This window comes from Leptolyngbya sp. BC1307, assembly GCF_002286735.1.
GTDB lineage: Bacteria > Cyanobacteriota > Cyanobacteriia > Phormidesmidales > Phormidesmidaceae > Phormidesmis.
Genome location: NZ_NRTA01000003.1, coordinates 114,809 through 207,803, shown reverse-complemented (window position 1 = coordinate 207,803; position 92,995 = coordinate 114,809). Strand labels below are relative to the sequence as shown.

Below are 92,995 nucleotides of genomic sequence, written 5' to 3'. Positions count from 1 at the left end.
CTTTTCATTCTTCTGTTACAACAGATTTCTCGCCCTTTGACCACTCATCGTTACTTTCCTCAATAATGCTACTTACCAGCGGTTATTGAGCTATTGCCACGAATCTAGCTTTCTTAATCACTAAGTATCTGCTAGATTAACTTTTTTAGCCTATTTCACCTTATGGGCGTACTTAATACTGCAAGCCTACAACCTATTTTACTGACTACCATTAGCAAAGTTTAGCGATCTCGCGGGAAGTCAATGATAGGAAGAGCGAGGGGAATGCACTACTCAGGCTAGGAGCAGCTCAGTGAAAGCTGGCACGATATCCAGAGTCTTTGACCAATAATAGAGTAGCGCTTCAGATGTTTTAAAAGATCGGCGCACGGCAAGAACTCGATAGGTCGTAGCATAGAGATGGCAAAATCACAGACCTTACGTCCCGGCTCATGACTCCTGCTTCTCAAACGATTCCTGTCGACAAAATTCGCTATAACGACCAGGGGCTGGTGCCAGCGATCGCCCAAGACTACCTAGACGGCACCGTCCTCATGCTGGCCTGGATGAACGCCGACGCTCTGCAAAAAACGCGGGAGACCGGCGAGGTCTGGTACTGGAGCCGATCGCGTCAGGAACTCTGGCACAAAGGCGCGACCTCCGGCCATATTCAAAAAGTGCGTGGTCTGCGCTACGACTGCGATAGCGATGCCCTGCTAGTGACCGTTGAGCAAGTCGGCGATATAGCCTGCCATACCGGAGAGCGCAGCTGCTTTCATCAGGTGAATGGAGATCAAATTGCACCGCCGCCCGCCGATACGCTTTCTCAGGTATATGGGGTGATCTGCGATCGCAAAGCCAACCCCCAACCCGACTCCTACACCAACAAACTCTTCGCAGGCGGCGACAATAAAATTCTCCAAAAAATCGGCGAAGAAGCGGTAGAAGTCGTCATGGCCTGCAAAGACGACGAGCCCGATGAAATCGCCGGAGAAGTCGCCGACCTGCTCTATCACACGCTAGTCGCCCTGGCCCATCACGACGTTGACCTGAAAGCGGTCTATCGCAAACTGCAATCAAGACGTTAGAGGTGGCTCATAAACAGGTAAAAGATTACACGTTCGATTAGTACATGTAAACTACTATGAGTCAGCAGGCCAAAGAACAAGCCAGAGAACGGGCCAGAGAACGGGCCAAAGAACTGCGATCGCAGCTGCAAAAAGCCAGCTACGCCTACTACGTGCTCGACGCGCCCGACCTGCCCGACTCCGTATACGACCGGCTCTACCGCGAGCTGCAAGATCTAGAGACGCAGCATCCCGAGCTGCTCACGCCCGACAGCCCCACCCAGCGGATAGGAGCCCCCGTCGAGCAGTTCAATTCGGTGCGCCACAATATTCCGCTCTACAGCCTGGAAAATGCTTTTGATAGTGATGAATATTTAGGATGGCAAGCCCGCTGGCAGCGCTTAGAGCCAGACGTAGGAGAAGCGCCAGCAGTCGCCGAGCTGAAAATTGACGGCAATGCGCTAGCCCTCACTTACGAAGATGGCTTGCTGGTTCGTGGCGTCACCCGAGGCGACGGCATCGCAGGCGAAGATATTACACCCAATGTCCGTACCATTCGCACCATTCCGCTGCGGCTGCACATGGCCCCCGGCGAATCGCCGCCCCCAGTCGTCGAGATACGCGGCGAGGCGTTTTTGCCGCTCGATGTCTTTGCTGAAATTAATCAAGCCCGCGCGGCTGAAGGGACGGCGCTCTTTGCTAATCCGCGCAATGCGGCGGCGGGTACGCTGCGTCAGCTCGATGCCAGGGTAGTGGCTGAGCGTCGGCTCGATTTTTTTGCTTACACGCTGCTCATGCCTGAGGGCACGGGTGATGTGACGCCGCCTGTCGATCAGTGGGGCGCGTTGGAATGCTTGCAGTCTTTGGGCTTTCGGGTGAATCCGCATCGGCAGCTCTGCGCCTCAGCCGCCGCCGTGTCGGACTACTATCAGCAGTGGGATGAAAAGCGCCACGATTTGGCCTATCTCACCGATGGAGTGGTCGTTAAGCTCAACAGCTTTGAACTGCAAGATCGGTTGGGCTTTACTAATAAGTTTCCGCGCTGGGCGATCGCTCTCAAATACCCCGCCGAAGAACTGCCCACTATTTTAGAAAACGTCACGGTACAGGTCGGTCGTACCGGTGCCATTACCCCCGTCGCTGAACTGCGTCCGGTACAGCTTGCAGGCACCACGGTCACTCGGGCCACCCTCCACAACGCCGACCGACTGGCCGAACTGGACCTGCATTTGGGCGATACGGTGATTGTGCGTAAGGCTGGCGAAATCATTCCCGAAGTGGTGCGAGTGCTGAGCGAACTCAGGCCAGACAACGCCCAGCTCTATCGTCTCCCCTCTACCTGTCCGGTCTGCGGTCAGCCGGTGGTCAAACCCGAGGGAGAGGCCGTCACTCGCTGCGTTAACGGGTCTTGTCCGGCCATTTTGCAGGGGTCGCTGCGTCACTGGGCCAGTCGCGATGCGATGGATATTAGCGGGCTGGGCGATCGCTGGGTGCAGCAGTGGATTGAGCAGGGCATGGTGAAATCGGTTGCCGATCTGTATGCGCTAACGGTTGACGATTTGCTGCCTTTAGAGCGCATGGGTCAGCAGCTAGCGACTAAGTTGATTGGGGCGATCGCCGATTCCAAGCAGCGACCCTGGCCCAAGGTGCTCTACGGCTTGGGCATTCGACTGGTAGGCAGTACCAACGCCCAGCTTTTGGCCGATAACTTTCCCTCAGCAGCGGCGCTTTCTCAGGCAGAAGAAGAGGCGATCGCTCAAATCTACGGCATCGGCCCTGAAATTGCCCAGTCGGTGCGTCAGTGGTTTCAAGTACCCGCCAACCAAAGTCTAATAGAGCGACTCGAATCAGCCGGTCTTCAGCTCAAATCGACCCAACAGGCTGTCAGCAGTCAGTCTCAACCTTTGTCAGGTAAAAGTTTTGTCTTAACAGGCACCTTGCCAACCCTGAAGCGTTCTGAAGCCAAAAGCCGGATTGAGGCAGCAGGCGGTAGAGTAAGCGGTTCTGTCAGCAGTAAAACAAATTACGTCGTCATTGGAGAAAATGCCGGTTCTAAGCAAGCTAAAGCAGAAGAACTAGGCATCGCCCAGCTCACGGAGGCAGATCTTTTGGCCCTGTTGGCGTCGGCTTGAGGGCTGGCGTCTCAGGTGAACGGGGATCGGTTCCATTAATCCTTTGGGGTGCCTGTTAAGGCACGAACGTTGCCCTATGATGATGGCTGTGAAAACTCAGTGGCACAGATGACGGGTCAGTCTGAACGGATAAAACGCTGGCAGTGGGGAATTGGACTGGGGCTAGTGCAGTTGATAATCGCCCTTTCTCCGCCATTGACTCGGCTCAGTCATGCCGCTGAGCGCATTACCTTTTCAATCGGTGCGACCATTGAGCGCTCCATTTCAGTTGACTCATTAGAAATCTATATTAAAGAGGGTCGCGTTACTGAGGAGCTAGCCCCCTATCTTTCTTTTATAGAAGGAATGGAGGGCATGGATCCTGATGTGCTAGAGCAGGTGCGCAGCCTGCTTTCTCAGAGGGCTGACCTGGATGTGACCACAGTGGCTCAGTTTGCCTATACGCCTCAGGGTGAATATTTGCTGGAGCAGGCCGGAGAGGTTTTCCGCACAGGGGCCAGACTGCCAGGTGGTAAAGGGCTCCGGGGCGCGGCGATCGTAGCGGCGGCGGATCAGGCGGAAGGGCTGACGTTTATTAACGTCATTCGGCACTTCCCGACGCCAGTACTGCGCATCGATCTGCGTCGGGGATTGGCGATCGCCGCTCAGGCCAGCGCTGCGGTCAACCAGTCAAACCAAGCCCTGAACTTAGTCGAGCAGATCTCTTTGCAAGGCGCAACAGTGCCCTTTCCCCCCGGGACATCTGCCGCTGAACTCAACCAGCTAGTATCTCGGCCTGGCCCCTTTCAGGTCAGGCGGCTGTCAAGACGGGTAAAAGCCAGTGTCGAACCGGTCGATATTTACCTGCCTGAGTCGCCAGCTTTCTCTGCCAAATCGCAACCGTTGCCGGATGGTACCAAACAAGGGGGGGCGCGCCGCCCAGCCGTCGTGATTTCTCATGGATTGGGGAGCGATCGCTCTACCTACGCTTACCTGGCTCAGTTTTTAGCCGCTCACGGATTTGCGGTGATCAATGTAGAGCATCCGGGCAGCAGCGCCAACCAGCTAAACGCGCTGATCTCAGGGCGTACCAATCAGGTTGTGCCAGATGAGGAATTTATCAATCGGCCTCTGCTGATTTCTCAAGTGCTAGATAGCCTAGCTAATCAGGCACCTTTTGATAAAAATTTGGACACTATAGACTTCAATAATGTGGGCGTGATTGGCCAGTCGTTTGGCGGCTACACCGCCTTTGCCGTCGCGGGCGCTCCCCTTAACCTGGCGTTGTTAAGAAGTACCTGCCCGCCAGAATTTAGCATTGATATTTCGCTGCTGCTGCAGTGCCAGGCCACCGAGATCGCCTCGCCCAACCAGGCAAACCTAAACTTTAAAGATCCGCGCATTAAGGCGGTAGTCGCCATCAACCCAATTACCAGCGCAGTTTTTGGCCCAGAGAGTCTGGGGCAGGTCGATGTTCCGGTGTTGATGATTGCGGGTAGTGCGGACACGGTTGCCCCGGCGCTGCCTGAGCAAATTCTTCCTTTTACCTGGCTGACTAAGCGCGATCGCTATTTGCTCGTTATGGAGGGTGCGACTCACTTCTCTACTATCGGCATTACGGGCAATGAAACCTTTGATCTGCCTTCTGCAATTGTTGGCCCAGCTCCGGCGATCGCGCAGCGCTACACCCAGGCCATGAGCCTGGCCTTCTTAGGCGTATATCTCAAGGGCGAAAGCCGCTACCAGCCGATTCTCAGTAGCGCCTTCACGACCCGCTTTAGCCGCCCAGAAATGCCGCTCAGCCTGATTTCTAACCTCACACTTAATCAGCTAGAAACCGCGCTCCAGGCGACAGCCGGCACCGACCAGCAGCTCAACTCGTCAATCCAGCAAGCTCTCGATGCTGCGATAGAAGCAGAAACCGCAGAGACAGAAGCCGCTCGCCGCTCGCCACCTACCCACGATTCTGTGGCAGATGATCGCCCGACAACGAACCCATGACCAGTGGATTTATCAATCTAAACAAGCCCCTTAGTTGGACTTCTCACGACTGCGTGGCGCGCCTACGCGGCCTATTGAACACCAGAAAAGTCGGTCATGGCGGCACTCTCGATCCGCTAGCAACGGGTGTGCTACCGGTAGCAGTCGGTAAAGCTACCCGGCTGCTGCAATATCTCCCCACTGGCAAGACCTATCAGGCGGTGGTTCGCTTTGGAGTGACGACAACCACTGACGACTTAGAAGGCGATGTCCTCACTCAGCAGTCTGCTGCTCACCTCCAGCTATCGGCAGTCGCCGCCGTCTTACCACAGTTTGTCGGCACTCAGAGGCAGACACCGCCGATGTATAGCGCCATCCAGGTTCAAGGCAAGCGGCTGTACGACCTAGCCCGTCAGGGTAAATCGGCAGACGTGCCTGTCCGGCAGATCACGATTTATCAGTTGACCAGTCAGGCATGGCGCACCGGTGAGCAGCCAGAGCTGACAGTGAGGGTCAACTGCGGGCCAGGCACTTACATTCGCTCGCTGGCCCGCGACCTGGGAGAAGCGATGGGCACGGGTGCTACCTTAGCCGGGCTGGTGCGCACTCACAGCAATGGCTTTGACCTGGCAGAGAGTATGACCCTGCCTGAATTAGAGACGGCGATCGCTCAAGCAACCTTTATGCCCCTACCTGCAGAGAAAGCGGTCAGGCATCTAGCAGCGATCGCCCTACCGCCAGAGCTGGCTCGTCGCTGGCGCATGGGCCAAAAGCTAGCCCTCAGTCAGATCAGTGATAGCGGTGTCAAGCTAGATCAGCTACCCAAGTCGCCCGGCTCACCGTTTCAGGTGATTGATGCTGCCACGACAGACTTTCTAGGAATGGGTGAAATTCGCTTAGTGCCGCCTTTAGATTCCTACTCAGAGGCTGCGCCAACGTCTGCACAGTCAGCCTCTGAGTCAGTGAGCCTCAGCCCGATTTTAGTGGCGAAGATGGTGTTTTTACCGATTAGTTGACTGGCAGATCGGGCGTGCTGGGACAACGAACCTCTCAACTTCAGCGGGGCAGCGGTAAAGAGTGCGATATGATAAAAAAATCTCTTAATCGCGTTTGGGCATAAAAATGGTAACGCTTAAAATTGTCGTCTATCTTACGGTTGCTTTCTTTGTCGGTCTCTTTATCTTTGGTTTCTTGAGTGGAGACCCGGCTCGCAACCCCAGCGGCAGAGATTTCGACTAAGCATCACTTCAGGTAAGCATCACTCGGCTCTGTGGTTGCGCTACTTGCTGGGAGTACTTTAGCTCCAGTGCTTTAAAGGTATGCCAGATTTATCAGGCCAGCCCGCTCTGTCGGGCTGTCTTTTTGTGTGTTGATGGATTCGATTCGTACATTGATTGGTCTAGTGGGGGGTCAGTAGCAGCGCGTGGTCTACTTTGACTTGCCCCCTCAGCCGCCTGCTGTCGAAGTGGTTGAGCCGGTGCCGGTGGCCTCAATTCATCCGTTGCTAGCGCCGCTGTTGAGAAACTCAGCCGCTGACCAGCGGCTGAGTCAGGCTGAAACAGAGCTGCCGACGTTACCCCCAGCAGCTCCCCCCGGCGATCGCCCTACCGAACCAGCCAGCGAGCCTGGCTCAGCGCCGCCCATTGCAGAACCGGAGCCAATCGAGGGGCCGGTACGCATAGAAATAGAAGCAGAAGACGAGCTAACGCCCGAAGAGTTAGCCAATCAGCTACAGCTGACGGCAGACTACCAGGAGTACGACCCGATCGCGCAAACGATCACTGCCCGAGGCAACGTCGTCTTAAGGCTAAACGACGCCATTATCGAATCCGATCAGCTCTGGGTAAATTTGGTCAATCGCTATGCGCTCGCTGAAGGCGATGTGCTGCTGACGAGAGGATCTCAGATCATCAGAGGCAGCCGGGCAGAATATAGCTTTATTCAGCAGTCTGGCGCGGTCAGTGATGCAGCCGGAACGCTCTATTTACCAGATGTCGGTACGGATCTGGCCTCTCCTTTAGAAGGGCGATCGCCTGCTACCCGCCGTGCCTATGACCCGATCAACCGCAATCCTGGCCTGCAGGTTGGCAGCGATGGCAGCGTTCAAATCAGTACCACGCCCGGTGCGAGACCGACCGGTGCAAACGAAGGCGCAATTCAGCAACTGCGCTTTGAAACCGATCAGCTAGCTTTTGATGTAGAAGGCTACCGGGCAGAAGGCGTCAGGATTACGAACGATCCGTTTTCGCCCCCCGAGCTAGAGCTACGCGCCGACAGCCTGCTATTGCGCAACATCTCGGCTACGCAAGATGAGCTATTGCTCAAGCGCCCGCGCCTGGTTTTTGACCAGGGGTTTTCTTTGCCTTTGCTACGGTCACGTCTGCTGCTCAGTCGAGGTACGGTCAACCCTGAAGACCTTAGCCCGGTGCCAGCGCAGGCAGGGATAGACGGAAGCGATCGCGGCGGTTTCTTCTTAGGGCGCAAAATTCCGCTGGTTAGAAACGAGCGAGTACGGCTGTCGGTAACGCCGCAGTTCTTCATTGCTCAAGCCCTTAGCAGTGAGAGCAGTTCGCCTATAGACCCTGATAACTTTGGGGTGTCGGCAGATCTCAGCGCTCAGCTCTCACCTCGGACAACCCTTCGAGGCAGCGCCGACCTTACCAGCCTTGACTTCTTAAATATCACCGAAAAGCTCCGAACCAATATTCGCGCTGAGCAGCTCATTGGCGATCATCGTCTGGCCCTGCAGTACAGCTACCGAGAGCGGCTGTTTAATGGGTCTCTAGGGTTTCAAGATGTGCAGTATAGCTTAGGCACAGTCCTACTTTCTCCCGAGGTAATCTTGGGTGACAATGGCCCCCGGCTGACCTATCAGGCCAGCGCTCAATTGATTAATGCTGAGAGCGATCGCACCGACCTGCTACTCGCTAGCGGGTCTGACACAGGCCGCGTTACCCTGGGTCGCTATCAGGCCAGCGCCGCTCTCAGCCAAGGCTTTAACCTGTGGCGCGGTGAACCTAAGCCCGCTACCCAGACCGAAGGTTTACGCTTTACCCCCCAGCCCTTGGTTCCCTACCTCAACTTAAACACGGGGCTCAGGACTACGGGCACCTACTACAGCAGCGGTGATTTTCAAGACAGTCTGATTGCTGAAGTGGGCATAGAGGGTCAGCTAGGTCACTTTGCCCGTAACTTTGGCGACTACACTCGCTTTAATGTGAGCTATGCGCAATCATTTATCGGTGGGGCCGATTCTCCCTTTTTATTCGACCGCGAGATTGATCGCAGAATTCTTTCTCTGGGTCTGACCCAGCAAATTTATGGGCCTTTCTTAGCGGGTTTTCAAACCGCCCTGAGCCTGAACAGAGGCCGCACCATTGACACTATCTACACGCTGGAATACAGCCGCCGCACTTATGGCATACTGCTGCGCTACGATACCACTCAAAACACGGGCGCTATTGGCTTTCGCCTGAGTAACTTTAGCTGGGTGGGCGATACTGACCCGTTTGATAGCCCGCGCATTCGACAGGTAGAGAGCGGCGTCATTGAATCTCCTTGAGATCTGAATAACTGCTGTGGCGATCGCTCCCAGCCTAGCCCAAAATCACCGTAACAAATAGTTGCAGATCGTACGGTTCGGTATTATCACCGACGGAAAAATTAAGGGTGAGGTGCTATGGATAAGTATTGACGTACTTTAACCCATTCCCTAGCGATCGCCTTGAGGGTAGGCGTCCAGCCAGCCATATCGGCCAGGTATATCGATAAATGGGTTGCAAATCATGACTCCAGCGACATTCTCTACGTCAGTAGAGGCGCAGCAAGCCGCCGCCTTACTCGAAGGCTACTGTTTTGAATTAGGTCACCACGATGCGCGGCAGTGGGTCTCACTGTGGCTAGAGTTCTATCGTCCTCATTGGATTCGCGACGCCGTCGTTGAGGCGCTTTACCAGGGACGCTATAAGTCCATATCAGTACGGCAAATTTTAGAGCTGTGGTATCGCCGGGGCCAGCCCATTCGCCACGTCACTCACGACTTTGAAGCCGCCATCTGCCGGGAATTTGGTGGGGTAAAGCTAGTCCCAATGGATCTGGATACCCTCACTCCCTTGCAGCGCCATCAGCCGAGCCTCACCAAAAATAAGTCATCGACGGCGGTTTCTTTTGATCTCTCGGCGGCATCATCTGACAGCAGTCTATCAGCCTTACCCACTCCCCCAGATCCCGCTGCAAAAGTAGAGTCCGTATCAGAGTCTCTACCCGATCCCAACGAACAGCAGTTTAGCAGCGTGCTCTATGGGTCTACCCCAGGCATTCAGCCCTTTAAGCCTGCCCTGCCGTTTTCGGCGCAGACCCTCCGGCTGGCCAAGCGAAAAGCGCTGGTATAGTTTTGCTGGCAGCCACTCTGAAGACGTTAATCCTTGCTGTAGCTGAGCTCTGAGCCGCTATGACGGTTGGGGCGGCTTTACCCCCAGGCGAATCTCTGAGCAAAATGAGGCAATGCGCATACCGTTTGCCAGTTCGGTCATACCGGTACGCATTCGCAGATTGTCGTTGATGAACCACAGCCGCTCTTCGGAGCGAGCCTCGCTGCTGTCGCTGATGATGGTCAGAACTTCATCTTCCAGCTTGTAGGTACTCTGACTTTCTGCGCCACTGCGTAAGACAGTGCCGCCTTGAGAGTCATCTGATGCGCTGTCTTTAAGGCCAGGCTGAGGCTTTAGCAGGACGAGTAGGGTGGTCGAGGTTTTGGGCTGGCTGTCCCCTTCAATCGTGCTGCTCTGGTGAACGCGCAGTCCGCACAGGGGGGCGGCTAGAGGCGTAGCTGAGTCTGTGACAGCCTCGGCGTGCGTCTGGTAAAGCTGTTGCACTTCGGCTGCGTCTGCTGCTAAAAAATCGACTTCTAGATCTGACTTACCGGCTTTGGACTGCTGGGTTGAGAGGGCGTGGGTGGTGCGCTGAGAAAACCATCGCCCGGCTAGTTTTTCAAAAAAGTTCACAATTTCCATATCGCTTCTGTTGGGCCGCTGCAAATCAGTCTGCAGTTCTTTACTTGCTTTAATTTTACGCCTAAGCCGGTACCCGATGGGGGCAGCAAAGCTGACCCAAATATCTGTCTATCCCTGCCTAAGCGCTTGTCTCCGGGTGCTGCGCAACTCAGCAAATGGTAAGCTAACCAAGGAAAATAATACAGAAATTAAGAGCTTTCTCTCATGACCGGATCTAACCAAGCCCCGCTTTTACTACGGGCAGCCCAGGGCCAATCTGTTGAGCGGCCACCGGTTTGGATGATGAGACAGGCCGGTCGCTACATGAAGGCCTACCGGGATCTCAGAGAGAAGTATCCTTCGTTTCGCGATCGCTCCGAAATCCCCGAAGTCGCCATCGAAGTTTCTTTGCAGCCCTGGAAAGCCTTTCAACCCGACGGTGTAATCCTATTCTCTGACATTGTCACGCCGCTGCCCGGCATGGGCGTCGCGATGGATGTCGCCGAAGGCAAAGGCCCCATCATCGACTCGCCTATTCGCTCTCAGGAGCAAATCGATGCGCTGACAACGCTAAACCCCGATGAGTCGATGCCTTACATCCGCAAAATTTTAGGGGCGCTGCGCGAAGAAGTGGGTAATCAATCTACCGTACTGGGCTTCGTCGGTGCGCCCTGGACATTAGCCGCCTACATAGTCGAAGGCAAAGGCTCTAAGACTTATTCTGTGATTAAGAACATGGCCTTCACGCAGCCCAAAATGCTGCACAGCCTGCTGAGTAAAATCGCTGACAATATCGCTATTTATGTGCGCCACCAAATTGACTGCGGCGCGCAGGTGGTGCAGCTATTCGACTCTTGGGCCGGTCAGCTCAGCCCCCAAGACTACAAGACGTTTGCTCTGCCCTACCAGCAGCAAATTGTCCGCCAGGTAAGGCAGACTCATCCCGATACGCCGTTGATTTTGCTGGTGAGCGGCAGCGCGGGCGTGCTAGAGCTGATGGGCGAGTCGGGCGTGGATATTATCAGCGTAGACTGGTCGGTCGATATGGCCGATGCGCGTCGCCGACTAGGGCCGAACATGATGGTGCAGGGCAATGTCGATCCGGGTGTGCTGTTTGGCTCTAAGGAAGTGATTCGCGATCGCATCATCGACACCGTTCGCAAAGCGGGCAGCAAAGGCCACATCCTCAATCTGGGCCACGGCATTTTGCCCGGTACGCCAGAAGAAAATGGCGCTTACTTCTTTGAAGCTGGCAAGCAGGTGAACGAATTTTTAGCTGCCACAGTGTAGGACAGTGTCACTAAGAAGGGCAGAGATTTAGAGCGGTCATGTCAGTCATACAGTTGGCCCAGGGTGTGCCCATGCTCTGGGCTTTTCCATGTCAAAATGACCTAGCTTTCGTTAGGAGATCAACATGCGTATCTTCATTACCGGTGCCAGCGGCTGCATTGGCCATTATCTGGTCGAAACGCTAATCGAAAATACCGACCACGAGCTGTTTTTGATGATGCGCAACCCGGCCAAGCTACAGGTGCCCACTGACCAAAGGGCGGGGGTGCATGTGCTCACAGCCGATCTGCGCGAAGTTGGCCAGTTTGCCGATCTGCTCAAAACCATGGACACGGCTATCTTAGTGGCGACTTCCTGGGGCGATCCGCAAGAGAGCTATGAAATCAATGTGGAGAAAACGCTGGAGACAATGTCACTGCTCGACCCTGAGCGCTGTCAGCAGGTGATTTATTTCTCGACGGCCAGCATTTTAGACAGAGACAATACGCCGCTTAAAGAAGCTGGAGAGATTGGTACTGACTATGTGCGCACCAAATACATTTGCCACGAAAAGATGAAGGGATTGGCGATCGCTCCCAAAGTTACCACCGTATTCCCCACCCTGGTCTTTGGCGGCAGCGACACCAAACCCTACTCCCATATCTCTGGCGGCCTGAGCGAAGTTGCCAAATACATCGGCATTATTCGCTTTCTTTCCGCTGACGGCAGCCTGCACTTCATCCACGCCAAAGACATTGCCGAAGTGGTGCGTCATTTGGTAGATCATCCGCCTGGCCCCAAAGACGCCAGAGAAATCGTGATTGGCAACCCTGCCAAAACTGCCGACGAAGTGGTCGAAGAAATCACCGCCTATCTAGGCAAACGCCTATATTTTCGCGTTCCCCTCTCCGCCGGTTTAGCCAACGTAGTGATCAAAATCTTCAACATTCGCATGGCCGAGTGGGATCGGTTTTGTATGGACTACCGCCACTTTACTTACGAAAACCCGGTAACCCCTTCCAAGTTTGGGCTATCTGATAGCTACCCGACTGTGCAAGACGTGTTTCGTTCAGCTGGGGTAGTACCGCCTGAAGTTTAATGGCTCGCATGGCTCGCATGGCTCGGATGGTTCGCATGTGAGGGGCTGCTATAGTACATTTGTCTAATAGCTTCGCGGCGCGGCCCTATGGCAATCATCTCCTCCAAACCCTCTGCTGCTGACGACGGCACTCCCAAAGCGGCTCAGTCACGGCGCAGCGCCTCTTCAGAATCTCGACCGTCTCAACCGGATGCCGAACGTGCCCCGGCCAAAACAGATCTGCTGAAAGGTGAGGCCAAACCCCCCGAGCTATCGCGCAACGAAGAAGGGCTCAGACCCGTCGCCATTAATGATTACATTGGTCAAAAAGCTTTAAAGGAAGTTCTCAGCATCGCCATTCAGGCAGCTAAGTCGCGTCAGGAGCCGCTAGATCACCTGCTGCTCTACGGCCCGCCAGGGCTGGGAAAAACCACCATGGCGCTGATTTTGGCTCAGGAGATGGAAGTAGACTGCAAAATCACGACGGCCCCTGCTCTAGAGCGGCCTCGCGACATTGCCGGACTCTTGGTGAATCTTAAAGCGGGTGACGTATTATTTATCGATGAGATTCACCGGCTCTCGCGAGTGACTGAAGAAATTTTGTACCCGGCAATGGAAGATGCGCGGCTAGATATCACGATTGGCAAAGGGCAGAGCGCTCGCACTCGTAGCATTCCCCTGCAGCCGTTTACGCTGGTAGGGGCAACGACTCGGGTGGGGGCACTATCTTCGCCTTTGCGCGATCGCTTCGGCCTGGTACAGCGTCTGCGCTTCTATGAAATTGACGAGCTGACCCAGATAGTCCTGCGCACTGCTGACGTGCTCAAAACAGACGTAGTCTTTACCGGCGCTGAAGAAATTGCACGGCGGGCCAGAGGTACGCCTCGAATTGCCAACCGGCTGCTAAAACGGGTACGCGACTACGTTCAGGTGAAGAAACTGGGGGCAATTGATCAGGCGATCGCTGCCGAAGCCTTAGAACTATTTAATGTAGACCCTTGCGGACTCGACTGGACAGACCGCAGGTTGCTGACGCTGATGATCGAAAATTTCAACGGTGGGCCGGTCGGTCTAGATACCATGGCCGCCTCTACCGGCGAAGATTCGCAGACCATTGAAGAAGTCTATGAGCCCTATCTGCTGCAAATTGGCTACTTACAGCGCACGCCTAGAGGTCGCGTTGTCACCCCTGCTGCCTGCCGTCATCTGGGCTATGCGGTGCCTCACAATCGTTTTTTTATGCCCGATGCGCCGCTGTTTAATCTGATGAGTCCGTCAGATTCGTCAGAGAGCCCGGCTGCTGCCGAGTAAGGATCTTGCCTGACAGGTTTGCCTTTGACCGACGAAAGCGTCATGCTGACTCTAGAGAGCGTCATAGAGGCAAAAAAATGCGTGGCATAGTGAGGTGGGCGATCGCAGCCTTTTTAGGGATTCTTCTTGGCCTGGGATATCCTTTGACTGGACCACTAAGCCCCAGTTTCGCCGGACCTAGTCTAGCTGGGGAGCTTACTCACGACTATTCGGAGCTGAGCAGCCAAGCCATAGAGACGATCAGGAATCTGCGCAAGGCGGCTTTTGAAGCGACTCGAAGCGGCCAATTTGCTCAAGCCGAAAGCCAGTGGTCAGCGCTAGTTGAGCAGCTCCCTGAAGAAGCAGCCGTCTGGAGCAATCGGGGCAACGTGCGCGTGCGCCAAAACGACTTAGATGGGGCGATGGCTGACTACACGCAGGCAATTGCCCTCGCGCCCGACCAACCTGATCCCTATCTCAACCGAGGGGCATTGTGGGAAGCGATGGGCCAGTGGGACAAAGCGATCGCTGACTACAACCGGCTGCTGCGCCTTGATCCCGATGACCCGGCAGCTTATAACAACCGGGGCAATGCTGAAGCGGGGGCGGGTGAATGGGAGCTGGCGATCGCTGACTATCAAGCAGCGATTACCCTTCAGCCCAGCTTTTCATTAGCCTATGGCAACTACGCGCTAGCGCTCTACCAAACTGGCGAAACTCAGTCCGCCCTGCAGCTGATGAAGAGCCTGGTCCGCAAGTATCCAAATTTCGCGGATATGCGTGCCGCCCTGACCGCCGCTCTCTGGGAGCAGGGTCAGCGCGGCGAAGCCGAAAGCAACTGGGTCGCCGTTGTCGGTCTAGACGGTCGATATAAAGATCTCAACTGGGTTAAAAATATCAGGCGCTGGCCTCCCAAAATGGTGACCGCACTCGACCACTTTTTGACGCTGTAGAGATGCTATAGAAACGCTATAGTCAGCACTCCCAAATTTTCCATGCTGCTGAACTTCTATGTCCTGTATTTTACGTCCTGCAACAGAGTTCATCCTGAAGAGAAAAGTCTAAACTTATACCTCTATATTTTCTCTGCTTTTGATATAGTGCTCTTTTAAAAAGTATTAGGAGATGCACGGATCTATCCGAATACGGAGCGAGCTAGGATAGCTAGACTTCTGAGTATCTACGCTATGCGACAGTACTTTAGTCGATTCAATCCCAGCAAATCAATTAATCCGGCCTCTACTGAGACCATCTGGTTTAAAGGTTGAGGAGCGAGCCTCAGCTATAGACACTGCGTAATTCGCCCGACTCTCACCTCTCACTCGCCGCCTAGAAATGATCTTGCGACTTATGCTTTGGCTGGCAGCCATAGGGCCAATAATCCTACGGCTGACACTCATTTGAACTACACTAATCAGCCTGAAGACGGCTTAACCGATCCGTCCGTACAGATTCAGCAGCTACAGCAGCAGCTCCGCCAGCAGCGACGCCTGCGTCGGGTAGAGCAAAAGCTACGTAGCTCGCTCAATCTGGCGACTGTTTTTGGGATCACAGTCATAGAAACGGCAGCCTTGCTCAAAGCTGAGCAGGTAAGTTTATTACGCTTTCACGCGCAGACTCAAAGCTGGCAGTCAGTCGCTCAGTATTGTCAAAACCAGGCGCTGGCCTGGCAGCGGACATTTGCTATTGCTCAGGCCGAGTTCCCTCAAATAGGCGAGCAGCTACAGCAGGGAAAATCACTGTGTCTCTTCACTCATGAAAAGGCGTGTCCAGACCTCGCTGCCGAAATAAAACGGTGGGTCAAGCGCTGTCCAGAACACCGTCTACTGATACCGATTCAATGTAAACGGCAAATCGACCACTCAATTAATGCGGAGCGAGGGACTATATGGGCCAAATCTGATGCTCATAGACTGTCGCAGTCAGTCGCGAGATCAGCCGATCATGATAAAACCTTTTCGGCTGGCCCGATCGCTGTCAAAGAGCCCAAAGATGAACATTGGGGTGTGATGGCGATCGCCTTTCCCACCTTAGCAACGCAGCAGCCCCTGACAATACCTATAGACCAGGCGATCGCCACTGCCCAAAGTATTGCCTCAGAGCTGGCAATGGCGATGGGGCAATGTCAGCAATATCAAGAGTTGCTGATCGCCAATCGAGAATTGCAGCAGCTAGCGCTCGAAGACGGTCTCACCCGCCTCGCCAATCGCCGCTGCTTTGATGAGCAGCTTGCCGATGAATGGCAGCGCCTGGCGCGAGAACAGCAGCCGCTATCGCTAATCCTGTGCGACCTTGACCATTTCAAGCGCTACAACGATACCTTCGGTCATCCCGCTGGCGATCGCTGTCTAATTCGAGTGGCAAGAGCCCTATTAAACGGGCCTCAGCGACCGGCTGATCTGGTGGCTCGCTACGGCGGTGAAGAGTTCGCCATTGTCTTGCCTAATACCGACAGCTATGGGGCCTGGCGCATTGCCCAGAAGATTCATCGCAATATTCGTGCGCTGAAGATAGCTCATGCTCCTGACCATGAAGCAGCCTATCTCACTGTGACGATGGGCCTTTCTACGATGGTGCCTGATCACGAAAGCGGCGTCCAGGTATTAATCAAGGCAGCTGATATAGCGCTCTACCACGCTAAACAGCAGGGGCGCAATCGCACGTACGTCAGTGGGCGGTACAATACAGTCAATTCTGCGACGGCGGCTCAGAACACCTCCGATAGCGGGTTGCCGCTGGCGATCGTCCCACCCGCAGATACGGCTCCCTCGCCCTAGCAGCCTCCGAGTCCCTTGCGCAGATCACTTCGTAGACTCAGTTTCGCAGGCGAGCACTCTGACATTATCAAAGCTGCTTTTGAGCTGGTCGAAGCGCTCGGGATTAGCCTCTCCAGATGTTTTCATTCGGTCAAATTCGGCAGGAGACGGCAACCGCTCACGCACCTCCGCGCCCAGATCGCTGACAATCACCACTTGCGCTAGCTGAATGTTTTTGCGCTGATGGGCCTGGTAGAGCGCACTGTAGCGATCGCTCACCTGCTGCCACCCTTCAGCATTGCAGGCACTGCGATCAATCAGCACGGTGACTTGAGCGATCGTAAACAACCGCCCTACAGCGATTCCAACAACCAAAAAGCCCAACCAGCCTAAGCCCACAGTCCACAGTAAAGAACGATTTAAATCCACTGGCAAATGCTTTCTCTTGGCTAGCTGTCTTTATCTGACTTCTGCCTACTGACTCCTGCCCACTGGCTCCTGCCTACCAATATCTGTCCAACACGCAGTGCCAACATCCACCTAATCTCTGAGCCAACTCAACGCTGCTGATAGCCTGCTAACTGCGCAAAACTATCAGCCTCCAGACTCGCACCGCCCACCAGCGCCCCATCAATCTCACTTTGAGCCATAATTTCATCCACGTTAGCGGGCTTAACCGACCCGCCATACTGAATAGAAACTTCCGAATTACTGAGCTGAGCGCGAATCAGCCCAATCACCCGATTAGCTTCTTCAGCCGCACAGGTCTCGCCCGTCCCAATGGCCCAGATCGGCTCATAGGCAATCACCAAATTATATTGATTGATGTCAGCGATCGCGCCCTCTATCTGAGCAGTGATGACCGCTTCTGTTTCATTCGCATCGCGCTGCTGTTTGGTCTCACCCACACACAAAATCGGCGTCAGGCCAGCAGCTTGAGCGGCTTTTAGCCGGGCATTGACGGTGGCATCGGTTTCGCCAAAGTACTGTCGCCGCTCGCTGTGGCCAACCACCACGTAGCGAATCCCGATTTCCTGAAGCATCGGCCCGGAGATTTCGCCCGTATATGCGCCTGACTTTTCCCAGTGAATATTTTGAGCGCCAACTTTGACCCGGCTACCCTTGAGCTTGTTTGCCATCAGATCAAGGGTGGTAAAAGGAGCGCAGAGCACCAGCTCTCTGTCATCAGGTACCCCGTCGAGTTGAGGCATCAACTGTTGCACAAACGCCGAGGCTTCGGCCTGGGTTTTGTGCATTTTCCAATTACCGGCAATTACAACTTTTCGCACGAGTTCTCTTAGTTAGGCGCAGCATCCTGCATCGTACAGGTAAACCCTGACCTCAGGCAATGAAAGTGCAAAGCCTATCCCTCTCAGCAGCAACATTTGACAGGCAATTTTGATCGAAGAAAGGCGCACCGCTGGGGCACGCCTTTCTTTCTACAGATTGAATCTGGGTCTAGTCAGATTTGCCTTACTCAGCAACACCCGCCGCAGACTTTGCTTTTTCAGCTTCGTCAGGGTGAATGCCCAAACGAGTCAGGTTGACGCGCCCGCGATTGTCAATCTCGCGCACTTTGACCAGCACTTCGTCATCCACATTGACCTCGTCTTCTACCTTATTGACGCGGTAGTCAGCGAGCTGAGAGATGTGAACCATGCCTTCTTTGCCGGGCATAAATTCGACAAACGCGCCAATCGGAATCACACGAGTGACTTTACCCATATACACGTTGCCTGCTTCAGCGACGTGGGTAATCCCTTCGATCATCTTCTGCGCCTGCTTAGCCTTGTCAGAGTCGATGGCCGAAATCGTCACGATGCCGTCATCTTGAATATCGACTTTGGCTCCTGTCTTTTCGGTAATGGCTTTAATCTGCTTACCGCCTGGGCCGATCACCATCCCGATCTGGTCGGGGTTGATCTGCATGGTGAGCAAGCGCGGCGCGTAGGGTGAGACCTCAACGCGAGGCTTGTCGATGGCCTCCAGCATCTTTTCTAAAATATGCAGACGCGCCGGACGTGCTTGATTGATCGCATCGCTAATGACAGCCATTGGCAGGCCAGTGATCTTCATATCCATTTGCAGGGCAGTGATACCGCTGTCGGTACCCGCGACCTTGAAGTCCATGTCGCCCAAGAAGTCTTCAATGCCCTGAATGTCAGTGAGAATGCGCACCTCATCGCCCTCACGAATCAAGCCCATGGCCGCGCCGCTAACCGGCTGAGTAATCGGTACGCCTGCATCCATCAGAGACAGCGTAGAGCCGCAAACTGAACCCATCGAAGTTGATCCATTCGATGAGAGCACCTCGGAAACCACCCGGATGATATAGGGAAAGTCTTCTTGAGAGGGCAGTACAGGGATAAGCGCGCGTTCTGCAAGTGCGCCGTGGCCAATTTCTCGGCGACCGGGCGATCGCATAGGCCGAGTTTCACCCACCGAATACGGCGGAAAATTGTAATGGTGCAGATACTTCTTATCGTCACTAGGATGCAGATCGTCCATCATCTGCGCGTCACCCGGCGTCCCTAAAGTCGTAATCGACAGCACCTGAGTCAGGCCCCGCTGAAAGAGGCCAGTGCCGTGAACCCGCTTGGGCAAAATGCCCGTTTGACAGGTGATTTTGCGCACCTGGTCGAGCTTACGACCATCGACGCGCATGCCTTCTTCTAAGATTTGGGCGCGCATTAGCTTTTTGGTCAGGTTCTTGAATGACTTGCCCAGCGCCTTTTTGTTCTCACTGACGGCTACTCGAACGGCATTGTCTTCTTCTAGCGCTTTAATTTCTTCGGCAATTTCGGCTTTGATGGAGTCGAGTTTGTCGTCTCGCTCAGCCTTAGTCTGCTCAAACTGCTTGAGTACCGCCTGAATGGGTGCGGTCGCGCGATCGCTCAAAAAGCTCTCCAGCGTCTCATCGACCACAGGCGCAGGCTCGGTTGGCCGCTTTAGACCCAGCTCTTCCACCAGGTCTAGCTGCGCCTGAATCAGGTCGCGAACCACTTCATACCCAAAATCAATCGCTTCAATAATGTCTTGCTCCGGCAGCTGATTGGCCCCGGCTTCGACCATGATCACGCCATCGGGAGAGCCCGCCACGATCAGATCCAGGTCACCCGCTTCAATTTCTGCGTAGGTGGGGTTGATGATAAAATCGTCACCGACTAGGCCCACGCGCACAGCCGCCATCGGGCCATAGAAAGGAAGTTCGGCTAGCAGCACGGCAATCGATGCGCCGGTTGCTGCAAGTACGTCAGGCGGGACATCTTCATCCATTGAGATCGTGGTCGCTACAATCTGGATGTCATCGCGAATCCATTGGGGAAACAGGGGGCGCATGGGCCGGTCAATCAGACGGCTGGTGAGCGTTGCCCGCTCAGGCGGACGGCCTTCTCGCCGTAAAAAGCCACCGGGAATGCGACCTGCCGCGTAGAGACGCTCTTCGTAGTCAACCAGCAAAGGCAAAAAGTCGATGCCTTCTCTGCCAGAAGATCGCGTAGCTGTCACCAACACAGCCGTATCGCCAGAACTTACAAGTACCGAGCCACCAGCTTGGGGCGCTAACAGGCCCACCTTAAGCTGAATGTCCCGGCCGTCGATGGAAATCGACTTATCAATTTCTTGCATTGAGGAGTCCTTACTCTTTTTAGTTTTCTCATTTTGTGCTTTGGCAATCGTATCACTGATGACGAAGCCTTGTGTAATCGGTTAGAAAAGTCGGTTTTACAGGGTTTTAGCCGCTGAGTGAGGCAGTGAGGGGCAGGCGTCAGTGAGGGGTAGGCTGAAGGATAAGTGGTCTTAATGATCAGCCTCTAATGGCCGAATGACAGACATTGGGCGTCTTTAAGCAGGGCCGACGCTGACTCAACGCAAATGTTTTGCCCATGCCTCATCTGACTTTGTAAAATCAACATCATTGCCGCATTTCAGGGCGCTATGCTCCCCCCTATGATGTTATCGCTGGGTGCTCGCTGAGTATCAAAGCTAGGCCCGATAGCTACCCTTTTGACTCGCCACCTCTGCATTGCAGAACTGGCTGCCCTATCACTCTACCTAATCACCATGTCAATACTCGTAACCGGTGCTGCTGGGTTCGTTGGCTATTTTTTATCTCTGCGGTTACTAGAATCTGGGGAGCAGGTTTACGGCATTGATAATCTGAATGATTACTACGAGGTGGGGCTGAAGAAAGATCGGCTCGCTCAGCTACAGGCTTTTGACAATTTCACCTTTGAGCAGATGGATGTGGGCGATCGCACCGCCACTGCTCGCCTATTTGCAGACCAGCCGTTTAGCTGCGTCGTCCATTTAGCCGCTCAGGCGGGCGTGCGCTACTCCTTGCAAAACCCGCTGGCCTACGCCGATAGCAACCTGCTGGGCTTTGTGAACATTTTAGAGGGCTGTCGTCATGCCCACCATGTCGCGCATCTGGTGTTTGCCTCCTCTAGCTCGGTCTATGGCCAAAACCGCAAGGTCCCCTTCGCCACCGAAGACCGGGTAGACCATCCGGTCTCGCTATATGCCGCCACCAAAAAGTCTAATGAGCTGATGGCCCATGCCTATAGCCACCTGTACGATCTGCCGGTAACGGGCCTCAGATTTTTTACGGTCTATGGCCCCTGGGGCCGGCCCGATATGGCTTACTTTAAGTTTGTCGATGCGATCGCTCATGGCCGCGCTATCGAAGTCTACAATCACGGCCAGATGAAGCGCGACTTCACTTACATAGACGACATTGTCGAAGGCATTATGCGGGTGATGAAACGGCTACCTGCCAGGCTCAGCAAAGACGAAGCTCTAGCGCAGAACGCCCCCACTGCCGCCCCCTACAAAATCTACAACATTGGCAATCATAGCCCCGTCACCCTGATGGACTTCATCACCACCATCGAGCAGGCGATGGGCAAAACCGCCGAAAAGGTGATGATGCCAATGCAGCCAGGAGATGTGCCTGCTACCTACGCTGACGTGGAAGATCTGATGAACGATGTCGGATTTAAGCCCGAAACGTCTCTCTCGGTGGGCATCCAAAAATTTGTCGATTGGTACCAGAGCTATTACGGCGACGCTTAACGCCCTAGCGCTGTTAAGTCTTGTGGGCTCAGCTCTGCCCGCCGAAATCTATGGAAATCTGAAGGTGAGATGGGAGTTTTGGCATTTATCAACCAATACTAATTTCGTCCTTCTAGAAACCACCTTGTAAGATGCCGAGAACTCCCAGCGAATATATCGTCCATATCGCTTTTGACGGTGGGCATAAAGAAGAAGTGCGGTTCACCACCATTCAAGACTTTCAAAAGTGGTATAGCGATAAGCTTATGCCTAAGGCCACTGCTGAAGAATTTATCAACGTTCCTATTCCGAAGGTCAACCCAGGCGAATATATGGTGATTCGCCCCTCTCGCGTTGCGGCTATTCGCGTAGAGCCCATCTTCAATTCCAGCGTCGAACGGTATTAACGCCGCCATGAGGTTCGCAATCGAAAGGGACTAGAATTCGTAGGGTAGCTTTAGATACTTCCCTTGCGAACCTCTCCTCAAGTTTTGCTCAGTGCCTTTGTGCTCGGTGTTGCGATCGCGCTTACTTCAGCTAGCGTTGGCCGCGCGGCTGATCTGCCTCTCACCCGGCTGACCTGCCCCGATGAGCAGCAAGCCGCCCGCCTGATTGCGCAAGATACTCGCCTGTTTGACCAGCCGGCGATCGCTGGCGCTGAGGGTACGGCTTTAGCGGGCGATCGCTCGGCCCTGCTCACCGCCATTGACAACAGCCTGGCCTATCTCCGGACGCCCGGCTCAGTCACCGCCTACAGCAATTACGCCGTTCCAGGCATCACCTATAGCCGCGTACAGCGTAGCCTGCTCAGATTTCGCACCCTACTGCTACAGAGCGAGTCTGCTGCCGATTTGCAGCAGGCCATTACCGCCGAGTTTGATTTCTATCAGGCGACCGGGCAAGACGAAGCGGGCAGCGTTGCTTTTACTGGCTACTTTGAGCCGACCTACGCTGCGAGCCTGACGCCGACCGCTGAGTACCGCTACCCGATCTATCAGCGTCCGTCTGCGCTCGATCAGTGGCCTGAACCGCACCCTACCCGTCTCGAACTAGAGGGGGCCGACGGCCTACAGAGCGATCAAGGGCCGCTCAGAGGTCTAGCGCTGGCATGGTTGCCCAATCGTCTAGAAGCTTTTTTAACCCAGGTGCAGGGCTCCGCCCGATTAGCGCTTACCGATGGCCGCACCCTATCGGTGGGCTACGATGGCCGCACTAACTATCCCTACAGCAGCATTGGCCGCGCCCTGATTGACGACGGCATCATCGCCGAAGAAGCGCTATCGCTACCGGTCTTGATCGAATACTTTGAGCAAAACCCTGAGGCGCTAGACCAATACCTGCCGCGCAACAATCGCTTTGTCTTCTTCCGAGAGACCCAAGGTGCACCTGCGACTGGCAGCTTAGGGTTTCCGGTAACAGCAGGCCGCTCTATTGCCACCGATAAGTCACTGATGCCACCAGGCGCACTGGCACTCATTCACTTACCGCTACCTCAGCGCATCGATGACGGTACCCTGACGACAACCGCCACCAGCCGATTTGTCTTAGACCAAGACACCGGCGGGGCAATTAAGGGAGCCGGGCGGGTAGATCTCTTTGTCGGAACAGGCGCTGAAGCTGGAGAAGTCGCCGGGCTAATCAATGACACCGGAGCGCTTTATTATCTTCTGCTGAAGGAATAAACTGCCGGCCTATCGGTACCTTTTGCCGACAAGTCCGTATCTTCACACAAGCAATAGAGAAACTTCATGTAATAATTGTATCAAGTCGTATATGGGCGCTCTCAAGTCTGTTGAGCTGCGTTGAGTCAGGGCTCATCGGGGGCCGGTCTACCCCCCCTTTTTGACTGAACTTTGATCGATTGTGCTTTTAACAGTTAAGCGTTCGGCCCGGTGCTAAGCCCCACTCTGCTTCTTGGCAGAGTTCAGGTATGAGAGAATTCATGACCCTTCTGAGGAATAGCTGTGCCCAAGCCTTGCCGCCAACCGCTCACGCCTAACCCCTTTGAAACGTACCGAGACCCGCTGACAGGCCGATGGCAGGTAGCGTACCCAGCCAAATCTCAGCCGGCTGATGTGTCTGCTTCGGTGACTCAGATTGCGGAGACCCAAGTTGGAGGGGAGCGCAAGCGCTTTTCTCTAGGAGAAGCCATGCCCGCACCGCAGCGGCTGCATTGGGACAGCGCATCCCGAACGAAAGTAGCCTGAGCTTGAGCGATAAATCGATCAAAGCACCTAAGATTCTGCCTGCATTCTGTCTCCTGTCTCCTGCATTCTGACCCCTGTCTCCCACTTCATAACTCAACTGATAAAAAACAGCAGCCACACCCCACTGAGGGCGATCGCTGCCCCTACAGTTGCTCGCCAGCTAATGTGATCGCCCAGCAGTGCCGCCATCGGCAGCACAAACAGCGGACTGGTTGCTAGCAGTGACTGGGCAATGCCCGCAGCCGTATATTTTAAGGCGATTTGCTGTAGCCAAATGCCCAGATAAGTGGCAAAAAAAGCAGCGATTCCGACCGCCGCTATCAGGCGAGGGGTCTTTAGCGCTGCCAGACTGCTGCGCCAGCGAATCTGCCAGGTGCCTTGCGCCTCAGCGACTGCGCTGCGCTGATATTCGCCCAGACGCTGGGGCTGCACGGCGACCAAAATGCCCATAAACACCAGCCCTGCCAGCAGCCTGAGCAGCGAACTCCACAGCGGATCGACCGTCGTATTAGCCAGGGCTGCTCGCGAGAGTACCGCGCCCGATGCCTGACAAAAGGTCGCTAGCAGCGCCACCTGAATGCCTGCGCCCCATTTTTTCTGATCGGTGCCGGGCACCCGCTCACTGATCACCCAGGCAACCCCTAGCAAGGTCAGCCCAATACCCACGACAGCCATTGGCGACAGTTGCTCGGCTAAAAATATCCAGGCGAGTACGGCTGCCATTGGCGGTGCCAGGGTCTCTAACAGCAGTGCCCGCCGCGCTCCCAAAGTATTGATTGCAGAAAAGTAAGCCGTATCGCCTAGCCCGATGCCGATGCCGCCACTGAGCAGCAGATAGAGCGTGGCAGTGACTGGAAAGGCGGATGTGTCTGAAGCTGAGGCGGCTGCCGCTGGTAGTGCGGGTCGAATGGCCAGCGTGATTAAGATGAAGGCGATCGCGAATAGTCCTTTCGCCAGATTCAGGACAACGGGCGCAAGCTGCCGCCCCATTCTGCCAAACATCAGCGTTGCTGCTGCCCATAAGATCGCCGCTGTTAGCGCTGCTGCTTCACCGATGAGCGGCTGGCCAGTACTACTGATGGCGATCAGTCCATATAACGGCATTGTTTATCTCCTTGCACATCCCTCATCCCTCATCACCATAGAATAGTGTTTTAAGCTAAGCGCTATTGCGCACAGGATATGTCCGTGACGACTCTGACCTCTACAGCCGTATCCAAGACACCTGAACGATCAGGGCTGTCTGATGAATGGGACATGGATCAGTTAGAACTGATGCGATCGCGCCTCCAATCTCCCCTGCAAATTGGCAGTGTCACCATCAATAGCCGAGTGCTGCAATCTCCGCTATCTGGCGTCACCGACAAGGTCTTTCGGCGGCTGGTTCGTCGCTATGCCCCAGTTTCAATGATGTATACCGAGATGGTCAGCGCTGCTGAGATGCATCATTTGCGCCGCCTGCCCGAGGTGATGGATATCGACCCCGACGAGCGACCGATCAGCATTCAGCTATTCGACTGCCGCCCCGACTTTTTGGCAGAAGCCGCTCGTAAAGCCGTTGATCAGGGCGCAGACACTATCGACATCAACATGGGCTGCCCTGTCAACAAAATCACAAAAAATGGCGGCGGATCTTCTCTCCTGCGCGACCCGGCTACCGCCATCCAAATCGTCGAAGCGGTCTGCCAAGCCGTCAGCGTGCCGGTTACCGTCAAAACCCGGATTGGCTGGTCAGATGAAGCGATTAACGCTGTTGAATTTGCTCAGCAGATGGCGGCAGCAGGGGCGCAGATGCTGACGCTGCATGGCCGTACCCGCGCCCAGGGCTATACCGGTAGCGCTCGCTGGGAATGGATTGCTAAGGTCAAAGCGGCGCTAGATATTCCAGTGATTGCCAATGGCGATATTGTCTCTGTAGACTCTGCCCTGCGGTGCTTATTGCAGACTCAGGCAGATGGCATCATGTGCTCAAGAGGAACGCTAGGTTATCCCTTTTTAGTGGGCGAAATCGATCATTTCCTGAAGACCGGTCAGCGACTGCCTGCGCCTGGCCCGGTCGAACGATTGCAGTGCGCCCGAGAGCATCTGATTATGCTATGGGAATACAAGGGTGTGCGAGGTATTCGTCAGGCCCGCAAACATATGGCCTGGTACGCCAAAGACTTTTTGGGTGCCGCCGAACTGCGCGATCAGCTTTGCCGGGTAGACTCGGTAGCGCAGGGATGTTATTTGCTAGATGAGGCGATCGCTCAGCTTCAAGATTCTTTGTAATAATGAACGCGGCTCATCCTCAAAAATTCGCAAAGCATAAAAATCTGCGAAGATATGAGGAGGACGGTAATACACCAACGCCGCCCATGCTGCAAGCGTGCTATAACCAATACCTAAGCGTGCAGTAGCGCAGATCACTTGTGGGTACGGCGGGTTACCTGATCTAAACCCTGATTCCGCCTGATTTGACCGCTTTTGAGCAGCCATTGCACCTCTATCTTCTACCTGCCGTTAGATCGCTTTTAGACCTATGACCTCCTACGCTAGCTACACTTCACCCCGCGCCGACATTGGTGAACTGCGTCGTCTGAGGAGCCTGCTGCCGCCCGAGCTACAGAGCTGGGTTACCGTAGAGCCTGCTACCGATGTAGCGCCGCCGCTGATTACCTGCGAAGAGCTAGGCCGCGACCAGGTCGAAGTACAAATTGACTTGATCAAGTGGGAGCAGCTCGCTATTGACCAGCGCAATCTGCTGTTCTGGCATGAGGTGGCCCGCGTTCAAAGCGATACTATCCCTCGTGATGGCTGGGAGATGGCGGCGCTGGCGATTGGTCTGGGCGGCGCAGTCGGTGAGCTGTGGGTGCAAGATGGGTTATTGCTGCTATTAGCAATGGGCCTATGTGGGGTTTCTGGCTGGCGGCTTTACAAGCGCAACAACGGTCAGAAGACGCTGCAAGAATCGATTACAGCCGATGAAAAGGCAATTTCTATCGCCACTCGCTTTGGCTATACGCTGCCTAACGCCTACAAGAGCCTCGGCAGCGCTCTCAAGACTCTGATTGAGCAAACGCCTAAGAAAAAGCAGCGCGATCGCTACATTCGCCGCCTGGAAGCACTGAAGAAAAGTGCCAATCGCGCCAAGCAGGAAGTAAAAGGTGATCGCACCCCTCGTCCTTCTTACTAGCTTTCAACTATCTATTAGATTAGCCATCAGCTGACAAACCCTAAGCCAGCGCTTGCGTAATTGCACCCAGCAGATCTTCGCGGCCCGGTTCGATGAGCCGGTAGTCTACCGGCGCGTTCGCGAGCGCTGCCTGTAAACGTTCGTACTCGGCTTTGTCTTGAGCGATCGCCACTAGCGGTACCCCCCAGCGCGGACGGTACGCGCCAATATCGCTCACCACCAGCTGAAAAGGCCCAGCTGTAAACTGAGGGTTGAGCCGCTGGTCATATTCAAATTTGCTCAGCATCAGCTGCAAAGAGACGATTCGCGCTGGGTCAAACGGGGCAGCATCTGGCAGCGATCGCGCTCGAAAAGTAGGCACCAGCTCGTCAAATGGGATGTCAACTACCGTCCAAGCGTCCGCTGTCGTCTCAAAAGAGTGGATGTATCCAGGGCTGTCCCAGCCATCGTTATTGCGCAAGATTAGCTTGTAGCGCTGCCCGTCTCCTTTGACCTTGAGCCGCAGCCCTCTCCATCCTGAAAAGCTAAACGGCGGGTCGAAGTTTTTGGTTCTCACCGATGAAAAGCCACCCGAATTCTCAGTGGATACACTGCCAGCAAACACTGCGCTCTGATCTCTGAGAAAAAAGCTTCCCTGGCTGACGCCCCCCATCACCACATCATCCAGCTCGCCCCAAGCTGACAAGTCACCCTTCGAAAAGTCAAAGATCGTTTGCTCAACGCTTGCGGTTTCACCTAGGTAGACAGCTAAGTCAGCAGCCAGTGTTGAAGCGGCAGGCGCAGCTAAAACAATTACCGTATCGGCTGCTCTAATCAGCTGGCTGAGTTCGCCGGTTGCGACGGTAGCAGGCACTGAGGCCAAAGGATAGAAGATAAGATCTGCTGACGACAGGTTCTGCGACTGCAGCGAATTGAACAGATCAGAAGTGCGATCGCCGATCACAACGGCCTTTTTAACTGCGCTCATAGTCACACCAGGGACAGTTGGGTTTTTTCCTAACAGCTGCTGCACCCAACGAAAGCTGCCGACAAACGGAATCTCGCCAAAGTAATCCAGCGTCGTCAAAAATTTTGCCAGATCCCACTGAGCTTTTTCCTGAGAAGACATCTAGCTCTCCTTGTCTACAAGTGTTGAGTGAAACAACCGCTGCGGGCTATCAACGAAATGCGTAAATGAACTGAGCTTTCTCCCTGGCTGATTGGGAATAAGTAGAGTCAGTCCTGAAGTAACTATTATCACCTATTTATAGCCGTCAGTTCGCCCGCAGCATTTTCGCGCCTGATCATGGCTGTCCTTGATACAGAAGATCTTCCATCTCTGAGCAGGCTGCTTGAGCTGCCTTTTCCTGTCCGTATGAATTGCTTCCAATCTTCGTGCAGCCGGTTCTCCGCCTACGTGGCTTTTTATAAACTTCACAGAAACCGCCCCCCCTCTCTAAAGATTAGCTGAAGCTAGAGAGAGATCAGTCGGCCTCTTTGTCTAGTGTCGTTAGTCTTGGGGTACCGCAAGTGACACAGCACACCAGGTGCTTCTCTATGTCGTCTAGCTTGCATAGTTTCAGTCCGCCGGTCTCATTTAGCCATTGCCTCTACGCTTCACTGCATCCCGAAACGCCCAGTCCCTGAACGATTAGTCCAAGAGCTACCACCCATGCGTGTCCTTCTCTATTCTTACAACTACTATCCAGAACCCATCGGCATCGCTCCCCTCATGACAGAACTTGCAGAGGGATTGGTGGAGAGAGGTCACAAAGTCAGGGTAGTCACGGCCATGCCGAACTATCCGCAGCGTAAGATCTACCCCGGCTACCGGGGCCAGCTCTACAAGCGTGAAGTCCGCAACGGCGTAGAAATTGAGCGCTGCTTTGTAGCCATTCGCCCCAAGCCCGGGCTGATTGGCCGAGCGCTATTAGACGGTAGCTTTGCGCTATTGAGCCTTTTCAAAGCTATCAGCGGCTGGCGACCCGATGTCATTTTGTCTACTAGCCCGTCTTTACCCGCTTGCCTTCCTGTCGCAGCAGCTCAAGCCTTTCACCGCTGCCCTACCGTTCTTAGCCTGCAAGACATTCTGCCGGAGGCCGCCGTTCAGACCGGGCTAATTACCAACAAGCTGGCTATCAAAGTTTTTGAGCAGCTTGAAAAATTTGCCTACGCCCACGCCAACAAGATTGCGGTGATTACGCCCTGTTTTGCCGAAAACCTGATCGGCAAAGACGTACCCAAGCGCAAGATAGAGTGCATTTCTAACTGGGTGGATGTCAGCTTTATTCAGCCCTTGTCAAAGGAAAATAACGCCTTCCGCCGCGCCCACGGCTTAACCGGAAAGTTTGTTGTCCTCTACTCTGGCAACATCGCTCGGACGCAGGGTGTGCGCACCATTATTCGGGCGGCGGCGCAAATGCAGGATAACCCCGACATTCGCTTTGTCATCGTCGGCGAAGAAAGCCAGCTCGCAGAATTAGAGAGACTGCGCTTAGAGCTGAACGTCCAAAACCTTCACCTGCTGCCGTTTGTGGGCCGCGAAGAGCTGCCAGAAATGCTCGCAGCAGCCGATGTCTCGCTGATTATGCAAAAGCAGAATGTAGTGGGCTTTAATATGCCTTCTAAAACTCAAGTAATCATGGCCAGCGGCCGACCGGTGATTGCTTCGGTGCCTTCTCATGGCGCTGCGGCTGAAGCGGTGCAGCACAGTCAGGCGGGTCTAGTGGTAGAGCCAGAAAGCCCAACTGAATTGACCAAAGCCGTTCAGTACCTGTATGACAATCCCAGCAAGGTCGAAGAGTTTGGCAAGCGAGGGCGGCAGTATGCCATTGACCACTACTCGTTTAACCAAGCGCTAGCGGCTTACGAGTCTCTATTGAGAAACGCTGTCGAGCCGCAAAGTGTCTTCGAGCCCGTTCAGAAAAAGTCAGCGGTACCTTTATCTCAAGAGCTACATAGCTCATAGCTAAGCTCATAGCTATAAGAGGTTCGCCAAACACTTATTCGCCATTGAGCTGCAGCAGCAGCTCGCCCAATCGCTGCTGAGACTGACCATAAGCAGACCAATCGCCAGCTTGTAGAGCCGCTTGGCCGTCCTCATAGGCTTCAATGGCAGCCTGTACCAGAGCGCTGGGCGCGCCAGTCGGGTTTCCAGAGGGATTTCCAGGGGCGGCTGATGCTGCTGAGCTATCTTCGGCTGGTGCGCTGCCAAAGATGGCCTCTAGTGCTTCGGGCAGCGTCTGGCGCATGACGATGGTGTTTTTGAAGGCGACAATGACTCGCTTGAGCTCGGGCAGCGCGCTCTGGTCTGCCTGCAAATAAACCGGCTCAAAATAGAGCAGAGACTGATCAACGGGGATCACCAGCAGATTGCCGCGAATGACGCTAGATCCCTGCTGGTTCCAAAGGGTGAGCTGCTCAGAAATGTCAGGATTCTGGTCGATGCGAGCTTCTACCTGCTGGGGGCCGTATACCAGCACCTGCTTGGGAAACTCGTACAGTACTAGCTGGCCATATTGATCCCCGTCGCAGCGAGCGGCCATCCAGGCAACCATGTTGTCTTTGCGGGAGGGGGTGAAGGGGAGAATTTGCAAAAACTCTTCACCGGATTCGTTGGGTAGCCGCATAATCACGTAGTAGGGCGGCATGGGTTCGGTTGTGCTGCTGTCTGTGAGCTGCTGCGGTACCTGCCAGAGATCTTCCTGGTTGTAGAACACCTCTGTATCTTCCATGTGGTAAGCCCGGTAAATCTGCGACTGAATTTGGAACAGATTTAGCGGGTAGCGAAAGTGGGCGCGCAGCTGCTCCGAAGCGGCTTCAAGGGGCGTGAACAGGTCGGGAAAGATTTTTTGATAGGTGGCTAAGATGGGGTCAGTGCTGTCAATGGCATAGACCGTGAGTGAGCCGTCGTAGGCATCAATGACGACTTTAGCGGCATCGCGAATGTAGTTCGTCCCGCTGGCGGCGATGTCTTCTAGCTGGCTCTGAGTAGACAGCAGGACGTCGGCGTCGGGGGAGATTGCTAAGGGTTCGGAATAGGGATAGCGATCGCTCGTTGTATAGCCATCTAATATCCACTGAAACCGCCCGTCAATCAGCGCTAGATAGGGGTCACTATCGAGCTGCAGAAAAGGCACAATCTGCTGCGATCGCTCGACGATATTGCGATGATAGTGAATCTTTGAGCTGCCGGTAAAGTAGTTAGAAATGAGCGGCTTAAAAGTGCCAAAGTCAAAAGCATAGGCCAGCTGCCGGAAGAATGAGCCCATCGGCACGCCGCCCGCGCCATCGTAGATGTTGCCAGCGTTGTCATTCCCTGAGGGATAGTCAAATTCTTCGGTGCTGGTGCCGGTATAGACGTAATGGTTGGTCTCTTCGCCGTAGTAAATGCGCGGCTGATCGATCTCAATGTCAGTGGAGGTCACAGGTGGAATATTTTTGATAAAAAAGTCGGGCAGACCCTCTACCGTGACCTGATTGACCGGGCTCATCGCCAGGCCATAGCCGTGCGTATATTTGAGGCGTTGATTGACCCAGTTTCTGGCCTTTTCGGGCACTGCGTCATAGTCGAGTTCGCGGGCGGCCAGCATGACTTGCCGGTAGTCGCCATCTAAGGTGTAGCGGTCAATATCGACATCGTGAAAGCGATAGTACAGCCGCAGGCTCTGCAGCTCTTGATAGGTGCTCAGCAGCGTTTGGTAACCCCAGAGCCGGATGTTATCGAGGGTAGCTGCGTTTTGCTCAAGCGCGGCATTATCCAGGCTGTCTTGGACAGTGAAATCCTCACGCTGCACGTTGGTTAGTCCGTATGCCTGGCGGGTAAAGTCGAGGTTGTGGGCAATGAAGGGGGCTTCTTTATCAAGTTCGTTAGGTTCTACCACAAGGCTCTGCTGAACCCAAGGATAGAGGCCACCCACTACCAAAAAGACGGCAAAGTATAGGGCGATGCTGGCAATGGGTAAAGAGAACCCCTGTCGCCACAGGGATACTATGAACAGAGCGGCAATGACGAGGGTAATGATGCCGAGAATACTGTAGGCATGTAGCCGGGCATTGGCATCGGTATAGCCAGCGCCAAATACGACGCCGCTAGCTGAGTAGAGCAGGTCGTAACGGGCTAGCCAGTAGCCGAGAGCTGCGACTAGAGCGATCGCACTCAACAGCACGCACAGATGCGTCTTTACTGGGCCCGTCAAAAAATACTTCCAGCCTCGCTCCAGGCGAATTTCTCCCTTCACGGCGTAGATCACAACCGAGATCAGCAAGGCCCACACCAGCAGCTCTAGCCCCTGACGCTGCAAGCCCTGGTAAACCGGCATCCGGAAAACGTAGAATCCAACGTCTTGCTGATAGATTGGGTCGGTAATATTAAAGGCAGTCGCGTTGAAAAATTTGAGTAAAGGTTCCCACGCCTGACTGCCGCGCTGCGCTGCACCGACTGCTAGCAGCACAATCAAACTCGCGCCGCCATAGGTGACTAACCCTGGAATAATCGATGCCCATTCGCTATTTTTTGGGGGGACATAGAAGGGGCGATCGCGCGTCAGCCACAGCGCCAGCCAATAGTTGGCAAACAAGACAGCGCCGTAAACGACAAAGGCCAAAACCGTGCAGAGAACGCTCCATCCTAAGCGCAACCGGAATACGCTATCAAAGCCGACTGTGCTAAACCACCAGTATTCAGTGAGCCAGTGCACTATCGTACCTGCGGAAGCCAGTAACAGCAGGACGATGCCCAGCAGCCACCACCATTTGCTGATGTAGGCAAGTAAAGTAGCGCGGCCATTGCCAGCGGAGCGATTGATGTGGGGTGAAGTCACAGAGATGAAGTGAAGAGGGCGGTCGATGTCACGATCATGAAGCCTTCAACTGCTAAAAGACCAAAACCGCTCCCAATACTCAATCTGACTTAACTCGATTGATGCCCGGCAAAAGGAGTGGCTTGCCCGTAAATTCTCTATTTTCCTGAATGAGATTCTGCAGGGCGGATAATTTTCCACTGAGGATGAGAGGGGCCTTGATTGCGAATTTTGTTGAGATGGGTGAGCAGGCGCGATCTTTCGCCGTCCGAGAGACCCCATAAGATGTGGCGGCTTTCGCTAACTAATAGGGCTAGCGTCATGCCGTAACACAGCCCTAACCCGATCGCTGCCCGGCGCTCGTAATAAAGCATGTAGCGCACCGCTGCCCAGGTGAAATACTCCCCGAGTTCTTGCAACCCTGAACGCAGCCACCACAAGCTGAGAATGCCTACGCTCAGCCAAAGCGCCAGACAAACCCACCACCAGCTACGCATCATGGCCCGTCGCAGCGCCTCGATTTCTTGAACTTCTTCAGCGTGATCGCGATCTATCATCTACTGTAAATATGAAATATAGATTTCTTGATGTCACAGTAATCCCGGCAAAGCCCTTTTTAGAGCGCACTTGGCGCAGAATCTGCTGGTTCATCAAAACCGGGCTCGTCAAAATCATCGTCTTCTGAGCGGCTGCGCCACCAGGCTAGCAGCGTACTGGCAATAAAAATGCTGGAATAGGCTCCGGCAATGAAGCCGGTAATCAGGCTCAGCGCAAAAAACTTCAGCGTTTCGCCTCCAAACAGCACAATGCTCAGTAGGGGCAGCACCGTCGTTAACGTGGTGTTAATGGAGCGGCCTAGCGTATCGTTTACCGATTCTTCGACGATGTTGTTGATTGAGCGGTTGGGCGTGCGCTTCAGGGTTTCACGAATGCGGTCGTAGATGACCACCGTATCGTTCACCGAAAAGCCCACGATAGTCAGCAGCGCCACAATAAACAGACTATCGGCTTCGTACCCAGTGACCAGGCTCAAGATGGAGAATATTCCTAGCGTCACCAGTACATCGTGCAGTAGCGCAACGATGGCAAGTACGGCATAGTCCAGGCGGAATCGCAAGCTGAGGTAGGCGGCAATCAGTGCAAACGACACCAGCAGAGACAGCAGGCCCGAGGTCAGCAACTGCTTGCCGAGGGTTGGGCCAACCGTGTCGTTTTTGGTAGCCTGCGGATCAATGGTGCCAATCGCCTCTGCTAAGCGCGATTGCAGCTGATCGCGCTGATCGACATCTAAGTTGCGGGTGCGAACCACCACCGACTGCTGCTGCTCACCTAGCAGCTGAATGCTACTGCCGGTCAAGCCTTGTTCATCTAGCACCTGCCGAACATCGGCAATGTCAATCAGCTCGGCGCAGTTGTCAGCAACGCTGCAATCGCGGGCAAGCTGCAACCGCGTACCGCCGACAAAGTCGAGGCTGGGCTTAATCGGCGCGCCATACTGCTGCCATGAAAACGCCATCGACGCCATCCCGACCAGGATAATCGCTCCAGAAATGCACCACCAGAGGGTGCGTTGCTTGATGACGTTGAGTTTCATTTTGAAGCGCTAGGAGAAGGGGATGAATCGGGTCTAGAAGCTGCGCCTGTGGGCAGAGCATCAACGCCCGGACAGAACAGATTGGGCTTGCGAAACTGCGGAAAGCCAATGGTGAAAAACAGCAGCGTGCGGCTACAGGTAACCGCCGTAAACATACTGATGATTACCCCAATTGCCAGAGTCAGGGCAAAGCCTCGTACCAGTCCCGTTCCCAAAAAGAACAGGGCGCCGCAGGCAATCAGTGTGGTCACATTACTATCGAGAATGCTGGAAAAAGCTCGGTAAAATCCAGATTCCACCGAACGGTAAAGACTCTTGCCTGCTCGCAGTTCCTCACGGGTGCGCTCAAAAATCAGCACGTTGGCATCTACCGCCATGCCGACGCTGAGAATGAATCCGGCAATGCCAGGCAGCGTCAGCGTGACCCCTAGCAGGTTATAAGCGGCCCAAGTGAGTATGGCATAGACCACTAAGGCAATATCTGCTAGCAGCCCCGGCAACCGGTAGTAGACTGCCATGAAAATTAGTACCAGCACCAAACCAGATATGGCCGCATATAAGCTGCGCTCGACGCTGTCTCTGCCTAAAGTTGCACCTACTGTGCGGTTCTCAACGATTTCTACCGGTAGGGGAAGCGAGCCGCCGCGCAGCTGAATTTCTAAATTGCGAGCGGCTTCTGCATCGAAGCTGCCGGTAATCTGGGCGCGGCCACCGATAATGCCGGTTTTAGCGTTCGACACATCAACCCCCGGGGCGCTGATCAGCTGATTGTCTAGAAAAATGCCGAGGCCGCGTCCGGTGCCCGCGATGTCGCGAGTGAGCTGAGCAAACAGGTCTGCGCCTTCGCTGTCAAATTCGATATTGACCTGCCACGCACCGCCAGGGCCACCCACGGGGCTGGCGATCGCATCTTTCAACTTGTCACCGCCCAGATCGGATTCGGCAAACAGGGCCAGAATGTCTTCTTGGTTGGCTTCAATCGCCGCCTGATTCGCTGCGATTGCTGCTTCATCCCCGTTGTCTACTAATGCCTGCTGCTGATTTTGCTGCTGCTGAGCAATCGTTTGCAGCGCCCGAAGTTGTCCTTCAGTACCCGGCTTTTGGTTGCGAAATTCTAGCTGCGCTGTGCCGCCTAATACCCGTTCAGCCTTTTCCGGGTCGCTCACGCCCGGTAGCTGAATCGAGAGCTGATTTTGCCCGACGCTTTGCACCACCGCTTCGGAGACGCCCAAGCCATTCACCCGGTTTTCAATCACTCGCTGAACGGCGGCTAGCTCGCGCTCACCCACATTGGGGATTTGCTCACTGGGCTGTATCTGCATCGTTAGCTGGGTGCCGCCCCGCAGGTCTAACCCTAACTGGGTGGGGATCTGCACAATAATGACTATCGCCGCAATCGTCAGCGCTAGCAAAGCGGCCAGTATCGAGCGTTGCTTACCCAAGTTGCTTACCTACCCAAATCAATACAAGGTGCGATCGCAGCCGTCTAATCCGACCGACGCAGCCCGACGCAGTTAAATATCCTAATACCTAACTGCCTCAATCTTAGCGACCGAGGCAGAAAGATTGACGAATTGTGACGCCAGCCTATGGCGCTAGCCTATGCCCCTAGCCTACAGTCGGCCCTGCATAATTTTTTCGACGGCTTCTTCAATCTGCGCGGGCTGCACAATGGTCAGATCTTCTAGCCCTTTGTTATAGGGTGTAGGGATATCTTGAGACGATAGGCGAATCACCGGCCCGTCTAGCTCATCAAAAAAGCGATCGTTAATAGACGCAATAATCTCTGCGGCAATTCCGCCCGTTCGCATGCACTCTTCGACAATGATCACCCGGTGGGTTTTACGAATTGATGCCCCAATGGTGTCATAGTCAATCGGCTTCAGCGAGATCAGATCGATTACCTCAGGGTCATAGCCCTTTTGCTCTAGCGACTCTACTGCCTTCATGACGTGGTAGCGCATCCGCGAGTAGGTCAAAATCGTTACGTCTTTACCGGAGCGTACCGTTTCGGCCTTGTCTAGGGGCAAAATGTACTCATCATCGGGCAGATCTTCCTTATTGAAATAGAGCAGCACATGCTCAAAAAACAGCACCGGATTGTCGTCGCGAATCGCGGCCTTGAGCAACCCCTTGGCATTGCGCGGCGTTGAGCAGGCGACAATTTTGAGGCCGGGCACCGCCTGGAAATAAGCTTCTAGCCGCTGAGAGTGCTCTGCCCCGAGCTGCGATCCCACCCCGCCTGGGCCACGAATCACCACTGGAATTTTGAAGTTGCCGCCGGAGGTGTAGCGCAGCATGCCGGCGTTATTAGAAATTTGGTTAAAAGCCAGTAGCAAGAACCCCATGTTCATGCCTTCGATGATTGGCCGCAGCCCGGTCATAGCCGCGCCGATGCCCATGCCGGTAAAGCTGTTTTCTGCAATCGGGGTATCGAGCACGCGCAGCTCGCCGTACTTGTTATACAGGTCTTTGGTGACTTTGTAAGAGCCGCCGTACTGACCGACATCTTCACCCATGACCATCACAGTTTGGTCGCGGGCCATTTCTTCGTCGATCGCTTCGCGAAGGGCGTCAAATAAAAAGGTTTGTGCCATGAGGAGAGGATGGGGAAATTGAGAGTAGAGGGTTGAAAATTTACGAAATTAAAGACGCGGGCAGCTTAGTCTTCGGCGAAGATATATTTGTAGAGATCGGCAGGATTCGGATCTGGGCTCTCTTCGGCAAAGGTGAGGGCGTCTTCTACAACCTCGGTGATCTTGCTGCGGATGGATTTGAGGTCGGCTTCGCTGGCGAGGTCTTGCTCTAGCAGGTAGGCTTCAAATCGTTTGATCGGATCGCGATCGCGCCACAGCTTTTTCTCATCGGGCGATCGCAGCTCATCCGGGTCAGCCACCGAGTGTCCCCGGTAGCGATAGGTCAGGCACTCTAGCAGCGTTGGCCCTTCGCCAGCGCGGGCCCGCTCGACAGCCGTTTTAGCCGCTGCCCGCACGGCCAGCACATCCATCCCATCGACCTCATAGCCAGGCATGCCAAAAACGCTGGCCTTCTTATAGATTTCGGGCTGCGAGGCCGCCCGCTCGTGGGCCATGCCAATCGCCCACTTGTTATTTTCTACGACAAAGATAATCGGCAGCTTCCACAGTGCCGCCATGTTCAAGCATTCAAAAAATTGACCGTTATTAGTCGTCCCGTCACCAAAGAAAGACGCCGTCACCTGGTCAGCACTAGCATCGCCCATCGCCTCGCGGCGATAGCGAGTTTGAAAAGCCGCGCCCAAGCTGACCGGAATGCCTTCCCCAATAAAAGCGTAGCCGCCCAGCATATTGTGCTCTTTGGAGAATATGTGCATAGAGCCACCCCGCCCCTTACTGCAGCCAGTCTCCTTGCCAAACAGCTCGGCCATCACTGCCCGCGCACTCACCCCAGCGCTGAGCGCATGAACGTGGTCACGGTAGGTGCTGCAGACGTAGTCATCGGCGCGCATCGCCTTGACTACACCCGAGCAAACTGCCTCTTGCCCGTTGTACAGGTGCACAAACCCTTTGACCTTGCCTCGCTGATACAGTTCAGCGCACTTGTCTTCGAAGTAGCGCCCCAGCACCATGTCTTCATAGATCGTCAGGCCCTCGCCAGTCGTCACCTGGGGAGAGGCCGACTGAAAGGTCGGCAGTGGTCTTTCCTGAACCATAGGTTTGTGTCCCTTTTGTCCTTAAATCTGCTGTGCCAAATATTGATTATTCGCTCAAACTGCCAAACAAGCAAACTATCATGCCATTTCTCACGACCCATTTTCATGACCCATTTGCTGATGACATCAAAGCTGACTTGAGCTGATCGGCTGCCGTTGGTCTCTACGCCGTTAGTCTCTACAAGAGTGACTCGTCGAGCGTGACAGTTGCCTCATTTGAAACGGAGTTCGCAAGTAATTTACGATGCCGAGTTCAGCGCTTAATATTTGCTTAACCAAGCTAGCTCAATCATAGTAGTTTCTTCGCCCTAATACTGATCAGTCCGAACACTTACTGGCAGCTAGATCAAGACTGTTGCTGTAAACTTTGGTAGGCCGTCAGTAGCCCGTCTGGGGTTTGCGTCCGTCGGTCTACAGGGGCCTATGGATAAGGAGTCTATGGGAAACCTTGTCGGCGGCGGCTTGACAAATCAGACGGTACGTTTGAAGCTATGCCAACGCCCAGATTTCACTGCTTATTTGACGATATACCCGCCTCCATCTAACTATTAGTAGATGATCACAGATAATAATAAGTAGATGCGCTGTTTTATAGAGCGTTTATTTATTGAGCTTCAGCCTTGAAATACGCTACGTTTGATAGCGATTATGGATACAGCTGAGCGTGAGCCGATAAGCAAAAGCGATTTGGCTCAGCGCAAACAGCAGCAGCACAGCAGACGCAAAATCAGCCGTAGCGCAGCATTGCCGCGAAAGCGGTCACCATTGGGGATGGCGGTCTCCATGAGTTAAGTAAAAGATTGGTTCAATGGCTGGGGATACAAAGAGTGCGAATTCCGCTGGACTATTATCGAATTCTAGGACTGCCGATTCAGGCGACCGCTGAGCAGCTCAAGCAGTCGCACCGCGATCGCACCCTCCAGGTTCCCCGACGGGAGTACTCAGAGCTGGCCATTGAGTCGCGCCGTCAGCTCATTGATCTGGCTTACAGCGTCTTGGGCGACAGCATGCGCCGAGCCGAGTATGACCAGGAGTTTTTAGCCGCCTCTAAAAGCCTGAGTCAAAGCTTGGCTCAAGGCGCTGGCCAGACCGAAGACCTGGATGCTCATGTCCCAAGTATTGAGATTGAAGATCATCAGCTCGTCGGCGGACTGCTGATTTTGCTAGAGCTGGGCGAATACGAACTCGTTCTGCGGTTGGGCCGGGCCCATCTAAAGCGCGACGACAGCACTCCCGAGGGGCAGCAGCTCAAAGCGCAGCCAGCGCTGCCTGACATTATTTTGAGCCTGGCCGTTGCCTGCCTGGAGCTAGGCCGTGAAGAATGGCAGCAAAATCACTACGAGCACGCCGCCGAATCTTTAGAAACGGGCCGAGAGCTGCTGCTGCGAGAAGACCTTTTTCCTGTGCTGCGGGCTGAAATTCAGTCTGACCTCTATAAGCTGAGGCCCTATCGCTGTTTGGAGCTGATTGCCCGCCCGCTAGAGCAAAAGCAGCCCAGACAAGAAGGAGTCAATCTGCTGCGAGGAATGCTGCAGGATCGCGGCGGCATTGATGGCGCAGATGACGACCTCTCTGGCTTGGGGGTCGATGATTTTCTTAGATTTGTGCAGCAATTGCGGGGCTACCTGACCGCCGCTGAACAACAAGAAGTTTTTGAGGCTGAGGCCCAGCGCCCTTCAGCGGTAGGCACCTATCTGGCGGTTTATGCGCTGCTCGCACGGGGCTTTGCCCAGCATCAACCGGCGCTGATTCGCCGGGCTAAACAAATGCTGCTGCGGCTGAGTGGCCGTCAGGATGTGCATTTGGAGCAGGCCGTTTGCGCTGTGCTGCTGGGCCAAACGGAAGAAGCCAGCCGGGCGCTGGAGCTTTCCCAGGAGTATGAACCGTTAGCTTTTATCCGTGAGCACTCTCAGGGATCGCCCGATCTGCTGCCGGGGCTCTGCCTGTATGCCGAAAACTGGCTGCAGCAAGAGGTCTTTCCGTTTTTTCGCGACCTGGATCAAGCACCCGCAACCCTGAAGGACTACTTTGCCGACAGCTCGGTACAGACGTTTTTAGAAAATCTGCCGCTGGCCAATGAGCGCAGTAACCGGCAGTCGTCCTGGGCACAGTCCAGCCAAGAAACTGAGCGGGAGACATTTTCAGAGCGGAGCGCTGCCAGCCCTGCCCTCACGGCTGCTAGCTTCGGCCAATCTAGCGCGCCTGCGGAGTCCGATCCTACCTATGAAGGTCCTTTCACTTTAGGTAAGCCAGGGAGAGAGATGGGATCGGGCGATCGCCCCTTCTCATCCAGCGGCACCGGCAATGTGACTAGCAATGTTACCGGGCTAGGCCAGACCGCTAATCTGTCCAGCGTTGCCGAGAAGATTTCGCAGCTATCGCCGTCCGGTCAGTTGGTAGGGAATTCGGTTGACCAGTCAGAGCCACCGGCCCGCAGCCGAGAAAACACTGATTCGGTTGGCGGGACTGCCCTGAGAGCGCGCCGCAGTCGCCGGCCTTCTCCTAAATGGGGTCGGCTCGCTGCTGTGATCTTGGCGGGTTTGCTTTGTTTAGGGCTAGCGGGCATTTTGGCCATGCGCGTGATTGGTCTATTGGGCAGCAGCAGCAGTCCTGAAATAGAGGGCGAACCGCTGGATATTGAGATCAATCAGCCGCCCATCGAAACGGAATCGCCAGATGCCGCTGCTGCCCCCTCTCCGGCGGATGCCGCTGGCATTGCCGAGACGACCATTACCCAGTGGCTTGAGACTAAGCAGGCAGCCTACGCTAGCGACTACGATAGCAGTGGACTAGAAGATGTTTTAACAGGGTCGGCGCTGAGTCGCTCGCAAGGCAAAGTACAGACAGCACAAGCAGATGACTGGTATGTAGACTATACGCATGGCGACGTGAAGGTGCTATCGGTAGAGCCAGAAGATGCGACGGATGCCGACCAGCTCTCGGTAGAGGCAGAAGTCACAGAATCAGCGACGTTTTACGAGGCAGGCCAGCGCGTTGATCAGTACTCTTACACCGATGATGTCGTCACTATTGGCTACGATCTGGTTCGCCAGGATGGCCAATGGCTGATTGAACAATTCAGATAGGATTTGGACAGTCTGGTCTGAAGAGTCTGATTTGGATCTGCTTTAGTAGGACCTGCTTTAGATAGTTTAAAAGTCGCTCATAGCATCTCAGTCGGCTAGATGACTGGCACCGCTTCAGCGCTCAAATCAAGAGAGATTGTTGTATAACGGTAGCGTTTCGGGCAACTTTTAGAGGAACATAGCACTGAGGGGCATCTTTAGCTGAGACCCGAACCAGGGCCAAAGTCAATGCCAAAGTCAATATTTATCTATTTTGGCGGGCGATCCCTCAATGTCCATGAAATATGTTTTGATAAGACCTCTGAGTGAATAGTCGCCAACGTATGCAAGTACAGAGTCTCCCTACCGCCCAACCCTCTGATCCGCAGCCGATTGAGCGGCTGATCACGCCTGCAGGGGTTGCCAACGAATGCTCCAGGCGAGCAAAAACGCAGATTGACCTGCTTTTGCTCGCGATTGAGGCGCTCGATCTCGGTGGCGCGGAGGCCATGCTGACTTCGGCTAAGGAGCTGGGGCTAGACGAGGTGATTCGCGGCCGCGTCAATCTGTGGCTGTTGCGCAGCCGTAATCCGCTGCGTCGTTTTAGTCAGCGGCAGCCAATGGCTTTGGCAGAGGGTAAAGCACTGGTGCTGATCACCTGCTTTTTGGCCCGACGGCTGACGGTGCTAATTCGTCAGCTGCTGCTGGGCTATCAGCAACTGAGCGATCAGGGCCTTTCCTACGAGCATCACTTTCGGCTGTCGGAGTACCTGTCTCGCTTTCGCTCTCACTTTCGGGCGCGGATGAATGCAAAGCGATCTGGGGTAATGGCCTACAGCACGGACGAAAAGCTGGATGAGCTAGCGATTGAAATGTTGACCAAGCTGCTGTTCTGTACGGGTACAGATGGGGCAGATCGGCTTTGGGTCAGTCTTTTTGACGGAGAAGTGTCATGACGATTCGGCGACAGTACCAACTGCCCAACTGCAGCTTGGTCTTAGATGGGTTGAGTACGGATGCGGGGCCAGGCAGCGAAGCTGTGATGTCACTGCTAGTGAACGCAGAATGTCAGATCAGTGGTCAGGAGAAGTCGCTCAACGGTGGCTACAGTTTTTTTGCTGCGCTGGTGCGGGCGGTCAGCCAGTACGCTCAAGAAGTGCTGGGCGGTTTTGCCCATCCGCAGGTGATGGAAGGCGACCCCCTGCTAGTGCATATCAATCCGGGCGATGGCCCCTATCATCACCTGGTTGTGCAGCCTGAGATTATTGACATGGGAATGCCCAGCGATGGCCGCGCCCTGGATATTCAGCTCTCGACCGTGCAGCTATTTGACCTGACTGAGGCGGTCAATCAATTTTTTAGCGACAGCCAGACGCTGCCGGAGCTATTGCCAGCCCTGACCCCCTTATCTCGCCGATTTGTCCATCCTGAAGTGCCGCTGAGCGATCGCGTTAAGCCTGCCATTTTAGGTATTGGTGGGTTAATCGCTGCCACCCTGGCTATCGGCTTGCTGCCCCTGCCAAAAATGCGCGACCCTGCTTTAGATAGCCGCCCCGACAGTGCTGCCGAAGTTCGCCCTGTCGATGGTGCCAGTGCCGACGCGCCACCAACTGACGAACCAGCTACGCCCGATGTTGCTGCACTGCCGACTGAGCCAGAAGCCTCAGAAGCCGTAGATGAGCCAGAAGATACGTCAGAAATTGAACCTGCTACCCCAGCGCCGACCGATAGCGCAACTGACAGAGCAACTGCTGAGCCAGCGCGAGAACCGGTAGCGGCCCAGCCCTTAGCCCCAGCCCCATCGCCTGCTACCCCGCCTAGTTCGGCAGAAGTCGCAACGCTGAATGACCAGCTCAGGCGTACCTTGGTAGAAAACCGTGAGCAGCCCAGGGTTGGCAGCGACTCAGCGGCTTACCGGGTGCGCATTACCGAAGATGGCACTATCACTGGCTACGAACCGCTGGGCCAGGATGCGGTTGCCGCCATTGATGAGACGCCGCTGGCAAGCCTGGTAGAATCCGCGCCAGCAGCAGCGCCATCGGTTGACTATCGGGTAGTTTTCACAGAGCGCGGCGTCATTGAAGTCAGCCCTTGGGAGGGCTGGAGCTATTATGAGTAAGGTGACTAATAGGAGACTGGTTTGTGGTAGACGAGCTGGCATCAGATGGGTCTGAAATTAACGCAGACGTGCCCGGATCAGCGGCGCGCCCGTCAGCCTTTCACACAGCGCGGCCTAGCTTGAGCCGAGGCTTTGATGACTATCAGAGCGCCGATTCGCCCTTTGATTCACCTTTTTCTCAGCCCGCTGCCAGTGCTCCCCAATACCCTGGCAGTCCGCCCGCAAGTCCTAAAGAAACGCCCGGTGTCTATTCCCCCGCAGATGTCGCCGTTCCGCCCCTCGCCCCGCCGCCACCGCGATTTTGGGAGAAGCAGCCTTACAGCGCGATCGCTCACGTCGCTGCCCTCTGCGGGGCCATCACCGCCGCCTGGCTATTGGGGCTGATGGTTGCGCAGATAGCTCCCGGCAACTTTGCCAAACCGCCTCTACAAGAAGCCCTACTGCGCAAATCTAGCCGCCTGACTTCGCGGCTGTGGCACTTCCCTCAGCTGTGGCAGTCCCCTACTGCCGAAATTCGCATTGAAGCGATCCCGCTACCTGAGACCGGGCCCGTACTCACGCCGATTGACCTGCCGCCTCTAGAAAAGCAGCCGCTGGTCGACGAACTCAACAGCATCGAAACGGAAGTCATCACGCTTGACCGTCGCCTTCAGGCCCTAGAAGAACGGTTGGGCAGGCCCCCCTACCGGGGCACAGAGATTGAAAGCCGCATTAACTCTCTGCGAGCAGCCATCGATCCACCGCCCCGCCCTCAGGTTGAGCCCAGCTACGATCCCGTCCCTCAAGACCCCGGTGAAGACCTGCTAGAGGTTGCCAAGCTCAAAATTATCTTGCCTAGCGACGCTCTCTTTGCGCCGGGTCAAAGCGCTATCAAAGACGCGGCCCCGCTTGAGCAGGTGCTCGATCAGCTGGTGAACTATCCTGAAGCCAGTATTCTGATTCGCAGCTACAGCGACAATCAGGCAGGGGCGATCGCCAGCCGCGACTACACCCTCGCCCAAGCCAGTGCCCTCAGCGACTTCTTAGAAACAGCCTTACCCGGAGAGTACCGCTGGGTGGCACTAGGCGGCGGTCAGTCTCAGCCTGTCGCAAGCAACGACGATGCCGTTGGCAGGCAGCGCAACCGCCGCATCGAAATTTTTGTAGACACCCGCTAGCGAAAGACATAGCGTTACCCGGATGCATTCGGGTAACGCGAGTCACTTGGCCTGTTGTTATGCAAAGGTTTTGCCTGCGTTGCTGTATTGAAGCCAAGTGACCAACGCTATAGATTAAGGACACCGTAGCTCGGATGAAAATAGTTTTTTTTGGCACGCCTCAGTTCGCGGTGCCTAGCCTACAGCGGCTGCTAGCTCATTCAGATTTTGAGGTGCTAGCAGTTGTTACCCAGCCAGATAAACGCCGGGGACGGGGCGGCAAAGTCACGGCCTCAGGGGTCAAAGCCGCCGTCAAAGACAAGGCATGCCCGGTCTGGCAACCCGAACGCATCAAAAAAGATGCCGAGACCCTGGCACAGCTCAAGGCCCTCAGAGCCGATGCCTTTGTCGTGATTGCCTATGGCCAAATTCTCTCGCAGGAGATCCTAGCCATGCCGCGCTTAGGCTGCGTTAACGCCCACGGCTCAATTTTGCCCGCCTATCGCGGCGCGGCGCCGATTCAATGGTGTCTTTACCACGGTGAGGCCGAAACCGGCGTGACCACTATGCAAATGGATGCGGGCATGGATACTGGCCCGATGCTGATGAAAGAAACGATCTCGATGGGTTTACTAGACAACGCCTGGCAGGTCGCCGAAAAGCTCTCTCAGCTCAGCGCGGCCCTGCTGCCAGCCACCTTGCAAAAGCTCCAGCAGCAGATGATTCGCCCGGTACCGCAGGCAGATGAGCGAGCCACCTACGCACCGCTGATCAAAAAAGATGACTATTTACTGAAGTGGGACAGAAGCGCTGAAGCGCTGCACAATCAGGTGCGAGGCTTTTATCCCCATAGCGTGACGCAGTTTCGAGAGCAGGCGCTCAAAGTGATGGCGACTGTGCCTTTGGGCGAAGCTTACTGGTCGCAGCTACCGGCAGAATTTGTGGACCTGCCTGCACTCTATGCGCGATCGCTTGACGAATCTACAGACAGCCTCCCCCCCGGCACGGTGGTTGCCATAATCAAAAACTACGGCCCCGTCATCCAGACGGGTAGCGGTCACCTGCTGCTGTCTGAGGTAAAGCCCGCCGGCAAAAAGGCGCTCTCTGGCTGGGACTTTGCCAACGGCAGCCGGGTCGAGGTGAGCGAGTCTCTGGGCAAACTAACGCCGTTGAACTAATCCACTGAGCTGAGTGGTTGGTAGCTATCATTATGGGCGAGTTTGAAGCAGAGCAGCAGAGTAGACGCATTGCTTACGAAGAGCTGCTGGCAGACTGCTGCCACTATGAGGGCATGCTCTCTGTGCTGAAGCTGCATCGGCCTTATTTTGAAGCGCTGCCCAGCGTGCGCCGCCCTCAAGAGAGCATGGTGACCCTACCGCTGCCCAATATCCGCAGCCGCGAGGTTGCTGAGATGGGCGGTGTCATCGATACGAGCTACCGGATTCGCCCTTTGCCCTGTGATGTCGCGCTGATGATGTGCGACCCGGAGTGGAAGATTAAAACTGGCATCGAAATTGTGCTGTTTATTCAGCGGCCAGGAGAAGACCTCTCTGACGTTCTTAGCCGCTGGCGGCAAACGCAGGTAGAGCTGGGTCAGGGTGTAGAGTGGCTCATGCCCAGACGGCATAAGCATCTACTCGCAGAAGGCACAGAAACTCCTCACCCTTTATTTGTTGTCTTTACGCCAGAGGTGGGTGAGATTTTTGCCCCAGAAGCGCGGATTATTCGAGGGCTGACGGGGGCGGGATGGCCGGTTGTGCAGTGGGCGATCGCCCCTAGCTCAGACAGCGCTCAAACAGACAGTGCTCAAACAGACAGCGCTCAAACAGACGACGTGTCAACATAGTCTGAAACAGTTTGGGATAATGATTACTGATTAACCCACTCCCTGACTAACTAGCCCATGGTGCATCCGGTTACAGCTGCCTACCCAACCTTAAAAGATTATCTCGCTGAGAAGGTGGTGCCCATAGCCCATCAGTTGGATCAAGAGTCGGCGCTGCTATTTGAGACATTTTGGGCGTTGGGGCGGCAGGGGCTACTAATACCTAAGATCCCTACAGCGCTGGGCGGACTTGGGCTAGATACTCAGGCATTTTGGCAGTTTCAGAGCGCAGTAGCCCGCCATTCTGGAGCGCTCGCTTTTTTGCAAACTCAGCATCAGAGCGCGGCGAGCTTATTGCTGTCTAGTGAGAATGAAGCGCTGCGACAGGCCTATTTGCCAGCGATGGCAACTGGAAAAAGGCGGGTAGGCGTGGGGTTCTCACAGTTGCGCCGTCAGCCCGCACCGCTGACGGCGCAACCCGTGCCTGGGGGCTATCAACTGCGTGGCGAGGTGCCCTGGGTGACCGGAGCGGGGCTGTTTGAAGAATTTATTGGCGCGGCAGTATTAGAGAGCGGGGAGGCAGTATTTGGGCTGCTGCCGCTCGTGAGCAGCGCGGATGATCGCGGCCAGATGACTGTGCATGAGCCGATGGCGATCGCTGCCATGGCCAGCACCAACACGGTAAAGATACGGATAGAAGACTGGTTTTTGGCAGACGACCAGATGGTAGCCCATCGCCCCGCCGGGTGGATAGCCCAGCGCGATCGCCACTATCCCCTCAGTCCACTGGGGCTGATCTTTGGCTGCACTCAAGCCGGGATTGATGTGCTGGTGCGATCGCTCTCACGCCGACAGATCGACCACGACATCACCTGCCAGCTCACCGCCCAGCTCGACCAGTTGAAGACAGCCGCCGCTGCCGCCTTGACACTGGGCGAAGCTGCCTACAGCCAAAAAATAGCGCTGCGAGGCCAGGCCATTGCCTTGATGAATCGCTGCGCCCAAGCCGCCGTGATTGCTACCAGCGGCGCTGCCAATGCCCTTGGCCATCCGGCTCAGCGAGTATATGGAGAATCGCTAGTGTTTAGCGTTAGCGGGCAGACGACTGGCGGGGCGATCGCCTCACTCGACTGTCTACTGTCGTAACGGCTTACTCCTTTAGGCAGAAACCTGTAGAACCGGATTGTCGCTTTTACAGGTTTGCCGTATCTTTAGAATAATTTAATAGTTTTTGCAGATAAAGTGTTGTGAAGATTTGATCACACTGCTATTAAGAAGGGTGTTTTAAAGTCAGCTTCATAGCGAAGCCCTATCGATTCGGGTTAAACCTAAAAAAAATATAAAGGTTTTATATGGATGTCAGTCTCCTCCGCCAGCTCTGGTCAATTGTTGAGTCTTTCCCCACCCATAGAATTTCAAGCTTAGACGACCGCAGTTTGATGCGATCGCTCGTAGACTCCCTGCAATCTGACCCTACGTTTGATCCTTGCAATCTACCGACCGTCAGTAACTACATCAATACCCGAATTCCGCTAATTCGGGAGATATCTCAGCAATCATAGGCCGATTGTGTGACTGTTCTTTGGCGATCGCTTCAGCACTTGTTGCAGCGGCAGGCTGCTCCGCTGCTTGCGATCTTTCACAGGCCGAACAAATCGCCTCAGCCGTCCGAACTCGCTCCTGTCCCTAGACAACTTTCAGGAAGCACTGATTTTCTCTGTAAAAAAAGTGATAAGGTTGAGCGCAATTGTTGCTCAGTGTGGTCGGCAATCTGCCAGAGAGCCCTATGCATAAGGGCTCTCGATAGTTTGTTCAACCTGAACTAATTGGCTATTGATTTTCAGATAGCCGCAGATTGATCTCTTGAAATTGATTTCTTAGGGATGTTCAGCTGATCCCATTGAGCATATTTCTCTTCTTTAGGATTGCGTGAGGTTTGGTATGAAAAAGTGGGCTTTGATAGTTGCGTTAGGTATGGGCGTTTTGCCGCTAGCAGCCTGTGGCGCACCGGGCGGCAATGAAGTAACTCAAGGAGATGGGACGGAAAGCGTAGCCGCTAGCGGTAGCCGCTTACAGACCGTGCTAGATCGCGGCACGCTCGTCTGCGGAGTAGACGGTGGTATTCCTGGATTTAGCTTTGTTGAAGACGGCGCGTACTCCGGGTTAGATGTAGACACCTGTAAGGCTGTTGCTGCTGCCCTATTTGACGACCCAGAGGCCGTAGAATATCGCGACTTAGACTCCACCGAGCGATTTGAAGCGCTCAAGGGTGGCGAAGTGGACATGCTTGCTCGCAACACTACCTGGACAATCAGCCGCGATACCTCAGTTGGCATGGAGTTTGCTCCGACAACTTTCTACGACGGTCAGGGGATGCTGGTGCGCGCCGACTCAGGTATTACCGATCTAGAAGGCTTTGAAGGCAGATCGGTCTGTGTAGAGACCGGCACGACCACCGAGCTTAACCTGACTGACCAGATGCGTGAACTGGGCGTGACCTTTTCGCCGCAGACCTTCCAGGATGCTGATGCTGCCTACGCTGCCTACGAGGCCGGTAGCTGCGAGGGCATGACCTCCGATAGATCTCAGCTGGTGGCTCGTCGCAGCACGTTGAGTAATCCTGATGAGCATGAGTTGCTGGATGTCACCATGTCTAAAGAACCCTTAGGACCGGTAACGGTCAACAATGACTCCGCCTGGTTTGACACCGTTAAGTGGGTGACCTTTGCGCTCATTGAAGCGGAAGAACTGGGGCTGACCTCCGAAAACATTGGTGAAGCTGCTTCCAGTGAAGATCCTAACGTTCTGCGCTTTGTAGGCGCTGAGGGAACTCTGGGCGAAGATATGGGCCTACCCAATGACTTCGCGGCGCGGGCGGTTGCAGCTGTCGGTAACTACAGCGAGATCTTTGAGCGCAACCTGGGTGCAGATTCGCCGTTTGAGCTGCCTCGCGACCAGAATGCGCTGTGGAGCGATGGAGGCTTGATGTACTCTCCGCCGTTCCGCTAAGAGGCACCGGCAGGTCATTTACTAATATCGCTTAGTGATTGGCTGCTACGAGAGCTACTCGCTCAAAACTTGAGAGCCTATGAGAGCGCAGGTTGCTGACCAGTTCAGCTGCCCGCGCTCTTTTTGTATCTATTAGTTGTTATCTATTAAATTAGATAACAACCTGGGCGCTGTGTTTTATGTCGGCTCAAGTGATTGCGGCTAAAGGCTTATGATAAGTAAACATCAATCGCCCTCACGCGGGAATAGGTAGGCGGATTGTAAAAATGCCGACCGAATCCGTCTGGGTATCCTGGCATAGTGGTGAAATACCGGGCCTACAGGCAAAAGCTGTCTCAACTGCGAGGCGTACCGATCAAAACAAAAAATTATGGCAAGAACCCCTTCTAGATCTGCCTCTGGCCTGCGAGCTCTGCTGCGGGACGAAAGATTTTGGCAGATAGCCCTTCAGGTGATTTTAGTGGTGGTCGTCGGGGCCGTCTTCTCTTATCTGTTTGGCAATCTCACCAGCAATATGGCCCGCAGCGGGATTGCGTTTGGCTTTGGGTTCCTTAAAAACCCAGCGAGCTTTGCCGTGGGCGAAGACTTGATAGGCTACACCGCTCAAGATTCTTACACAAAAGTCATTCAGACCGGTATTGTCAACTCCTTACGGTTAGTCGCGGCTGGGGTGATAACAGCGACAATCGTCGGCATCGCGGCTGGGGTGGCGAGCTTTTCTGACAACTGGCTGGTGCATAAAATCAGCCGGGTATATGTCGGGCTGGTGCGGAATGTGCCGCTGCTGCTGCAGCTGTTCTTTTGGTACTTTGCGGTTTTTCTAGCAGCGCCTAGGCGAGAAAACCAGATTGTGTTTCCTAGCTCAGAAAATGCCTGGATGGTAATCAATAACAACAATGTGAATTTGATCGGGCCTGGGCTGCCGAATGAGGTCTGGGTAGGTCTGATGCTGGTGGCTCTGTCGATGCTGTTGTTTGGTCTGCTGTGGCGTGCTATGAGTACGTTTCGGGAGGGGCGCTTTGCAGCGGGGCTATCAGGTTGGATCTCGCGGATTGGCAATGCTGCGCTGATTGCGGGCGTGCTGGTAGTGAATTATTATCTGCTGTTTAGTAATTCGGCAGAAGATAGGCTGTTCTTTAAAGGGGGTGTGCTGGCGCTGTTTACCAATCCGGCAGGGCTGTGGATAGTGGCGTTGGTGGTGATGGCGATCGCCTTCTTTGTGCTCTGGCGACTGCGGCTGAAAGCCATGATGGATGCCGGACAAGACGGCAAGCCATTTTTGATTGGAATGATAGTGCTGGCGATCGCAGCTGTTGCCATTGTGATATTTGCCTTTAACTGGACGCCGCCAACCGTAACAGAAGGTGGCGGCGTCACGGGCGGCATGGAAATTTCGACCCGATATGCTGCTGCCCTGACCGGCTTAACCTTTTATACCGGGGCATTTATTGCAGAAATTGTGCGAGCGGGCATTCAGTCGGTCTCGCGGGGGCAGTGGGAGGCTGCTCGTTCGGTGGGCCTGAGCAATGGCCAAGCGATGCAGCTAGTGGTGTTTCCGCAGTCGCTGCGGGTTATTATTCCGCCTTTGAACAGTGAATTTGCCAACCTGGCGAAAAACTCCAGTCTGGCCTTTGCGGTGGGCTACCCAGATTTGTACTCGGTTGCGAACACCACTTTTAACCAAACAGGCAGACCGATTGAAGTCTTCTTGGTGATGATGGCGACCTATCTCACGCTCAACCTGCTGATTTCTCTTAATATGAATCAGCTCAACAATGCCGTCCAATTTAAGGAGCGCTAAACCGTGGCGACTACAAGTTCGAGGCCGATAGAACGCGGCGCACCGAGAGCCCATCAGCCAGGGCCCATTGCCTGGACTCGCAAGCATTTATTCAATAGCTGGGCCAACAGCATTCTGACGGCTGTGCTGGCCGTCGTGCTGGGCGCGGCCCTTTTCAATATGCTGACCTGGGCCTTTACTCAGGCTAACTGGTCGGTGGTGGCTGATAACTTCGGCAACTTTATGACCGGGCTGTACCCGCCTGAATCTTACTGGCGAATCTGGTCAGTGTTGGGCATCATCATGGCGTTAGCGGGGCTGAGTTGGGGCGTGCTGGCCCGCAACCAAAAGCAGCTGTTTAGCCGCAATGTGCTGATTGGGCTGGGGGCGATCGCGCTTTTCTTTATCCTCGTCCCGATGACCCGATCTTACGCGCTCTACATCCTTGGCGCGCTGCTGCTGCTCGTCGCCGGGGCAGCAGGCGGCCAGAGAATTGGGCGGCAGGTTTCGGGCGCTGCTAAGTGGATTTCAGCTGCCTGGTTTGTCTCTTATTTTGTGGCGCTCTATCTGCTCGGCGGTGGCCCCTTCTTTGGCAGAGGTACGATTAGCCCGAGTTTGTTCTACAGCATTGTGATTATGCTCGGGGGCAGCATTGTAGCCGGGTGGCAGCTAGCGCAGCGGGTCTCTGTGCCTAAGATCCCTGAATGGATCAGCAAAGTTGTCTTATCCCTGGTGGGCTTTGTTGTGGTCTATCAGGTGCTGTGGCGATTGCCCTACTTGCTAGGACTAGATTTTGGCCTGAAAAATATTTCGACCAACAGCTGGGGCGGTTTGACCCTGACGCTGCTATTGGCAGTGAGTGGGATCGCGCTATGCTTTCCGGCGGGCGTGCTGTTGGCTTTAGGGCGGCAGAGCAAGCTGCCTGTTGTCAAGGCTCTTTCGGTCGCCTATATTGAGCTGATTCGGGGTGTGCCGCTGATTTCTATTTTGTTTATGGGTCAGGTGCTGATTCCCCTGTTTTTGCCGGTAGGGGTGCGGCCTGATCGGATCGTGCGAGCGATTATCGGCCTGACCATTTTTAGTGCGGCCTACTTAGCTGAAAACGTGCGGGCCGGTTTGCAGGCGGTCCCCCGAGGGCAGGCTGAAGCAGCGCAGTCTTTGGGGTTGAATAAGCCGCTAACCACCGCTTTAATTGTTTTGCCACAGGCACTCAAGACAGCGATTCCGGCGATTGTCGGGCAGTTTATTAGTTTGTTTCAGGACACGACGCTGCTGGGCATTGTCGGACTAGTAGAGCTGTTGGGCATTACCCAAAACCTGCTGGCTAGTCCCAGATATCTGGGCGACTACAAGGAAGCTTATATCTTCATTGCGGCTATTTACTGGGTATTTTGCTATGCCATGAGCTACGGCAGTCGCCAGATTGAGTCGGCGCTGAATACTGACCTGCGGTAGGCTACTCTGCGAAAAGGCAAGCCTACGGCTACGCTCGGCCTACGTCTTTATTATTTTTTATCCTTTAAGAGGAACCTCACCCATGACTCAGTCCGAAATGCGAGTGCCTGTAACGTCCGATAACTCTGTGGGTTCTGAGGCGGTGATTGTCGCGAAAGACGTACAAAAGTGGTATGACAATGGCTTTCACGTGCTCAAAGGGGTGAGCATGAATGTGTACAAAGGCGAAGTGGTGGTGGTAATGGGGCCATCAGGTTCGGGCAAATCAACCTTTATCCGCACCTTTAACGCGCTAGAGCCCTATCAGGAAGGCAGTATTGAAATTGACGGCGTGCGCATTGCCAACGATCTCAAAGATATTGAGGCGGTGCGGCGTGAGGTGGGTATGGTGTTTCAGCAGTTTAATCTGTTCCCGCATTTGACGGTGCAGCAGAATGTGACGTTGGCCCCAATCTGGGTGCGCCGCTGGCCTAAGGCCAAAGCCGAAGAAATTGCTCTGCGTTTATTAGACCGGGTCGGAATTGCGGAGCAGGCGAATAAGTTTCCTGGTCAACTATCGGGGGGGCAGCAGCAGCGGGTGGCGATCGCCCGATCTCTGGCTATGCAGCCCAAAGTGATGTTGTTTGACGAACCCACTTCAGCGCTCGACCCTGAGATGGTGCGCGAAGTGCTCGATGTAATGCGAAACCTGGCCAAAGACGGCATGACGATGGTCTGCGTTACCCACGAAGTCGGCTTTGCCCGAGAAGTTGCCGACCGCGTGGTGCTGATGGATGGCGGCGTGCTGGTTGAGGAGAATACGCCCGACGCCTTTTTCAACAATCCGACAGAAGAGAGAAGCAAAGCGTTCTTATCGCAGATTTTGTAGAGAGTTTTGCCGGTCGGATGCCCCTCCTCGGAGGGGATTTGATTTGTTGGGTGTCACATCCGATGTTACAGAGAGCCGGTATTACATGAACTTACCGGCCATGCCCATCACGTCGCCCATGTCTACATCGCCATCGCCATCACCGTCTAGAAAGGCGGTCAGAATCGGATTGTTACCGGGGCTGGGTGCGCCTTGCTTGGTATTGCCTGCGCTGAGAAAACGCATCACCAGCGGGATCACCATCGGCAAGATGCCCTGCACCTGATTGGCGTTGAGGTTGGTCTTTTGGGTGACCGCTGCGATCATTTCAGTCAGCTGGGCGCTGTTAAACAGGTGCGGAATCACGGCTGCGCCATTGGCTGCGCCTTCATCAATCAGAGACTGGGCGGCTTCATCCCCTCGCGTTTGGCGCTTTTCTTGCAGTGAGGAGCGCACGAACCCGCCAATGACAGACATCGCCTGCTGCATACTGCTTGAGTCAGCGTTGTTTTGCTGAGCGGCTTGCTTGGCATCGCCCAAAATCTGGGTCATTTGGCCAGCGCTGGCCTGACGTCGGGGGTCAGCGATCGCGCCCATTACCTGATCAAAAAGTCCCATACCAATCTCCTTACATAGACTAAACAGTGGGTGCTCTCACAACATTATAGGCTAGGGGTAGACCTGACCTCTCAGCCGCAAGTGCTGTCGCAACCATGGCTTTACTATCCTGCCGATCTATGACTTGGCGATCTGTGTGTCTGCTGATGGCAGGCGGTGCGGTGCTCTCGATCTCAGCCTGCGGGGCAGATTCTCAGGGGGCAACTTCTCAAGTGACCGCTAAAGCCCTACCGACCCTGGCCGATGACGGCGCATCTGTCTGTCTGCTCGATCCGGCGGTGACTTCGCAATCGAGCAGCTATAGCACCAATGTGGATCTGACTGCGAGCGTAGCGTTACCGGGAGAGCGCGGTGTCGATGTGGTGATGACGAGAAAGGGGGCGATCGCAGCTGTCAATACTGACAGCGGATCAACGCTCTACTGGGTAAACCCGGCAACGGGTGATCGAGGGCAACAGGTAGACCTGCCGGATGAAATTAGCGATCTGGCGTTTGATGGGGAAGGTGAGCTGGCGATCGCCACCAAGAACAAAGTGCTGCGGCTAGATGCGGCCAGTGGTGAAGTGCTCAGCGAGATCGCGCTAGATGGGGTGAGCCGGGTGGCGATTTCGCCGAGTGGAAATGTGGGGGCGATCGCTGATAAAACCGTTTACCTCTATAACAGCGAGAATGCTGAAGTTTTCTCAAAATTTAGAGACTATACAGAAGTGACCGATGTAGAAGTATTAGGCTGCGGCGAAGACCGCAATCTCGTCTATGTCACCAGTTTTCGCAACACGTCGTTTGTCGATCTCAAGGGCAAGCGCAACCCGGTGCAAATCGCCCGATTAGAGGCGTTGGACTTTACCGGCGCGGTGCAGTGGTCTCTCTTTGGTGACAGCGCCGAAACAATTAAGCAAAACGTGGCCGATACGCGGCTGTACCGGGTGACGTTGGGGCGTGATGGCTACCTGTATATCGGCGGAGAAAGTGCGGGCACAGCGACTATCTTTCGCTGGCGCGGTCAGCCGATGAGCGAAGATGAACAATATGGAAGAACAGACCCCTTCTTGTCGCGGATAGATCAGTACAGCCAGCTTCACAACAGCGGCTCGGCGCACCTGCCCTACTATGCGCGAGTGCAGCCCACCGAGGGGCAGATCGTCACTGCGCAAATGAGCTTTCCGCGCCTCTCCGATACGAAAGCTAACGCGATGCGCCTGGGTGACATTGCCGGTGGGGCCAGTGGCAACCTTTACTTTGGCGGCGCGGCGAGTGCATCTATTGCCAATCGGGATGAGCTGACGATTAACAATGAGACTGTGGGCGGGTATGGGGGGAGCGATCGCATCTGGATGTCAGTTGCGCCTGACTTTGAGGCCCGCAACTTTTGGACGGTGCTGGCAGATGAGGGCGGTAAAGGTGTCGTGCAGGGGGTAGACGCGGGCTATGGGTATAGTGCGGCGCTAAGCAATGTAGAGAGCGGCACGGTGCCGGTGACGACGGGTGAAGCTACCGGTAGCGTGTTCCTTAGCTTTACGGCGGAGTAGCCGGTAAAGAGAACAGACCACGCAGCAGCTTTGCGAAGCCCTGGCTATTGCCTACAACATTGACGATACAGTCCACATGCCTTCCTTTAAAAACCTAGCCTGTGGTGGATGTAAATGGCAGCGTCTTCTGGCACAATCAGCAAATAGCTTTTGGCTAGCGTTCTTATGAATATATCGGTCTTAACGCTGACACGGGGTCGCACTACGCACCTGCGTAATCTCCTTCAGGGATTGGCCCGCTCTACTCGCCTGCCAGACGAATGCGTGGTCATTCACATGAATGAACCGGCTTCACCCCTCGCCGACTGGCCGTTTGCCTGTCATCACTACAGCTATCAGCACCCGGACATTGGCTTGCCGCTGGCCCAGGCGCGCAACCTGGCCGCCAAAAAAGCCAAAGGCGACCTGCTGATCTTTTTAGATGTAGACTGCATTCCGGCAAAGTCAATGATTGCCGCCTACGAGAGCGGCACCCAGCAGGTGCAGGGCATCACCATGGCGAACGTCCGCTATCTGCAAAAGCCGCTGGCCACCTACTGGACGGAGCCCGCCCTGATGTCGCAGAGTCGATTCCATCCGCAGCGCCAGGTCTCGCCGATTACGCCAGTGGTTCGAGAGCCCAACTATGGCCTGTTTTGGTCACTCTCTTTTGCCCTGCGGCGATCGCTCTTTGAGCGGATGGATGGGTTTAGCGACTGCTATCAGGGCTATGGCGCAGAAGATACAGACTTTGCCTGGAAAGCGAGAGTGAGGCGAGTGCCGCTTTACTGGGTGCCCGATGCCTTCGCCTTTCACCAGTATCACGGGAGCACTGTCCCCCCCTGGCAGCATTTTGAGAGCATCGTCAGCAACGCTCGCACCTTTCACCAGCGTTGGGGCGAATGGCCTATGACTAGCTGGCTGACTGCTTTTGATAGGGCTGGCTACATTGAGTGGACCGCAGCCGGTAATCAGATCAAAGTGATGAGACTGCCCGAGCAGGCGACTGCCTCATAGACGATCTGGCCGAGCTAAGCCGCGCCGGCAGCTTTTACAGCATCCTTTTGTGCGACTGGCCGCATACACCGCTGAGCTACCTGAGCAATATAGCGAGCGGCTCGCAGCGGCGCTTCTATGTCTTGCAACTGTGCCCAGCGGCAGTGATCTTGCTGATGCGATCGCTGCCATAGCGCCGGCCACTGTGACGGCTCTGGCCATGTCTGCGTAACTACACTCAGCCCCAGCGCGCTGAGCGTCTCTGCTTTGCACTGCTGCTCTGCGAAGGGCCGCGCTGCCGGTATGCAAATGGTGGGCACGCCTGCTGCCGCAATCTCCATCGTAGAATTGTGACCGGCGTTAGCAACTACCAGATCCGCATGACAGAGATACGGCCAAACGTTCTCAACTACCCCGTAGCAGTTTACGCCCGCAATCGGCCTGTGTGAACCCAGCACATGCCACTGCCAGTGAGGGGTAGCTGCAGCGGCGATCGCCATCTTTTGCGGCGTTATCTGCGTTCCGCCAAAGCCTGTCATTACCAAAATGTTGGGCTTGTCTTTAGCGTAGCCAGGCGGTGCCGTCGCAGCTCTTTGCTGACCGGTAAACCGACAAAACCCACCGCTATAAAAAGTCTTTTCTCTCACCCACGGCGGGCAGTCAGCCTGTTCCATCGCCACTGTATATGGTGCCCATAGCGAATAGGCCCACTCATAAGCCAGGATGTGGCCTTTGTCCCACCGTTTGCCGTGCTGTCTGCCGTAGACCACCGGAATACCGCACATTCGCCCTAAAATAGATGCTTCTAAGCCCACGTCAGCTACTAGCAAATCAGGCTGCCAGCGACTTAAAAAAGAGACCATCGCCAGTGTAAAGGCGGCGTTGTCCCCGTGGTTGACCAAAAAGTCGTGATAGTCGTGCAGGGTCTGCTGCTGCATAAATAGGCTGGGCGATCGCGGCCCATAGCCAGGTACGCTGACTCGCTCCACCGGGCGACCGACATCGCCGATCGCAGGCGGGCCGTCCATTCCCACCACCGCGAGCTGACAGTCAGCCGGAAAATGGGGGGCGATCGCCTCAAACCGCCGACAGTGGCCTGCCCCTTGCAAATTTAGATAGAACGCAATTTTCATCTGCTAATCCAACTATGTCGCAATGCCCGCTAGCAACTGCATTGAGCTGAGGGTGCTGGCGCTCTGCCTTGACCCTTGCCTAGCTTGCCGTCGCTGTCGCTGCAACAACTGACGATAGAGGCGTTCGTAGCCTGCAATCATCACGTCAATATGACAAAAAGCTTCTGCTCGCTGCCGGCAGTCCTGACGTGAGAGCTGGGCGGCAGCCGCGATCGCCTCAGCCAGCACTGCAACCGTTTTTTCTCTCACCACCACCCCGCAGTGCGAATCTAAAATTTCCCCAGCCGCGCCGCTGTCAAACGCAGCGACCGGCGTTCCAGTGGCCAGCGCCTCTGCATAGACAAACCCATAGGGCTCTTCCCAGAGCGGCGTATTCACTAAGACGCTAGCCCTGGCTAGAGCTTGTTTAATCTCAGGGTGCGAAAGGTGGCCTAAATAGCTCACCTGACTGCTTTCTAGCAGCGGCGCAACCTGTGAGTCAAAATAGACCTGGTCGCCTATTGGCCCTGCAAACTCAATAGCATAGCCCGCCCTCAGCGCTGCCTGAAGAGCCAGATGGGGAGCTTTCTCCGGCACAATCCGGCCATACCACAGCGCCATACCCGGTGATGTCTCAGCGACAAATGGCCAATTCTCAATTGCAATTCCGTTGTAAACAACGTCTGCGGCAATCAGCGACTGCCACTCAGTCGCCAAACTCTTAGAAACGGCAACAGCAGCTAGCTTACCCTGCGTATTGCGAGCGGCGGCATAGCGAACGGCGGCAGCTAACTCTGCATATATGGGCGTATGCAACACCGTCAGCATCGGTATCGGCAGATCGGCTGCACTGAGTAGTAAGAAGGGATGCAGCGCATTGTTATGAATAATGTCAAACTGACCCTGGCAAATTTGTCGGATCGCGCTGGCATAGGCCGACATATTGCAAGCTTGGCGGCCTGATACTGTTTGGGCCTGAGGATAGGTTGCAAACGCACGCTCAATGCAGGGCACTAGCCCTAGCTCAGGATCAGAATCACCGCTGGCAAACAAAGTGACTTCGTGCCCTCGCTCTATCAGCTTTTTAGCTAGCCACCAGGTATGAGACTCCATACCGCCCGCAAAAGGCTCTGCAATCGGGTGGTGCAGCAATCCAACAATAGCGATTTTCATGAACGCGATTCCCAGGTTTGAACTGACTCACTAAAGCTGTTTTTTAAGTTGTTCTTTAATTTATCTAGGCTGCGGTGCAATCATCATCTAGCGGGCAGCATTACCTTAGCGGCATAAGTCCGCTGTTGGGTTGCTCTACTAAGCATCTTGCTAACTTTGGATCTCTGTAGGTGCTGACGCACTATCGGCAGCGCAATCATATACAGAAGATAAGGCATCTGAGCGGAAATAATTATCTATCTAAGGGAAAAGCTTTTAGAAATGGCGATCGCCCAATCCGCACTTATGGCGCTGCGTTAACGCTGCTTGCCTCGCCAGCGCAGGCTGTTTTGATTGAGTAACTCAGCCGTTTTGGGCGATCGCAGCATAGACTGAGCCAGGGCGATCGCCTGCTTGAGCTGTGTTTCATCTAGCTGTTTATAGGCAGGCTGCTGACGCGAGAGATAGCCATACCAGCAGCCCCCAAACAAATTATCCAGCACAATTCTGGCGAAGCAGTGGTTAAAGCGCACCGGCATCGCCGTCTGCCGGGCTTTAGCGGGCAGCTGATGGTCGATCAAGTCTAAATATTGCTCCCTCAGATGCGCTGTGTCATTCATAGTCCTCTGAAGTGGAGCGGACAAGTCAATGCGTCTGGTCTCTGGAAGGTACCTCAAGACAATTATTTCAAGGTAATTTTATATAATTCACGAAAACAACACAGACGTTTGTCTCGGCTTTACAAGCAGCATACAAACCTTTGATAGATGCCTCTAACCTTTGATAGAGCTTTTACAAATGAGCAAACAATGAGCAGTTTTTGAACCGTTAAAGATGAGATTGCTGACTACAATACAGACGTGCTTGGTAGTTGTACCCTCTGCCAAAGTTTTTCAGCTGTGCGATCGCTGCGCTAGCCGGACAAGTCATCAGCTTCTCCGGCTACCTTCGCCTGAGGACTGGCACGACCTGGCGAACGGAGCGCATCTGTCGTAGTGCCTCTCTCTGCCATCAAGAGGCGGTGTATCTTTTCATCTAGCCCCTATTGAAAATCTAAAATTGCTTCCCATGAAATATCTTTCAAGAATTCTCTTACTCAGCGCTTCACTGCTCGGCTTTTCAGCTGCTGCCGCTCAAGCTGCTAGCTTTAGAGCCGATGTGAATACGCTCAACAATTCAGGCGCTTCAGGCACAGTCTTCATTGACCTGTCTGATGATGAGAAAACGCTCACTGTCACCACTAACGCCACCGGCCTCGAGCCCAATCAAAGTCACGTCCAGCACATCCACGGGCTATTCAGCAGTGCAGGCGAAGTTGCTGACTCGATGACGCCTACACTTGCCCAAGATACCGACGGTGATGGCTTTATTGAGCTAGCAGAAGGCCTTCCGGTCTACGGCCCAATCATCTTACATTTAGAGACCATCAACACCCCAGACGGCAACGCTAGCATCACCACAGTCTTCGATTTGACCGATCCGAGCATCTTTGGCATCAATCGCACCACTGACGAACCGTTTACCGCTGCTGACCTGATGCCGCTCACCTTCCGCGAGATTGTTTTTCACGGCTTAACCGTTGCGCCTGGCATCGGTGCGGGTACCCCTGGTGAAGTTGATGGCACGGGCGGATATCTTGCTGTATTGCCGGTAGCCGCTGGCGAGATTGTTGCGGTTAACGACGATGCTGCCTCAGTCCCTGAGCCCGGTACGGCGGCAGCGCTGATTGGCATGGGCGCAGTGGGCGTTTTGATGCTACGTCGCCAGCGCAGCCTGGTCAACAGCTAGTCAGGGTGCAATAGCAAGGTTCCATCAGGGTGATGGAGCGGTCAACTGCCGATCATTCAGTCGGTGGTTGACCGCCGCCGCCTTTGCTGACGACATCCCGAATCACCGAATAGCCTCGAACGCCTGCTTTATCTGGCTGTTCGAGGGTCTTGTGTGTCTCTCTAGAGGAGACAATGATTTTGAGACGTTTGACTGAGTGCATACAAGGCCATAGAGACGTAATCGCTGTGCGGCTACTGGGCTCAACGCTATCGAGACTCGCTACTGGTACCGCACGCTAGCCTGTTCAATCCAGCCGTCTTCATGAGCGCTGTGCGGGTCACGATGCGTCCAGTGAATTAAGCCGCCGCGTTCGTTCCACTCGTATTCGCCTTTGACCGTGATGCGATCGCCCACCTTCAACCCGTTAACTCTGGGAGCCAGGTCGATATTATGCACGACCAGTAGCGTATGCCCGCTCTCCATTCGCATAATGAAGCGCTGATGCCGTGACCCTTCAAGGTCATCTGGCAGGAGGCTACCCACAGTTCCCACCACATTTTCGACGATCACATTGGATAGCCGACTTTGATACGCATTCAGCACTGGTTGTGCTCCGCTAACGTTGGCTTTACTCTGCCAGAAAACGGTTGGCATCACTAGCACAGGTAACATGCCCACGAGCGATCGCCTAAGCATTTTCGTCTGAGTGCGCGATCTGCTGTTGAAACCAGTTGGCCGCTTCCATGTTAGTCATTGTCTCTAGCTGTACAAGCGTCTCCTTTAGCATAGACTTGCCAATTACAGCATAACCCTATCATAGCGAACAAAAAGGGACAGACTTTCGCCTGCCCCTTCTCATTAACTGTTAGATCTGAGGTAGCGCTTATTCAACGCCTTCAATCCGATTTTCGACCTCTTCGTAGAGTTCTTGTAGCCGCTCAATGTTTTCATCGCTGGTTTCCCAGTAGCCGCGACCGTTCACTTCTAGCAAGGTGGTCACCATTCGACGGAAGGAGTTGGGGTTTAAGTCCATCAGCCGCTTGCACATTTCCGGGTCGTTGATGAAAGTCTCGTTCGTGTCTTCGTATACCCAGTTGTCTACTGCATCTGCGGTGGCTGACCAACCCATGGTGTTTACCAGGCGGTTGGAGAGTTCGCGGACGCCTTCGTAGCCGTTGGAGAGCATGCCCTCGTACCACTTGGGGTTCAGTAGCTTGGTGCGGGCGTCGAGGCGGACGGTTTCAGAGAGCGATCGCACCTGCGCATTTGCCGTCGTTGTATCGGCGATAAACGAAGTCGGCTTCTTGCCGTCATCTCTCAGACTCGCTACAACCTTGGTCGGGTCGGAGTCGAAGTAGTGAGAGACATCAGTAAGAGAGATCTCAGAAGAATCGAGGTTTTGGAAGGTTACATCCGCTGTTTTGAGCGACGCTTCTAGCAACCCACGAGACTCATCCATCACACCCGGATTGTCGCAGTTAAAAGAGAAAGACTTTCGCGCTAAGTACATATCGCGCAGCTCCTGTTCTTCTTCCCAACTGCTGTTTTCTACGGCCAGGTTCACATTCGCCGCATAAGATCCTGACGCATTCGAGAAAATTCGCGTCGCCGCATTCCGCAGCGTCAGGCCAAATTCTTCGGCCTGAGCCATGGCGTGCTTGCGCACAAAGTTCATCTCTACCGGTTCATCTGCTTCTGCCGCCATTTTCACCGCCCGGTCGAGCAGCGCCATTTGGTTCACAAACAAATCGCGGAAGACGCCTGAGCAGTTGATTACTACGTCGATTCGGGGCCGTCCTAATTCTTCGAGAGAAATCAGCTCCAGCTTGTTCATCCGCCCCAGAGCATCCGGCACGGGCTTGACGCCGACAAACCACATCATTTGAGCCAGCGATTCGCCGTAGGTTTTGATGTTGTCGGTACCCCACAGCACAGTGGCAATGGTTTCGGGATAAGCACCGTCATTCTCAGCTCGCTGTCGATCCAGCAGGCGATCCACAACAATCTTAGCCGACTGCACTGCTGCCGAAGTCGGAATCGACTGCGGATCGAGCGCGTGAATGTTCTTGCCGGTGGGCAGCACATCCGGGTTGCGAATCGGGTCGCCGCCGGGGCCAGGAAGGACATATTCTCCGTCTAGGGCGCGCAGTAGGGAGGCTAGCTCATTGTCAGCAACTACTTGCTTTAAGCAGAACTGGAGGTACTCAAACAAAGTCGTGAGCGAATCGTTCTCAATGTTCTTGTAGCCCAATTCATGCAGCGCTTTCGTCCAGACTGCTTTGGTACCACCAAAGTTGAGGGCAGAGAGCACTGACTTCACCGACACGCGGCCATCATCGTTGATTTGCTCGCGCACCATGGCTGCGACTGCCGCTCGGACGGCGCTGTTGATGTCGTAGAGCGTTTGTACGTCTTCGAGGTTGCCGCGATCGCTGCTCGCATAAATCTGGTCAATATCCCGGCCAATGCTCTCAGCGACAATCCGCTGCAGGCTCTTTTTCTCCTCTTCTGGGCGGTCGAGGCTGGCGATGTTGACCAGGGTGGCGATCGCTTCTTCTGCCGTCGGGGGCTCACCTACCACATGCAGCCCGCAAGGCAGCAGCCGCGACTCTATTTCCATCAGCTTGATATAGAGCTTTCCAATCAGCGTATCGCGCTCTTCCTTACTCAGTCCGCTCGCATCTTCAGGCAGCGTAATATCCTTATCCAGGTTTACCTGACGCGCCTTTTCAATCGCCGCATTCACAATCGGCGTCCCCCGACTGCCCTCTTTAAGCGTCTGGTAAGAGCCAATCAGCTCGCTGAGTTCTTTTAGCCCCTTGTACAGCCCCGCATTTTCGGCAGGCGGCGTCAGGTAGCTGATAATTTCTGCGTAGCCCCGACGCTTGGCGATCGTCGCTTCCGAAGGGTTGTTTGCTGCGTAGTAATACAGGTTTGGCGTATTGCCAATCAGGTTGTCTGGGTAGCACTTGGCCGACATACCCATTTGCTTGCCAGGCATAAATTCGAGCGAGCCATGGGTGCCAAAGTGCAGCACCGCGTCCGCCTTCCAGATTTTCTCCAGATAGGTATAGTACGCTGCGAAGCCGTGGTGAGGACTGGCCGACCGGGAGAACAGCAGCCGCATCGGGTCGCCTTCGTAGCCAAAGGTGGGCTGCACGCCGATGAACACATTGCCAAAGGTTTTGCCGTACACCAGCAGATTTTGACCGTCGGTATTGAGCTGTCCGGGCGGTGGCCCCCAGTTTTCTTCTAGCCGCTCTGAGTAGGGCGTCAGCGCCTCGTATTCAGCGACCGACATTTTGTGCGCGATGTTCAGGTTCGGGCTGTTGTACTGCGCCCGCGCATCGTGAATCACCATCTGCATCAGTTCTTCTGATGTCTCAGGCATATCTTCGATGGTGTATCCCTGCGCCTTCATCTCCTCCATCACCCGGTAAATGGAGCCAAATACGTTGAGGTAGGCGGCTGTCCCGACGTTTCCTTTATCGGGCGGAAAGCTGAAGACCGTGATCGCTAGCTTTTTGTCTACACGCGGCAGACGGCGCAGCCGGGCCCACTTCAGCGCCCGCGTGGAAATCGCTTCTACCCGGTCTTGCAGGGTAATGGCGCGGCCTGTCATACCATCGCGGCCCGACATAATAATTGGCTCAATGGCCCCATCTAGCTCAGGGATCGCCATTTGCAGTGCCACCTGAATCGGGTGCAGGCCCAGGTCACTGGCCTCCCATTCTTCCGTGGTTTGGAACACCAGCGGCAAAGACACCATATAGGGCCGGTTGAGCTTTTGCAGCGACTCAATCGCCTTAGGGTGATCCTGGCGAGCAGGGCCACCGACCAGGGCAAATCCCGTGAGCGACACCACCGAATCAACGATCGCTTCTTCTGGATTTAGCGGATCGAAAAAGTAAGTATCTACCGGCTTAGAAAAGTCTAGACCGCCTGCGAATACGGGGATTACCCGAGCGCCTGCATACTCCAGTTCCTGCACGATAGACACGTAGTGAGCGTCATCGCCCGTCACCAGGTGAGTGCGCTGCAACACAATGCCCACACAGGGCGCGTTTGGATTGCGGGAAATCTCAGGTACGTCGCTGCGAGAGTCGTACCAGTTGAGATACTCGCGCAGATCTTCAAACATGGTGGGCGCAAGCGGGTGCCAGATCCCAATATCAAGGAAGGTCACCGGCTGCTCGTAGGTAATACTGTCTGCCTTGGGCGTACCTTCTAGCTGACGCGCTGGCAGCACGTAGCGATCGGCCAGCATCAGCAGGAAGTTCTCCAAGTTTTCGGCAGAGCCACCCAGCCAGTACTGAAAGCTCAGCATGAAGTTGCGCGCGTCCTGCGCTTTTTCGATCGGCAGGTACTTCAGCACTTTAGGCAGCGTCCGCAGCAGCTTCAGCATGGCATCTTCAAAGCCGCTGCCCTGCTTTTGGCGGCGCTTTTTCATAAAGTCGCCGATGACGCTCTTGGACTGGCCAAGCTGAGCCATGTTAAAGCTGCCCAGCTTGTTCAGGCGCATGACCTGAGGCATAGAAGGGAAGACGACTGCGGCGTCGAGGCGATCGCGATGAGGCTTCACTGCTGCCTCTACTTTCTCTGCGAGTTCTTCGACGAAGATCAGCGAACCGATGAAGACATTCGCCTCGGCAATATCGCGCTTAAAGTCTTCAAAATTGTCCGCACTACGCAGCTCCTCGATCAGGTAGCCGCTAATTTCTACAGCGATTTGAGCGTTGCTTTCATTAATAGAGCGCACCGCCGCTGACAAAGAGCTTTGGTACTGGGGCTCGAGTACGACATAGACCACTTTAACCAGAGTGCGATCGCCTAATTCTTTAGGGACAACGTGTCTGACAGTGGGCCGAACTTGAGTGAACATGCGCAATGAACTCCTAAAGGGTATCTACACTTCTCTCAGACCTTTGCCACACCTAAAAAGCTAGAAACACAGCTTGACAAAAGGCCGATGAGACGGATTATTTTCTGAACAAAGAAATATTTACAAAACTATTGAATTAAAGCGATGACCTCTGATGACGGACTGCGCTCAGTTTTTAAACCTACCCTTAAAGTTTTACCAGAAAACCTTGATAGGACAAGGCTTAAAGGGCCCGCGTGAAACAAAAATACATACTTTCTCTGGCTCTTTCTTAAACAAATGTTACAAAACTTCTGAGTGGTTATTCTTAACTATGGTTTGCATAAATTAAGATTACGTAATTGACAAAATGCCGATTTTAATAGCCAATCGCTTGGCGCAAGCTTGAGCGCGAAAAGCTATCCCTACATCCATTAGTCGGGGGTCGGGCAACCCGATAAACTGAATACTCAGCGCAGCGTTTTGGGCATACGGGTATGAAGGTATTAGTGATTGGCGGGACGCGGTTTGTGGGGGTGTATCTCACCAAGCAGTTAGTCAGCCAGGGGCATGAGGTGGTTTTGCTGAACCGGGGTAATCATCCGGCACCGGTGGCGGGGCTGGAGACTGTGGTGTGCGATCGCACCGACCCCGCAGCCCTCAAATCCGCCCTGTCCGATCAATCCTTCGACGCCATCTTCGACAATAATGGCCGCGAACTCGCCCATACCCAGCCCCTGGTAGAACTGTTTAAGGGCAAGCTACAGCACTTCATCTACGTCAGTTCTGCTGGGGTCTATGCCAAAAGCGACCAAATGCCCCACAAAGAAGGCGATCCGGTCGATCCTAACAGCCGTCACAAAGGCAAATTTCACACCGAAGACCATCTCAAAGCGCAAGGCGTCCCCTTCACCGCTGTTCGCCCCGTCTATATCTATGGCCCGCAGAACTACAATCCGCTGGAGGAGTGGTTCTTTGACCGCATTGTGCGCGATCAGCCCATTCCGATTCCCGGTAATGGCATGGCCCTCACCCAACTAGGCCACTGTCAGGACTTAGCCGCCGCAATGGTTGCCGTCCTCGGCAACGACCAAGCCATCGGCCAGATCTACAATATTTCCGGCGACAAAGCCGTTACCTTCGACGGCCTTGCCAGAGCCTGCGCGATCGCCATCGGCAAAGACCCCAATGCCATCAACATCGTCCACTACGACCCCGCCAAATTCGACTTCGGCAAGAAAAAAGCCTTCCCCATGCGCGTTCAGCACTTCTTCACCGACATCAGCAAAGCCAAGGCGGAGCTAAATTGGCAAACCAAATTTGATCTCATCGAAGGCTTGAAGGACTCATACGAAAACGACTACCTTGCTACTGGCAAAGGCAACGCAGAAGTCGATTTTTCCTTAGATCAGCAAATCATAGCCAGCCTTTCGTAGGGATAGGAACCCGGTCTACAATACTGACCAGTCCTCAAAATTTAGGCTCACAACACGCTCGAAATCTTGTCGATTACGGGTGACTAAGGTTGTGCCCTGGCTTAGCGCGATCGCTGCAATTCTCAAATCTTGTGTGCCAATCCGAACTTTTCGGGCAAGCAGGGTCTGATAGTAGGCTTCTGCTTCGGCATCGTAGCCCAGTACCGTAAAATCACGCAGAAATTCGAGAGTTCTTGTGAACCAGTAATAAGCACGAACTCGTTCTGGAGAGTTAGCTGCTTTCCGAATTTGTGACAAACGTCCTCGAATTAACTCTTCAACGCTAATCGTAGTGATGACGACCTGGTTAGGAGAAATCGTGAGCAATCGCTGACCGAGCGGTTCATAACCGCGTTGATGAAGGCTCAAATGATCGCTATCCAAAATATATAAAGCCATCTAAGACGCGATTTCAATCCGCAAGGGACTCCATCTCTTGCTCTATTTCTTGCCGATAGGCCGCGATCTCAGCTTGTAAGTCGTCGAAAGTTGAGTCGTCCCTAAACCAACCAAATTTATCGAGCCAGGGATTTCCAGTCTGTGTTGAAATTGGAATTTCGATTTGAACCACCTCGACCTCATTCGTTAAATAGTCAAGGAGTTGGGATTTAAGCTGCTCAATCGCAGCCTCACGGCTGTTGTCAACAGCTATAATTTCAGGCCACTGTTTAGCACGGGCAATATACTGATCGTCCTTTCTACTGAGAATAACGTCGTAAATCATACTCATCTCTGGATACGAGGCGATCGCCCTTCCCATTTTACTGTGCCAGCTCGTCCCTTCACGTCACAGGTGCGATCGCCTTCTCCCTTCGTCTAACCGTTCAGGGGTTAACGAAGGATTGGGGACTGCGGCAAATTGGGAAGTATATCAAGAGTTGCTTTTATCAATCAAGCATGACAGCGAAGTCCTTGCTGTTGCGCCTTTTTTCGATAAGCCTCTACCTAGTTCTTCCCAAAACGATAGAAAATGTCCTCAACCCTTGCTGCAAAAAAGCTGAACGGCGCAGATATTCTGACGCAGATCACAGGTCAAAAGGTGCTGGATCGCCATCTGACACCTCGGGTGATGTTTTTGTCGGCAATGACGACGGTGCTAGTGGGTGTCGCCTACGCAGATGGCCAGCTAGCAGACCGTGAAAAGCTGTATCTCCAGAAAGTCCTGAGTCAGTTCGCATCACCTGAGAGCAGCCTTGGAAAAATGATTTCCTTGATGCTCAAGGGTATACGGAAGCATGAAATTTATAATCGCCTAGACGCAATCAGTTGTTTGACGGACTCACTATCGGTTTCTGAAAAGCTGATCATTTTGGGGTTTGGCCATAGATTAGCGATCGCAGATGGCTGCGCAGAAGTGCAAGAACGCAAGTATCTCAACACAGTAGCCAGCGTAATAGACGTGCCAGCTCATCAAGTAAAAGCGCTGCTCTCCTGCCTTGATGGTAAGCGAGCAGAAGTCAAACAAGAGGCTGTAGAGGAACTACGGTGGTTGCTAGATCCTCAGCGCTTTCAAAATATTGATGCAGCAATTGTCAATGCTGCCAGCTTTTTGTCCTCTAAGTTTTTAGCTCAACCGAAAAGCGCATCGCGCCCAGCCAGCCGTAAGCCATCGTATGCAAAACTCGAAAAGTTTCAAGGCTATCAGGCGCAGTTGAGCCAAATCTGTACTGATCTTATAGAAGTGCTACAGGAGGAAGGCGACTGTAATATTTTTCTTGCGGTACTCGAAGATGCAGTGCGATCACTTGCTCAAAAAGTTCAATCACAGAAGTTTCGATTGGCGATTGTCGGCGAATTTAGCCAAGGGAAATCGACGTTCCTGAATGCGCTGCTAGGTGAGGAGCTACAGCCCGTGCGGGCGATTCCCTGTAGTGGAACGCTGACAGTGCTGAAGTACGGGGCTGAAAAGCGAGTGGTCTGCCATTACAAAGATGGCACCCAGGCCGTCATTCCTTTCGAGCAGTATCAGCAGCAGGCGTCTATTCCAGAGGAAGCGGCTTTAGGCAACCGAGAGCTTGAGCTAGCCGAATCGAATATTGCTGAAATTGTGCTGGAGCATCCGGGGCTAGAGCTGTGCCGCCATCATGTAGAGATTGTGGACTCTCCTGGTCTGAACGAACATCCTGATCGGACGGCTGTAACAGAGAGACTATTACGAGATATCGACGCGGCTATTTTCTTAGCAAATGCGCAGCGCCCGATGACCAAGGGCGAGCGAGATCTGTTAGAGAGCCTGAAGCATCGGTTGCAAACAGAAGACCCTGAAGCTCCGGCTAATAATCTATTTGTGCTGATTAACTTTATGGATTTGCTGCGATCGCCCAATGACGAAACGCAAGTCAAAACACTAGTCAAAAACGTCGTGTGCAATCCAGAAAATCCTTTATTAAGTAGCGATAATCGGGTTCATTTTGTGTCTGCGCGATTTGCGTTAGAAGCAACTTTGACACAGACCGTAAACGAGCACTCTGAGTCATTTGAAGCATTTGTGAGCGCACTTGAAACATTCTTGGTAGAGGAAAGAGGCGAACTGAGCCTTATGAAAGGAATTGTGAACGTTCAACGGTTTGTTTCGGGAATTCAAGATGGATTCGAGAAAATGACGAATTTCTTGGAAGGCAAGCTCAGCCTTTCAGCAGCAGAGCAGCACAAGATATTGGAGAAAACGGGCGCGATAAGTGGGTTCGACATCAAAATTCAGGTGCTCAAAGAGTCACTAATTGAGGAAGCGCTATCAGAGGTCAGCGACTCATGGGATCAATGGCTAGACGATGTTGATGATTGCCTCGCCAGCAGAAAAGAGAAGTGGGCAACGCAACACGAGCAAAAGGCAGCTATTGTCAAGGACTATGCAGAAAAATTCGTACAGGATATCTCTGAAGAATTAGATAATTGGCTGAAAAACGCTGTTATGCAGACTATTCTAAAGCCTAAGGTAGACGAGCTAGAGAGTGAAATTATCAAGAAGCTAGCGACCATACAGCAAGACCTTAAATCTATTGATGACAAGACTGGTGCTGGCCTACAGAAGCAGTTCGAGCTATCGAGTTTGGGAGTCAACCTCAAATTTCATTCCAAGCTTAATCCTGACGCCGTAGGAGATGCTACAGGCTTCTGGGGCGATTTAGGTCTGAAGGGAGGCGGTATGGCTGCTGCGGGAGCTTTGGCTTTTGCCGGATTTGGGCTATGGCCTATTTTACTTACAGGTGGCATAGCTGGGGCCGCTGCCAGTTGGCTTTTCGGAAAGGATGTAGAAGAGATGAAAGAGGAACTGAAAGTAGAAGCTTTCAATAAAGGCATAGATAAATTTGTAGAAGCCTCTGACGAGATTTTGACCAGGATTACCGAAAACATCGAAAGCGCCTTTGATAAAAAGGCCCAAGACTTTCATGAATCAGCAAGCGCTTCTATTTCTATTCTGTGCAATCTGCTAGAGCAGCAAGAAGGCGTTTTGAAAGAAACCTTGGCACAAAAGGAAGTGGAGTCAGTAATTATTCAGCAAAAGAAGCTTCAGCTACAAACGATTGAAACAGCGCTTGAGAGCTTAACTAGAACAGCCCTGAGTTAAAGCAGATTCATTTATCAAAGGAGTTATAGCCATGTACGATTTTTCGCCTTTAGTACAGATAGGAATTGCAGCCGGAAAATATATTCCAGTTGAAACGGCTGCGGGCGTTCCGATTGGAATGGTTCGAGATGCTGCAACAGGTCAATTTGCTGCACACGCCATTGGCATGAGTCTGAATCCACTGACAGCTGCGCCACAAATGCTCATGGGAGCAGGGCAACTATACCAAGGTCATAAAGCACTACAAGGAATCAAGGCGCTTTCTGCATCGGTAGCAACCTTGCAAGCGACTACGGCTGTAATTGGTGTCGGTACAGTAGCCGTAGCTGCCCTCTCTGCCGTAAATCTATGGCAAACGCTCAAGCTTAGAAAAGACGTGCGGCAAATGCGCGTTGAAGTGAGGGAAGGATTCATTGACCTTAAGCAGGTATTTGCGGATCAAGGCGTTGAGCTGATTAAGCATATTCAGCAGGTGTCAGACGATGTGGAGTTTAGGGCTCACCGTACAATTCTAGCGAGGGCTTACGGCCTGTTTGAAAAGGCAATGAATCGGCTATGCTCTGCAATGACTATGCAGGATTTGAGATCGCGCAGCGATGAGATCAAAGCCGCTAGGGACATGATGTTCCGAGCGCTATCAGACTATGACAATGGCCAGTTGATGATCGGGGTTGGTTCGGCTGCGTATATTCGTCGGTGCGAATGTGTATGGGCAATTGAGCAGGCGATCGCAATGACCTATCAGATGCAGGGGGAATGGCAAACGGTGAGCGATCGCCTAACCGCTCTGAATGCCACTATCCGTCAGGATGCTGTAGCCACCTTAGATAAAGTTGAAACTACTGATGAGCTAGACTTCCTATTTCCAGAGCTTACTAGAATCCACAACCACGATCTAGTGGCTATCAATGCGTGGAATGAGCGTATTGAATGGGTTGAAACGCTCTCTGCCGAGGAAATGAAGCAGCTGAATGCATCTGTAGATGATGAAGCTGAAAAGGCTGAAAGTGACGTGATCATAGAAGATCCCGCTGACGACAGACCAATCGAGTACTCAGTTTATGAAGATCTCAAATCTAACTTTGTGCCCGAGGCTCTACACGAGAGCCTTGTCTATTCATTTAGTCCGGAGCTGCGGCGGCAGGGCGAAGAATATATTGCCGAAAGAGCAGCTTTAGAGTCTCTGACAGCACTTAGCCCTCGAAATTTGAAGCAAGCCTCTCCGCTCACGGTGGCAAATCTAGAGCTGTATTTTGCTATCCGAGACGAATCCTTGGCAGCCGAAGAAGAAGATTTGAAGATCGCAGCAGTGGCATAGACTGAGCGACCCAGATCGCCCTGACCGTACATAAACGCTACGGTCAGGTGTTTTTCTTCCATTAAGAAATTATTGGCAAATATTAAACTGACCTCTATCCTGCGTCTTATTTTCCCGTTTGAGCCATTCTGTGCTTTTTCCTTAAGAAGCCACAAGCCAAAGTCAAGACCCGCTGAGAGCTGAGCGTAGCCGAAGCCTCGGGTTCGGTAACCCCCCCTTCAGTAAACCGCCTCTGATTGAGCACTATATGAATAACCCTTACGAACAAATCGTCGTTAGTTATTCAGTCGGAGCAAGATATGGGAAAAGTAGTCGGAATTGACCTGGGGACCACTAACTCGGTTGTGGCTGTGATGGAAGGCGGTAAGCCTACTGTTATCGCCAACGCTGAAGGTTTTCGCACCACGCCTTCGGTCGTGGCCTATGCCAAAAATGGCGATCGCCTCGTCGGCCAAATCGCCAAGCGGCAAGCGGTGATGAACCCCGAGAATACGCTGTATTCAGTCAAGCGCTTCATTGGCCGTCAGTATGACGAAGTCAATAACGAAGCTAGCGAAGTGCCTTATAAAATCGCCAAAGTTGGCGGCAATGTCAAAATTGAAACATCTGACGGGAAGCAGTACGCCCCCGAAGAAATTTCATCGCAGGTGCTACGTAAGCTCGTAGACGACGCTAGTAAGTACCTGGGCGAAAAGGTCACGCAGGCCGTGATCACGGTTCCTGCCTACTTTAATGACTCCCAGCGTCAGGCTACCAAAGACGCCGGTAAAGTTGCAGGCGTAGAAGTACTGCGAATCATCAACGAGCCGACCGCCGCTGCGCTGGCCTATGGCTTAGATAAAAAGAGCAACGAAACTATCCTCGTCTTTGACTTGGGCGGCGGTACTTTTGACGTTTCTATTCTAGAAGTTGGCGACGGCGTTTTCGAAGTGCTCTCTACTTCAGGCGATACGCACTTAGGCGGTGACGACTTTGACAAAAAGCTGGTTGACTATCTCGCTGAGGACTTCGCCAAAAAAGAAGGCATCGACCTGCGCAAAGATAAGCAGGCGCTCCAGCGTCTGACCGAAGCGGCTGAAAAAGCCAAGATTGAGCTATCTAGCGTGACTCAGGCAGAAGTTAACCTGCCGTTTATCACGGCTACTCAAGACGGGCCTAAGCACTTAGATACCACCTTGACCCGCGCTAAGTTTGAAGAGCTGTGCTCTGATCTGATTGATCGCTGCGGTGTGCCCGTACAAAACGCGCTCAAAGACGCCAAGCTCAGCAAGTCGGATATTGACGAAGTCGTCCTAGTAGGCGGTTCTACTCGGATTCCGGCAGTACAAAGCCTGGTTCAGCGAATTTTGGATAAAGAGCCTAACCAAACGGTGAACCCTGATGAAGTGGTCGCCATTGGCGCTGCTATTCAGGGCGGTGTGCTTGCAGGCGAAGTCAAAGACATTCTGCTCTTGGATGTGACCCCGCTATCGTTGGGTGTCGAGACCCTAGGCGGTGTGATGACGAAGCTGATCACTCGCAACACCACCATTCCTACCAAAAAGTCAGAGGTCTTCTCGACCGCTGTCGATGGGCAGACCAATGTGGAGATCCACGTGCTCCAGGGTGAGCGGGAAATGGCCAACGACAACAAGGACTTGGGCATCTTCCGGCTAGACGGCATTCCCCCGGCTCAGCGCGGCGTTCCTCAAATTGAAGTGATCTTTGATATTGATGCTAACGGCATCCTCAACGTCACGGCTAAGGACAAAGGATCGGGCAAAGAGCAGTCGATCAGCATCACGGGTGCGTCTACGCTCTCCGAAAATGAAGTGGAGCAGATGGTGCGCGACGCTGAGAGCAACTCTGACGCTGACAAAGAGCGCCGTGAGCGGATTGACACCAAAAACCAGGCCGACTCGCTGGCTTACCAGGCTGAAAAGCAGGTAGAAGAGCTGGGCGACAAGGTACCTGCTGAGGACAAAGAGAAAATCGAAGCGCAGGTGAAGGAGCTGAAGGACGCGATCGCTGCCGAAGATTACGACAAGATCAAGTCTACGATGACTGACCTGCAGCAGGCGCTCTACACACTTAGCAGCAACCTCTATCAGCAGGGCAGTGAGGCAGCGCCTGATGCCGCCGCCGATACAGCCAGTGAGCCCACTGACAGTGCCTCTACTAGCGGTGAAGACGATGTCATCGATGCTGAGTTCTCTGAGACAGACAATCAGTAGTCAGCGGTAGAAAGCTAAAGCTCGCCATTTAGCCAACTCAGGCATAGCGGGCAAAGCTATTCATGATTGAGCAACGAGTAAGACAATTGAATGCTTCGGCTAAAGGGTGCAGATGGGAATTAACCATTTGCACCTTTTTTTGTTTTTTTGGATCTGCGCCTGGATACTGATACTGTACTGCCAATCTGAGACTGCCAATCTGAGACTGCCAATCTGAGACTGCCAATCTGAGACTGCCAATCTGAGACTGCCAATCTGAGAATGCCAATCTGAGACTGCCAATCTGAGAATGGCCAGGTTCCCCGCCCTGCCCCGATGCTGGTTGGAGCCGGATACTTATCATAAACTTCCGGTAAGCATCTCTTCATCTCTGCGACTGGCTTGTTCACCGTAAATTCACTTAAAACACAGGGATACGAGGGAGATTAGCTTGTTAACTATATTAGTTCCTGCCATCTCGCCCGTTTAAGCCCAGAAACAGTGCCCAGAAACAGCGCTCAGAAACAGCGCCCAGAAACAGTCTGAGCACTCAAGACTTAAAGACTGGCCTTGAAGATTCTCTCTTAGAAGCAATCAGCGTAGGCTTTGACAGCTAGCCTATTCCCATCTTGAAGAACCGTTTTCAAGACCGGCGTTTTTCACCGGTTCAGCTGGTCTCTACCTACCTTTATAGTTCTCTCTTATTAGAAGAGTCTCTACTTCAAACTCCAGTAAAGAATTCAACAATTTGTGTGTCCACCATAGGCTCAGGCCGATTGGGGTGACTAGGTTGTGGGCTGAGGTGCATCAGTTTTTCTTGATATATTTGCCGCTATGCAGAAACCGCCGACATGTTTCGTTCTACTTACCTTGCCTCCTTTGCTCTCGTAGCTGCTCCGCTGCTGCTACAGAGTTCGCCAGCTATGGCTGCCACGCTCTTTCTTGGCGACAGCAGCGGCACCTTTAATTCACCCTCGGTCAACCAGGCCGTCGATCCTGAGGCGACGTTTAGTACTGAAAAGCCTAACCCTCAGAGCGAAACCTTTGTCTTAGGGAGACCCGGCGATCGCTCGATGCCCAACAAGCTTACCTTCTGGAGCAACTCTTTTGCAGCAGCCTCCGAGCAGGCATTTGCGGTAGGCAATCTTACCTACTTCAACGGACAAACGTTTAGCGGCACTCACGTGTCTAGTGTGCCTTTGAGCATTCAGCTCAACCTGGCGCAACCTGCTCAAGCGCAGCGACAGTTTAAATATACTTTCGGCTTCGATCTGACGCCTAATACCAACCTCGACGGTAGTGCTGATAGGCTCCTGGTTTCTGACAATCCTGCGGCTCAAACCTTTGCCTTTGACCAGGCAATATACAGCCTATCGCTACTGGGCTTCAGCGCAGATGGCGGGGCGACGTTTACGCGCAGCTTTCAGGTGCCGGAAGATATGACTATCAGCAGTCAGCTCTATGCTCAAATTAAGCAGATATCTTCCGAGCCCGCTACTGACAACCCGCCTGTCCCATCACCGAGCCCAACGCCTACCCCAGACCCAACGCCTAACCCGGCTCCTGCACCAATGCCCGTCCCAACCCCTGAACCTTTCCCAGAACCAACGCCTGAACCTACCGAAGTCCCAGAGCCAGCCGCGCTAGCGGGGTTGCTGATGCTGGGCGGCGTTTTACGGTCAAAATGGTTAAAACGTGATCTGCCTACTCCCTAGTCGCTGATGCCTGCGCCTATCAAGCCCATCCCAGCAGAGACAGCAGCCCTTTACCCGTCAGCAGCTCAATCACAATCAGAGCGGCAAAGCCAACCATGGCCAGTCTGCCGTTCAGCCGCTCTGCATGTTGATTAAAGCCTTTTTTAGGACGCTCCAGATTGGGTATGTGTGTGGGCTGAATGCTGGCCATAGCTGTCCTTGAAGAATACTTGCCTATGATTACCCGCGATCGCATCTTCAGTTGATGGCATCGCTCGCTTATCTATGTTAGTAGAAATGTGTCAGCCTATAAACTAGGTTTGGCATAAGGTTTAGCGCATAAGGTTTAGCAGAGGAAAGCGATCGCTATGGCAGAGTCAGTAAGTTGGACAGCAGAGGCAGAGGCCATGCTCAAAGAAATTCCGTTTTTTGTCAGGCCAGCGGCCCGTAAAAAGATAGAGAAATTTGCCCGCGAGAAAGGTCTCTCTGAAATTACCGAAACTGTCTATCAGCAGGCCAAGCAGCAGTTTGGCTAAAAGTACCTGGGCCTAAGATGGGCTGCGCCAAAATCGACTGTTTAAGCAGAAAAAAGCAGAAAAAAAGACTCGCAGAGATAGCATTCTCTGCGAGTCTGATGTTTAGATATTAAGCGAGGCTAATTAACCGGGCTCACAGCTTCTAGCGAACCACTTCACTGTCTATTTCGATAGCCATTGGGCTGTCGGTAGCGGTTTCGGGCTGAGTCGGCTCGGTCGCAGCATACCGCTGACGAATCCCAGCAACCCGGTCTTTGAGCGTGGCATAGCGGCTACCGTAGCGATTGCTCAGCACCTTGTCTAGCTTAATAGCCTGCACTTTGAGCTGAGGCAGTAGCTCTACCCGAGCAGTCTGACCAGCAGATCTGCCCATCGTCCGCACAAAGGCGATCAGACGCTCAGTCATATCTTTGCTATCAGCTTCTTGCTGCCAGGTATTGTTAACGGTATCAGCAGCCTGCTTGCTCTTTTCTTTGACCGTGGCGACCGTCTCAGCGGTGACTTCTTTAGCCAGTGGGCTAATGACGGCGCGGCCATCTTTAAATTCGGCGGCAGTCTCGGTAAAAGCAGCTCGGAGAATTTTAGCCACGCGCTGTGACCTTTGGCTACTCTCCTGGTAAAGCGTTTTTAGCTTTTTAACAGTGGAGGGATTAGCAGCAGGCGTGGGTTCAACAGCTGCAGTAGAAAGATTGTTGGCGTCGTCTTGAGTGGTGTAAGTCATGATGTTTTTGGTGTTTAGGGGATTAGAGAGTAAATCTAGGCGAGAAAGAGAGACTTGTCAGCTCATCGTTACGGCTTCGACGGCGATGGTCTGAGCGTCAGCGGTTTCTGCTTCTCTATCGAGGGGTCGCTTTTGCTTGATCTGTTCAGCCAAAATCTGGCTCATCTCGGTCACTAGCAGGCTAACTACCAACCCGTCATCAATCCAGCCTAAAACCGGAAAAACATCTGGAGAAATATCCAACGGACTGACAAGATACAACAGCGTCCCGAAAATCACGATCCAGCGGTACTTAGTATGTCTGAGCGCTTTACGATAGAGATTATGTAAGGTATTCGAAAAGTGTTGTTTCTTCATCCAGGGGTGTCCTTAGCCAACATATTCATCATCGCAGATGAGTTTGTTGCCGTCAGGTGTAGATAGCCCGCCCACCCGCTGCCGGTAGGTGCGTTCACCCCATACGGTTTACCGAAAGAATAGAAGACGGTTTACCGAAGCAGGGAAGTTAAATGTCTGATCTCTGGCAAAATTAGCGCTTCCATCGCTAGCGCAACGGCGTTGCTAGAGCCGGGAAGTGAGAAAATTAGGGTAGCGTTGCAGACGCCGGCAACGGCGCGTGAGGCGATCGCCCGTGACCCAATTTCTGCGTAGCTGAGCTGACGAAAAATCTCACCAAAGCCGGGCAGCTCCTTGTCGAGCAGCCGCGCTAGCGCATCGTAAGTGGTATCGCGCGGTGCAATGCCCGTGCCGCCGCTGAGAAGAATTGCCTGAATATCCGAACGCGCTGCTAAGCTCTGTACCAGCGCTGCAATCTGCTCGGGCTCGTCTTTGACTACCTGATAGTCGCTCACCCGATGGCCTGCAGCGGCGAGCTGATCCTGTATGAGCTGCCCGCTCTTGTCAGTTTCAGGCGTGCGGGTATCGCTCACCGTGAGTACTGCGCAGGTAACGGCTGGTTGATCGGCGCTATCGGGATGAGGGCGGGCCATAGGCGCAGGGAGCGGTAATTAGCTTTTAGTAAGGCCCAAACCATTCGCTTCAGAGTAGCGCTCCATAAAACGCATAAAACGCTCCCACTCTTCTTGGCCCTTCATTACGTAGACCGCTTCAATGCCAGCTGGTTCCCCGTTGACAAACTTACCGTTCACATCGCGCGTGCTGAGTTCACCTTCTTCATCGACCATGTATAGGCCGGTCACTTCGCCGCCTTCTTCGGTGAGTGCTTTAGGGCGGTCAAAGTAAAAGGTAGCGGTGCCGTCTGAGAGGTCTTTGGCGCGGGTGATGCGAATATCGGGGACGACCTCTTCCTTGACGCCGCGCGAGAATTGAATTTCAGCCATGATGAATTGCTTTAAACAGTGAATTGCTTTAATTAAACAGACGTTAATGCTGCTAGTTTCTCATTTTACGGCTCCATTAGTCGAGAGCGACTTGATCGGGTGAGGGAACGGCTGGCATCTTGCCATCGATCACCAGCGTCTGATAGACCATGGCAGAAACCTCAGCGCGAGTGGCAGCGCGGTCGGGCCGTAGCTCTGCCAGAAAAGGGCGGTTAAAGACCAGACCAAGCTGAGTGGCTGAGGCGATCGCCCCTGCGGCATAGTCTGGAATGGCGGCGCGGTCGGTAAAAAAGTTGAGCGATCGCAAATTAGGGGGTGATACCGACTGTAAGTTCAGCCCACTCACCAGGGCCAGCAGCGCCTGTAGCTTAGTCAACGGTGAATTAGGGTCGAAAGTAAGGTCGGGAAAGCCAGAGAGAAATTTGGCCCGATATGCCAGCTGAATTACCTTCGCCGCCCAAAAGTTATCAGGCACATCGCGAAAGCGCAGAGCAGGGCGTTTGGCCTCAGGGCGGAGTGCGCCGACCAGTAAAGCGGCAAACTGGGCGCGGGTGATCGGGGCATCGGGCCGAAAGGTGCCATCGCCAAAGCCACTCAGCCAGCCGCGCTGCACCAGTGGCTCAATAAAGTCATTAGCCCAATGCTGAGCAGACAGATCGCCAAAGTTGGGCGAAGTCGCGTTGGCTCTGGTGATAAAAGGAGAAGGCAGGCGGGCGGTGCGGCCATTGGCAGCCAGCGCCTGATGCACCAGGGCAGTGGTCTCGGCGCGGGTAATCGGCTCTAGCGGCCTGAAGCGGTAGGGGTCAGGATAGCCTACGACCATCTGGCGCTCAGTGGCAGCAGCGACTGGCTCTACGGCATAGCTGGGAACTTGGGCGCGATCGCTATAGACCAGCAGCGACTGCGAGCGACCGCTGCCGATATCCAACCCATTCACCAGTGCTACGACTGCCTGTACTCGCATCAGCGGCGCATTCGGGCGAAAAGATCCGTCAGGAAAGCCCGAGATAAACCCCTGGGTCTGGGCCTGCCGGATGGCCTGCGCCGCCCAAAAATTAGCCAGCACGTCAGGAAACTGGCGAACCGGGCGGATACTTTCAGCATTGGGAAAGGCGGCAACGATCAGGGCGGCAAACTGGGCGCGGGTCACCTGCTGGTCTGGCTGAAAAGACCCGTCTAAGAAGCCTTTAACTAATCCCTTCGCCGCTAGTGCTTCGACAAAAGGAGCCGACCAGTGACCCACCAGATCATCAAAGCGACTATCTAGGCTAATGCCTGTTAAGCGGTCAGATTCTACATCTGATCCATTGGGGGGCGCAGGCGGCAGGGGCACGGGTTCCACATTGCCCAGCAGCACATCGGGGACGGCCGCCTGGTCGGGAATTTCGCTCGGTAAGTAGACCAGCTCGCCCTCTACCCGAATCGGATTGAGCTGATTACCCGCAGTAGCCAGCGGCCTGGCCGTGTCATTGCGAATGTCATAGGTTTTGCCTTCAAACCAGTTTTGGCCCAGGTCTTGAGACAGGCCGATATCTGGCTGAGCGCGGTCTTTGACCCACAGGCTGGTCTGTTCGCTGCGGGTTGCCCGGTTTTGCCTGAGCACCGGGCGGGCGCTGCCGGCGATGACCAGTGCGTAGCGGCCACCCGCCAGCTGATTGCCCAGCACCAGGGGAGCCGACTGACCGCTGAGAGAGATGCCGTAGTCAGTGCGCTCAAAGCGGTTTTGCCGCACTTCTCCCTTGGCCGAAGCCACCATTGCCAGACCTGTCCCGTTTTCAATAAAGGCGTTCTCTGAGATGAAGGGATGGGCGCTGCCGCTGACGATGACGCCGTACTGCTGGCAGCTGACCAGCCGGTTGCCGATAATCAGCGCTGTCCCGGCGGCGACTAGGAGACCACTCCCCTGTGGATTGGTGACGGTAACTCCACGAAGCTGGGCGCGATCGCTCAGCACCACCGTCACATTCGCCACTTCTGACCGGCCAGATGCGCCCCCACCGGTAATCGTCACCGTTTCAGCCGCAGCGCCTGTTACTGTCACCCCGGCAGGTACCTCTAGTGGAAATTGCTCACCGGCCTGATACGCCCCCGGCCCTAGCTGAATTACGCCGCCTGAGGACGCCTGCCGTAGCGCCTGAGTTAGGGTCCTAAACGGAAACTTGGCGGTGCCGTCATAGCTGTCTTGACCGGCAGGGCTAACGTATAAAACAGACATAGAGTAGACATCACGTATTGCACTGTACCGTTAGAATAGGCGTAAACCCTCTAAAGTGTTCTCAGAATAGACTTTCTCAAAAATAAGCTTTCTCAGAACAAGCAGGGCGATCGCTCAACAGCACATTTTTTCCCACCAGCAGATCGATGGCAAATCAATGGCAGATTGGCTAGAACATACGGTTCATATAGATGTGGATACGCCAGTAGAAGACGTTTGGCAGATGTGGTCTGATCTAGAGCAGATGCCCAAGTGGATGAAGTGGATTGATTCGGTCGAGGTACTCGCCGACGACCCGGAGCTATCGCGCTGGAAGCTCAATACTACCGGGCTTTCTTTTTCGTGGCTGTCGCGAATTGTGAAAATGGTGCCTCAGCAGATAATTGCCTGGGAATCGGTCGATGGCCTGCCGAACCGGGGGGCGATTCGCTTCTATGGTCGCAAAGACGGCAGCAGCACGGTAAAGATGAGCATTTCTTACGCGCTGCCAAGGATCTTAGCCCGGTTAATGATGAGCAATTCGTTTGTAGATGGGGTGGTGACCTCTACGCTTCAGGCCGATTTAGACCGGTTTCGAGACTATGCGATCGCTCAAAAAGGGGCCAAAAGCGTGGCGAGTCGCGAATAGTTCTGCTATCAGCCTATGGATAAGCGCCCAGTGAGGGACAGATGGTGAATGCTCAGCTAGATCTGGCAACAGCAGTTGTTCAGCTGCGATCGCATCGCCTATCGGCCCTTTTTACGCAGAGTTTAGGCTGGCAGAGCGTTGAAGCAGGGCAATACAATTCGATTGCGCCCTGTGAGCAGCCGTGCCAGCCGATTGCTCACCGCCAGGGTGTTACCGTTTGGCAGGTATCGCTAACGGCTGATACGGCATTGACGGCTACGCTCAGAGTGCAGGTTTATGAGGTGATCGCCGCTATTACCGAGCAGCCTCTGGTGATTTTCACCAATGCGGCTAATACCCACAGCCTCTGGTGTCAGTCGCCTGACGAAAGCGCCCTGTATATCTCGGGGCAACCAATCACCCTATGGGAATATCGGCTACGTCGGCTGAGGCTTTCGAGCAGGGGCCTTTTCCCGGCGCTGCCCCAGGCTACCGACTCGTCTGACGGGTATGAAACGTTTGCAAAGCTAGTGCAGGGGCTGTTTGACGGCATTAGCGGCATTAGCAACACGGCTGACCGCAAGGCATATGCGGCCCTGACTTTGCAGCGACTGATTTTGGCGCAGGCAGTACAGCAGCGGGGCTGGCTGAACGGCGATACCTGGTATTTGCAAACTTGCTTTGGCGTAGCCCTGCAGCAGGGTAAGTCCTTTTTTGAAACGCTGCAGCGGCTCTATCAAAGCCTGGCTCTGCCTAACCTGGAGCGGCCTTTAGCCTTGCAAACTGAGACTGGCACAGTGCCATTTTTGGGTCACTTGTTCGATACGCATCGGCTGGAGCGGCAGTATGGGGCGATCGCCATTAGCAACCCGCCCTTTGAAGCGGTTTTGGGCTGGCTGAGTGAACAGGCTAGCGTCGATGCGCTGAACCCCTGGATGAGCGGCGAGCTGGGCTACTGGCTAGAGCGCTATTGGGCCGAGCAAACGCAGCCGGTCGGATATGTTGGGACGCCAGCACTGGCTAGAGAATTGAGCGATCGCACGCTAGACCGGCTGCTACTAGACCGGCTCGATCAGGTTATGCCAACCCCAACCGCCGCTGATACTACCCTCAACGACCGCCTGTTCAATGCTGACTCTCAGCTGTGCCGCCCTCTGATTCAAGAGATTTTGCCTGACCTGCGACTGCTCGACCCGGCCTGTGGCAGCGGCAATTTGTTGGTTGCGATCCATCAGCGGCTGACGGAGATTTTTAGTATTCTCATCGGTCATATTCAGCAGACGCCAGATCCGCAGCTAAAGCTCTGGCGCACTGGCCTGATAGAACAAAAATCAGCCCGTCCTAATCTGTTGCACACGATTCAAAAGCGAATTCTTAAAAACAATCTCTATGGCGTTGAGCTGAGAGCCGGTGCGACTGAGACTGCTCATTTTCAGCTATGGCTGCATACTGTCGCGATCGCTCAGCATCCATCAGAGCTAGAGCCTTTAACCGATCTGACCTTTAACGTCATGTCGGGTAATGCGCTAATCGGATTGCTCACCGTGGATGAAGCTCGATTTGACCAGATCAGCGCTGGCAAGGATAGCGTCTTACAGGGCAACCTGCTACAGCCGCTCGTTGCCGACAGCTACCAAACTACCCTGGCAGAGAAGAACCTGGCTCTAGAGCACTATAAGTCTCGCAATCAGCTGCTAGCAGCCGCTAAAAACATTCCGCCTTACGCCAGAGCTGCCCTATTAAGAGAAGATATCTTACGGCTAGACATCAAAGCTCAAAATAAGCTAGACGCGCTGCTGCTAAACCACATGAGCCAGCAGCTAGGCATTCAGTACAAGGCCGCGCAGCTCACTGACAAACCTCAGCGCCGCCCCCTGACCTCCGAAGATATCGATATTTTGCAGCCCTTTCACTGGGGCTACCATTTCAACAAGATTATCCGGCAGGGTGGGTTTGATGCGATTGTCTGTGCGCCGCCGTGGGGGACTTTTAAGCCGACGGCTGAAGAGTTTTTTCAGCGGTTTCAAGATCTTTCCGAGGCGAAAGGTGTGAGTGTCCACTCACTTAAAACCTCAAAGCAGGCGCTGGCTAAAGGCGATCCCGAAGTCACTCAGGCGTGGCTGTTTTATCAAAATCAGTATGCTTATGTGGCTGACTACTTCTACCGCAGCGAGCAGTATACGCATCAAAACCCGTTAGCTCATGGCAAACCCGTTCGCAACCAGTTTTCGTGCGATCGCCTCTTCATAGAGCAGTGCTTTAATTTGCTCCAGCCTGGCGGCATCGCTGCTGTTGTTCTACCTGGCAAACTATCTACAGAGCCTAAAGCCCAGTCACTCCACCTATTTTTACAAGACAATGCTCAGTACGGCGAAGTGGATGCCCCATCATCAGCAGCAGTAGATATGACGATTGCTTTGGTACAGCGTCAGACAGGTAATCAAGTTTTACAAGGCTGAAGTGAGTATGGGTAAAAAATGGGCCAGATTCGGAGTTTTGTGGTGCGGGGCTTTGGCCAGATCATCCCAAATGCGCAGTTGGACAGCGTCTTTGGCGTGAGGCTGCGCAATAAAATCCATCGCTTCTGCTTCTGAGAAGATACCGCCCTGTAGCTCCAGGCTGAGTCTGGAAGCAGGTGAGAGGTCGGCCCAGTAATCTGCTTGGGTAGCGCAGAGATAGCGTTTGGCGTTGACATGCAGGCGAATGGGCTCGGTGACCGCAGGCGGAAAGTGCTGGCTCAGGAAGGGAATGGCGCGATATTCGTGGCGGTCATCAAGTCCGCGTTCAGCAGCATCTTCACCGAGGTTATGGAGCAAATGACCTACATCGTGAAGCAGGCAGGCGGCGATGAGTGCCGGCGGTTGGCGGGCAGCTTCGGCCCAGGTGGCACACTGGAGAGCGTGTTGCAGTTGGGTGACGGCTTCACGACCGTATTGCTCGCTGCCTCGAATGGTGAAGCACTCAATGATCGGCGCGATTTTAGCAGCAGCGTCAGGCAACACGGCGACCTCCTCGAATGACCTGAGTGAGCTGAGGAACTGAGCTGCCTGAGTCGCTCTTGGAAGCTTTGTCTATGTCGTAGCAGACGGTGAGGAGATCGGCGCGTTTGCCGATTTCCAAGCTGCCGCGATCGCCCTCTAATTGAATGGCGATCGCGCCATTGATCGTCACTGGCTTCATCGTTTCATACACCGGCTTACCCGTTACCGCGGCCATCACAAAAATTGACTGCAACAAACTGTGAGGCACGTAGTCCGACGAAATCAAATCGACCAGATCGAGCTTGACCAGTTCCATTGCCGAGACATTGCCAGAGTGAGAACCGCCTAAAACCAGGTTAGGTGCGCCCATCAGTACCTGCAATCCGTTCTCTTTGGCCGCTTTTGCAGCGGTGAGCGTGGTCGGAAATTCGGAGATATTAGCCCCTTCTTCGACTGCTTGCTGTACGTGCTCAACCGTGGCATCGTCATGACTGGCCATAGAAAGATTATGAGTAGCTGCCATGTCTACTAGAGCTTTGCGGTTGTTGATGGCATGTTCTTTTTGAGCCTCAATTCTCCCGCGAATGAACTCATCGAGTTCGGCTTCGGTGATGCCATGCTTGCCCATGTAATATTCGCGAAACTTGTCAAGCTTGGCAAATTGCCGCTGCCCCGGCGTATGATCCATCAGCGAAATCAGGGCGAGATCTGGATGATTCACGTAGTGGCTGATGATTTCAGGAACCGATTCGTAGCCTAGCTCGCAGCGCAGATGCAGGCGATGATCCACCAGTAAATTGCCTGCCTGCTGACGGTCATGGACGGCTTGAATCATCGGACCATAGTTGGTCTTGCGCAGCGACTCGGCAGGGGTGACATCGCCAATGGCGATCGCATCGCAAACCGTCGTAATCCCAGCGGCGGCCAAATCGCGGTCATGATAGGTGACCGCTGCTGCTAAGGGCCAGCGAATACCGGGCCGAGGTGAGATACAGCGCTCCAGATTGTCCGTATGTAGCTCAATCAGGCCGGGTAGAAGATACTGACCCTTGCCATTCTGCCCGTGCTCGACGTTCCCCGACTGAATATCGGCAATTACGCCGTCTTTTACGACGAGCGTGCCGATAATTTCTTCGGTCGGAAGCTGTAGCCGATAGTTCGTATAGATCTGTTCTTTCATAGTCTGGGTCGCTTGGCGAATGATTTTCTGAAGAGTTATTCATAGTAAAAATAAGAAGTTTCAATCATGGGGCCTAAAGGTTAAGAAACGGTTGCAAACGCGATTCCTCACGTCATCATCATGAAAAATGCCGATGAGCGCACCGCCCTCAGCCTTTCTCTCTTCTATCAGATGGATAACAACTTCCTGATTAGCGGTGTCTAAGGCCGAAGTCGGTTCGTCTAGCAGTAAAACGGGATAGTCTACGGCAAATGCCCTGGCGATATTGACCCGCTGCTTTTCACCACCGGAAAAGGTCGTGGGCGAAAGTGACCAAAGTCGCTCAGGTAAATTCAGCCGGGTAAAGAGCGATCGCACCTTGTCTTTAGCGGCCTCAGGCTCCACCCCTAGCTCCATCAGGGGTTCGGCAGCAACTTCTAAGGCTGATACCCGAGGAATCACCCGCAAAAACTGGCTGATGTAGCCCAGGGTGTGCCGACGAATGCTCATAATCGCATGAGGTTCGCAGGCGGCTAAGTCTTGCCATTGGCCCCGATGTTTTATCCAAATTTCGCCGCTGTCGGTGCGGTAGTTGGCGTAGAGCGATCGCATAAAGGTACTTTTGCCCGAGCCCGACGCGCCAACAAGCGCCACACATTCGCCCGGATTGACCGTCAGCGAAACGTCCCGCAACACCGGAAAGTGAATACCACCCTGGTTGTGAAGAGTGAATCCTTTGTAGAGCTGATTGGCTTGCAGCAGGGCCGTTTCCGGCAGATCAGCGACAGATCTTTGCGCAGACCCGTTCTGGCGAGCGTGAGTTTGGAGCGTTTGCATAGGCTTTTCTGTTTGATTTAAGGAACTAACGTGGCGCTAATTAGCTCTTGCGTGTAGGGATGGTGCGGATCGTCTAACACCTGATCGGTCAGCCCTGCTTCGACGATCTGGCCATGGCGCATCACAATCAGTCTGTGCGCTAGCAGCCGCACGACGCCAATATCGTGAGTAACCAAAATAACGCTAAGGTCAAGGGTTCGCACCAGCTGCCGCATCAAGTCCAACAGCTTTGCCTGGACTGAGACATCCAATCCTCCGGTTGGTTCATCCATCAGGACAAGTCGGGGCCGGGTAACCAGTACGCGGGCAAGCTGGAGCCGCTGCTGCATCCCGCCCGAAAAGGTGCCGGGCAGGTCATCCATGCGAGCAGATGAAATTTCCACCTGGTCAAGCCACCGGCTCGCTTCAGTGCGAATGTTGCCGTAGTGTCGCTCACCAATATCCATCAAACGCTCGCCAATATTGGCCCCGGCAGTCACTTTCATCCGCAGCCCATCGCGGGCGTGCTGCCGGACAAAGCCCCATTCACTACGCATTAGCTGCCGCCGATCAGATTCGCTAAGCTGGCTGACATCTAGCGTTTCATTTGTGGCGCTGCGATACAGTATCTGGCCGCTGTCGAAAGGGAGTTGGTGGGCAATCGCATTCAACAACGTCGTCTTTCCCGACCCTGATTCACCGATGATGCCGAGAATTTGGCCGGGGTAGAGAGAGAAGGAGATGCGATCGCAAGCCCGCACCGCTCCATAAGCCTTACTCAGGTTACAAACATCAAGCAAAGACTGCATTTTCACCTCCTGACTTTTGACTTTCCTGCCGCTGAGTACAATAATCTGTGTCCGAACAAATCCACAGCCGCCCGCCCTCGTTATCTGTCACCACCTCATCAAGATAGCTATCGGTCGCCCCGCAAAATTCACAAGGCTTATCCCACCGCTCTACTGTGAAAGGATGATCCTCAAAATCGAGACTCTTCACCGACGTATAGGGCGGCACCGCATATAGGCGTTTCTCTCGCCCCGCGCCAAAGAGCTGTAGGGCCGAACTCATATCGAGCTTGGGATTGTCGAATCGGGGAATGGGGCTCGGGCGCATCATGTAGCGGCCATCTACCATCACCGGATAGTCGTAGGCGGTGGCGATATGTCCGTAGCGGGTAATGTCTTCGTACAGCCGCACGTACATCGCCCCATATTCAGAGAGCGCGTGCATTTTCCGGGTCTCTACTTCTGAAGGCTCAATCCACCGCAGCGGTTCAGGAATCGGCACCTGATACACCATTGTTTGCCCGACTTGCAGAGGTGTTTCGGGAATGCGATGGCGGGTTTGAATAATTGTCGCCGCTGTTGTTTGTTCTGTTGTCTTTATGCCGCAAACTTTTTTGAAAAATCGCCGAATGTTGACTGCATTCGTCGTATCATCCGCCCCTTGATCAATCACCTTGAGCGTATCATCCGCGCCGATGATAGAAGCGGTCAGCTGAATACCGCCTGTGCCCCAGCCGTAGGACATGGGCATCTCGCGCGAGCTAAACGGAATTTGATGGCCGGGGATCGCGACAGCTTTGAGCAGGCTTCGGCGGATAGAGCGCTTGGTTTGTTCGTCGAGGTAGGCAAAGTTGAAACCAGGTTCAGTACTTTTCATTCTGTTCCTCTCAAGAAATGAGTGAGGGCTGTATGGCGGCATCATTCGGAACGCTGGCCTGATTCGCTCTATCTGGTTGAGGTTTAGAGCATTTGGCTGCATGTTCCTGTTCGTACTCTGCTCGCATCTTTCGCACCAGATTTAGCTCTGCCTGAAAGTCGATGTAGTGCGGTAGCTTCAAGTGCTGTACGAACCCCTGCGCTTCCACGTTGTCACTGTGAGCGAGCACAAACTCTTCCTGTTGGGCTGGCCCTTTAATCTCCTCGCCAAATTCTTTTGCCCGCAGCGCCCTATCGACAATTGCCATAGACATCGCCTTGCGCTCGTTGTAGCCAAACGTCAGGCCATAGCCCCGAGTAAACTGAGGCGCAAGCTTTTTACTGCCCTGAAACTGATTCACCATTTGCACTTCAGTCACCGGAATTTGACCGATAGCCACTTCAAATCCCAACTCTTCTGGGCAAATTACCACCTCCACTTCACCCATGCGAATCTCTCCGGCAAACGGATGGCTGTTGCCATAGCCGCGCTGAGTAGAGTAGGCCATGCTCAGCAAAAATCCTTCGTCTGCGCGAGCCAGGTTCTGTAATCGAGCGTCTCTGTCAGCAGGCAAATTCAAGGGTTTTCGGGTCAAGTCAAACGGTGTGGCGGCGACTGTCTTCTCTTCGGGCTGAATCAACCCCTCATGTCCCAGGGCATCTAAGGCTCTGGGCGTCTCCACATGGCTGGCTTCACCCTGCGGCATGGCGGGCCGATTATCTTCGGCGGCCAGCTTAAAATCTAGCAGTCGGTGAACATAGTCGAAGGTAGGGCCGAGCCGCTGCCCGCCAGGGACATCTTTAAAAATAGAAGAGATCCGCCGTTGAATGGCCATTTGATCGGTATTCAACGGCTGGGTGTAGTACAGCCGGGGCAGCGTGGTGCGATAGGCCCGCAAGAGAAAGACCGCTTCGACCAGATCGCCCCAAGATTGCTTGATAGCCAGTGCCGCCAGATCCGGATCATAAAGACTGCCTTCGCACATTACCCGGTCTACGGCAAGCGCCATCTGCTGCTTGATCTGCTCAATGCTCAGCTCAGGCACCTCAGGACTGCCGCGCCGCCGGGCGGTGAGGAGTGCTTCTGCGTTCTGGATGGCCTTTTCGCCACCTTTGACGGATACGTAGGACATTTGTTTGGTTACTATATGGCTCTGGCGCGAACGGTTCTAGGCAATCCCACCACCGATCGCTGTGTAAACAAAAAACAGTCAATTCCCTGCGGGTAAGCGTCTTGAAGCCGCTGTTTCCAAAAAGCCTCTGGTAACTTAGGCGCAAAAGAAACACTGTCTAAAATGCCTGCGCCACTGAGCTGTTGAGCGGTACCCGAAGCGAAGTCTTCAACCTGCATGAGTAAAGTCGTGGACTGTTCAGGATCTTCAGCGCTGCCCCAGTTGAACGCCTTTAGCTCAGGTTGCAAGCAGGCATCGCCAATAATTGCAAAATCTGCCGCTTTTGAGCTTTCAGTAAATTGACAGCCGGTGTGGAAACGCAGCCAGTCTTTAATGCCTGCTGGCAGACTGGGCTGTAGCCAAACAGTCGTTTCAAGATCTAAAAGAGTCAGACAAGCCGCCGCGCAGATGGGCATGAGGCCAGTGGGCGAGGAGAGATTCACTTCGGGCGTGTAAAGCTGACCAGGATGCGCGATCGCTTCCAACAGTGCTCGAAACGTCCGCTGAGCGTCATGCACCGGATCACCCAACCCCGGCAATGTTGTCGTTACCATCACTCCTCTCCTATTCTCCTCTGAGCATCGTAAAGAATTCGACCTGAGTGGCTGCTGTCTGTCGCTGCTGGTGTTCTACCGACTGTTGCAGCCTGCGCTGCAAGGGTTCAATCACTGCTTTCATTACCCGGCTATACCATTGCTCATATTGCAAAAGCGCATCACAGAGCGCGGCTAATTCAGCGTGCCGGTGCGATCGCCCCCTCACATATCCAAATCCCGCAGTTCCTGCCTCCTCCAACCGCACCACACAGCGCGTCAGCGTCATCTCCCCCAAATTGAACGCATCGCCTACGCCGCCTGCCCTGCCGCGCACCATCGCCAGACCGATTTCAGGCGATCGCAAAAAAACATACCCTGGCAAATCTCCCAACCGAGCCACACAGCCTTCCAACGCCGCCAGCTCAGCCTTGGCCAGTATCCCCATCCAGGCTTGCCGTTCGGCCCTGTCTTCCACAAAGCTAACCCTGCTACTAAAATTTGCTTGACCGATCAATGCAATAATCTAGATGTCTAGACAAATTATGAAATACGTCTCTAAAACTTGCAAGTGTTTTTGAATACATTAGTGAAATATCTTTTCCATCTGCCGCTATGAGCAACGCTGCTGCGCCTCTCTACATTCAAATTGCCAATCAGCTCCGCCATAGCATTCAGTCGCAGGTGTATCCGGTTGGTAACAAACTACCGCCCGAATCTCAGCTATCGCAGCAGTTTGATGTTAATCGGCATACGCTCAGACAGGCGATCGCTCTACTCAAACAAGAAGGTCTGCTGCGGGCCGAACGCGGGCGCGGTACCTTTGTCGCCGCGCCGATTCGCTATGCTATCGGTCAACGGGTTCGCTATAGCGAAGCGCTCAAGGCTCAAGGACGCACGGCGAAGTTCACGCTGCTGAGGGCTTTAGAGATACCGGCTGAGACAGCGGTCGCAGCAGGGTTGGCGATTGCCCCTGGAGACCCAGTAGCGCTAATTGAGCGGCTCGGTATGGCTGATGGCGAACCCATTAGCGTCGGTAGCGGCTACTTCCCGCTGGCGCTATTCCCCGATCTGCTCACTGATGAGAGCTTAGCGGCCTTTGAAAAAACAGGCTCAATCTCACAGTGGTTAAGCGATCGCTACAGTGTCGATCACATCCGCTGCCGCACATCCGTATCGGCTCGTTTGGTACAGCCGCGAGATGCCAAGCTATTGCAGCTCCCTTTGAACCAGCCGATTTTGCTAGCAGAGTCGATCAATGCCGATCAGCAGGGGCGATTGATCGAGTATGGAGTGGCGCGATTGAGAGGCGATCGCATGGAGCTAGTCTTTGACAATGAAACCGACAGCCTAGACAAACCGACGGCGTAACCAGGCCGAAGCAGCATCAATAACGCCCACGACCACTACTAAAATGATCAAAATAGCGCAGACTTTGGTGTAGTCAAACGAGCGAAAGCTTTGATAGAGAGAGACCCCAATGCCGCCCGCGCCCACAATTCCCAGCACGGTCGCCGAGCGCACGTTGGATTCAAAGCGGTAGAGGATGTAAGAGATCCAGAGCGGAATTACCTGCGGAATCACCCCAAATAAAATCTCTTGAAACTTACTCGCACCGGTTGACCGCACGCCCTCAATCGGGCCAACCTCAATATTTTCAATCGCTTCAGAAAAGAGCTTGCCCAAGATGCCCGCTGTATGGACGAAGATAGCTAACACTCCCGCAAACGGTCCCAGCCCAACGGCGACGACAAACACCAGCGCAAATACAATCTCATTAATCGCCCGCATGGCATCTAAGAGGCGACGAGTCGGCTGCACAATCCATATCGGGCACAGGTTAGCCGAGGCCAAAATTGAGAGCGGCGCAGCCACGACAACCGCGAGCAGCGTGCCCCAAATGCCCATGCCAATTGTTTCAATAATGTCTGTCAGGTAAAAAGACCAGTCAGAAAAATTGGGCGGGAAATAGCGGCTGATGTATTCGCCCATAGTGCTGCCACCTTCGGCTAGCTCAACCAGGTCGATTTCACTGACGACAGCCGAGTAGTAGAGGAGGGCGATCGCCCCCAACCCAAATGCAGCCCATCGCACCATCTGTCGGGGTGTAAGGCGATCGCGGGCCTGCATCTCCACCACTGCCGGAGAAACCGGAAGCGCATACTTCTCTGACTTAAGAGACATAACTACCGTTCGCCCGTAAAAAGAAAAATCAGGCGGTTGCCGTTAACCATCGCCTAAACCGCCTGATGTACCATGAGCACTTTTGCTAGACTGACGACCTTGCTTACTGCACCGCTTCTAGCTCTTTATTTAGCTCGTCTAGCTGCTGCTGCTTAGCCGCGTCGTCCAGGCTAGCGTCGTTCTGCACTTCGAGAATGCTCTTGCCGATCTCCAGTTCGCGCACCGTATTCCAGGTACTGTCGTCGGCTTCGTCAAATCCCTCCCACTCCAAAGGCCCCAAAATAGCCTCGTCGTCGTAACTATAGAAAAACTCTTGAATATTGCTCTTCAGGCAGTCTGGCAGATCCTTGCGATAGGCGATCGGATCACTGGGAATCTCAGGTGATGTCCAAATTACCTGAATGTTCTCAAAGGCTGCCGGATCATTTTTCTCGACCTCAACGAGAGATTCACTGTTGTTGGTGGCTACGTCTACCTGATTGTTAGCAACCGCCAGGGCTGTTGCCTCATGACTGCCTGCAAAGATGAGTTCCTTAAACGCCTGATCAGGGTCAACGTCGTTTTTCGCAAAGACGTAGTAGCTAGGCACCAGGAAACCCGAGGTAGAGTTGGGATCGTTAAAGGCAAAGGTAAGGTTGGCGGCGTTATCTACTACATATTGATCGCCATTGCCCGCTTCAACATCAATATCCGCCACGATAGGATTGTCTTTGTTGGTGATGAGATAAGCGTAGTAGCCCTTTGTGCCATCGCTGTTGACCGTTTGAGCAAAGGCTTCGGCATCAGAGCGCTCAGCCGCTTCGATATAAGACTTGCCGCCGAACCAGGCCATCTGCACTTTGCCTGCGCCCATCGCTTCAATGACGCCCGCGTAGTCTGTTGCATAGGAGGCTATTACGTCGCGGCCCAACGCTTCAGACATGGCGGCGATGAACGGCTCCCACTTGGGCTTTTGGTTGTCTTGCGACTCGGTGGAGATAATGCCAAAGTCTAGCTCGGTTAGCTCGGGAGCACAGGCTTGGGCTTCACCAGTAGTGTCCGTGGCTACATCAGCTTCTGGCTCAGCGCTGCCACTGCAACTGCTTAAGACAGCGCCGCTCAATAGCGTCACCATCAGTAAAGAGGTCCATTTTTTCGCGGATTGGTTAAACGATCTTGGTAGCATTGAAGACTCCTGAGGGCATGAAAGTGAACAACGTTAAGGCGGGCGATCGCCACCCGAAAACTGGGATCGGCCCTTTGGTTTAACCGGTTAGCATCTCTGCATGGCCCCGCTGTACCAGCTCTTCGGCAGCGGCCCCGTAGATATTGCTAAGCTGCTCATCGCCAAGCGCTGTGGTCTCCCCGTCAAACTGCACCGTGCCGTCTCGTAGGGCGATGGAGCGATCGCAGTAAAATCGCACCATCTGCACCTGATGCAGTGAGGTGATGACCGTGAGGCCCTGATCGCGATTGAGATCTACCAGCAGTTCCATCACGCGCCGGGCCGATTCAGGGTCAAGCGAAGC

General features: G+C 54.0%; 81 protein-coding genes (1 of these 81 only partly in view). 43 read left to right on the top strand and 38 right to left on the bottom strand.

The genetic code is table 11. From position 1 onward, the window contains the following. The first annotated feature begins 431 nt into the window (after positions 1 to 431). From hisIE to CKL79_RS03420, 7 genes are all read left to right on the top strand, one after another. Positions 432 to 1,067, top strand: a complete 636-nt coding sequence (hisIE, locus tag CKL79_RS03450) for a bifunctional phosphoribosyl-AMP cyclohydrolase/phosphoribosyl-ATP diphosphatase HisIE (RefSeq protein WP_121968180.1) — start codon at positions 432 to 434, stop codon at positions 1,065 to 1,067. 56 nt (positions 1,068 to 1,123) lie between these two features. Beyond that, on the top strand, positions 1,124 to 3,178 hold the full coding sequence (ligA, locus tag CKL79_RS03445) for an NAD-dependent DNA ligase LigA (protein ID WP_121968179.1): 2,055 nt from the start codon (positions 1,124 to 1,126) through the stop codon (positions 3,176 to 3,178). 69 nt (positions 3,179 to 3,247) lie between these two features. Next, on the top strand, positions 3,248 to 5,158 hold the full coding sequence (locus tag CKL79_RS03440; RefSeq protein WP_121968178.1) for an alpha/beta hydrolase: 1,911 nt from the start codon (positions 3,248 to 3,250) through the stop codon (positions 5,156 to 5,158). Next, on the top strand, positions 5,155 to 6,153 hold the full coding sequence (truB, locus tag CKL79_RS03435; protein ID WP_121968177.1) for a tRNA pseudouridine(55) synthase TruB: 999 nt from the start codon (positions 5,155 to 5,157) through the stop codon (positions 6,151 to 6,153). The genes CKL79_RS03440 and truB overlap by 4 nt, the downstream gene beginning before the upstream one ends. A gap of 106 nt (positions 6,154 to 6,259) precedes the next feature. Then, entirely contained in the window at positions 6,260 to 6,376 is a 117-nt protein-coding gene (locus CKL79_RS03430; RefSeq protein WP_121968176.1) for a photosystem II reaction center protein I, read from the top strand. Between the two features lie 184 nt (positions 6,377 to 6,560). Next, positions 6,561 to 8,699 (top strand): DUF3769 domain-containing protein, encoded by a 2,139-nt coding sequence (locus CKL79_RS03425; protein ID WP_121968175.1) that lies wholly within the window; start codon positions 6,561 to 6,563, stop codon positions 8,697 to 8,699. A gap of 223 nt (positions 8,700 to 8,922) precedes the next feature. After that, complete coding sequence (locus tag CKL79_RS03420) at positions 8,923 to 9,528, top strand: hypothetical protein (RefSeq protein WP_121968174.1); 606 nt, start codon at positions 8,923 to 8,925, stop codon at positions 9,526 to 9,528. A gap of 57 nt (positions 9,529 to 9,585) precedes the next feature. Here the strand turns inward: CKL79_RS03420 and CKL79_RS03415 are convergent, their stop codons facing one another. Then, positions 9,586 to 10,149 carry a phycobiliprotein lyase gene (locus CKL79_RS03415; protein ID WP_121968173.1) on the bottom strand — a complete coding sequence of 188 codons (564 nt, stop codon included), beginning with the start codon at positions 10,147 to 10,149 and terminating at the stop codon, positions 9,586 to 9,588. 204 nt (positions 10,150 to 10,353) lie between these two features. On the opposite strand from CKL79_RS03415, the gene hemE reads away from it, so the two are divergent. From hemE to CKL79_RS03390, 5 genes are all read left to right on the top strand, one after another. Continuing rightward, on the top strand, positions 10,354 to 11,418 hold the full coding sequence (gene hemE / locus CKL79_RS03410; RefSeq protein ID WP_121968172.1) for a uroporphyrinogen decarboxylase: 1,065 nt from the start codon (positions 10,354 to 10,356) through the stop codon (positions 11,416 to 11,418). Positions 11,419 to 11,542: 124 nt separating this feature from the next. Then, a complete protein-coding gene (locus tag CKL79_RS03405; RefSeq protein ID WP_121968171.1) occupies positions 11,543 to 12,496 on the top strand; it encodes an NAD(P)-dependent oxidoreductase in 954 nt (317 codons plus the stop codon). An 87-nt stretch (positions 12,497 to 12,583) separates the two neighbouring features. Beyond that, positions 12,584 to 13,786, top strand: coding sequence for a Holliday junction branch migration DNA helicase RuvB (ruvB, locus tag CKL79_RS03400; protein ID WP_121968170.1), 1,203 nt, complete (start codon positions 12,584 to 12,586; stop codon positions 13,784 to 13,786). A 143-nt stretch (positions 13,787 to 13,929) separates the two neighbouring features. Further along, a complete protein-coding gene (locus CKL79_RS03395) occupies positions 13,930 to 14,718 on the top strand; it encodes a tetratricopeptide repeat protein (protein WP_240518623.1) in 789 nt (262 codons plus the stop codon). 447 nt (positions 14,719 to 15,165) lie between these two features. Then, positions 15,166 to 16,542 (top strand): diguanylate cyclase, encoded by a 1,377-nt coding sequence (locus CKL79_RS03390; protein WP_121968168.1) that lies wholly within the window; start codon positions 15,166 to 15,168, stop codon positions 16,540 to 16,542. A gap of 24 nt (positions 16,543 to 16,566) precedes the next feature. On the opposite strand, the gene CKL79_RS03385 is transcribed toward CKL79_RS03390, so the two are convergent. The 3 genes from CKL79_RS03385 to CKL79_RS03375 all read right to left on the bottom strand — a co-directional run bounded on the left by CKL79_RS03385 (position 16,567) and on the right by CKL79_RS03375 (position 20,148). Beyond that, positions 16,567 to 16,950 (bottom strand): hypothetical protein, encoded by a 384-nt coding sequence (locus CKL79_RS03385; protein ID WP_121968167.1) that lies wholly within the window; start codon positions 16,948 to 16,950, stop codon positions 16,567 to 16,569. A 128-nt stretch (positions 16,951 to 17,078) separates the two neighbouring features. Beyond that, positions 17,079 to 17,810 (bottom strand): triose-phosphate isomerase, encoded by a 732-nt coding sequence (gene tpiA / locus CKL79_RS03380; RefSeq protein WP_121968166.1) that lies wholly within the window; start codon positions 17,808 to 17,810, stop codon positions 17,079 to 17,081. A gap of 184 nt (positions 17,811 to 17,994) precedes the next feature. After that, positions 17,995 to 20,148, bottom strand: a complete 2,154-nt coding sequence (locus tag CKL79_RS03375; RefSeq protein ID WP_121968165.1) for a polyribonucleotide nucleotidyltransferase — start codon at positions 20,146 to 20,148, stop codon at positions 17,995 to 17,997. 435 nt (positions 20,149 to 20,583) lie between these two features. Between CKL79_RS03375 and CKL79_RS03370 the strand changes: the two genes are divergently transcribed. The 4 genes from CKL79_RS03370 (at position 20,584) to CKL79_RS03355 (ending at position 23,780) form a co-directional block, all read left to right on the top strand. Then, positions 20,584 to 21,594, top strand: a complete 1,011-nt coding sequence (locus CKL79_RS03370) for an NAD-dependent epimerase (protein ID WP_121968164.1) — start codon at positions 20,584 to 20,586, stop codon at positions 21,592 to 21,594. A gap of 131 nt (positions 21,595 to 21,725) precedes the next feature. After that, entirely contained in the window at positions 21,726 to 21,980 is a 255-nt protein-coding gene (locus tag CKL79_RS03365; protein ID WP_121968163.1) for a hypothetical protein, read from the top strand. A 63-nt stretch (positions 21,981 to 22,043) separates the two neighbouring features. Continuing rightward, positions 22,044 to 23,255 (top strand): MltA domain-containing protein, encoded by a 1,212-nt coding sequence (locus tag CKL79_RS03360; protein WP_240518621.1) that lies wholly within the window; start codon positions 22,044 to 22,046, stop codon positions 23,253 to 23,255. A gap of 282 nt (positions 23,256 to 23,537) precedes the next feature. Continuing rightward, positions 23,538 to 23,780 carry a hypothetical protein gene (locus CKL79_RS03355; RefSeq protein WP_121968162.1) on the top strand — a complete coding sequence of 81 codons (243 nt, stop codon included), beginning with the start codon at positions 23,538 to 23,540 and terminating at the stop codon, positions 23,778 to 23,780. Positions 23,781 to 23,873: 93 nt separating this feature from the next. Here CKL79_RS03355 and CKL79_RS03350 read toward each other — a convergent pair whose 3' ends face one another. Then, positions 23,874 to 24,884, bottom strand: coding sequence for a DMT family transporter (locus CKL79_RS03350; RefSeq protein ID WP_121968161.1), 1,011 nt, complete (start codon positions 24,882 to 24,884; stop codon positions 23,874 to 23,876). A gap of 153 nt (positions 24,885 to 25,037) precedes the next feature. Here CKL79_RS03350 and dusB point away from each other — a divergent pair, with 153 nt between their 5' ends. Together dusB and CKL79_RS03340 are read left to right on the top strand one after the other, a co-directional pair. Then, entirely contained in the window at positions 25,038 to 26,051 is a 1,014-nt protein-coding gene (gene dusB, locus CKL79_RS03345) for a tRNA dihydrouridine synthase DusB (protein WP_121968160.1), read from the top strand. A gap of 250 nt (positions 26,052 to 26,301) precedes the next feature. Continuing rightward, entirely contained in the window at positions 26,302 to 26,955 is a 654-nt protein-coding gene (locus CKL79_RS03340) for a DUF3318 domain-containing protein (protein ID WP_121968159.1), read from the top strand. Between the two features lie 40 nt (positions 26,956 to 26,995). On the opposite strand, the gene CKL79_RS03335 is transcribed toward CKL79_RS03340, so the two are convergent. Further along, the gene (locus CKL79_RS03335) at positions 26,996 to 28,063 is read right to left on the bottom strand and encodes a CIA30 family protein (protein ID WP_121968158.1); all 1,068 of its coding nucleotides are present in this window, start codon (positions 28,061 to 28,063) and stop codon (positions 26,996 to 26,998) included. 543 nt (positions 28,064 to 28,606) lie between these two features. Here CKL79_RS03335 and CKL79_RS03330 point away from each other — a divergent pair. Next, a complete protein-coding gene (locus tag CKL79_RS03330; RefSeq protein WP_121968157.1) occupies positions 28,607 to 29,902 on the top strand; it encodes a glycosyltransferase family 4 protein in 1,296 nt (431 codons plus the stop codon). A gap of 34 nt (positions 29,903 to 29,936) precedes the next feature. Here CKL79_RS03330 and CKL79_RS03325 read toward each other — a convergent pair whose 3' ends face one another. The 6 genes from CKL79_RS03325 to pdhA form a co-directional block, all read right to left on the bottom strand. Next, entirely contained in the window at positions 29,937 to 32,756 is a 2,820-nt protein-coding gene (locus CKL79_RS03325; RefSeq protein ID WP_240518619.1) for a UPF0182 family protein, read from the bottom strand. A 137-nt stretch (positions 32,757 to 32,893) separates the two neighbouring features. Next, positions 32,894 to 33,292 (bottom strand): hypothetical protein, encoded by a 399-nt coding sequence (locus tag CKL79_RS03320; protein WP_121968156.1) that lies wholly within the window; start codon positions 33,290 to 33,292, stop codon positions 32,894 to 32,896. Positions 33,293 to 33,351: 59 nt separating this feature from the next. Then, positions 33,352 to 34,329: a protein translocase subunit SecF gene (gene secF / locus CKL79_RS03315; protein WP_121968155.1), complete on the bottom strand. Its 978-nt coding sequence runs from the start codon at positions 34,327 to 34,329 to the stop codon at positions 33,352 to 33,354. Beyond that, entirely contained in the window at positions 34,326 to 35,771 is a 1,446-nt protein-coding gene (gene secD / locus CKL79_RS03310; RefSeq protein WP_121968154.1) for a protein translocase subunit SecD, read from the bottom strand. Before secD ends, secF begins: the two co-directional genes overlap by 4 nt. Before the next feature lie 171 nt (positions 35,772 to 35,942). Beyond that, positions 35,943 to 36,926, bottom strand: coding sequence for an alpha-ketoacid dehydrogenase subunit beta (locus CKL79_RS03305; RefSeq protein ID WP_121968153.1), 984 nt, complete (start codon positions 36,924 to 36,926; stop codon positions 35,943 to 35,945). A gap of 65 nt (positions 36,927 to 36,991) precedes the next feature. Then, positions 36,992 to 38,020 (bottom strand): pyruvate dehydrogenase (acetyl-transferring) E1 component subunit alpha, encoded by a 1,029-nt coding sequence (gene pdhA / locus CKL79_RS03300; protein ID WP_121968152.1) that lies wholly within the window; start codon positions 38,018 to 38,020, stop codon positions 36,992 to 36,994. A gap of 827 nt (positions 38,021 to 38,847) precedes the next feature. On the opposite strand from pdhA, the gene CKL79_RS03295 reads away from it, so the two are divergent. The 12 genes from CKL79_RS03295 to CKL79_RS03245 all read left to right on the top strand — a co-directional run bounded on the left by CKL79_RS03295 (position 38,848) and on the right by CKL79_RS03245 (position 53,277). Next, positions 38,848 to 41,106, top strand: a complete 2,259-nt coding sequence (locus CKL79_RS03295) for an IMS domain-containing protein (protein WP_121968151.1) — start codon at positions 38,848 to 38,850, stop codon at positions 41,104 to 41,106. A gap of 323 nt (positions 41,107 to 41,429) precedes the next feature. After that, positions 41,430 to 42,041, top strand: a complete 612-nt coding sequence (locus CKL79_RS03290) for a DUF3038 domain-containing protein (protein WP_121968150.1) — start codon at positions 41,430 to 41,432, stop codon at positions 42,039 to 42,041. After that, entirely contained in the window at positions 42,038 to 43,204 is a 1,167-nt protein-coding gene (locus tag CKL79_RS03285) for a DUF4335 domain-containing protein (RefSeq protein ID WP_121968149.1), read from the top strand. The genes CKL79_RS03290 and CKL79_RS03285 overlap by 4 nt, the downstream gene beginning before the upstream one ends. A 23-nt stretch (positions 43,205 to 43,227) precedes the next feature. Then, positions 43,228 to 44,361, top strand: coding sequence for an OmpA family protein (locus CKL79_RS03280; RefSeq protein ID WP_121968148.1), 1,134 nt, complete (start codon positions 43,228 to 43,230; stop codon positions 44,359 to 44,361). Between the two features lie 134 nt (positions 44,362 to 44,495). Then, positions 44,496 to 45,518 carry a methionyl-tRNA formyltransferase gene (gene fmt / locus CKL79_RS03275; protein WP_121968147.1) on the top strand — a complete coding sequence of 341 codons (1,023 nt, stop codon included), beginning with the start codon at positions 44,496 to 44,498 and terminating at the stop codon, positions 45,516 to 45,518. Positions 45,519 to 45,550: 32 nt separating this feature from the next. Continuing rightward, complete coding sequence (locus CKL79_RS03270) at positions 45,551 to 46,186, top strand: hypothetical protein (protein ID WP_121968146.1); 636 nt, start codon at positions 45,551 to 45,553, stop codon at positions 46,184 to 46,186. Positions 46,187 to 46,243: 57 nt separating this feature from the next. Beyond that, on the top strand, positions 46,244 to 47,311 hold the full coding sequence (locus CKL79_RS03265) for an acyl-CoA dehydrogenase family protein (protein ID WP_121968145.1): 1,068 nt from the start codon (positions 46,244 to 46,246) through the stop codon (positions 47,309 to 47,311). A 206-nt stretch (positions 47,312 to 47,517) separates the two neighbouring features. Next, positions 47,518 to 47,727 (top strand): hypothetical protein, encoded by a 210-nt coding sequence (locus tag CKL79_RS22835; RefSeq protein ID WP_141242140.1) that lies wholly within the window; start codon positions 47,518 to 47,520, stop codon positions 47,725 to 47,727. Positions 47,728 to 48,106: 379 nt separating this feature from the next. Beyond that, positions 48,107 to 49,174, top strand: a complete 1,068-nt coding sequence (locus CKL79_RS03260) for an amino acid ABC transporter substrate-binding protein (protein ID WP_170943950.1) — start codon at positions 48,107 to 48,109, stop codon at positions 49,172 to 49,174. Positions 49,175 to 49,544: 370 nt separating this feature from the next. Beyond that, entirely contained in the window at positions 49,545 to 50,975 is a 1,431-nt protein-coding gene (locus CKL79_RS24325; protein ID WP_121968144.1) for an ABC transporter permease subunit, read from the top strand. Positions 50,976 to 50,978: 3 nt separating this feature from the next. Then, positions 50,979 to 52,409 (top strand): amino acid ABC transporter permease, encoded by a 1,431-nt coding sequence (locus tag CKL79_RS03250; protein ID WP_240518616.1) that lies wholly within the window; start codon positions 50,979 to 50,981, stop codon positions 52,407 to 52,409. 82 nt (positions 52,410 to 52,491) lie between these two features. Beyond that, positions 52,492 to 53,277, top strand: coding sequence for an amino acid ABC transporter ATP-binding protein (locus tag CKL79_RS03245; RefSeq protein ID WP_170943949.1), 786 nt, complete (start codon positions 52,492 to 52,494; stop codon positions 53,275 to 53,277). Between the two features lie 81 nt (positions 53,278 to 53,358). On the opposite strand, the gene CKL79_RS03240 is transcribed toward CKL79_RS03245, so the two are convergent. Continuing rightward, a complete protein-coding gene (locus CKL79_RS03240) occupies positions 53,359 to 53,874 on the bottom strand; it encodes a DUF937 domain-containing protein (protein ID WP_121968143.1) in 516 nt (171 codons plus the stop codon). A gap of 119 nt (positions 53,875 to 53,993) precedes the next feature. On the opposite strand from CKL79_RS03240, the gene CKL79_RS03235 reads away from it, so the two are divergent. Further along, positions 53,994 to 55,403 (top strand): hypothetical protein, encoded by a 1,410-nt coding sequence (locus tag CKL79_RS03235; RefSeq protein ID WP_141242139.1) that lies wholly within the window; start codon positions 53,994 to 53,996, stop codon positions 55,401 to 55,403. A 165-nt stretch (positions 55,404 to 55,568) separates the two neighbouring features. Then, positions 55,569 to 56,399: a glycosyltransferase gene (locus CKL79_RS03230; RefSeq protein ID WP_121968141.1), complete on the top strand. Its 831-nt coding sequence runs from the start codon at positions 55,569 to 55,571 to the stop codon at positions 56,397 to 56,399. A 14-nt stretch (positions 56,400 to 56,413) separates the two neighbouring features. Here the strand turns inward: CKL79_RS03230 and CKL79_RS03225 are convergent, their stop codons facing one another. The 3 genes from CKL79_RS03225 to CKL79_RS03215 all read right to left on the bottom strand — a co-directional run bounded on the left by CKL79_RS03225 (position 56,414) and on the right by CKL79_RS03215 (position 59,262). Beyond that, positions 56,414 to 57,511: a glycosyltransferase gene (locus tag CKL79_RS03225; protein ID WP_121968140.1), complete on the bottom strand. Its 1,098-nt coding sequence runs from the start codon at positions 57,509 to 57,511 to the stop codon at positions 56,414 to 56,416. Between the two features lie 12 nt (positions 57,512 to 57,523). Next, complete coding sequence (locus tag CKL79_RS03220; RefSeq protein WP_121968139.1) at positions 57,524 to 58,663, bottom strand: glycosyltransferase; 1,140 nt, start codon at positions 58,661 to 58,663, stop codon at positions 57,524 to 57,526. 296 nt (positions 58,664 to 58,959) lie between these two features. Further along, a complete protein-coding gene (locus tag CKL79_RS03215; protein WP_121968138.1) occupies positions 58,960 to 59,262 on the bottom strand; it encodes a hypothetical protein in 303 nt (100 codons plus the stop codon). A gap of 448 nt (positions 59,263 to 59,710) precedes the next feature. On the opposite strand from CKL79_RS03215, the gene CKL79_RS03210 reads away from it, so the two are divergent. Continuing rightward, on the top strand, positions 59,711 to 60,430 hold the full coding sequence (locus CKL79_RS03210; RefSeq protein ID WP_121968137.1) for a CHRD domain-containing protein: 720 nt from the start codon (positions 59,711 to 59,713) through the stop codon (positions 60,428 to 60,430). Between the two features lie 52 nt (positions 60,431 to 60,482). Here the strand turns inward: CKL79_RS03210 and CKL79_RS23035 are convergent, their stop codons facing one another. From CKL79_RS23035 to CKL79_RS03200, 3 genes are all read right to left on the bottom strand, one after another. Next, complete coding sequence (locus CKL79_RS23035) at positions 60,483 to 60,632, bottom strand: hypothetical protein (protein ID WP_170943948.1); 150 nt, start codon at positions 60,630 to 60,632, stop codon at positions 60,483 to 60,485. Positions 60,633 to 60,691: 59 nt separating this feature from the next. Beyond that, positions 60,692 to 61,084 carry a DUF3465 domain-containing protein gene (locus CKL79_RS03205; RefSeq protein ID WP_240518629.1) on the bottom strand — a complete coding sequence of 131 codons (393 nt, stop codon included), beginning with the start codon at positions 61,082 to 61,084 and terminating at the stop codon, positions 60,692 to 60,694. Positions 61,085 to 61,295: 211 nt separating this feature from the next. Continuing rightward, positions 61,296 to 65,294 (bottom strand): magnesium chelatase subunit H, encoded by a 3,999-nt coding sequence (locus tag CKL79_RS03200; RefSeq protein WP_121968135.1) that lies wholly within the window; start codon positions 65,292 to 65,294, stop codon positions 61,296 to 61,298. A 476-nt stretch (positions 65,295 to 65,770) separates the two neighbouring features. On the opposite strand from CKL79_RS03200, the gene CKL79_RS03195 reads away from it, so the two are divergent. Next, positions 65,771 to 66,709: an NAD-dependent epimerase/dehydratase family protein gene (locus tag CKL79_RS03195; protein WP_121968134.1), complete on the top strand. Its 939-nt coding sequence runs from the start codon at positions 65,771 to 65,773 to the stop codon at positions 66,707 to 66,709. A 15-nt stretch (positions 66,710 to 66,724) separates the two neighbouring features. On the opposite strand, the gene CKL79_RS03190 is transcribed toward CKL79_RS03195, so the two are convergent. Both CKL79_RS03190 and CKL79_RS03185 read right to left on the bottom strand, forming a co-directional pair. Further along, a complete protein-coding gene (locus CKL79_RS03190; protein ID WP_121968133.1) occupies positions 66,725 to 67,147 on the bottom strand; it encodes a type II toxin-antitoxin system VapC family toxin in 423 nt (140 codons plus the stop codon). A gap of 13 nt (positions 67,148 to 67,160) precedes the next feature. Then, positions 67,161 to 67,472, bottom strand: coding sequence for a hypothetical protein (locus tag CKL79_RS03185; protein WP_141242138.1), 312 nt, complete (start codon positions 67,470 to 67,472; stop codon positions 67,161 to 67,163). A gap of 246 nt (positions 67,473 to 67,718) precedes the next feature. Here CKL79_RS03185 and CKL79_RS03180 point away from each other — a divergent pair, with 246 nt between their 5' ends. The 4 genes from CKL79_RS03180 to CKL79_RS24120 all read left to right on the top strand — a co-directional run bounded on the left by CKL79_RS03180 (position 67,719) and on the right by CKL79_RS24120 (position 75,541). Continuing rightward, positions 67,719 to 70,316, top strand: a complete 2,598-nt coding sequence (locus CKL79_RS03180) for a dynamin family protein (protein ID WP_121968131.1) — start codon at positions 67,719 to 67,721, stop codon at positions 70,314 to 70,316. A 31-nt stretch (positions 70,317 to 70,347) separates the two neighbouring features. Continuing rightward, positions 70,348 to 71,634, top strand: coding sequence for a hypothetical protein (locus tag CKL79_RS03175; RefSeq protein WP_121968130.1), 1,287 nt, complete (start codon positions 70,348 to 70,350; stop codon positions 71,632 to 71,634). A 299-nt stretch (positions 71,635 to 71,933) separates the two neighbouring features. Further along, positions 71,934 to 73,847 (top strand): molecular chaperone DnaK, encoded by a 1,914-nt coding sequence (gene dnaK / locus CKL79_RS03170; protein ID WP_121968129.1) that lies wholly within the window; start codon positions 71,934 to 71,936, stop codon positions 73,845 to 73,847. 902 nt (positions 73,848 to 74,749) lie between these two features. Beyond that, positions 74,750 to 75,541 (top strand): choice-of-anchor K domain-containing protein, encoded by a 792-nt coding sequence (locus tag CKL79_RS24120; RefSeq protein WP_205878976.1) that lies wholly within the window; start codon positions 74,750 to 74,752, stop codon positions 75,539 to 75,541. A 19-nt stretch (positions 75,542 to 75,560) separates the two neighbouring features. On the opposite strand, the gene CKL79_RS03155 is transcribed toward CKL79_RS24120, so the two are convergent. Beyond that, positions 75,561 to 75,731 (bottom strand): chlorophyll a/b-binding protein, encoded by a 171-nt coding sequence (locus CKL79_RS03155; protein WP_121968126.1) that lies wholly within the window; start codon positions 75,729 to 75,731, stop codon positions 75,561 to 75,563. Between the two features lie 157 nt (positions 75,732 to 75,888). Between CKL79_RS03155 and CKL79_RS03150 the strand changes: the two genes are divergently transcribed. Further along, positions 75,889 to 76,056, top strand: a complete 168-nt coding sequence (locus CKL79_RS03150) for a PCP reductase family protein (RefSeq protein WP_121968125.1) — start codon at positions 75,889 to 75,891, stop codon at positions 76,054 to 76,056. Positions 76,057 to 76,198: 142 nt separating this feature from the next. On the opposite strand, the gene CKL79_RS03145 is transcribed toward CKL79_RS03150, so the two are convergent. The 5 genes from CKL79_RS03145 to CKL79_RS03125 all read right to left on the bottom strand — a co-directional run bounded on the left by CKL79_RS03145 (position 76,199) and on the right by CKL79_RS03125 (position 80,332). Beyond that, positions 76,199 to 76,777, bottom strand: a complete 579-nt coding sequence (locus CKL79_RS03145; protein ID WP_121968124.1) for a hypothetical protein — start codon at positions 76,775 to 76,777, stop codon at positions 76,199 to 76,201. A gap of 57 nt (positions 76,778 to 76,834) precedes the next feature. Continuing rightward, a complete protein-coding gene (locus tag CKL79_RS03140; RefSeq protein ID WP_121968123.1) occupies positions 76,835 to 77,134 on the bottom strand; it encodes a YkvA family protein in 300 nt (99 codons plus the stop codon). A 131-nt stretch (positions 77,135 to 77,265) separates the two neighbouring features. Further along, a complete protein-coding gene (locus tag CKL79_RS03135; RefSeq protein WP_121968122.1) occupies positions 77,266 to 77,766 on the bottom strand; it encodes a MogA/MoaB family molybdenum cofactor biosynthesis protein in 501 nt (166 codons plus the stop codon). 18 nt (positions 77,767 to 77,784) lie between these two features. After that, on the bottom strand, positions 77,785 to 78,117 hold the full coding sequence (gene psb28 / locus CKL79_RS03130; protein WP_121968121.1) for a photosystem II reaction center protein Psb28: 333 nt from the start codon (positions 78,115 to 78,117) through the stop codon (positions 77,785 to 77,787). Positions 78,118 to 78,193: 76 nt separating this feature from the next. Beyond that, positions 78,194 to 80,332 (bottom strand): S-layer homology domain-containing protein, encoded by a 2,139-nt coding sequence (locus CKL79_RS03125; protein WP_121968120.1) that lies wholly within the window; start codon positions 80,330 to 80,332, stop codon positions 78,194 to 78,196. A 157-nt stretch (positions 80,333 to 80,489) separates the two neighbouring features. Between CKL79_RS03125 and CKL79_RS03120 the strand changes: the two genes are divergently transcribed. Next, complete coding sequence (locus CKL79_RS03120) at positions 80,490 to 80,960, top strand: SRPBCC family protein (RefSeq protein ID WP_121968119.1); 471 nt, start codon at positions 80,490 to 80,492, stop codon at positions 80,958 to 80,960. Positions 80,961 to 81,001: 41 nt separating this feature from the next. Further along, on the top strand, positions 81,002 to 83,398 hold the full coding sequence (locus tag CKL79_RS03115) for a DNA methyltransferase (protein ID WP_121968118.1): 2,397 nt from the start codon (positions 81,002 to 81,004) through the stop codon (positions 83,396 to 83,398). Here CKL79_RS03115 and CKL79_RS03110 read toward each other — a convergent pair. Genes CKL79_RS03110 through phnG form a run of 8 tightly spaced genes read right to left on the bottom strand, consistent with a single transcriptional unit; the run spans position 83,387 to position 89,781 of the window. Beyond that, entirely contained in the window at positions 83,387 to 83,941 is a 555-nt protein-coding gene (locus CKL79_RS03110) for a phosphonate degradation HD-domain oxygenase (RefSeq protein ID WP_240518615.1), read from the bottom strand. The genes CKL79_RS03115 and CKL79_RS03110 overlap by 12 nt on opposite strands. Then, entirely contained in the window at positions 83,931 to 85,100 is a 1,170-nt protein-coding gene (locus CKL79_RS03105) for an alpha-D-ribose 1-methylphosphonate 5-triphosphate diphosphatase (protein ID WP_121968117.1), read from the bottom strand. The genes CKL79_RS03110 and CKL79_RS03105 overlap by 11 nt, the downstream gene beginning before the upstream one ends. Positions 85,101 to 85,160: 60 nt before the next feature. After that, the gene (gene phnL, locus CKL79_RS03100; RefSeq protein ID WP_121968116.1) at positions 85,161 to 85,916 is read right to left on the bottom strand and encodes a phosphonate C-P lyase system protein PhnL; all 756 of its coding nucleotides are present in this window, start codon (positions 85,914 to 85,916) and stop codon (positions 85,161 to 85,163) included. Positions 85,917 to 85,933: 17 nt separating this feature from the next. Beyond that, entirely contained in the window at positions 85,934 to 86,704 is a 771-nt protein-coding gene (gene phnK, locus CKL79_RS03095; protein WP_121968115.1) for a phosphonate C-P lyase system protein PhnK, read from the bottom strand. Further along, positions 86,688 to 87,560, bottom strand: coding sequence for an alpha-D-ribose 1-methylphosphonate 5-phosphate C-P-lyase PhnJ (locus tag CKL79_RS03090; protein WP_170943947.1), 873 nt, complete (start codon positions 87,558 to 87,560; stop codon positions 86,688 to 86,690). Before CKL79_RS03090 ends, phnK begins: the two co-directional genes overlap by 17 nt. A 10-nt stretch (positions 87,561 to 87,570) precedes the next feature. Then, the gene (locus CKL79_RS03085) at positions 87,571 to 88,731 is read right to left on the bottom strand and encodes a carbon-phosphorus lyase complex subunit PhnI (RefSeq protein WP_121968113.1); all 1,161 of its coding nucleotides are present in this window, start codon (positions 88,729 to 88,731) and stop codon (positions 87,571 to 87,573) included. Between the two features lie 11 nt (positions 88,732 to 88,742). After that, positions 88,743 to 89,324 carry a phosphonate C-P lyase system protein PhnH gene (gene phnH / locus CKL79_RS03080; RefSeq protein ID WP_121968112.1) on the bottom strand — a complete coding sequence of 194 codons (582 nt, stop codon included), beginning with the start codon at positions 89,322 to 89,324 and terminating at the stop codon, positions 88,743 to 88,745. Positions 89,325 to 89,334: 10 nt separating this feature from the next. Next, positions 89,335 to 89,781: a phosphonate C-P lyase system protein PhnG gene (gene phnG / locus CKL79_RS03075; RefSeq protein ID WP_121968111.1), complete on the bottom strand. Its 447-nt coding sequence runs from the start codon at positions 89,779 to 89,781 to the stop codon at positions 89,335 to 89,337. A gap of 137 nt (positions 89,782 to 89,918) precedes the next feature. Between phnG and phnF the strand changes: the two genes are divergently transcribed. Beyond that, positions 89,919 to 90,674 (top strand): phosphonate metabolism transcriptional regulator PhnF, encoded by a 756-nt coding sequence (gene phnF, locus CKL79_RS03070; RefSeq protein WP_121968110.1) that lies wholly within the window; start codon positions 89,919 to 89,921, stop codon positions 90,672 to 90,674. Here the strand turns inward: phnF and phnE are convergent. The 3 genes from phnE to phnC all read right to left on the bottom strand — a co-directional run. After that, a complete protein-coding gene (phnE, locus tag CKL79_RS03065) occupies positions 90,654 to 91,487 on the bottom strand; it encodes a phosphonate ABC transporter, permease protein PhnE (RefSeq protein ID WP_121968109.1) in 834 nt (277 codons plus the stop codon). The two genes, phnF and phnE, sit on opposite strands and share 21 nt — an antisense overlap. A 103-nt stretch (positions 91,488 to 91,590) precedes the next feature. Next, positions 91,591 to 92,601: a phosphonate ABC transporter substrate-binding protein gene (phnD, locus tag CKL79_RS03060; protein WP_121968108.1), complete on the bottom strand. Its 1,011-nt coding sequence runs from the start codon at positions 92,599 to 92,601 to the stop codon at positions 91,591 to 91,593. Positions 92,602 to 92,731: 130 nt separating this feature from the next. After that, positions 92,732 to 92,995 carry the 3' portion of a phosphonate ABC transporter ATP-binding protein gene (phnC, locus tag CKL79_RS03055; protein ID WP_240518614.1) on the bottom strand. Its footprint extends 573 nt past the window's final position, so 264 of the gene's 837 nt are visible here — the last part of the coding sequence; the start codon falls outside the window, past its right edge; its stop codon occupies positions 92,732 to 92,734.

Excerpts from the sequence above, each read along its gene's own strand:
- hisIE (WP_121968180.1), top strand. The coding sequence starts at position 432 with ATGACTCCTGCTTCTCAAACGATTCCTGTCGACAAAATTCGCTATAAC.
- ligA (WP_121968179.1), top strand. The coding sequence starts at position 1,124 with ATGAGTCAGCAGGCCAAAGAACAAGCCAGAGAACGGGCCAGAGAACGG.
- truB (WP_121968177.1), top strand. The coding sequence starts at position 5,155 with ATGACCAGTGGATTTATCAATCTAAACAAGCCCCTTAGTTGGACTTCT.
- CKL79_RS03430 (WP_121968176.1), top strand. The coding sequence starts at position 6,260 with ATGGTAACGCTTAAAATTGTCGTCTATCTTACGGTTGCTTTCTTTGTC.
- CKL79_RS03420 (WP_121968174.1), top strand. The coding sequence starts at position 8,923 with ATGACTCCAGCGACATTCTCTACGTCAGTAGAGGCGCAGCAAGCCGCC.
- CKL79_RS03415 (WP_121968173.1), bottom strand. The coding sequence starts at position 10,149 with ATGGAAATTGTGAACTTTTTTGAAAAACTAGCCGGGCGATGGTTTTCT.
- hemE (WP_121968172.1), top strand. The coding sequence starts at position 10,354 with ATGACCGGATCTAACCAAGCCCCGCTTTTACTACGGGCAGCCCAGGGC.
- CKL79_RS03405 (WP_121968171.1), top strand. The coding sequence starts at position 11,543 with ATGCGTATCTTCATTACCGGTGCCAGCGGCTGCATTGGCCATTATCTG.
- ruvB (WP_121968170.1), top strand. The coding sequence starts at position 12,584 with ATGGCAATCATCTCCTCCAAACCCTCTGCTGCTGACGACGGCACTCCC.
- CKL79_RS03375 (WP_121968165.1), bottom strand. The coding sequence starts at position 20,148 with ATGCAAGAAATTGATAAGTCGATTTCCATCGACGGCCGGGACATTCAG.
- CKL79_RS03370 (WP_121968164.1), top strand. The coding sequence starts at position 20,584 with ATGTCAATACTCGTAACCGGTGCTGCTGGGTTCGTTGGCTATTTTTTA.
- CKL79_RS03365 (WP_121968163.1), top strand. The coding sequence starts at position 21,726 with ATGCCGAGAACTCCCAGCGAATATATCGTCCATATCGCTTTTGACGGT.
- CKL79_RS03350 (WP_121968161.1), bottom strand. The coding sequence starts at position 24,884 with ATGCCGTTATATGGACTGATCGCCATCAGTAGTACTGGCCAGCCGCTC.
- dusB (WP_121968160.1), top strand. The coding sequence starts at position 25,038 with ATGGATCAGTTAGAACTGATGCGATCGCGCCTCCAATCTCCCCTGCAA.
- CKL79_RS03340 (WP_121968159.1), top strand. The coding sequence starts at position 26,302 with ATGACCTCCTACGCTAGCTACACTTCACCCCGCGCCGACATTGGTGAA.
- CKL79_RS03335 (WP_121968158.1), bottom strand. The coding sequence starts at position 28,063 with ATGTCTTCTCAGGAAAAAGCTCAGTGGGATCTGGCAAAATTTTTGACG.
- CKL79_RS03330 (WP_121968157.1), top strand. The coding sequence starts at position 28,607 with ATGCGTGTCCTTCTCTATTCTTACAACTACTATCCAGAACCCATCGGC.
- CKL79_RS03320 (WP_121968156.1), bottom strand. The coding sequence starts at position 33,292 with ATGATAGATCGCGATCACGCTGAAGAAGTTCAAGAAATCGAGGCGCTG.
- secF (WP_121968155.1), bottom strand. The coding sequence starts at position 34,329 with ATGAAACTCAACGTCATCAAGCAACGCACCCTCTGGTGGTGCATTTCT.
- CKL79_RS03305 (WP_121968153.1), bottom strand. The coding sequence starts at position 36,926 with ATGGCACAAACCTTTTTATTTGACGCCCTTCGCGAAGCGATCGACGAA.
- pdhA (WP_121968152.1), bottom strand. The coding sequence starts at position 38,020 with ATGGTTCAGGAAAGACCACTGCCGACCTTTCAGTCGGCCTCTCCCCAG.
- CKL79_RS03290 (WP_121968150.1), top strand. The coding sequence starts at position 41,430 with ATGCAAGTACAGAGTCTCCCTACCGCCCAACCCTCTGATCCGCAGCCG.
- CKL79_RS03285 (WP_121968149.1), top strand. The coding sequence starts at position 42,038 with ATGACGATTCGGCGACAGTACCAACTGCCCAACTGCAGCTTGGTCTTA.
- fmt (WP_121968147.1), top strand. The coding sequence starts at position 44,496 with ATGAAAATAGTTTTTTTTGGCACGCCTCAGTTCGCGGTGCCTAGCCTA.
- CKL79_RS03270 (WP_121968146.1), top strand. The coding sequence starts at position 45,551 with ATGGGCGAGTTTGAAGCAGAGCAGCAGAGTAGACGCATTGCTTACGAA.
- CKL79_RS03265 (WP_121968145.1), top strand. The coding sequence starts at position 46,244 with ATGGTGCATCCGGTTACAGCTGCCTACCCAACCTTAAAAGATTATCTC.
- CKL79_RS22835 (WP_141242140.1), top strand. The coding sequence starts at position 47,518 with ATGGATGTCAGTCTCCTCCGCCAGCTCTGGTCAATTGTTGAGTCTTTC.
- CKL79_RS03260 (WP_170943950.1), top strand. The coding sequence starts at position 48,107 with ATGAAAAAGTGGGCTTTGATAGTTGCGTTAGGTATGGGCGTTTTGCCG.
- CKL79_RS24325 (WP_121968144.1), top strand. The coding sequence starts at position 49,545 with ATGGCAAGAACCCCTTCTAGATCTGCCTCTGGCCTGCGAGCTCTGCTG.
- CKL79_RS03245 (WP_170943949.1), top strand. The coding sequence starts at position 52,492 with ATGACTCAGTCCGAAATGCGAGTGCCTGTAACGTCCGATAACTCTGTG.
- CKL79_RS03240 (WP_121968143.1), bottom strand. The coding sequence starts at position 53,874 with ATGGGACTTTTTGATCAGGTAATGGGCGCGATCGCTGACCCCCGACGT.
- CKL79_RS03235 (WP_141242139.1), top strand. The coding sequence starts at position 53,994 with ATGACTTGGCGATCTGTGTGTCTGCTGATGGCAGGCGGTGCGGTGCTC.
- CKL79_RS03230 (WP_121968141.1), top strand. The coding sequence starts at position 55,569 with ATGAATATATCGGTCTTAACGCTGACACGGGGTCGCACTACGCACCTG.
- CKL79_RS03225 (WP_121968140.1), bottom strand. The coding sequence starts at position 57,511 with ATGAAAATTGCGTTCTATCTAAATTTGCAAGGGGCAGGCCACTGTCGG.
- CKL79_RS03220 (WP_121968139.1), bottom strand. The coding sequence starts at position 58,663 with ATGAAAATCGCTATTGTTGGATTGCTGCACCACCCGATTGCAGAGCCT.
- CKL79_RS03215 (WP_121968138.1), bottom strand. The coding sequence starts at position 59,262 with ATGAATGACACAGCGCATCTGAGGGAGCAATATTTAGACTTGATCGAC.
- CKL79_RS03210 (WP_121968137.1), top strand. The coding sequence starts at position 59,711 with ATGAAATATCTTTCAAGAATTCTCTTACTCAGCGCTTCACTGCTCGGC.
- CKL79_RS23035 (WP_170943948.1), bottom strand. The coding sequence starts at position 60,632 with ATGCACTCAGTCAAACGTCTCAAAATCATTGTCTCCTCTAGAGAGACA.
- CKL79_RS03205 (WP_240518629.1), bottom strand. The coding sequence starts at position 61,084 with ATGTTACCTGTGCTAGTGATGCCAACCGTTTTCTGGCAGAGTAAAGCC.
- CKL79_RS03200 (WP_121968135.1), bottom strand. The coding sequence starts at position 65,294 with ATGTTCACTCAAGTTCGGCCCACTGTCAGACACGTTGTCCCTAAAGAA.
- CKL79_RS03195 (WP_121968134.1), top strand. The coding sequence starts at position 65,771 with ATGAAGGTATTAGTGATTGGCGGGACGCGGTTTGTGGGGGTGTATCTC.
- CKL79_RS03190 (WP_121968133.1), bottom strand. The coding sequence starts at position 67,147 with ATGGCTTTATATATTTTGGATAGCGATCATTTGAGCCTTCATCAACGC.
- CKL79_RS03185 (WP_141242138.1), bottom strand. The coding sequence starts at position 67,472 with ATGATTTACGACGTTATTCTCAGTAGAAAGGACGATCAGTATATTGCC.
- CKL79_RS03180 (WP_121968131.1), top strand. The coding sequence starts at position 67,719 with ATGTCCTCAACCCTTGCTGCAAAAAAGCTGAACGGCGCAGATATTCTG.
- CKL79_RS03175 (WP_121968130.1), top strand. The coding sequence starts at position 70,348 with ATGTACGATTTTTCGCCTTTAGTACAGATAGGAATTGCAGCCGGAAAA.
- dnaK (WP_121968129.1), top strand. The coding sequence starts at position 71,934 with ATGGGAAAAGTAGTCGGAATTGACCTGGGGACCACTAACTCGGTTGTG.
- CKL79_RS24120 (WP_205878976.1), top strand. The coding sequence starts at position 74,750 with ATGGCTGCCACGCTCTTTCTTGGCGACAGCAGCGGCACCTTTAATTCA.
- CKL79_RS03155 (WP_121968126.1), bottom strand. The coding sequence starts at position 75,731 with ATGGCCAGCATTCAGCCCACACACATACCCAATCTGGAGCGTCCTAAA.
- CKL79_RS03150 (WP_121968125.1), top strand. The coding sequence starts at position 75,889 with ATGGCAGAGTCAGTAAGTTGGACAGCAGAGGCAGAGGCCATGCTCAAA.
- CKL79_RS03145 (WP_121968124.1), bottom strand. The coding sequence starts at position 76,777 with ATGACTTACACCACTCAAGACGACGCCAACAATCTTTCTACTGCAGCT.
- CKL79_RS03140 (WP_121968123.1), bottom strand. The coding sequence starts at position 77,134 with ATGAAGAAACAACACTTTTCGAATACCTTACATAATCTCTATCGTAAA.
- CKL79_RS03135 (WP_121968122.1), bottom strand. The coding sequence starts at position 77,766 with ATGGCCCGCCCTCATCCCGATAGCGCCGATCAACCAGCCGTTACCTGC.
- psb28 (WP_121968121.1), bottom strand. The coding sequence starts at position 78,117 with ATGGCTGAAATTCAATTCTCGCGCGGCGTCAAGGAAGAGGTCGTCCCC.
- CKL79_RS03125 (WP_121968120.1), bottom strand. The coding sequence starts at position 80,332 with ATGTCTGTTTTATACGTTAGCCCTGCCGGTCAAGACAGCTATGACGGC.
- CKL79_RS03120 (WP_121968119.1), top strand. The coding sequence starts at position 80,490 with ATGGCAGATTGGCTAGAACATACGGTTCATATAGATGTGGATACGCCA.
- CKL79_RS03115 (WP_121968118.1), top strand. The coding sequence starts at position 81,002 with ATGGTGAATGCTCAGCTAGATCTGGCAACAGCAGTTGTTCAGCTGCGA.
- CKL79_RS03105 (WP_121968117.1), bottom strand. The coding sequence starts at position 85,100 with ATGAAAGAACAGATCTATACGAACTATCGGCTACAGCTTCCGACCGAA.
- phnL (WP_121968116.1), bottom strand. The coding sequence starts at position 85,916 with ATGCAAACGCTCCAAACTCACGCTCGCCAGAACGGGTCTGCGCAAAGA.
- phnK (WP_121968115.1), bottom strand. The coding sequence starts at position 86,704 with ATGCAGTCTTTGCTTGATGTTTGTAACCTGAGTAAGGCTTATGGAGCG.
- CKL79_RS03090 (WP_170943947.1), bottom strand. The coding sequence starts at position 87,560 with ATGAAAAGTACTGAACCTGGTTTCAACTTTGCCTACCTCGACGAACAA.
- CKL79_RS03085 (WP_121968113.1), bottom strand. The coding sequence starts at position 88,731 with ATGTCCTACGTATCCGTCAAAGGTGGCGAAAAGGCCATCCAGAACGCA.
- phnH (WP_121968112.1), bottom strand. The coding sequence starts at position 89,324 with ATGGTAACGACAACATTGCCGGGGTTGGGTGATCCGGTGCATGACGCT.
- phnF (WP_121968110.1), top strand. The coding sequence starts at position 89,919 with ATGAGCAACGCTGCTGCGCCTCTCTACATTCAAATTGCCAATCAGCTC.
- phnE (WP_121968109.1), bottom strand. The coding sequence starts at position 91,487 with ATGTCTCTTAAGTCAGAGAAGTATGCGCTTCCGGTTTCTCCGGCAGTG.
- phnD (WP_121968108.1), bottom strand. The coding sequence starts at position 92,601 with ATGGTGACGCTATTGAGCGGCGCTGTCTTAAGCAGTTGCAGTGGCAGC.